115 protein-coding genes, 4 tRNA genes, 2 rRNA genes and 1 pseudogene (2 of these 122 running past the window's edge) are annotated in these 112,580 nt (G+C 57.9%); 41 read left to right on the top strand and 81 right to left on the bottom strand.

The genetic code is table 11. The features are described 5' to 3' along the window. The 3 genes in view from AC1MEE_RS28815 to AC1MEE_RS28805 are tightly spaced (at most 44 nt apart) and all read right to left on the bottom strand, a layout consistent with a single transcriptional unit that may run on beyond the window. Window positions 1–3: the 5' end (the start) of an LON peptidase substrate-binding domain-containing protein gene (locus tag AC1MEE_RS28815; protein WP_480412830.1), read on the bottom strand. The gene continues 588 nt to the left of window position 1, outside the view; only the first 3 of its 591 coding nucleotides appear in the window; the start codon lies at window positions 1–3; the stop codon falls past the left edge of the window. Between the two features lie 44 nt (window positions 4–47). Next, on the bottom strand, window positions 48–764 hold the full coding sequence (locus tag AC1MEE_RS28810) for an LrgB family protein (RefSeq protein WP_480412829.1): 717 nt from the start codon (window positions 762–764) through the stop codon (window positions 48–50). Beyond that, window positions 761–1,123 carry a CidA/LrgA family protein gene (locus AC1MEE_RS28805; protein ID WP_480412828.1) on the bottom strand — a complete coding sequence of 121 codons (363 nt, stop codon included), beginning with the start codon at window positions 1,121–1,123 and terminating at the stop codon, window positions 761–763. The genes AC1MEE_RS28810 and AC1MEE_RS28805 overlap by 4 nt, the downstream gene beginning before the upstream one ends. Window positions 1,124–1,331: 208 nt before the next feature. Here AC1MEE_RS28805 and AC1MEE_RS28800 point away from each other — a divergent pair, with 208 nt between their 5' ends. The 3 genes from AC1MEE_RS28800 (at window position 1,332) to AC1MEE_RS28790 (ending at window position 4,340) form a co-directional block, all read left to right on the top strand. After that, a complete protein-coding gene (locus tag AC1MEE_RS28800; RefSeq protein ID WP_480412827.1) occupies window positions 1,332–1,787 on the top strand; it encodes a MaoC family dehydratase in 456 nt (151 codons plus the stop codon). Window positions 1,788–1,937: 150 nt separating this feature from the next. Continuing rightward, window positions 1,938–3,671, top strand: a complete 1,734-nt coding sequence (locus tag AC1MEE_RS28795; RefSeq protein WP_480412826.1) for a C13 family peptidase — start codon at window positions 1,938–1,940, stop codon at window positions 3,669–3,671. A gap of 27 nt (window positions 3,672–3,698) precedes the next feature. Next, window positions 3,699–4,340 (top strand): NAD(P)H-binding protein, encoded by a 642-nt coding sequence (locus AC1MEE_RS28790; RefSeq protein ID WP_480412825.1) that lies wholly within the window; start codon window positions 3,699–3,701, stop codon window positions 4,338–4,340. Window positions 4,341–5,070: 730 nt separating this feature from the next. On the opposite strand, the gene AC1MEE_RS28785 is transcribed toward AC1MEE_RS28790, so the two are convergent. From AC1MEE_RS28785 to AC1MEE_RS28760, 6 genes are all read right to left on the bottom strand, one after another. Beyond that, window positions 5,071–6,309 carry an ISL3 family transposase gene (locus AC1MEE_RS28785; RefSeq protein WP_480410596.1) on the bottom strand — a complete coding sequence of 413 codons (1,239 nt, stop codon included), beginning with the start codon at window positions 6,307–6,309 and terminating at the stop codon, window positions 5,071–5,073. An 82-nt stretch (window positions 6,310–6,391) separates the two neighbouring features. Continuing rightward, window positions 6,392–6,679 (bottom strand): YceK/YidQ family lipoprotein, encoded by a 288-nt coding sequence (locus tag AC1MEE_RS28780; protein ID WP_480412824.1) that lies wholly within the window; start codon window positions 6,677–6,679, stop codon window positions 6,392–6,394. Further along, on the bottom strand, window positions 6,672–7,301 hold the full coding sequence (gene ubiX, locus AC1MEE_RS28775) for a flavin prenyltransferase UbiX (protein WP_480412823.1): 630 nt from the start codon (window positions 7,299–7,301) through the stop codon (window positions 6,672–6,674). The genes AC1MEE_RS28780 and ubiX overlap by 8 nt, the downstream gene beginning before the upstream one ends. Beyond that, window positions 7,298–8,647, bottom strand: a complete 1,350-nt coding sequence (gene mpl, locus AC1MEE_RS28770) for a UDP-N-acetylmuramate:L-alanyl-gamma-D-glutamyl-meso-diaminopimelate ligase (protein ID WP_480412822.1) — start codon at window positions 8,645–8,647, stop codon at window positions 7,298–7,300. The genes ubiX and mpl overlap by 4 nt, the downstream gene beginning before the upstream one ends. A gap of 110 nt (window positions 8,648–8,757) precedes the next feature. Then, on the bottom strand, window positions 8,758–10,671 hold the full coding sequence (locus AC1MEE_RS28765; protein ID WP_480412821.1) for a patatin-like phospholipase family protein: 1,914 nt from the start codon (window positions 10,669–10,671) through the stop codon (window positions 8,758–8,760). A 257-nt stretch (window positions 10,672–10,928) separates the two neighbouring features. After that, entirely contained in the window at window positions 10,929–12,854 is a 1,926-nt protein-coding gene (locus AC1MEE_RS28760; protein ID WP_480412820.1) for a sigma-54-dependent Fis family transcriptional regulator, read from the bottom strand. Between the two features lie 298 nt (window positions 12,855–13,152). Here AC1MEE_RS28760 and exaC point away from each other — a divergent pair, with 298 nt between their 5' ends. The 16 genes from exaC (at window position 13,153) to dxs (ending at window position 29,699) form a co-directional block, all read left to right on the top strand. Next, window positions 13,153–14,673 (top strand): acetaldehyde dehydrogenase ExaC, encoded by a 1,521-nt coding sequence (gene exaC / locus AC1MEE_RS28755; protein ID WP_480412819.1) that lies wholly within the window; start codon window positions 13,153–13,155, stop codon window positions 14,671–14,673. 147 nt (window positions 14,674–14,820) lie between these two features. After that, complete coding sequence (gene eat / locus AC1MEE_RS28750; RefSeq protein WP_480412818.1) at window positions 14,821–16,191, top strand: ethanolamine permease; 1,371 nt, start codon at window positions 14,821–14,823, stop codon at window positions 16,189–16,191. 136 nt (window positions 16,192–16,327) lie between these two features. Beyond that, on the top strand, window positions 16,328–17,722 hold the full coding sequence (locus AC1MEE_RS28745; protein WP_480412817.1) for an ethanolamine ammonia-lyase subunit EutB: 1,395 nt from the start codon (window positions 16,328–16,330) through the stop codon (window positions 17,720–17,722). A gap of 11 nt (window positions 17,723–17,733) precedes the next feature. Further along, window positions 17,734–18,597, top strand: a complete 864-nt coding sequence (eutC, locus tag AC1MEE_RS28740; protein ID WP_480416366.1) for an ethanolamine ammonia-lyase subunit EutC — start codon at window positions 17,734–17,736, stop codon at window positions 18,595–18,597. Window positions 18,598–18,703: 106 nt separating this feature from the next. Then, window positions 18,704–19,162: a GNAT family N-acetyltransferase gene (locus AC1MEE_RS28735; protein ID WP_480412816.1), complete on the top strand. Its 459-nt coding sequence runs from the start codon at window positions 18,704–18,706 to the stop codon at window positions 19,160–19,162. Window positions 19,163–19,364: 202 nt separating this feature from the next. After that, window positions 19,365–20,012 carry a DedA family protein gene (locus AC1MEE_RS28730; protein ID WP_480412815.1) on the top strand — a complete coding sequence of 216 codons (648 nt, stop codon included), beginning with the start codon at window positions 19,365–19,367 and terminating at the stop codon, window positions 20,010–20,012. Between the two features lie 6 nt (window positions 20,013–20,018). Continuing rightward, window positions 20,019–20,831: a M90 family metallopeptidase gene (locus tag AC1MEE_RS28725; RefSeq protein WP_480412814.1), complete on the top strand. Its 813-nt coding sequence runs from the start codon at window positions 20,019–20,021 to the stop codon at window positions 20,829–20,831. Window positions 20,832–20,946: 115 nt separating this feature from the next. Continuing rightward, window positions 20,947–21,474, top strand: coding sequence for an inorganic diphosphatase (gene ppa, locus AC1MEE_RS28720; protein WP_480412813.1), 528 nt, complete (start codon window positions 20,947–20,949; stop codon window positions 21,472–21,474). 238 nt (window positions 21,475–21,712) lie between these two features. Next, window positions 21,713–22,444 carry a LexA family transcriptional regulator gene (locus AC1MEE_RS28715; RefSeq protein WP_480412812.1) on the top strand — a complete coding sequence of 244 codons (732 nt, stop codon included), beginning with the start codon at window positions 21,713–21,715 and terminating at the stop codon, window positions 22,442–22,444. A gap of 949 nt (window positions 22,445–23,393) precedes the next feature. Further along, window positions 23,394–24,635 carry a SpoIIE family protein phosphatase gene (locus AC1MEE_RS28710; RefSeq protein WP_480412811.1) on the top strand — a complete coding sequence of 414 codons (1,242 nt, stop codon included), beginning with the start codon at window positions 23,394–23,396 and terminating at the stop codon, window positions 24,633–24,635. After that, on the top strand, window positions 24,632–25,201 hold the full coding sequence (locus AC1MEE_RS28705) for a SiaB family protein kinase (RefSeq protein ID WP_480412810.1): 570 nt from the start codon (window positions 24,632–24,634) through the stop codon (window positions 25,199–25,201). Before AC1MEE_RS28710 ends, AC1MEE_RS28705 begins: the two co-directional genes overlap by 4 nt. A 21-nt stretch (window positions 25,202–25,222) precedes the next feature. Further along, on the top strand, window positions 25,223–25,612 hold the full coding sequence (locus tag AC1MEE_RS28700; protein WP_480412809.1) for a DUF1987 domain-containing protein: 390 nt from the start codon (window positions 25,223–25,225) through the stop codon (window positions 25,610–25,612). A 7-nt stretch (window positions 25,613–25,619) separates the two neighbouring features. Next, entirely contained in the window at window positions 25,620–26,396 is a 777-nt protein-coding gene (locus AC1MEE_RS28695; protein ID WP_480412808.1) for a GGDEF domain-containing protein, read from the top strand. 97 nt (window positions 26,397–26,493) lie between these two features. Continuing rightward, window positions 26,494–26,736, top strand: coding sequence for an exodeoxyribonuclease VII small subunit (locus AC1MEE_RS28690; protein ID WP_449641781.1), 243 nt, complete (start codon window positions 26,494–26,496; stop codon window positions 26,734–26,736). Further along, window positions 26,733–27,620 carry a (2E,6E)-farnesyl diphosphate synthase gene (gene ispA / locus AC1MEE_RS28685; RefSeq protein ID WP_480412807.1) on the top strand — a complete coding sequence of 296 codons (888 nt, stop codon included), beginning with the start codon at window positions 26,733–26,735 and terminating at the stop codon, window positions 27,618–27,620. The genes AC1MEE_RS28690 and ispA overlap by 4 nt, the downstream gene beginning before the upstream one ends. 153 nt (window positions 27,621–27,773) lie before the next feature. Continuing rightward, window positions 27,774–29,699, top strand: a complete 1,926-nt coding sequence (dxs, locus tag AC1MEE_RS28680; RefSeq protein WP_480412806.1) for a 1-deoxy-D-xylulose-5-phosphate synthase — start codon at window positions 27,774–27,776, stop codon at window positions 29,697–29,699. Between the two features lie 69 nt (window positions 29,700–29,768). Here the strand turns inward: dxs and AC1MEE_RS28675 are convergent, their stop codons facing one another. The 10 genes from AC1MEE_RS28675 to nrdR all read right to left on the bottom strand — a co-directional run bounded on the left by AC1MEE_RS28675 (window position 29,769) and on the right by nrdR (window position 36,969). After that, window positions 29,769–30,188, bottom strand: a complete 420-nt coding sequence (locus AC1MEE_RS28675; protein ID WP_480412805.1) for an MFS transporter — start codon at window positions 30,186–30,188, stop codon at window positions 29,769–29,771. Further along, on the bottom strand, window positions 30,185–30,802 hold the full coding sequence (gene ribA / locus AC1MEE_RS28670) for a GTP cyclohydrolase II (RefSeq protein ID WP_480412804.1): 618 nt from the start codon (window positions 30,800–30,802) through the stop codon (window positions 30,185–30,187). The genes AC1MEE_RS28675 and ribA overlap by 4 nt, the downstream gene beginning before the upstream one ends. Before the next feature lie 147 nt (window positions 30,803–30,949). Further along, window positions 30,950–31,453 carry a phosphatidylglycerophosphatase A family protein gene (locus AC1MEE_RS28665; protein ID WP_480412803.1) on the bottom strand — a complete coding sequence of 168 codons (504 nt, stop codon included), beginning with the start codon at window positions 31,451–31,453 and terminating at the stop codon, window positions 30,950–30,952. Continuing rightward, window positions 31,450–32,415, bottom strand: a complete 966-nt coding sequence (gene thiL / locus AC1MEE_RS28660; RefSeq protein ID WP_480412802.1) for a thiamine-phosphate kinase — start codon at window positions 32,413–32,415, stop codon at window positions 31,450–31,452. Before thiL ends, AC1MEE_RS28665 begins: the two co-directional genes overlap by 4 nt. Window positions 32,416–32,428: 13 nt before the next feature. Further along, complete coding sequence (nusB, locus tag AC1MEE_RS28655; protein ID WP_480412801.1) at window positions 32,429–32,929, bottom strand: transcription antitermination factor NusB; 501 nt, start codon at window positions 32,927–32,929, stop codon at window positions 32,429–32,431. Further along, window positions 32,926–33,402, bottom strand: coding sequence for a 6,7-dimethyl-8-ribityllumazine synthase (ribH, locus tag AC1MEE_RS28650; protein ID WP_480412800.1), 477 nt, complete (start codon window positions 33,400–33,402; stop codon window positions 32,926–32,928). Before ribH ends, nusB begins: the two co-directional genes overlap by 4 nt. Before the next feature lie 135 nt (window positions 33,403–33,537). Next, window positions 33,538–34,629, bottom strand: coding sequence for a bifunctional 3,4-dihydroxy-2-butanone-4-phosphate synthase/GTP cyclohydrolase II (gene ribBA, locus AC1MEE_RS28645; protein ID WP_480412799.1), 1,092 nt, complete (start codon window positions 34,627–34,629; stop codon window positions 33,538–33,540). 18 nt (window positions 34,630–34,647) lie between these two features. Further along, on the bottom strand, window positions 34,648–35,316 hold the full coding sequence (locus AC1MEE_RS28640) for a riboflavin synthase (RefSeq protein ID WP_480412798.1): 669 nt from the start codon (window positions 35,314–35,316) through the stop codon (window positions 34,648–34,650). 46 nt (window positions 35,317–35,362) lie between these two features. Further along, window positions 35,363–36,463: a bifunctional diaminohydroxyphosphoribosylaminopyrimidine deaminase/5-amino-6-(5-phosphoribosylamino)uracil reductase RibD gene (gene ribD, locus AC1MEE_RS28635; protein WP_480416365.1), complete on the bottom strand. Its 1,101-nt coding sequence runs from the start codon at window positions 36,461–36,463 to the stop codon at window positions 35,363–35,365. A gap of 41 nt (window positions 36,464–36,504) precedes the next feature. Then, window positions 36,505–36,969: a transcriptional regulator NrdR gene (gene nrdR, locus AC1MEE_RS28630; RefSeq protein WP_297832514.1), complete on the bottom strand. Its 465-nt coding sequence runs from the start codon at window positions 36,967–36,969 to the stop codon at window positions 36,505–36,507. Window positions 36,970–37,194: 225 nt separating this feature from the next. Between nrdR and AC1MEE_RS28625 the strand changes: the two genes are divergently transcribed. The 3 genes from AC1MEE_RS28625 (at window position 37,195) to trxA (ending at window position 39,428) form a co-directional block, all read left to right on the top strand. Beyond that, on the top strand, window positions 37,195–37,647 hold the full coding sequence (locus AC1MEE_RS28625; protein ID WP_480412797.1) for a hypothetical protein: 453 nt from the start codon (window positions 37,195–37,197) through the stop codon (window positions 37,645–37,647). After that, entirely contained in the window at window positions 37,644–38,306 is a 663-nt protein-coding gene (locus AC1MEE_RS28620) for a class I SAM-dependent methyltransferase (RefSeq protein ID WP_480412796.1), read from the top strand. The genes AC1MEE_RS28625 and AC1MEE_RS28620 overlap by 4 nt, the downstream gene beginning before the upstream one ends. Window positions 38,307–38,555: 249 nt before the next feature. Continuing rightward, window positions 38,556–39,428: a thioredoxin gene (trxA, locus tag AC1MEE_RS28615; protein ID WP_480412795.1), complete on the top strand. Its 873-nt coding sequence runs from the start codon at window positions 38,556–38,558 to the stop codon at window positions 39,426–39,428. Here the strand turns inward: trxA and AC1MEE_RS28610 are convergent. Beyond that, window positions 39,425–39,766, bottom strand: a complete 342-nt coding sequence (locus AC1MEE_RS28610) for a hypothetical protein (protein WP_480412794.1) — start codon at window positions 39,764–39,766, stop codon at window positions 39,425–39,427. The two genes, trxA and AC1MEE_RS28610, sit on opposite strands and share 4 nt — an antisense overlap. Before the next feature lie 162 nt (window positions 39,767–39,928). On the opposite strand from AC1MEE_RS28610, the gene AC1MEE_RS28605 reads away from it, so the two are divergent. The 5 genes from AC1MEE_RS28605 to AC1MEE_RS28585 all read left to right on the top strand — a co-directional run bounded on the left by AC1MEE_RS28605 (window position 39,929) and on the right by AC1MEE_RS28585 (window position 43,976). After that, window positions 39,929–40,528 carry a DUF2796 domain-containing protein gene (locus AC1MEE_RS28605; protein WP_480412793.1) on the top strand — a complete coding sequence of 200 codons (600 nt, stop codon included), beginning with the start codon at window positions 39,929–39,931 and terminating at the stop codon, window positions 40,526–40,528. Between the two features lie 122 nt (window positions 40,529–40,650). Next, window positions 40,651–41,361 carry an ABC transporter ATP-binding protein gene (locus AC1MEE_RS28600; RefSeq protein WP_480412792.1) on the top strand — a complete coding sequence of 237 codons (711 nt, stop codon included), beginning with the start codon at window positions 40,651–40,653 and terminating at the stop codon, window positions 41,359–41,361. Between the two features lies 1 nt (window position 41,362). Continuing rightward, window positions 41,363–42,628 carry an ABC transporter permease gene (locus tag AC1MEE_RS28595; protein ID WP_480412791.1) on the top strand — a complete coding sequence of 422 codons (1,266 nt, stop codon included), beginning with the start codon at window positions 41,363–41,365 and terminating at the stop codon, window positions 42,626–42,628. 11 nt (window positions 42,629–42,639) lie between these two features. Beyond that, complete coding sequence (locus AC1MEE_RS28590; RefSeq protein WP_480412790.1) at window positions 42,640–43,176, top strand: DUF3299 domain-containing protein; 537 nt, start codon at window positions 42,640–42,642, stop codon at window positions 43,174–43,176. 113 nt (window positions 43,177–43,289) lie between these two features. Next, the gene (locus AC1MEE_RS28585; RefSeq protein WP_480412789.1) at window positions 43,290–43,976 is read left to right on the top strand and encodes an OmpW/AlkL family protein; all 687 of its coding nucleotides are present in this window, start codon (window positions 43,290–43,292) and stop codon (window positions 43,974–43,976) included. 64 nt (window positions 43,977–44,040) lie between these two features. Here the strand turns inward: AC1MEE_RS28585 and AC1MEE_RS28580 are convergent, their stop codons facing one another. Together AC1MEE_RS28580 and AC1MEE_RS28575 are read right to left on the bottom strand one after the other, a co-directional pair. Continuing rightward, window positions 44,041–44,970 carry an NAD-dependent epimerase/dehydratase family protein gene (locus AC1MEE_RS28580; protein WP_480412788.1) on the bottom strand — a complete coding sequence of 310 codons (930 nt, stop codon included), beginning with the start codon at window positions 44,968–44,970 and terminating at the stop codon, window positions 44,041–44,043. Next, window positions 44,963–45,847, bottom strand: a complete 885-nt coding sequence (locus tag AC1MEE_RS28575; protein ID WP_480412787.1) for a sugar nucleotide-binding protein — start codon at window positions 45,845–45,847, stop codon at window positions 44,963–44,965. The genes AC1MEE_RS28580 and AC1MEE_RS28575 overlap by 8 nt, the downstream gene beginning before the upstream one ends. Window positions 45,848–46,149: 302 nt before the next feature. Here AC1MEE_RS28575 and AC1MEE_RS28570 point away from each other — a divergent pair, with 302 nt between their 5' ends. Beyond that, a complete protein-coding gene (locus AC1MEE_RS28570) occupies window positions 46,150–50,502 on the top strand; it encodes a DEAD/DEAH box helicase (RefSeq protein WP_480412786.1) in 4,353 nt (1,450 codons plus the stop codon). A gap of 190 nt (window positions 50,503–50,692) precedes the next feature. Here AC1MEE_RS28570 and AC1MEE_RS28565 read toward each other — a convergent pair whose 3' ends face one another. Next, the gene (locus AC1MEE_RS28565) at window positions 50,693–52,867 is read right to left on the bottom strand and encodes a mechanosensitive ion channel family protein (protein WP_480412785.1); all 2,175 of its coding nucleotides are present in this window, start codon (window positions 52,865–52,867) and stop codon (window positions 50,693–50,695) included. Window positions 52,868–53,123: 256 nt separating this feature from the next. On the opposite strand from AC1MEE_RS28565, the gene AC1MEE_RS28560 reads away from it, so the two are divergent. The 4 genes and pseudogenes from AC1MEE_RS28560 to mobA all read left to right on the top strand — a co-directional run bounded on the left by AC1MEE_RS28560 (window position 53,124) and on the right by mobA (window position 55,919). After that, window positions 53,124–53,687 (top strand): TetR/AcrR family transcriptional regulator, encoded by a 564-nt coding sequence (locus tag AC1MEE_RS28560; protein WP_480412784.1) that lies wholly within the window; start codon window positions 53,124–53,126, stop codon window positions 53,685–53,687. 46 nt (window positions 53,688–53,733) lie between these two features. After that, on the top strand, window positions 53,734–54,210 hold the full coding sequence (locus tag AC1MEE_RS28555; RefSeq protein WP_480412783.1) for a nuclear transport factor 2 family protein: 477 nt from the start codon (window positions 53,734–53,736) through the stop codon (window positions 54,208–54,210). A gap of 212 nt (window positions 54,211–54,422) precedes the next feature. Next, window positions 54,423–55,197: pseudogene (locus AC1MEE_RS28550) on the top strand (bestrophin family protein); the annotation flags it as partial. A gap of 131 nt (window positions 55,198–55,328) precedes the next feature. Continuing rightward, window positions 55,329–55,919, top strand: a complete 591-nt coding sequence (mobA, locus tag AC1MEE_RS28545) for a molybdenum cofactor guanylyltransferase MobA (RefSeq protein ID WP_480412782.1) — start codon at window positions 55,329–55,331, stop codon at window positions 55,917–55,919. Between the two features lie 124 nt (window positions 55,920–56,043). On the opposite strand, the gene AC1MEE_RS28540 is transcribed toward mobA, so the two are convergent. Further along, a complete protein-coding gene (locus tag AC1MEE_RS28540; protein WP_480412781.1) occupies window positions 56,044–57,288 on the bottom strand; it encodes a 2-aminoadipate transaminase in 1,245 nt (414 codons plus the stop codon). Window positions 57,289–57,534: 246 nt separating this feature from the next. Then, entirely contained in the window at window positions 57,535–58,365 is an 831-nt protein-coding gene (locus AC1MEE_RS28535; RefSeq protein WP_480412780.1) for an IclR family transcriptional regulator, read from the bottom strand. Window positions 58,366–58,607: 242 nt separating this feature from the next. Between AC1MEE_RS28535 and AC1MEE_RS28530 the strand changes: the two genes are divergently transcribed. Genes AC1MEE_RS28530 through AC1MEE_RS28500 form a run of 7 tightly spaced genes read left to right on the top strand, consistent with a single transcriptional unit; the run spans window position 58,608 to window position 65,179 of the window. Beyond that, the gene (locus AC1MEE_RS28530; protein ID WP_480412779.1) at window positions 58,608–59,636 is read left to right on the top strand and encodes an ABC transporter ATP-binding protein; all 1,029 of its coding nucleotides are present in this window, start codon (window positions 58,608–58,610) and stop codon (window positions 59,634–59,636) included. After that, window positions 59,633–60,505 (top strand): ABC transporter permease, encoded by an 873-nt coding sequence (locus AC1MEE_RS28525; RefSeq protein ID WP_480412778.1) that lies wholly within the window; start codon window positions 59,633–59,635, stop codon window positions 60,503–60,505. Before AC1MEE_RS28530 ends, AC1MEE_RS28525 begins: the two co-directional genes overlap by 4 nt. A 3-nt stretch (window positions 60,506–60,508) precedes the next feature. Continuing rightward, window positions 60,509–61,303, top strand: a complete 795-nt coding sequence (locus AC1MEE_RS28520; protein ID WP_480412777.1) for an ABC transporter permease — start codon at window positions 60,509–60,511, stop codon at window positions 61,301–61,303. 15 nt (window positions 61,304–61,318) lie between these two features. Continuing rightward, window positions 61,319–61,609: a (2Fe-2S)-binding protein gene (locus AC1MEE_RS28515; RefSeq protein ID WP_480412776.1), complete on the top strand. Its 291-nt coding sequence runs from the start codon at window positions 61,319–61,321 to the stop codon at window positions 61,607–61,609. Continuing rightward, a complete protein-coding gene (locus AC1MEE_RS28510) occupies window positions 61,606–62,958 on the top strand; it encodes an FAD/NAD(P)-dependent oxidoreductase (RefSeq protein WP_480412775.1) in 1,353 nt (450 codons plus the stop codon). Before AC1MEE_RS28515 ends, AC1MEE_RS28510 begins: the two co-directional genes overlap by 4 nt. Then, on the top strand, window positions 62,955–64,139 hold the full coding sequence (locus AC1MEE_RS28505) for an NAD(P)/FAD-dependent oxidoreductase (protein ID WP_480412774.1): 1,185 nt from the start codon (window positions 62,955–62,957) through the stop codon (window positions 64,137–64,139). Before AC1MEE_RS28510 ends, AC1MEE_RS28505 begins: the two co-directional genes overlap by 4 nt. Continuing rightward, window positions 64,136–65,179, top strand: coding sequence for an ABC transporter substrate-binding protein (locus tag AC1MEE_RS28500; RefSeq protein WP_480412773.1), 1,044 nt, complete (start codon window positions 64,136–64,138; stop codon window positions 65,177–65,179). Before AC1MEE_RS28505 ends, AC1MEE_RS28500 begins: the two co-directional genes overlap by 4 nt. A gap of 131 nt (window positions 65,180–65,310) precedes the next feature. On the opposite strand, the gene AC1MEE_RS28495 is transcribed toward AC1MEE_RS28500, so the two are convergent. Then, the gene (locus AC1MEE_RS28495) at window positions 65,311–66,327 is read right to left on the bottom strand and encodes a D-cysteine desulfhydrase family protein (protein ID WP_480412772.1); all 1,017 of its coding nucleotides are present in this window, start codon (window positions 66,325–66,327) and stop codon (window positions 65,311–65,313) included. A 27-nt stretch (window positions 66,328–66,354) separates the two neighbouring features. Next, on the bottom strand, window positions 66,355–69,063 hold the full coding sequence (gene mdeB, locus AC1MEE_RS28490) for an alpha-ketoglutarate dehydrogenase (protein WP_480412771.1): 2,709 nt from the start codon (window positions 69,061–69,063) through the stop codon (window positions 66,355–66,357). A 121-nt stretch (window positions 69,064–69,184) separates the two neighbouring features. On the opposite strand from mdeB, the gene AC1MEE_RS28485 reads away from it, so the two are divergent. Next, entirely contained in the window at window positions 69,185–69,646 is a 462-nt protein-coding gene (locus AC1MEE_RS28485) for an Lrp/AsnC family transcriptional regulator (protein ID WP_480412770.1), read from the top strand. A gap of 200 nt (window positions 69,647–69,846) precedes the next feature. Here AC1MEE_RS28485 and AC1MEE_RS28480 read toward each other — a convergent pair whose 3' ends face one another. Both AC1MEE_RS28480 and AC1MEE_RS28475 read right to left on the bottom strand, forming a co-directional pair. Next, window positions 69,847–70,377: a single-stranded DNA-binding protein gene (locus tag AC1MEE_RS28480; protein ID WP_480412769.1), complete on the bottom strand. Its 531-nt coding sequence runs from the start codon at window positions 70,375–70,377 to the stop codon at window positions 69,847–69,849. 9 nt (window positions 70,378–70,386) lie between these two features. Then, window positions 70,387–71,784 (bottom strand): MFS transporter, encoded by a 1,398-nt coding sequence (locus tag AC1MEE_RS28475; protein ID WP_480412768.1) that lies wholly within the window; start codon window positions 71,782–71,784, stop codon window positions 70,387–70,389. A gap of 129 nt (window positions 71,785–71,913) precedes the next feature. Here AC1MEE_RS28475 and uvrA point away from each other — a divergent pair, with 129 nt between their 5' ends. Beyond that, the gene (gene uvrA, locus AC1MEE_RS28470) at window positions 71,914–74,757 is read left to right on the top strand and encodes an excinuclease ABC subunit UvrA (protein WP_480412767.1); all 2,844 of its coding nucleotides are present in this window, start codon (window positions 71,914–71,916) and stop codon (window positions 74,755–74,757) included. A 71-nt stretch (window positions 74,758–74,828) separates the two neighbouring features. Here uvrA and bfr read toward each other — a convergent pair whose 3' ends face one another. The 52 genes from bfr to AC1MEE_RS28210 all read right to left on the bottom strand — a co-directional run. Then, window positions 74,829–75,293 (bottom strand): bacterioferritin, encoded by a 465-nt coding sequence (gene bfr, locus AC1MEE_RS28465; RefSeq protein ID WP_480412766.1) that lies wholly within the window; start codon window positions 75,291–75,293, stop codon window positions 74,829–74,831. A gap of 155 nt (window positions 75,294–75,448) precedes the next feature. Next, window positions 75,449–76,897: a catalase gene (locus AC1MEE_RS28460; RefSeq protein ID WP_480412765.1), complete on the bottom strand. Its 1,449-nt coding sequence runs from the start codon at window positions 76,895–76,897 to the stop codon at window positions 75,449–75,451. Between the two features lie 172 nt (window positions 76,898–77,069). After that, window positions 77,070–77,456, bottom strand: coding sequence for a 50S ribosomal protein L17 (rplQ, locus tag AC1MEE_RS28455; RefSeq protein ID WP_480412764.1), 387 nt, complete (start codon window positions 77,454–77,456; stop codon window positions 77,070–77,072). Between the two features lie 42 nt (window positions 77,457–77,498). Next, complete coding sequence (locus AC1MEE_RS28450; protein WP_003176403.1) at window positions 77,499–78,500, bottom strand: DNA-directed RNA polymerase subunit alpha; 1,002 nt, start codon at window positions 78,498–78,500, stop codon at window positions 77,499–77,501. Between the two features lie 22 nt (window positions 78,501–78,522). Next, window positions 78,523–79,143 (bottom strand): 30S ribosomal protein S4, encoded by a 621-nt coding sequence (rpsD, locus tag AC1MEE_RS28445; RefSeq protein ID WP_480412763.1) that lies wholly within the window; start codon window positions 79,141–79,143, stop codon window positions 78,523–78,525. 18 nt (window positions 79,144–79,161) lie between these two features. Next, window positions 79,162–79,551 carry a 30S ribosomal protein S11 gene (gene rpsK / locus AC1MEE_RS28440; protein WP_002555466.1) on the bottom strand — a complete coding sequence of 130 codons (390 nt, stop codon included), beginning with the start codon at window positions 79,549–79,551 and terminating at the stop codon, window positions 79,162–79,164. A gap of 30 nt (window positions 79,552–79,581) precedes the next feature. Continuing rightward, on the bottom strand, window positions 79,582–79,938 hold the full coding sequence (gene rpsM / locus AC1MEE_RS28435; protein WP_002555467.1) for a 30S ribosomal protein S13: 357 nt from the start codon (window positions 79,936–79,938) through the stop codon (window positions 79,582–79,584). Between the two features lie 131 nt (window positions 79,939–80,069). Continuing rightward, window positions 80,070–80,186: a 50S ribosomal protein L36 gene (gene rpmJ, locus AC1MEE_RS28430; RefSeq protein WP_002555468.1), complete on the bottom strand. Its 117-nt coding sequence runs from the start codon at window positions 80,184–80,186 to the stop codon at window positions 80,070–80,072. Between the two features lie 28 nt (window positions 80,187–80,214). Continuing rightward, on the bottom strand, window positions 80,215–81,543 hold the full coding sequence (gene secY, locus AC1MEE_RS28425; protein WP_480412762.1) for a preprotein translocase subunit SecY: 1,329 nt from the start codon (window positions 81,541–81,543) through the stop codon (window positions 80,215–80,217). Next, entirely contained in the window at window positions 81,544–81,978 is a 435-nt protein-coding gene (rplO, locus tag AC1MEE_RS28420) for a 50S ribosomal protein L15 (protein ID WP_480412761.1), read from the bottom strand. 3 nt (window positions 81,979–81,981) lie between these two features. Then, entirely contained in the window at window positions 81,982–82,158 is a 177-nt protein-coding gene (gene rpmD, locus AC1MEE_RS28415; protein WP_003444363.1) for a 50S ribosomal protein L30, read from the bottom strand. 2 nt (window positions 82,159–82,160) lie between these two features. Further along, window positions 82,161–82,661, bottom strand: coding sequence for a 30S ribosomal protein S5 (rpsE, locus tag AC1MEE_RS28410; RefSeq protein WP_003186035.1), 501 nt, complete (start codon window positions 82,659–82,661; stop codon window positions 82,161–82,163). A gap of 3 nt (window positions 82,662–82,664) precedes the next feature. Beyond that, window positions 82,665–83,015 (bottom strand): 50S ribosomal protein L18, encoded by a 351-nt coding sequence (gene rplR / locus AC1MEE_RS28405; protein ID WP_219062777.1) that lies wholly within the window; start codon window positions 83,013–83,015, stop codon window positions 82,665–82,667. Window positions 83,016–83,025: 10 nt separating this feature from the next. Next, on the bottom strand, window positions 83,026–83,559 hold the full coding sequence (rplF, locus tag AC1MEE_RS28400) for a 50S ribosomal protein L6 (protein WP_322166326.1): 534 nt from the start codon (window positions 83,557–83,559) through the stop codon (window positions 83,026–83,028). Between the two features lie 12 nt (window positions 83,560–83,571). Next, a complete protein-coding gene (rpsH, locus tag AC1MEE_RS28395) occupies window positions 83,572–83,964 on the bottom strand; it encodes a 30S ribosomal protein S8 (RefSeq protein ID WP_065833640.1) in 393 nt (130 codons plus the stop codon). A 213-nt stretch (window positions 83,965–84,177) separates the two neighbouring features. Further along, window positions 84,178–84,483, bottom strand: a complete 306-nt coding sequence (gene rpsN / locus AC1MEE_RS28390; RefSeq protein WP_449640028.1) for a 30S ribosomal protein S14 — start codon at window positions 84,481–84,483, stop codon at window positions 84,178–84,180. 13 nt (window positions 84,484–84,496) lie between these two features. After that, window positions 84,497–85,036, bottom strand: coding sequence for a 50S ribosomal protein L5 (gene rplE, locus AC1MEE_RS28385; protein WP_219062782.1), 540 nt, complete (start codon window positions 85,034–85,036; stop codon window positions 84,497–84,499). Between the two features lie 20 nt (window positions 85,037–85,056). Further along, a complete protein-coding gene (rplX, locus tag AC1MEE_RS28380) occupies window positions 85,057–85,371 on the bottom strand; it encodes a 50S ribosomal protein L24 (protein ID WP_480412760.1) in 315 nt (104 codons plus the stop codon). 11 nt (window positions 85,372–85,382) lie between these two features. Beyond that, window positions 85,383–85,751 (bottom strand): 50S ribosomal protein L14, encoded by a 369-nt coding sequence (rplN, locus tag AC1MEE_RS28375; protein WP_002555479.1) that lies wholly within the window; start codon window positions 85,749–85,751, stop codon window positions 85,383–85,385. 23 nt (window positions 85,752–85,774) lie between these two features. Beyond that, window positions 85,775–86,041: a 30S ribosomal protein S17 gene (gene rpsQ, locus AC1MEE_RS28370; protein WP_322166331.1), complete on the bottom strand. Its 267-nt coding sequence runs from the start codon at window positions 86,039–86,041 to the stop codon at window positions 85,775–85,777. Between the two features lie 2 nt (window positions 86,042–86,043). After that, window positions 86,044–86,235 (bottom strand): 50S ribosomal protein L29, encoded by a 192-nt coding sequence (gene rpmC / locus AC1MEE_RS28365; protein WP_002555481.1) that lies wholly within the window; start codon window positions 86,233–86,235, stop codon window positions 86,044–86,046. Next, window positions 86,235–86,648: a 50S ribosomal protein L16 gene (gene rplP / locus AC1MEE_RS28360; RefSeq protein ID WP_095080428.1), complete on the bottom strand. Its 414-nt coding sequence runs from the start codon at window positions 86,646–86,648 to the stop codon at window positions 86,235–86,237. The genes rpmC and rplP overlap by 1 nt, the downstream gene beginning before the upstream one ends. 12 nt (window positions 86,649–86,660) lie before the next feature. Then, window positions 86,661–87,347: a 30S ribosomal protein S3 gene (rpsC, locus tag AC1MEE_RS28355; protein WP_003176422.1), complete on the bottom strand. Its 687-nt coding sequence runs from the start codon at window positions 87,345–87,347 to the stop codon at window positions 86,661–86,663. A 13-nt stretch (window positions 87,348–87,360) separates the two neighbouring features. Beyond that, window positions 87,361–87,693 (bottom strand): 50S ribosomal protein L22, encoded by a 333-nt coding sequence (gene rplV, locus AC1MEE_RS28350; protein WP_002555485.1) that lies wholly within the window; start codon window positions 87,691–87,693, stop codon window positions 87,361–87,363. A gap of 13 nt (window positions 87,694–87,706) precedes the next feature. Then, window positions 87,707–87,982: a 30S ribosomal protein S19 gene (rpsS, locus tag AC1MEE_RS28345; protein ID WP_002555486.1), complete on the bottom strand. Its 276-nt coding sequence runs from the start codon at window positions 87,980–87,982 to the stop codon at window positions 87,707–87,709. A 16-nt stretch (window positions 87,983–87,998) separates the two neighbouring features. Further along, on the bottom strand, window positions 87,999–88,823 hold the full coding sequence (rplB, locus tag AC1MEE_RS28340; protein WP_480412759.1) for a 50S ribosomal protein L2: 825 nt from the start codon (window positions 88,821–88,823) through the stop codon (window positions 87,999–88,001). 14 nt (window positions 88,824–88,837) lie between these two features. Continuing rightward, a complete protein-coding gene (rplW, locus tag AC1MEE_RS28335) occupies window positions 88,838–89,137 on the bottom strand; it encodes a 50S ribosomal protein L23 (RefSeq protein WP_002555488.1) in 300 nt (99 codons plus the stop codon). Next, complete coding sequence (rplD, locus tag AC1MEE_RS28330) at window positions 89,134–89,736, bottom strand: 50S ribosomal protein L4 (RefSeq protein WP_449640033.1); 603 nt, start codon at window positions 89,734–89,736, stop codon at window positions 89,134–89,136. Before rplD ends, rplW begins: the two co-directional genes overlap by 4 nt. A gap of 12 nt (window positions 89,737–89,748) precedes the next feature. Further along, window positions 89,749–90,384 (bottom strand): 50S ribosomal protein L3, encoded by a 636-nt coding sequence (rplC, locus tag AC1MEE_RS28325; RefSeq protein WP_480412758.1) that lies wholly within the window; start codon window positions 90,382–90,384, stop codon window positions 89,749–89,751. An 81-nt stretch (window positions 90,385–90,465) separates the two neighbouring features. After that, window positions 90,466–90,777 carry a 30S ribosomal protein S10 gene (gene rpsJ / locus AC1MEE_RS28320; protein WP_003186070.1) on the bottom strand — a complete coding sequence of 104 codons (312 nt, stop codon included), beginning with the start codon at window positions 90,775–90,777 and terminating at the stop codon, window positions 90,466–90,468. A 140-nt stretch (window positions 90,778–90,917) separates the two neighbouring features. Continuing rightward, on the bottom strand, window positions 90,918–92,111 hold the full coding sequence (tuf, locus tag AC1MEE_RS28315; RefSeq protein WP_480412757.1) for an elongation factor Tu: 1,194 nt from the start codon (window positions 92,109–92,111) through the stop codon (window positions 90,918–90,920). Between the two features lie 31 nt (window positions 92,112–92,142). After that, the gene (gene fusA / locus AC1MEE_RS28310) at window positions 92,143–94,245 is read right to left on the bottom strand and encodes an elongation factor G (RefSeq protein ID WP_480412756.1); all 2,103 of its coding nucleotides are present in this window, start codon (window positions 94,243–94,245) and stop codon (window positions 92,143–92,145) included. A 30-nt stretch (window positions 94,246–94,275) separates the two neighbouring features. Next, the gene (gene rpsG, locus AC1MEE_RS28305) at window positions 94,276–94,746 is read right to left on the bottom strand and encodes a 30S ribosomal protein S7 (protein WP_019824369.1); all 471 of its coding nucleotides are present in this window, start codon (window positions 94,744–94,746) and stop codon (window positions 94,276–94,278) included. 122 nt (window positions 94,747–94,868) lie between these two features. Then, complete coding sequence (rpsL, locus tag AC1MEE_RS28300; RefSeq protein WP_213879453.1) at window positions 94,869–95,243, bottom strand: 30S ribosomal protein S12; 375 nt, start codon at window positions 95,241–95,243, stop codon at window positions 94,869–94,871. A 200-nt stretch (window positions 95,244–95,443) separates the two neighbouring features. Beyond that, entirely contained in the window at window positions 95,444–99,643 is a 4,200-nt protein-coding gene (gene rpoC, locus AC1MEE_RS28295; protein ID WP_480412755.1) for a DNA-directed RNA polymerase subunit beta', read from the bottom strand. A 64-nt stretch (window positions 99,644–99,707) separates the two neighbouring features. After that, a complete protein-coding gene (rpoB, locus tag AC1MEE_RS28290) occupies window positions 99,708–103,781 on the bottom strand; it encodes a DNA-directed RNA polymerase subunit beta (protein ID WP_480412754.1) in 4,074 nt (1,357 codons plus the stop codon). Window positions 103,782–104,001: 220 nt separating this feature from the next. Then, a complete protein-coding gene (gene rplL, locus AC1MEE_RS28285) occupies window positions 104,002–104,367 on the bottom strand; it encodes a 50S ribosomal protein L7/L12 (RefSeq protein ID WP_480412753.1) in 366 nt (121 codons plus the stop codon). 79 nt (window positions 104,368–104,446) lie between these two features. After that, on the bottom strand, window positions 104,447–104,947 hold the full coding sequence (gene rplJ, locus AC1MEE_RS28280) for a 50S ribosomal protein L10 (protein ID WP_480412752.1): 501 nt from the start codon (window positions 104,945–104,947) through the stop codon (window positions 104,447–104,449). A gap of 196 nt (window positions 104,948–105,143) precedes the next feature. Then, window positions 105,144–105,839 (bottom strand): 50S ribosomal protein L1, encoded by a 696-nt coding sequence (rplA, locus tag AC1MEE_RS28275; RefSeq protein WP_480412751.1) that lies wholly within the window; start codon window positions 105,837–105,839, stop codon window positions 105,144–105,146. Next, window positions 105,839–106,270, bottom strand: a complete 432-nt coding sequence (rplK, locus tag AC1MEE_RS28270; protein WP_002555500.1) for a 50S ribosomal protein L11 — start codon at window positions 106,268–106,270, stop codon at window positions 105,839–105,841. The genes rplA and rplK overlap by 1 nt, the downstream gene beginning before the upstream one ends. A gap of 118 nt (window positions 106,271–106,388) precedes the next feature. Beyond that, a complete protein-coding gene (gene nusG, locus AC1MEE_RS28265) occupies window positions 106,389–106,922 on the bottom strand; it encodes a transcription termination/antitermination protein NusG (RefSeq protein WP_003317113.1) in 534 nt (177 codons plus the stop codon). A 9-nt stretch (window positions 106,923–106,931) separates the two neighbouring features. Next, a complete protein-coding gene (gene secE / locus AC1MEE_RS28260; protein WP_480412750.1) occupies window positions 106,932–107,300 on the bottom strand; it encodes a preprotein translocase subunit SecE in 369 nt (122 codons plus the stop codon). A gap of 47 nt (window positions 107,301–107,347) precedes the next feature. Further along, window positions 107,348–107,423 (bottom strand) — tRNA-Trp (locus AC1MEE_RS28255). Window positions 107,424–107,477: 54 nt separating this feature from the next. Next, window positions 107,478–108,671 carry an elongation factor Tu gene (gene tuf / locus AC1MEE_RS28250; protein WP_480412749.1) on the bottom strand — a complete coding sequence of 398 codons (1,194 nt, stop codon included), beginning with the start codon at window positions 108,669–108,671 and terminating at the stop codon, window positions 107,478–107,480. Between the two features lie 76 nt (window positions 108,672–108,747). Next, window positions 108,748–108,823, bottom strand: a tRNA-Thr gene (locus AC1MEE_RS28245). Between the two features lie 26 nt (window positions 108,824–108,849). Beyond that, a tRNA-Gly gene (locus AC1MEE_RS28240) sits at window positions 108,850–108,923 on the bottom strand. Between the two features lie 25 nt (window positions 108,924–108,948). Then, window positions 108,949–109,033, bottom strand: a tRNA-Tyr gene (locus AC1MEE_RS28235). 143 nt (window positions 109,034–109,176) lie between these two features. Next, the gene (locus AC1MEE_RS28230; protein ID WP_480412748.1) at window positions 109,177–109,617 is read right to left on the bottom strand and encodes a hypothetical protein; all 441 of its coding nucleotides are present in this window, start codon (window positions 109,615–109,617) and stop codon (window positions 109,177–109,179) included. 7 nt (window positions 109,618–109,624) lie between these two features. Then, window positions 109,625–110,374, bottom strand: a complete 750-nt coding sequence (locus AC1MEE_RS28225) for a pantothenate kinase (protein WP_480412747.1) — start codon at window positions 110,372–110,374, stop codon at window positions 109,625–109,627. Beyond that, entirely contained in the window at window positions 110,364–111,323 is a 960-nt protein-coding gene (gene birA, locus AC1MEE_RS28220; RefSeq protein WP_480416364.1) for a bifunctional biotin--[acetyl-CoA-carboxylase] ligase/biotin operon repressor BirA, read from the bottom strand. The genes AC1MEE_RS28225 and birA overlap by 11 nt, the downstream gene beginning before the upstream one ends. Before the next feature lie 133 nt (window positions 111,324–111,456). Then, window positions 111,457–111,572, bottom strand: a 5S ribosomal RNA gene (rrf, locus tag AC1MEE_RS28215). Window positions 111,573–111,727: 155 nt separating this feature from the next. Further along, window positions 111,728–112,580, bottom strand: a 23S ribosomal RNA gene (locus AC1MEE_RS28210); it runs 2,038 nt beyond the window's last position.

Below are 112,580 nucleotides of genomic sequence, written 5' to 3'. Positions count from 1 at the left end.
CATAAAGTCTTCCTTAAACGATCCGAGCTTTTAAATGACCAGCACTCTTAAACCACCAGCGTAACCGCCAACGGCAGGAATACCGCCGTGGCGACGCCCATCAAACTCATTGCCAGCGCCGCGAACGCGCCACACTCCTCACTTTCCTGCAACGCCACCGAGGTGCCGACGGCGTGAGCGGTCAAGCCGAGAGCCATGCCGCGCGCTGCGTGATTACTCACTCCCAGAATAGACAGCAGACCGGGGCCGAAAATTGCGCCGATCACTCCGGTAATCAAAACGAACACCGCCGCCAGCGGCGCGACACCGCCAATCTGCTCGGCCACCAGCATGGCAATCGGCGACGTCACCGACTTGGGGGCCATGGTCATCAGAATCATATGCCCGGCGCCAAACAGCCAGCCCAGCGTCACCCCCAGTGACGTCGCCAGCACGCCACCCACCACTAGGGTAGTAAAGGTCGGCCAGAATAATTGCCGAATACGCCGCAGGTTCAGATAAAGCGGCACTGCCAACGCCACGGTCGCAGGGCCCAGCAGAATGCTGAGGATTTCCGTGCTTTTGCGGTACTCGACGTAGCTCAGGCCGCAACTGACCAGAATACCGATCACGATCAGCATCGACATCAGCACCGGCTGCAGAAATATCCAGCGGGTTTTTTCGTAGGCCGCCAGCATCAACTGGTACGCGCCTAGAGTAGTGGCGATGCCGAACAGCGGATGATGGATCACCGCGCTCCAGGCGCCATTCCAGTCCAGGCTCATGAAGGCTCCCGGCGCCGCGACTGGCGCAGGATCAACACCTGCATCAGCCAGCCAACGAAGGCCAGGGACAGCAGCAACGACAACACCAACGAGCCGACAATGGCCCAGAAATCAGCGGCAATATCGGCGGCGTAGACCATCACTCCTGTTGCTGGCGGCACCAGCAGCAGCGGCAGATAACGCAACAGGCTGCTGGCTGCCAGGCTCACTGGCTCATCGACTTCCCCACGCACCACGAGAAAAATCAGCAGCAACACCAGCCCGATAATCGGCCCGGGCAGTATCGGCAAGAACAGGTGATTGAGCCAGGTCCCTACCAATTGGAATAGGACCAGCCATGTCAGGCCTCGTAGCAACATAAAAAACTCCTGCAGATTCGCGGCGCCATTATAGGCATGCAGTCGGAATGGCTGATAAATCAGCATTCGCCAAAGGCATACATCCTTGACCATCCCTACGCCACGTGATGATCTTAGGCCTTGGCGCGGTTAAAAAATCCGACGCACTTAGTGGCTGAACACTACAGCTGCATTCACAAAGAATCCGATGACAACAAGGAGAGTATCCATGCCGTTTGTACCCGTTGCAGAGCTCAAGAACTATGCAGGCAAGGAACTGGGATGTTCCGATTGGCTTACCATCGATCAAGAACGCATCAACCTGTTTGCCGAGGCCACCGGCGATTTTCAGTTCATCCACGTCGATCCTGAAAAAGCAGCGAATACGCCGTTTGGCAGCACCATCGCCCATGGCTTTCTGTCGTTATCGCTGATGCCAAAATTGATGGAAGACCTGTTGGTGGTGCCTGAAGGTCTGAAAATGGTTGTCAACTATGGTCTGGACAGCGTGCGTTTTATCCAGCCAGTAAAAGTGAACTCACGGGTTCGCCTGAAAGTTGCCATGACTGAAGTCATTGAAAAGAAACCCGGCCAATGGCTGCTCAAAGCCACGGCCACGCTGGAAATCGAAGGCCAGGAAAAGCCGGCCTACATCGCTGAACCGCTATCGTTGTGCTTCATCTAAAACCGCTAAAACACGAAACAGCTGCAACTGGCTGTTTCGTTGCCTCTATAAAGCAACCACATAGCTGCGGCATACTCCCCGTGGCTGTGTGAAAGCGACTTGTTCAGGGACGCCTTCAACACGCCTGGAATTTTATCTTCGGGATCTACCATGCGCGCGTTCGCCCCATTTGCCCCACTGGCACTCATTCTCTTACTTGCTGCTTGCGGCGACGGCGAACCGCTGTCGCCCCCCGACGCGCGGCTGCCAGACGGCGGTCATTATCGCGGCGATGTGGTCAATGGTCTGCTGCAAGGCCAGGGCCGGGTCGACTACCCCAATGGTAGCTGGTATGCCGGGCAATTTCAGAATGGTCAGTGGCATGGCGACGGTGAATGGCACGCCAGCAACGGCGACGTCTACCGCGGCCAGTTCCAGAACGGCCTGTTCCATGGCTTTGGCACGTTGACCACGAGCACGGGCAGTTATGTCGGCGGCTTCAAACTGGGCCGGCGCGAAGGTGAAGGTACGCTCAAAGAGCCAGGCGTGACTTACCGAGGCGAATTCAAGGCCGACCAATATGACGGTCTTGGTCATCTCGAACTGGATGACGGTAGCCAGTATCAAGGCCTGTTCGCCCACGGCAAACCCAATGGCGAAGGCCAGCGCAGCGACGCCAGCGGCAATCAATTCAGCGGTAAATTCGTCAACGGTCAACTGGAAGGCAACGGCAGCTTCAACAGCGCCGAAGGCGATCAATACGTTGGCGGCTTTCACGAAAATCAGCTGCAGGGCAAAGGCCGCTACGAAAACAGCGACGGTGACGTCTGGGTCGGGCAGTTCAAGGACGGCACGCTCAGCGGCAAAGGCGAATTGATCGGCACCGACGGCAGCCATTACCAGGGTCAGTTCAGCAACTGGCATTTCTCGGGCGAAGGTTACTTGCGCCTGGTCGATGGCAGTTCCTATCAAGGCCAGTTCGCCAATGACACCTATGAAGGCAAGGGCATTCTGACCCTCGCCGATGGCAGCGTACAAAGCGGCATCTGGACCAATGGCCAACGGGTGCGTGACGCACAAGGCAAACTATTGCCGGACTCGCTGGAAGTCGGGTTGCTCGCTCAGGGCCCCTTGCTGGAAAAAGCCTTGGCCGCCGTACCTGCCTCGACGCCCGCCGTCGAGCTGTACAGCCTGGTCGTGGCCGGCGACGGCAAGCAGAGCGTGTTCATGCGCGAAGCGGATTACGTCAATAACCTGCTGGCCACGCGCTTCGGCGCCTACGGGCAGATCAGTCTGGTCAATCATCGCGACCACATGAACGACCGACCACTGGCGACCCGCGAAAGCATCAGCCGCGCGGTGCAGACACTGGCGCAACGCAGTGGGCCGGAAGATTTGGTGTTCATCTACCTGACCAGTCACGGCACCCATGACCATGAACTGGTACTGGACGAACCGCGCCTGGAGTTGAGCGACCTGCCCGCCGATGAACTGGCGGCGGTCCTCGCGCCGCTAAAGAATCGCGACAAGATCATAGTGATTTCCGCCTGTTATTCCGGTGGCTTTATTCCTGCGCTCAAAGACGACAAAACCGTGGTGATCACCGCCTCGCGCGCGGACCGGGTATCTTTTGGCTGCTCGGAAGAGGCCGACTTCACTTACTTTGGCGACGCACTGTTCGCCAAAGCGCTCGTCGAAACAGACGATCTGCAACAGGCGTTCAACCAGGCCAAGGCCTATGTCGCAGCCCGCGAGATCAGCGACAACTTCGAAGCATCGGAGCCACAAATCTGGGCCCCCAAAGGAGTTCTCGCGCACTGGCAACAGCTGCGCAAGCGTCAGGCAGAACGTGCGCTCAACACATCTTTGATCAGCAAGGAAGCAAAGACCCCGGGCAGCCACTAAACTGCACCGTATCAGGGGAGAAACACTATGTATTTGACGCCTCAACACATCCTGCTCGCTGGCGCCACCGGCCTGACCGGTGAGCATCTGCTTGATCGCTTGCTCAACGAACCGACGGTCAGCCGCGTCCTGGCGCCGACCCGACGCCCGCTGTCGGAACACCCACGCCTGGAAAACCCGGTGGGTGAGCTGACTGAAATACTCCCGACCTTGAGCGGGCGCGTGGACATCGCCTTTTGCTGCCTGGGCACCACGATCAAAAAGGCTGGCTCACAGGACGCTTTTCGCGCTATCGATCTGGATATGGTGGTGGCCTTTGGCAAGCGAGCTCGCGAACTCGGGGCGCGGCATCTGGTGGTGATCAGCGCAGTCAATGCTGATCGGCGATCCAGCATTTTCTACAGCAAGATCAAAGGCCAAATGGAATATGCGCTCATAGCTCAGGATTGGCCGCAACTGACCATCGCCCGGCCATCGCTATTGCTTGGCGAACGCGCCGAACAGCGCCTGGCCGAACAACTCGCAGGGCCATTGGCGAAACTGATTCCAGGTAAATACCGTGGCATCGAAGCCTGCTGCCTCGCGCGGGCCCTGTGGCGCCTGGCGCTGGAGGAACAGGACGGGCTACGGATCGTCGAAGCGGAAGAATTGAGCAAGCTGGGCAAGTAAGCCAGAGATTCCACCCCGTCTTCGACGCGGCGCTGTCGCACAGCAAACTGGGGCTCGATTCTGCCCGGAGGGCGTAGGAGCTGACTTGTCTGCGATAAGGGCCGAAGGACCTTCCAGCGATATCGTGTCCAGCCCATTTGCGACTGCTTCGGCCGGACGCGACCCCGGACCGATCGCAGACAAGTCAGCTCTTACAGTCGATCGGTGCCGGGCTTAAGATTTATATCTTATTTATCAATGACTTAAATGGTGCTTGATAGGAGATTCCGCCCCGTCTTCGACGCTGCGCTGTCGCACAGCAAACACGGTCAATTGTAGGAGCGCGCTTGCCCGCGATGGACCGCGAAGCGGGCCCGAAAATGCTGAGCACAGTTCTATTGCCAGAATAGAGTTCGCTGATTTTGCGACTGCTCCGCAGCCGATCGCGGGCAAGCGCGCTCCTACAAAATAATCTTTTTATTTCAGCTGGTTATGCATTGTTTGATAGGAGGGCCCGCCCCGTCTTCGACGCCGCGCTGTCGCACAGCAAACAGGGTACCGATTCTGCCCGAAGGGCGTAGGAGCTGACTTGTCTGCGAAAGCCGTGACTCGGTATGCCTGAAAGACCGCAGCGTATGGTCTTCGCAGACAAGTCAGCTCCTACATTGGATCGGTGCCGGACTTAAGATTTATATTTTATTTATCAATGATTTACAGGTTATTTGAGGGGCTTCACCGGATCAAGTGGGTGTTATGAGTTTTGGAGACGTTCCGGGTATAAGTCCAAACCACCAAAATGAAAGTAAATGGCATTGCGAAAACGCTCCCGATTTCGAAACCCGCAAGAGCGTTGCTTGAGCCGTTGAATGCGTGCGTTCATGCTTTCTGCATGCCCGTTATGCAGGTTCAACACGATGGCGTTGACGATGCCCCACAGTCGTCGCTTGATCGTTTTGGCGACTTTCCACATCGGTGGCAGCCCACTGTTCAAGGCCCATTCCAGCCAGTGGTTCCACTGTTGTTCGACCTCATCCCGATCCTTACCTCGCCACAACTGCATGGCCAGATCTTTGATCGCCCACGCTTTGGCTGTACGCAACGAACCCTCTCGCAACGACTCGAAGGTTGCCTGTTGTCGCTCAGTCATGTTCTCAGCCCGCTTGAGCCAGACGTATTTCGTGTTCTTGAGCACCGTGGAGCCGGCCTTTAACAACTCGCGGTTCTCCATATGACGCACTCTGTCCAGCGCCTCACTCAACAGCTTGGCCACATGGAACTTGTCGAACGCTATTTTGTGCATGGCATCCGGAATATGACGCTGGGTCGCGCTGATAAAGGCGGGCCACATATCCATCGAAACGCCCGTAATAGCTTGCTTCTGGTCGCTATTGAGCTTCGTATAAAACGCTTCCAGGCTCTGGGTGAGGTTGCCGTCTTCCACATGCAAGACCTGACCCGTTGCGGGGTCGGTCACCACGGTGACGTACTCGCGACGCTTTTGAAACGAAGTCTCGTCCACACATATCTGGGTCGGTGATAACGGTTTTCGACGCGCCAATCCGCGTCTGACGGCGCGAGCCATGATCCGGTCAATGCTGCCCCAGCTTGTCTGGAGTTGACGCGAGACTGCCTGAATACTGGCTTCCTGGATCCAGTTGATCACCAATGCTTCAAACATCAAGGTGAAACCTGAACCAGCGTCTGCCCACGGGACCTCGACAGTCACCACGCCATGCTCGGCGCAATGAACTCTGGGCACCTCAGCCTCTAGAATGGTCACGAACTGACACGTATCAAGATGCCGCCAACGACGTTTGCGTTTGTCATAACGCGAAGCGTGCAGGCCACATTGCGGACAGGTGAACGCAGCAGCATCAGATACTCCAACGCCGACAACGACTTGCCCCAACGCACGGTCAAGGTTAACTGCGACCACTTTCCACGGAGCCTGGAGCCCAAGAATTTGGGCATATAAATCAATATCTCTCATGGGGAGGAGAATAGATTACCCACTCAAAACGGTGAAGCCCCTTGTTTGATAGGAGCGAACTTGTTCGCGCGCTATCAGACGCTTACAACCCACCCGTCGCCTGAACCCCCACACCCAACACCGTCAGCAGCGACAGTGGCAGCAGCAGGGTATCGAGCAGGGCGCTGGCTGGCAGATCCACGCGAGGCCAACTGGGTGCCTCGGCGCCGAAATGATCCTTCTCGCAGCAACCGCCCTCTATTGCATACCAATCCAGACGCGCCCCCGAATAGACAATGGGAGCGCCCGGCTTGGCAGCATCAAGCGTACGGGCAGTAGCGCAGCCGGTCAGGTGCAGCACCAGCAGGGTCAGCACTAAATATTTACTCATCGGCGCCCAAATGATGCTCGCCCCAGCGCGGCAGCATGTCTTGAGGAATATTCAGCAGATTCAGAATTCGTGCGACGACGAAATCGATCAGGTCATCAATAGTCTGCGGCTGATGGTAGAAGCCCGGCGAGGCCGGCAGAATCACCGCGCCCAGGTTCGACAGCTTGAGCATGTTCTCCAGATGAATGCTGGAAAACGGTGCCTCACGCGGCACCAGAATCAACTGGCGGCGCTCCTTCAGGGTGACGTCCGCCGCGCGCTCGATCAGGTTGTTGCAGGCCCCGGCAGCAATCGCCGACAAGGTGCCAGTGGAACAGGGCACCACCACCATGGCGCTGGGCGAGCCCGAGCCAGAAGCGACGGGCGACATCCAGTCTTCCTTGCCATACACCCGAATCTGCCCCGCCGCGGCGCCGGTATATTCGGTCAGGAACGCTTGCATCATCACCGGTTTGGGCGGCAGCGAGACATCGGTCTCGGTAGCCATTACCAACTGTGCCGCTTTGGAGATCAGGAAGTGCACTTCCCGATCTTCACGCACCAGACAGTCGAGCAAGCGCAAACCGTACTGAGCGCCAGAGGCACCGGTCATCGCCAGAGTGATGCGTTCCGGGCCACTCATTTCAGCGCCTCGGCCAACTTGACGTGCAGGCCGCCGAAGCCGCCGTTACTCATGATCACGATCTGGGTGCCCGGTCGAGCCTGGCTTTTCACCCGAGCGATGATCGCGTCAAGGGAATCGCACACCACCGACGGCACCGTGCACAAGGCCGCAGTGGCGCCCAGATCCCAGCCCAGATTGGCCGGCGCATACCAGACCACTTGATCGGCCTGGCGCACGCTTTCCGGCAAACCATCACGGTGCGCGCCGAGCTTCATGGAATTGGAGCGCGGCTCGATGATCGCGATCAAAGGCGCATCGCCGATGCGTTTGCGCAAGCCATCGAGGGTGGTGGCAATCGCTGTCGGATGATGAGCGAAATCGTCGTAGATGGTGATGCCGTTGACTTCGGCGACCTTCTCCATGCGGCGCTTGACGCTTTTGAACAGGCTCAGCGCTTCGACACCCTGCTTGGGCAGTACACCGACATGCCGCGCCGCCGCCAGGGTGGCCAAGGCATTGGCGACGTTGTGCTGGCCGGTCATGTCCCACTCGACCACGCCCTGCACGGCGCCTTCGAAGATCACTTCGAAGCGCGAACCGTCTTCGCTGAGCAGGCGCGCTTGCCATTGGCCGCCCTGCCCGGTGGTCTGCACCGGGGTCCAGCAGCCCATTTGAATCACTCGCAACAAGGCCGGCTCGGTGGTCGGATGGATCACCAGCCCTTCGCTGGGAATGGTCCGCACCAAGTGATGGAATTGCCGTTCGATCGCTGGCAGATCCGGGAAGATATCTGCGTGATCGAATTCGAGGTTGTTCAGAATTGCGGTGCGTGGGCGGTAATGGACGAACTTGGAGCGCTTGTCGAAAAAGGCGCTGTCGTACTCATCAGCCTCGACTACGAAGAACGGCGTGTCGCCCAGACGCGCCGACACAGCAAAGTTCTGCGGTACACCGCCGATCAAAAAGCCGGGGCTCATGCCCGCATGCTCTAGCACCCAGGCGAGCATGCTGCTGGTGGTGGTCTTGCCGTGCGTACCGGCGACGGCCAACACCCAGCGGCCTTGCAGCACGTGATCGGCCAGCCATTGCGGGCCGGAAACATAAGGCAGGCCTTTGTTCAGCACGTACTCCACCGCCGGGTTGCCCCGCGACAGCACATTACCGATGACCACCAGATCCGGCGCCGGGTCGAGCTGTGCCGCGTCGTAGCCTTGGGTCAGTTCGATACCCTGCGCCTGCAACTGCGTGCTCATCGGCGGGTAGACATTGGCGTCAGAGCCGGTGACCCGGTGGCCCAACTCTTTGGCGAGTACCGCCAGCGAACCCATGAACGTGCCGCAAATACCAAGAATATGAATATGCATGATCAACCTCGTAAAACATGGGCGCAGGTTAGCTCAGAGGGCGGTAAATCGCACCTCGAGTTTAGAAGCAGCCAGGATCGTGAGCAGGACTGCGCTTTGCCCCGCGAAATTCATAACCCTTCAGGTGGTTGCACAAAACTATCCGGGTCAGTCGGGAACAGCACCTCGGCGTGTACCGTCTGCCCAGGGCTACCCAGTCCGCCCTGGATGAGACCGTCGTCGATGGCTTTTATTGCGGCATCCAATATTTTTCCCTTGATCAGCCACATCCCGGCTTTAGCGGCAGCCAGGTCTACAAAGCTCAACTTCAGGGGCTCCAGCGCTTTGCCCACGACTTTATCAAGGCGGTTTGAAATGGCCTCCCGAAGGCTTTCTGCCTTGAATACGCCGGCCGGCCAGATGCTGGGAAGCTCCTCCACCCCTCCGTTTGCGCGCAGCCCGTCCACCAATGGAATGATGGGAAGGTGTTTTACGCTTGGGTTGAGGTGATCGGAAGAGCCCCATTTCGCCAACAACGCGCCCCCGTTATGGGTCATACACGGCGTAAACAACGAGTTGCTGGTCGGCAAGGTAAACACGTCGGTCAGGAACTTCTGCGCATTCCGACGACCGAGCAAATAGTCATGGTGGCGGTATTCGATACTAAAGAAACCGGAAAACCCACCCAGCGCGCCGCAAGCGATATCGAGCTGTTCCGGCGCAGACTTATGTTCACGCTCAGGACTGATCAAAAACCGGCTGTAGACGTTTTCATCCGCGGCGAGCGCCAGGTCTTCAGGGTTGAACCGGGCTTGGTTCTTCCACGCCCCCATCAGTTGTCCCATGACCGGTAACAACGCCGAGTTCTGCCCTGCCGGCGTATCGTCGGAGTTAGCCACATCGGGGAAAGGATCGATCATCAAGACCGCTCGATGCGCCAGGCTACCGTCCCTGATATTGCTCCCTCTCAACCCGGCCAGTTCGATGCGAGCCAGATCCAGCGGCTCGTTGTCCATCGTGCCACCATCGACATAGAAACTGTTGTACGGCGAGGCGCCCAATTTGTCCGGATTGGGAGTGAGCTTTTTAATCTGTGGGGGTCCGAAACGCTGGCCCTCGGTGCCGGGGATCATTTCGCCCGGCGCGATGACGAATCGATAGTCATAGTCGCACACCCGTCGTGACAAGGGTCTTGCCGCAAGCCCCACCGGAAATGCACCGCTGGCCAGTGCGGTCATGCCCAGCGTTTTCCAGCCATCCGTGCCGCCAGCGTCCCAACTCAGCGCAATGTCATCGGCTTTAACATTATCGGCAAGGGGGTTGCCGCCATAACTAACCGAAAAGCTTCGATAGTCCTTATGCATGGACATTTCCAGGCCGGCCCCGGTGCTGACGCCGATCATGGGAAAGAAAAAGGAGAGTCCCCTGAGGTTGCCAAGGGTAAATATATAACGCACAGGGTCCGCGAAATAATCGCGACTTACAACCGGTTCCGGGGGATTCGAGTGGGCTGGATACTCCAGAGCATGTTTGGTGATTTCCAATAGCGTCGTGCTGTCCAATATTGAATCAAGGGTAGCGTCGGGCGGGTCGAGATCGTTCGTCTCCAGCAGCTTTTCCATGGAAATATCCTGCACCCACGCCTTGTAGAAAGGGTTGGCGGAACCGATTTCCTTGATCGCTTCACTGACATGGGAATAACCCGCAACCCCCGCAATGGCGGCGCTGAAGTGCGGTATCTGGTAGCGCGCCGCCACCGCCAGGATCGCCGCACTCATACTGCCGGCTGACGCCCCCGTAACAATCCGTATCCGCACGTTGTGTTGAGGTATCGAATATTCTTCTTCGGTGCCTTTACAGCGTTGTTTTTCTTTCTGCCACTCATCCAGAGCTTCTATTAAAAAGTCCAGAACACCCGCCGTATACGCCCCCGCCGAGACAGCGCCGGCCATGACCAACCCGATTTCGAACGTGTCGTCGTCCGGTTGCGGCTCTATCTCACGGTAGTTGCCGAAATGATTGTTGCCGACATTGTCGTCTTCCATCTGAATCCCCTTGTCCATGTTTGAACATGCGCAATCCATCCCGGGCAATCCGGGAGGAAGGAGAAATCAGGGTTCTTCAACAACGCAGCCGGTTGTTAATGCGAGTTATCGAGCGCCTACAACCCACTTCAGGACTTACTTCATTTCGATAATGTGAACCCGTAGAGGGGTGGTTCTGCCCCCAATGACTGCACAATCCAGCTTAGCCAAGCAGCACTGCCTCGCAAGAACTTCGCACGAACGACTGCTCCACCGTTTTACCTGGCGTGTTCGAAGTTTTCCTGACGCGCTATCCCATGCTTGCGCAACTTGCGATACAGGGTGTTGCGGCTCACGCCCAACTGTTCGGCGGTGTGGCTCATGTGCCAGCGCTGGCCCTCCAAGGCTGACAGCAGGGCGAGACGTTCGGCGTCGTCCAGTGGATGTTCGCTGACAAGTGCGAGGAAAGGTGCCGGTGCGCTTTGTCGGATAGCGACTGGCAGCTCATCGAAGCTAATACGCTGGTCGTCACACAACGCCACCAGAGTACGTAACACAGTGCGCAATTGCCGCACATTGCCCGGCCAGGCGAAATCCAGCAGTGCGCGACGGGCCGCTGCGTCGAGGACCACCGCCTCGCCGCCAGCCTCCTCTTCCAGGAGAAAATCCAGCAACTGCGATTTATCGCTGCGCTCGCGCAACGGCGGCAAGGCGACTTCCAGACCGTTCAAGCGGTAATACAGGTCTTCGCGGAAACTGCCATCCGCGACCCGCTCCAGCAAATTGCGATGGGTCGCGCTGATAATGCGTACATCCACGGCCTGTGGCTCACCGCCGATGGGCACCACCATGCGATCTTCAAGCACGCGCAACAAGCGAGTTTGCAGCGCCAGCGGCATGTCGCCGATTTCATCGAGAAACAGCGTGCCACCATCGGCCTGCTGCAGCTTGCCGCGCATGCCTTCCTTGCGTGCACCGGTAAAACTGCCGCCGCGATAGCCGAACAACTCACTTTCAATCAGGCTTTCCGGGATCGCCGCACAGTTGAGCGCGACGAAGGATTTATCGCGACGCAAGCTGGCCTGATGCACGGCTTTGGCGAAGGCCTCCTTGCCAGAGCCGGTTTCGCCGTTGATCAGCAATGGCACATCGCGCTCGAACACCCGCAGGGCGCGACGGAAATCATTCTGCAGGGCCGCATCACCCAGGCAAATTCCGCTCACACGCGGTACCGCAACTGGCGGGCCGACTGGCACAGCTTGCGGCACGCTGCGAGGCTGTCCGCGCAGCAGCGCAAACAAGCGTCGACCGTCGCGAGTGCGCAGCGGCCAACTGGCACTGGCTTGAACGCTGGCACGACCAAGCAGCTCATCCAGCGAACAATCGAACAAGACATCCACCGGTTGACCGAGTAAACCGCCACGGCCCAGGCCCAGCAGATTCAAGGCGCTCTGGTTGACGGCACTGATCCGCCCTTCGCCGTCAAACGCCAGCAAGCCCTCGCTGAACAAGCCGACGGATTCGGCCTGCAAGTGAAAACGCAGCAACCATTGGTTGTCGAAATAGCGCAAGAAGTAGCAGCTCTCAATCATCTTCGCCGAGAGATTGACCAGCGCCATGGTGTGGAACTGACTTTGCCGCGACACGTCATGGCGCGCCGACGAAACGTCGAGCACCGCCAGCAAATCGCCGTGAGGGTCGAACACCGGGCTGGCCGAGCAGGTCAGCCCGGTGTGGCGGCCACGGAAATGTTCGTCCTGATGAATGGTCAGCGACTGCCGCTCGACCAGACAGGTGCCGATGCCGTTAGTGCCCTCGCAGGCTTCGCTCCAGTCGGCCCCCAGCCAGAGCCCTGCGCGTTCGAAAATTTTGTGTTCGGCGGGGGCCGTCACGCAGTTGAGGATCACCCCGCGCGCATCGGTCAACAGCACCGCATGGCCAGCACCGGAGAGCTGCTGATGCAGGCTGGTCATTTCGCCACCGGCGATGCTTAGCACTTGCTGCAGGCGCTCGCGGCTTTCCAGTAAGCGGTCATGCTCGAGGACCGTCGGCGCCATGACCAATGCCGGGTCGAGATGGTAGTCCTCAAGACAACGCAGCCAAGAGCGGGCGATGGACGGATCGCTGCCCGGGCCGCGCAAATGCGCTTTGCCTTGGGTAACGGTCAGAACTTGCTGGGCGTGCCGCGTCAGATGATTGTGCACTTTTTATAGTTCTCCTTTTTGTAGTTCTTTTGGGGAGGTGGCGCCCAGCATCCTCCACGGGAACCCGTATTGCAATGTCAGCCAGACCACTCGTCAAGACCTGTATCGATAACGGCACAAAGTGTCACCCGGGCCGTACCGGATGCGCGACAAAGCTGGCGTCTCGCCATCGTAAAAACTGGTGAAAGCCTTATAAACCGGGCCGTTCAGGGCGCTGGCCCGACCTTTGCACTACGCTTAATGCAAGCGCTACAGCGCGTCTTCCCCCTATAACCACAAAAGTCAGGAGACACTCACCATGCGTTACGCCCATCCCGGTACTGAAGGCTCTCTCGTTACCTTCAAAACCCGTTACGGTAACTACATCGGTGGCGAGTTTGTGCCGCCGGTCAAAGGCCAATATTTCGAAAACACGTCGCCCGTCAACGGCAAGCTGATCGCTGAGTTCCCACGCTCCAGCGCCGAAGACATCGAAAAAGCCCTGGATGCCGCCCATGCCGCTGCCGATGCATGGGGCAAAACCTCGGTGCAGGCGCGCTCGCTGGTTCTGCTGAAAATCGCCGACCGCATCGAGCAAAACCTTGAACTACTGGCCATCACTGAAACCTGGGACAACGGCAAGGCCGTTCGTGAAACCCTGAACGCCGATATCCCGCTGGCGGTCGATCACTTCCGTTATTTCGCCGGTTGCCTGCGCGCTCAGGAAGGCAGCGCTGCCGAAATCGACGGCAACACCGTGGCCTATCACATCCATGAGCCACTGGGTGTGGTCGGGCAAATCATCCCGTGGAACTTTCCGCTGTTGATGGCCGCCTGGAAGCTAGCGCCGGCCTTGGCTGCCGGTAACTGCGTCATCCTCAAACCTGCCGAACAAACTCCGTTGGGCATCAGCGTGCTGATGGAATTGATCGGCGACCTACTGCCTCCGGGTGTGTTGAACGTGGTGCAAGGCTATGGCCGCGAAGCTGGCGAAGCATTGGCCAGCAGCAAACGAATCGCCAAGATCGCCTTTACCGGCTCGACGCCAGTGGGCTCGCACATCATGAAACTGGCAGCGGAAAACATCATTCCGTCCACCGTGGAGCTGGGCGGCAAGTCGCCGAACATCTTCTTTGAAGACATCATGCAAGCCGAGCCGGAGTTCATCGACAAGGCCGCCGAAGGCATGGTGCTGGCGTTCTTCAACCAGGGCGAAGTCTGCACCTGCCCGTCGCGGGCGCTGGTGCAAGAGTCGATTTACCCTGAGTTCATCAAGGCAGTGATGAAAAAGGTCGAGCAGATCAAACGCGGCGACCCGCTGGACACTGACTGCATGGTCGGCGCTCAGGCGTCGGAGCAGCAATTCGACAAGATCCTCTCGTACCTGGAAATCGCCAAAGCTGAAGGCGCTGAGCTGCTGACCGGCGGTAATGTAGAAAAACTCAGTGGCGACCTGTCCACCGGTTACTACATCCAGCCGACCCTGCTCAAAGGCAATAACAAGATGCGGGTTTTCCAGGAAGAAATCTTCGGCCCGGTGGTCAGCATCACCACCTTCAAGGACGAAGCCGAAGCCATTGCCATTGCCAACGACACCCAGTTCGGCCTGGGCGCCGGTCTGTGGACCCGCGACATCAACCGCGCCTACCGCGTCGGCCGTGCCCTCAAAGCGGGTCGCGTGTGGACCAACTGCTATCACCTGTACCCGGCGCATGCTGCGTTCGGTGGCTACAAAAAATCCGGCGTCGGCCGCGAAACCCACAAAGTAGCCCTTGAGCACTACCAACAGACGAAAAACCTGTTGGTAAGCTACGACACCAACCCGCTGGGCTTCTTCTAAACCCGTACATCACACGCTAAACCTTCTTCCTGAGTCAGTTGCGGCTTCGTCCGCAACTGGCACGGGGGTTGCGTGCGTTTAGCTATCGAAATCAATACTGGTTATTGAAAGTCCATAAAACAAAAAATAAAACACAAGCGAGGACTTATGACTTCTACCACACAGCTCAAACCGACACTCGGCACGCTGCATTTATGGGGCATCGCCGTTGGCCTGGTGATTTCCGGCGAATACTTCGGCTGGAGTTACGGCTGGGGCGCGGCGGGTACGCTGGGCTTCCTGATCACCACGTTGATCGTGGCGACGATGTACACCTGTTTCATCTTCAGTTTTACCGAGCTGACCACCGCCATTCCTCACGCCGGCGGACCTTTTGCCTATAGCCTAAGGGCTTTTGGCGAAAAAGCCGGCTTGATCGCCGGGATCGCCACGCTGATCGAGTTCGTCTTCGCGCCACCGGCCATTGCCATGGCCATCGGCGCGTACCTCAACGTGCAGTTCCCGGAGCTGGATCCGAGGCATGCGGCGATGGGCGCCTATATTGTGTTCATGGGCCTGAATATCCTCGGTGTCAGCATCGCGGCCACCTTCGAACTGGTGGTGACCGTGCTGGCGGTCATCGAGTTGCTGGTGTTCATGGGTGTGGTCGCGCCCGGCTTCAGCTTCAGTAACTTCGCCCTGAACGGCTGGTCCGGCGCCGACACCTTCAGCATCGCCTCGGTGCCCGGAATCTTCGCCGCCATCCCGTTTGCCATCTGGTTCTTCCTCGCCATCGAAGGCGCAGCCATGGCTGCTGAAGAAGCCAAAGACCCGAAACGCACCATCCCTAAAGCCTACGTCAGCGGCATTCTGACCCTGGTGGTTCTGGCGATCGGTGTGATGGTGATGGCCGGCGGGGTGGGCGACTGGCGGCAACTGTCGAACATCAACGATCCGCTGCCACAGGCGATGAAAGCCGTGGTCGGCACTAACTCCAGCTGGATGCACATGCTGGTGTGGATCGGTCTGTTCGGTCTGGTGGCGAGCTTCCACGGCATCATTCTCGGCTACTCGCGGCAGTTCTTCGCCCTGGCTCGCGCCGGTTACCTGCCAAAAAGCCTGGCCAAGCTTTCGCGTTTCCAGACACCGCACCGGGCCATCCTGGCCGGCGGCGTGATCGGCATCGCGGCGATCTACAGCGACAGCCTGGTCAATCTGCAAGGCATGACCCTGACGGCCGCCATGATCACCATGTCGGTGTTCGGCGCCATCGTGATGTACATCATCAGCATGCTCAGCCTGTTCAAACTGCGCAAAACCGAACCGCTGCTGGAACGCACCTTCCGCGCGCCCGGCTACCCCATCGTGCCCGGTATCGCTCTGTTTCTGGCGGTGGTGTGCCTGGTGGCGATGGCCTGGTTCAACGCGCTGATCGGCTTGATCTTCCTTGGCTTCATGGTTGTAGGCTTCATCTACTTCCAACTGACCGCCAAGCAGCGCTCCGATGCTCCGGCTGACGCGATGCTCACCGGTATATAAGTTGCATAACCTGTGGGAGCAGGCTTGCCTGCGAAGAACGATGACGCGGTCATGCTGATAGGCCGCGTCATGCTATTCGCAGGCAAGCCTGCTCCCACAGGTTCAGTGCGTTCATAGAATCAGGAGGACTCCGTCCATGGCCGTTTTTGCCCATTCAGTCGGCGCCCAGAGCTACCGTTTCGACAGCCTCAAGGACGTCATGGCCAAAGCCAGTCCCGCGCGCTCCGGGGATTTCCTCGCGGGCGTTGCGGCGCTCAATGACGGCGAGCGCGTGGCTGCGCAGATGGCACTGGCCAATATCCCGCTCAAGCACTTTCTTGAAGAAGCGCTGATCCCTTACGAAGACGATGAAGTCACCCGATTGATCATCGACACCCACGACAAACAGGCGTTTGCCGTCGTCAGCCACCTCACGGTCGGAGGCCTGCGTGACTGGCTGCTCAGCGATCACGCCGATGAAGACAGCCTGCGTGCCCTCGCCCCTGGCCTGACCCCGGAAATGGCCGCAGCCGTGTCGAAGATCATGCGCGTGCAGGATCTGGTGCTGGTGGCGCAGAAAATTCGTGTGGTCACCCGTTTTCGCGGCACGATGGGCCTGCGCGGGCGCCTGTCGACACGGCTGCAACCCAACCACCCCACCGACGAGCCGGCCGGGATCGCCGCCAGCATTCTCGACGGGCTGCTGTATGGCAATGGCGACGCCATGATCGGCATCAACCCGGCCACCGACAGCACGTCGTCGATCAGCACGCTGCTGGAGATGCTTGACGCGATCATCCAGCGCTACGAGATCCCGACCCAGGCCTGCGTGCTGACCCACGTCACCACCTCGATTGAAGTGATCAACCGTGGTGTGCCGCTGGACCTGGTGTTTCAATCCATCGCCGGCACCGAAGCGGCCAACGCCAGTTTCGGCATCAACCTGAACGTACTTCAGGAAGGTTACGACGCGGGCCTGAGCCTCCAGCGCGGTACCCTCGGGCAAAACCTGATGTACTTCGAGACCGGCCAAGGCAGCGCATTGTCGGCCAACGCCCACCATGGCATCGATCAGCAAACCTGCGAAACCCGCGCTTATGCTGTAGCCCGGCACTTCAAACCGTTTCTGGTGAACACCGTGGTCGGCTTTATCGGCCCGGAATACCTGTACAACGGCAAACAGATCATCCGCGCCGGTCTTGAGGACCACTTCTGCGGCAAACTGCTCGGCGTGCCGATGGGCTGCGACATTTGCTACACCAACCATGCCGAAGCTGATCAGGACGACATGGATACCCTGCTGACCCTACTGGGCGTGGCCGGGATCAACTTCATCATGGGCATCCCAGGCTCCGACGACATCATGCTCAATTACCAGACCACCTCGTTTCACGATGCGCTGTATGCACGCCAGACCCTCGGCCTGCGGCCTGCCCCGGAATACGAGGCGTGGCTGGCGAAAATGGGCATTTTTACCCAAGCCGATGGCCGCGTGCGCTTCGGTGATAGCCTGCCGCCGGCCTTCCGCCAGGCCATGGCGCATTTAGGATGAGTGACCTGCCCATGGTTAAGCTACCGATAGATGGACCGCCTATAGAAGAGCAGGTCGTTTTACCCACCGACAGCCAGAACCCGTGGCTGGAATTACGCCGCCTCACTCCGGCACGGATCGCCCTCGGCCGCACTGGCACCAGCATGCCGACTGGCGCGCAGCTGGATTTCCAGTTTGCTCACGCACAAGCCCGCGATGCGGTGCATTTACCCTTCGACCACGCCGGGCTCAGCGCGCAAATGGCCGAACGGGGGCGCGACACCCTGCTACTGCACAGCGCGGCGACTGACCGTGACAACTACCTGCAACGCCCTGATCGGGGTCGGCGTCTGAACGACGAGTCCGCTCAGCAACTGCGCGACTACGCCCTGGCCCACCCCGGCGGCGTCGATCTGGCCGTGGTGGTGGCTGATGGCTTATCGTCACTGGCAGTGCATCGACACACGCTGCCGTTTCTGGCGCGGATGGAAGAACAGGCCGCTGCCGAAGGCTGGTCGCTGTCTCCGGTGATTCTGGTGGAGCAAGGCCGCGTCGCGGTGGCCGACGAAATCGGCGAACTGCTCGGCGCGAAGATGGTGGTGATTCTGATCGGCGAACGCCCCGGTCTCAGCTCGCCGGACAGCCTGGGCCTGTATTTCACCTATGGCCCGAAGGTTGGCCTGACCGATGCCTATCGCAATTGCATTTCCAATGTCCGTTTAGAGGGGTTGAGCTACGGGATGGCCGCGCATCGCCTGCTCTACCTGATGCGCGAAGCCTGTCGGCGCCAGCTGTCGGGGGTCCATCTGAAGGATGAGACCCAGCTTCACACGCTGGAATCAGACCCGTCTGCCCCTGTAAACGGAAATTTCCTGCTGGCAAGGCCCGAAGACTGAGCGTGACTAGATTGCGCTTTCTAAAGGCTTTAGGCAGCATCGAGAAACGACTGGCTGAGCGACCCGTTCGCTGTCATTTCCCCTTTGTGAAATTGAGGCCCTAAGTATGCGGATCATTCAAGCCACCCTGGAGCACCTGGACCTGTTGAGCCCGCTGTTCGTCAAATACCGCGAGTTCTACGGAGAGCTGCCTTTCCCTGATTCATCTCGCGCCTTTCTGGAAAAACGCTTGCGTCGCAAAGAGTCGGTTATCTACCTGGCATTGCACGATGACGATGACAGCAAGCTGCTCGGCTTCTGCCAGCTCTATCCGAGCTTTTCGTCGCTGTCGCTCAAGCGCGTGTGGATTCTTAACGACATCTACGTCGCCGAAGATGCCCGCCGCCAGTTGGTTGCCGACCATCTGATCAAGAAAGCAAAACAAATGGCGAAGGAAACCCAGGCTGTGCGCATGCGCGTTTCAACCAGTGCTAACAACGACGTGGCACGGAAAACCTATGAATCCATCGGTTTTCGCGTGGACACGCAGTTCATTAACTATGTGTTGCCTATCAGCGGGGATTGAACCGATCCTGTCGGAGAAGGTTTGCCTGCGAAGAAACCTGCCGGCTATGAGTAACATTTAGTTACTCATAGCCCATCAAAGAAGACACTTTATTGACATGCCAGGCGACAAACTGTCCCGGCAAGGCTGGTTTCTAGCCCTATAATGCAGCCCTTTCTTTAGCGCGCGACCCAAGGCTGGGTCATCTACACAGGTGCCGTACATGGATTTCAACCCGATCGACATTATTTTGCATCTCGATGTGTACCTCGACATGCTCGTGACCAACTACGGCCTCTGGATCTACGCGATTCTGTTTCTCGTGATCTTCTGTGAGACCGGGTTAGTGGTAATGCCATTCCTGCCCGGCGACTCGTTGCTGTTCATCGCTGGCGCGGTCGCAGCTGGCGGCGGCATGGACCCGATCCTGCTCGGTGGCCTGCTGATGCTGGCGGCGATTCTTGGTGACAGCACCAACTACATCATTGGCCGAACGGCGGGCGAAAAACTGTTCAGTAATCCGAACTCGAAAATTTTCCGTCGCGATTACCTGCAACAAACCCACGACTTCTATGATCGCCACGGCGGTAAAACCGTGACGCTCGCGCGCTTCCTGCCGATCATCCGTACCTTCGCGCCCTTCGTTGCGGGCGTGGCAAAGATGCCGTACCTGCGTTTTCTCAGCTTCAGCGTGTTGGGTACCATCGCGTGGGTCGGTGGGCTGGTAACGCTGGGTTACTTCTTCGGCAACGTGCCGTTCATCAAAAAGAACCTGTCGTTGCTAGTGGTAGCCATCATTCTGATATCGCTGATGCCAATGATCATCGGCTTCGTGCGCAGCCGCATGGCCCGTTCAGCCAACGCCCGCTAGCCCTCGATGTGGTCGCTTAGCGACTGGCGCAGACGCCGGTTGCTCGCCCGGCATCCTGTGGATCAAAACGTCTGGAATCGCATTCGGCAACGGCTGGCGATTCTCGACGGGTTGACCGCCGAGCAAGACCAGCACCTGCGCGACAGCTGCGTAGTATTCCTGCAAGACAAGCACCTGAACGCCATGCCGGGTGTCGAACTGGACGACGAGCAGCGCCTGTTTCTCGCCGCCCAGGCGCAATTGCCGCTGCTCAATCTCGGCGAATTGAACTGGTATCAGGGCTTTCATGAGTTGGTGTTGTACCCGGACGACTTCATCAGCCCGCAACGCCATCGCGACGCCAGCGGCGTCGAGCACCAATGGAATGGCCAGCACAGCGGCGAAGCCTGGCTTCAGGGCCCGGTGATCCTGGCGTGGCCGGGGGTGTTGTCCAGCGGCAGCTGGGACGCCTACAACCTGGTCATCCACGAACTGGCGCATAAGCTCGACATGCTCAATGGCTCCGCCAATGGCCAGCCGCCGCTGCACAGCGACATGCGCACCAGCGACTGGGCCAGCGTCATGCAATCCGCTTACGACGACCTCAACCGACACCTGGACCGCCACCCGCATGCCTGGACCGCCATCGACCCGTACGCTGCGGAAAACCCCGCCGAGTTCTTCGCCGTCACCAGCGAATACTTCTTCAGCGCGCCGGACGTGTTGGCCAACGCCTACCCAGCCGTCTACGAACAGTTGAAAGCCTTCTACCGGCAAGACACTTTGGCGCGCCTGCAGCAACTTCAACATGATGATCCTGCGTACAAGACCCACGACTAAGGTCTACAAGCCCATTGCCACGCGTGGCAACGGGCTCTGAATATGCCTATAATCGCCCCCACTTTTTGGTCTCTACGACCAAAGCCTGACTGGTCAACTACGGGGGCAATGCCCAATGAGCTACAGCAAGATTCCGGCTGGTAAAGACCTGCCGAACGACATCTACGTCGCGATCGAAATTCCGGCCAACCACGCGCCGATCAAATACGAAATCGACAAAGAAACCGATTGCCTGTTCGTTGACCGTTTCATGGCCACCCCCATGTTCTATCCGGCCAACTACGGTTTTATCCCCAACACCCTGGCTGACGACGGTGATCCCCTCGACGTGCTGGTCGTGACCCCTTACCCGGTCTCGCCAGGCTCAGTGATCCGCGCCCGTCCGGTCGGCATCCTGCACATGACCGACGACGGCGGCGGCGATGCCAAAGTCATCGCAGTTCCGCACGACAAGCTGTCCCAGCTGTACGTGGACGTCAAAGAGTACACCGACCTGCCACCCCTGCTGCTCGCGCAGATCCAGCACTTCTTCGAGAACTACAAGGATCTCGAAAAAGGCAAATGGGTGAAGATCGAAGGTTGGGGCGATGCTGAAGCTGCCCGCACCGAGATCATGAAGTCGGTAGCAGCTTTCAAAGGCTGATCAACGACAGTTGCTGCGCCAGTAGCGACATAAAAGAGCCCCGGCTTCCTGATTGGAAGCCGGGGCTTTTTTTTTGCCTCGGATTCGACTGTTTGCCCGCCACGAAACACTCTCGGAAACACCCTACAACACAGCCTCAGTCTTGTAGGCCGCGTAATCACATCGCGTTTTGAGGCACCTCTCATTTGAACACCTCGTTTATTTAAACGACCTCTCGACCTCCGTAAACTCGGTGTTTATGAATACATCAGGTGATCGCTTACGCGCCCTCCTTCGGGAGTGCCATCTCTCTGCCACAGACTTCGCCGCCAATCGCAAGGTGACGCCGCAACACGTGAACAACTGGTTCAAGCGCGGCATACCCATGGCCCGACTGGAGGAAGTGGCTAAATTATTAACCGTCAACGCGCGGTGGCTGCGCTCGGGTGATGGGCCGAAACATCCCGGCGACGACATCGATGACGGCAAAGGCAGCAACACCTCAGTCGCGGCCAGGACACACACTGATCCGGCCTTCGAAGACGTGCAAGTGCCGCTCTTCAAGGAGATCGAATCAGCCAACGGACCTGGCCAAACCGTGGTCGCCGAATCCCCCAACCGCAAAATCCGCCTGCCACTGAGCACCCTGCAGGCCATGAACATCGACCCCAATAAAGCGGTCTGCGCAGCGATGATCGGCAACAGCATGGCCGAGAAAATCCAGCACGGCTCGATCATCGGCATCGACCGTGGAATGACCCAAGTAATCGACGGCGAAATCTATGCACTCGAACATGACGGCATGCTTCGCGTGAAATACCTCTATCGCCAGCCAGGCGGCGCCCTGCGCGCGCGTAGCCACAACAGCACCGAATACCCGGACGAAATTTTCACCGCCGAACAAATTCAGCAACAAAATATCCGGGTCATGGGCTGGGTTTTCTGGTGGTCAACATTAAACACCCGGCGACGGACGGCATCGTTTCGATAAAGATGCTAAACGGAGTGTTCAACATTGAGATCCAAAACCTCAGCCATACCCCAATCCCTAGGAGCTGGCTTGCCTGCGAAGACTGCAAGCCGACTGGAACGAGAATGATCAATGCAAAAGCTGGGCATCAGCCGCGAACCCCAGTATGATTCGCGCCACGTTTTAGACGACGCGAGCGACACGCTCACCTCGCCCCCCCTATCCAGTCGCCCCCGCTGCGGGTCGCACATTTTGAAGGCGGTTGCGGTTTACCAAAAATAAACCAAGCCCGTCCCCGAGAAGCCGGCCACAAGCCGGCTTTTTAATGTCTTTTTGAAAGCGCCTTCTAACCACCAACCTCGCCCCTATCTGGTGACCAGCACTTGCTGAATCAGACCAGAGTTCCTCTCCCATCAAACAACCTGTAAGTAGTTGATAAGTAATATTTCTATTTCTGATATTTTCGACTAGGCGCCGATCGACTGTAGGAGCTGACTTGTCTGCGATCGGCTGCGAAGCAGTCGTAAATGGGCTGGACACGATATCGCTGGAAGGTCCTTCGGCCCTTTTCGCAGACAAGTCAGCTCCTACGCCCTCCGGGCAGAATCGCGACCCAGTTTGCTGCGCGACAGCGCGGCGTCGAAGACGGGGCGGAATCTCCCATGGATCTTCGGCCAATACAGATCACTTCCTGTGTCCAGATCGGTCGCCAGTTACGCCTCGATTTCGGCAATGCTGGGTAAGCCATGGCCCAAAGGCTCAAGCAATTGTGCAGCAGGCTGCTGCCCAATTGACCGCCCGAGCAACGCCGGGCAAAAAAACGCCATGTACTTTAGGTCGCGGCCGGAAAAAACCGCGCACTTTGGGAAAGGCCCGTAGAACCGATAACGCAAGTACCGCCCCCCCCGTCACACAACCGACATAATGGCGACTTAATATCACCCCTCCCCCGGCTACTGGATGAGCCTCCATGCACTCTGCGTTCTCGCCTTTCCGTCGCCCCGAAACGCCGGGAGACCATAAGTGTGCCGGCGATTTGTGTCATGACATGCCGGCGATAGACGCGGCGGGCTCCAATTCGCTGGTGATGGAGATGTTTTCGCAGCGTGACATGACAAGCCTGGCGGTTATCGAAGGGGACAGGCCGATCGGGCTGATCAACCGCAATATCTTTCTGTCGCAGATGAGTAAGCCGTTTCATCGCGAACTCTACGACAAGAAAAGCTGCATCGCCTTCATGGACAAAGAGCCGCTGATTGTCGATGCAGGGATGAGCATCGAGGCGTTGACGTTCAAGACCGTGGAATTCGGTGAGAAAGCTTTGGCCGATGGTTTTATCGTCACCCGCGAGGGGCGTTTCGCGGGGCTGGGCAACGGCCTGCAGCTGATGGGCGTGGTGGCTGCCATGCAAGCGGAGAAGAACCGCCAGATCATGCAAAGTATTGAGTATGCCAGTGTCATCCAGCGCGCCATGCTCCGCGCCTCGCGCGAGACGCTGGCCTCGACCCTGCGCGACGCCGCGCTGGTGTGGGAGCCACGCGACGTGGTCGGCGGCGACTTCTATCATTTCGTGACCCATCCAGACGGCTGGTTCGGCGCGGTGGCTGATTGCACCGGGCATGGTGTGCCGGGGGCGTTCATGACGTTGATCGCTTCGTCTTCACTGTCGAAAGCACTCGAGCAACTCGGCCCGCGCAACCCGGCGGCGTTGCTGGGGGCGGTCAATCGTAGCGTCAAGAGCTTGCTTGGCCAGGTTAACGGCGTCGACGACACCCCCGAATCCAACGATGGCCTGGATGCCGCTTTCTTCTGGTTCGACACTCGACGCTCCGAGCTGACATTTGCTGGCGCGCGGATCGCGTTGCATATCCTCAGTCCCGGTGCCGATCATTTCGACACCCTCGCGGGGCAGCGCATGGGCGTCGGCTACGTGGACAGCCATGCCGACTATGAATGGACACAAACCACGGTTTCGCTGCCGCCCGATAGCGTGCTGTTCATTGCGACCGATGGTTTGATCGATCAAATCGGTGGCCCGCGAAAGATAGCGTTCGGCAAACGTCGAGCCTGCGACGTCATCCTTGAACACCGTGACGAGTCCGCCAGTGCAATCGCCGAGCAACTGCGACAGGCGCTTGAAGACTGGCAAGGAGCGCAGAGCCGCCGCGACGACTTGACCCTATTTTGTGCCCGCATTCAGGAAAACCTATGAGTGTTTCGCCTCTTTCCAGCCAGGACTGCGCCTTCTTCGACCTGGCCCAACAACGCAACGTGATTTTCTATCACATGGGTTATTTCTCCCACAGCATCGTGGCGGCAATGGCTGAGGTGGTGAAACTCCAGCTGGAAGTGTCGGGGGTGAGCGGCCCGACCCGCCGCAAGCTGTTCTCCTCCTTCGTCGAGCTGTCGCAGAACATCATCCACTATTCGTCGGACGCGCTGGCCGCTGGCGGGCTCGACAGCGCTGCGATGCGACAGGGCGCGGTGTGTATTACCGCGGACGCCGATCGCCATCTGATGCTGTGCGCCAACCCTATCGCCACCACCGACGTCGAGGCCCTGCGCGATAAGCTGGAGCCCTTGCGCAACATGTCGCTCGAACAGATCAAACAGGCCTACAAAGTGTCGTTGCGCGCCGAAACCCCGGTGGACAGCAAGGGCGCGGGCCTGGGGTTTCTGACCATGGCGCGCGACGCGAGCGCGCCGCTGGAATTCGCCTTTCACCCGCGTGCGGATGACCCCGCAACCACGCTGTTTTGCCTGAAAGCCATCATCTGAACAAGAAGAGCGACACGAGCCATGGATAACCTGCATATCGCTGCAACGGCAACTTCTCCCGAAGTCGATTTCCGTTTCGATCAACACCTGCTGTCGCTGACCGGTGAGTCTTATCCGGAAAACGCCGCGGCGTTCTACACCCCGATCATCCAGCAGTTGCAAGCGTATCTGGCCACCTGTGAAGGGGCAGCGATCACCACGAACGTCGCGCTGGCCTATTTCAATAGTTCGAGCACCAAGATGCTGTTTAGCATCTTCGACGCGCTGGACCGGTCGGTACAGTCGGGCAACCGCGTGCAGATGAATTGGTATCACGACGAAGAGGACGACACGATCTTCGAGTTTGGTGAGGAACTGCGAGCTGACTTCCAGTCGATCGACTTCATCGATCACCCGGTTGCGGCTCAGTGAGGACGCCATGTCCACTTTAGTGTCTTCCCCATTCGCGCCTATGGGTGACGTGCCGGACCTGTTCAAGAGCGAGAATTCCGCACTTGAGAAAGCCCGCGCGTCGCTGGCCACATCTGATGCCGACGCGCAGGTGTATCGCCAATCGCTGGGGGAATTGAGCACGCACTTCGAGCGCCTTATGCGCGAGACCCGTCGCCTGATCGGTCGCAGCGACCGCGCCGAGCGCGAGATGAATGCACTAAACCTACAGTTGCAGACGCTCGCCCAGCAGCTTGAACATCGTGCAACGCATGATGCGCTGACCGGCATCCTGAATCGCGGCGCGGTGATCGAGCTGGCGGGGCGGGCCCTGCGCGATGGCAGCGTAGTGATGATCGTACTGGACATTGATTACTTCAAACGCGTCAATGACGACTTCGGCCACCCCACGGGCGATGCGGTGATCCAGGGCATCGTCACCTGCCTGCGGCGAATCGTGGCTGACGCCGGCACTATCGGGCGAGTCGGCGGCGAAGAGTTCACCGTTTTGCTGCCCACGTACGAGCTGGCCGCCGCCGTGCAGCTTGCCGAAGCCATGCGCGACGCGATCGCCAGCCATGTCTTCGCCGCGCCGGTGGATCGCTGCATCACCGCCAGTTTCGGCGTGAGCATCAGTCCCGGCGGCACCGATTTCGACACCGCGTATGGCCTGGCCGATGCCGCCCTCTACCGCGCGAAACGTGCGGGGCGTAACAGAGTGGAAGTGGTCGGCCAGAAGCCTGGCGGTATCCTGCGCCAGGTTTGAGGTGTTGGCCCACACACCGGATATCGGCCTGTCATTTGCCCCAGAGCCCTCGCTCTGCTAGTGTCGCGCCGGTTTAACGTCTACCGAGATAGCCGCCATGGCCCGCAAGAAAGCTGCACTGGATTTCGAACAGTCCCTCGCTGATCTGCAAACGCTGGTCGAACGCCTGGAGAACGGCGAGCTGTCGTTGGAGGACTCGTTGACCGCCTTCGAACAAGGTATCCGCCTGACCCGCGATTGCCAGAGTGCGCTGGCGCAAGCCGAGCAGAAGGTGCAAGTGCTGCTCGAACGCGACGGTGAACTGGCTGAAGAGCCCTTCGACGCGGACCAGCCGGAATGATTGCCGTCTATCAGGCCCACAGTCAGGCACGCGTCAACGCGGCGCTCGAGGGCCTGTTTCAGGCACCCAGCCCCGAATTGACCCGCCTGTATGCCGCCATGCGCTACAGCGTAATGAACGGCGGCAAGCGCGTGCGTCCGCTGCTCGCGTATGCCGCCTGTGAAGCGTTGGGCGCCGCCCCGGAACTGGCTAATGGCGCGGCTTGCGCGGTGGAACTTATCCACGCCTATTCGCTGGTGCATGACGATCTGCCGGCGATGGACGACGACGATCTGCGTCGCGGCCAACCCACCACCCATAAAGCATTCGATGAAGCCTGCGCGATTCTCGCCGGTGATGGCCTGCAAAGCCTGGCGTTCAGTGTTTTACTCGACCCGGTGCTGACGCCGCAGGATGCCGAAACCCGCTTGAGCATGGTCAGCACGCTGGCCCAGGCCGCAGGTCCGGCCGGCATGGTGGGCGGCCAGGCGATTGATCTGGGTTCAGTAGGTCTCAAGCTTGATCAGACCGCATTGGCCTTCATGCACCGGCATAAAACCGGTGCCTTGATCGAAGCCAGCGTCAAACTCGGCGCACTGGCCAGTGGCCGCGCCGAAAAAGCCGAACTCAAATCCCTGCAGACTTACGCGCAGGCGATTGGCCTGGCCTTCCAGGTGCAGGACGATATCCTCGACGTCGAAAGCGATACCGTCACCCTCGGCAAGCGTCAGGGCGCCGATATTGCCCGCGACAAGCCAACCTACCCGTCCCTGCTGGGCCTGGAAGCTGCCAAGAGCTATGCGCTGGAGCTTCGTGATCAGGCGCTGCACGCACTGCGACCTTTCGACGCATCGGCCGAGCCGTTGCGCGAGCTGGCGCGGTACATCGTTGACCGTCGTAGCTGAAAATACACCTTTGCAACGAACTGACGGGCAAAGGTCGGATCCGGAAACCTACGAGATAAATGCCACTGTCTGACCATCCTGTGCTGTGCTTCGTGGGCAGCTTGCGATGCATCAGGTAAACTGCCGCCTCTTCTACTTATAACGATTCGCCTGATGCCCACGACGTTCAAAGAGATCCCCCGCGAGCGCCCGACCACGCCCCTGCTCGACCGTGCCAATACGCCGGCCGGCCTGCGCCGGTTGGGTGAGGCTGAGCTGGAAACCCTGGCTGATGAACTGCGCCAGGAATTGCTCTACACCGTTGGCCAGACGGGCGGGCATTTCGGTGCCGGCCTGGGTGTCATCGAGCTGACCATTGCGCTGCATTATGTCTTCGATACCCCGGACGACCGTCTGGTCTGGGACGTGGGCCATCAGGCCTATCCGCACAAAATCCTCACCGGTCGTCGACACCAGATGGGCAGCCTGCGCCAGAAGGACGGTGTTGCCGCCTTCCCGCGTCGCAGCGAGAGCGAGTACGACACCTTTGGCGTCGGTCACTCCAGTACCTCGATCAGCGCTGCATTGGGCATGGCCATTGCCGCCCGCTTGCAGAACAGCTCGCGCAAGGCCATCGCCGTTATCGGTGACGGTGCCCTGACGGCCGGTATGGCGTTCGAGGCGCTGAACCATGCGCCGGAAGTCGCCGCCGACATGCTGGTGATCCTCAACGACAATGACATGTCGATCTCGCGCAACGTCGGCGGGCTGTCGAACTATCTGGCGAAAATCCTTTCCAGCCGCACTTACGCAAGCATGCGTGAAGGCAGCAAAAAAGTGCTGTCGCGCCTGCCCGGGGCCTGGGAAATCGCCCGCCGCACCGAAGAATATGCCAAGGGCATGCTGGTCCCCGGCACACTGTTCGAAGAGCTGGGCTGGAACTACATCGGCCCGATCGACGGTCACGACCTGCCGACGCTGATCGCTACCCTGCGCAACATGCGTGACCTCAAGGGCCCGCAGTTCCTGCATGTGGTGACCAAAAAGGGCAAAGGTTTCGCCCCGGCGGAAGCTGACCCGATTGGCTACCACGCGATCACCAAGCTCGAACCGCTGGACGCCCCTGCCGCAGCGCCGAAAAAAGCCGGCGGACCGAAATATTCCGGCGTGTTTGGCCAATGGCTGTGCGATATGGCTGAAGCCGATCCACGCCTGGTCGGCATCACCCCGGCGATGAAAGAAGGCTCGGATCTGGTTGCGTTCAGCGAACGCTACCCGAAACGCTACTTCGACGTCGCCATCGCCGAGCAGCATGCGGTCACTTTCGCTGCGGGGATGGCCTGCGAAGGCGCCAAGCCGGTGGTGGCGATCTACTCCACCTTCCTGCAACGCGGCTACGACCAGTTGATCCATGACGTGGCCGTGCAGAACCTCGACGTACTGTTTGCCATCGACCGTGCAGGTCTGGTCGGCGAAGACGGTCCGACCCATGCTGGCAGCTTCGATCTGTCTTACCTGCGCTGCATCCCCGGCATGCTGGTGATGACGCCCAGCGACGAAAACGAACTGCGCAAAATGCTCAGTACCGGCCATCTGTATGTCGGCCCCGCGGCAGTACGTTACCCACGCGGCACCGGCCCGAATGCGCCGATCGACAGCAGTCTCGATCCGTTGGAAATCGGCAAGGGCGTGGTCCGTCGCAAAGGTCAGAAAGTCGCCATGCTGGTGTTCGGCGTGCAGTTGGCCGCAGCCCTCAAGGTTGCCGAAAAGCTCGATGCGACCGTGGTCGACATGCGCTTCGTCAAACCACTGGATGAAGCGCTGGTTCGGGAGATGGCAGCCAGCCATGGACTGTTGGTGACCATCGAAGAGAACGCGATCATGGGCGGCGCCGGTGCCGCCGTCAGCGAGTTTCTCGCCCGCGAAAACATCCTCAAGTCCGTGCTGCATCTGGGCTTGCCGGACAGCTACGTCGAGCACGCCAAGCCCGCGCAAATGCTGGCCGAATGCGGGCTGGATGCAAACGGTATCGAAGCATCGATCCTGCAGCGCCTGGACTTGATTATCGGGCAGAAGGCCGAACCAGAGCCGCAGCTGTAAAAGCTGGCTTGTCTGCGATGGCAACGACGCGGTGTGTCAGGCACACCGCGCGAGCAACGAGCCGGTTCATCAGCCCAATTGGCGGGGAATGCGATAGAGGTACAGCAGGACCACGCTGGAAAACGCCAGCAGGAACAGCGGCACCGCCTCCAACCCGACGAATACCGCCAAAGCCCCGATCCACGCAGGCAGGCCGGCAGCGAGAAAAGCGATGCGTCGCCGGGCCGCCAGTTCGATCCAGGCGGCAGGTTCTTCAGGGGTGTTCAGCGCTTTTTCAGTGGCAATCAAGGCGCGCTTATAGCCGCCGAAGAATCGCAGACTGACGAACATGGACGCGATGCCGGCAATGAACATCGGCATCGCCAGTACCGGGATAATGGCCTCGCTACTGCCGAAAAATCCGTTGACGACAAACAGTGGTGCCAGCGTCAGAAACAGCTGCCACCACCACGCCAGCGCCAGCCGACGCCGTACATTGCTTCGCGTCACGCGCGATCGGCCTCGCCCAGATGCTCGTTGCCCATCATGTGGCCGAGCTTGCCGGCCTTGGTCGCCAGATACAGTTTGTTGTGCGGGTTATGCCCGGTGTGCAACGGCACACGCTCGGCGACGGCAATCCCCATGTCGGTCAAGGCTTTGACCTTACGCGGGTTGTTGGTCATCAAACGCAGGGATTTGACACCCATGTGCTCCAGCATCGGCAGGCAGATCGCGTAATCACGCTGATCCGCGGCGAAGCCCAGACGCTCGTTGGCTTCGACGGTGTCGGCACCGCCGTCCTGCAATTCATAGGCGCGGATTTTGTTCAGCAAGCCAATGCCACGGCCTTCCTGTCGCAGATACAGCAGCACGCCACGGCCTTCGGAGGCGATGGCGCGTAACGCAGCTTCGAGTTGCGAGCCACAGTCACAGCGCTGGCTGAACAGGGCATCACCGGTCAGGCATTCGGAATGCACTCGACCCAGAACTGGCGCGCCATCAGCCACATCACCGAGGCTGAGAACGATGTGCTCGCGCCCGGTGGCTTCCTCAAGAAAGCCATGCATGGTGAATTGCGCAAAAGGGGTGGGCAGCTTGGAAGCGGCGACGAAGACGACGGGCACCGTTGTGCTCCTGATCATGATGGGGACTGGAGATTCGCAGAGGCGACATTGTAACAGCAGGTTCCGACAGACGCTTAGGCTGAATTATCGCCTATAAAGATCGAGGCATTAGATCAATGGCCCTCGCCGCCCATACGCCTGACACCCTTAAATAAATACCCACACCAGCGCCCGCATCCCCAGCCAGGCAAAAACGCCGGCCAGTACATCATCGAACATGATCCCCACGCCGCCATGTACATGCCGATCGATCCAGCTGATCGGCCACGGCTTGAGAATATCGAAGAAGCGGAACAGCAAAAAACCCGCCAGCAACCAATACCATCCGTGCGGTACCAGCCAAAGTGTTATCCACATGCCGACCATTTCGTCCCAGACAATGCCTTCATGGTCGTGTACACCCAGATCTTTGGCGACCTTGCCACATAGCCAGACGCCGAATAGCAGGGTGATGCCCAGCATCAGCCAATAACCCCAATCGGGCAGCAACTGCCACAGTGGGATAAACGGCAGCGCGACCAAAGAACCCCAGGTGCCAGGTGCTTTGGGTAAGGTACCGGAGCCGAAACCAAAGGCCAGAAAATGCCAGGGGTTGGTCCACACCGAGGGTGGTACTCGACTCCCCGGAACTTGATTAGGATGATCTGTCACTGAGTCTCCTGAAAATGTTGATAGCCCCGAGTCAACGGAGTGACGTCCTGTCCGTCGGCATCGACCACGGCCACACCCTGCCCCGCCACGACCCGACCGACCACATGCACCGACAAACCTGCTGCGAGTAACCCGGCCAGTTGCGGTTCTGGCAGCGTAAAGGCCAGCACATAATCATCGCCACCACTGAGCGCAGCATCGCGCGCAGCGTCCAGCCCGACAAACGCCGTGAGTGGCGCTGACAGCGGCAACGCATCCCGTTCGATTAGCACGCCTACGTTGGACGCCACGGCAATATGCCCGCAATCAGCCAACAGCCCATCGGAGATATCCAACGCCGCCGTGGCTTTGCCGCGCAAGGCCTGACCCAGCGCCAACTGCGGTTGTGGCGTCCAGTAACGGGCCAGCAATGCCTGAGCGATAGACGCCTCGGTACTGCGCTGGTTCAGCACCAGCGGCAAGGCACCGGCCCCATCACCCAACGGGCCACCGACACACAGTAGATCACCCGGTCGGGCACCACTGCGAGTCAGCGCCTGTCCGGCAGGCACACAGCCGAACACGGTCAGGGTCAGGCTCAGCGGTCCACGGGTGGTGTCGCCCCCGATCAAACGTAGCGAGCAACCTTGCGCCATCATGTTCAAACCGCGAGCAAATGCTTGCAACCAGTCGGCGTCGACGTCGGGCAAGGTCAGGGCAAGGGTAAAGGCGAGTGGTGTCGCGCCCATGGCTGCCAGATCGCTGGTAGCCACCGCGAGGGCACGTTGGCCAAGCAGAAAGGGGTCGCAGGCATCGGGGAAGTGCACCCCGGCAACCAGGGTGTCAGTCGAAACCGCCAACTGCTCACCGGGCGGCACAGTCAGCAGGGCGCAGTCGTCGCCAATCCCCAATGCGACCCCTTCGCCCGCCTGCGCACAGGGCGCAGCGGCGAAGTAATTGCGGATCAGCTCGAACTCACCCATAAAGTGCAGGCGCTCAGGAGCGCTTGTGCGCCTTCACTTCGGCTTCGCGCAGACGAGGAGCCAGTTTGTCCAGCACGCCATTGACGAACTTGTGGCCGTCAGTGGAGCCGTAGACTTTCGCCAACTCGATGCCTTCGTTGATCACAACGCGATACGGCACGTCGATGCGCTTGAGCAACTCGTAGGTGGACAGGCGCAAAATCGCCAGCTCAACCGGGTCGAGCTCTTCGATGGTGATGTCCAGGCAAGGCGCGAGAGCAGTATCGATCTCGGTCTTGTTGGTCGGAACACCGTGCAGCAACTCACGGAAATACGTACCGTCGACATTGCTGAAATCGTTGTCGACGCGGAACTGCGCTTCGATTTCATTGAGCGAATGACCTGCCATGTGCCACTGATACAACGCCTGAGTCGCGAGCTGACGCGCTTCGCGACGCTTGGCGCTTTTGCTCTTGGCGACTTCAGGTGATTTTTCGTCACGCGGGTTGAAACGATCGCTTTCGTCGGAAATCACTTGGCCTCCAACTGTGCCAGCAGGCTGACCATCTCGATGGCAGACAATGCGGCTTCAGCACCTTTGTTACCGGCCTTGGTGCCGGAACGTTCGATGGCTTGCTCGATGGAATCGACAGTCAATACGCCGAAAGCGACCGGCACGCCGAACTCCATGGAAACCTGGGCCAGGCCTTTGGTGCATTCGCCAGCGACGTATTCGAAATGCGGAGTACCGCCACGAATAACGGCACCGAGGGCGATGATGGCTGCGTATTCACTGCGTTGGGCAACTTTCTGCACCACCAGCGGAATTTCGAAGGCACCCGGCGCGCGGATAATAGTGATGTTGCTTTCGCTCACGCCATGGCGAACCAGTGCATCAACGGCACCGCTCACCAGGCTTTCGACGACGAAGCTGTTGAAACGGCCAACCACCAGGGCATAGCGGCCTTGGGGGGCGATGAAGGTACCTTCGATGGTCTTCAGGGTCATTCGGGTGAGTCTCGTCTTAAAGAGCAAGCACGCCCGATCGGCGCGCTTTGAGGGATTTTAGGCCACCAATTGCAGACTGTCGGGTAGAAAGTGTGAAAGCCTTCAGGATTCCACACGAACCACCCCAACCGGTCTTTATTCGGAGGGCACGTATTCTACAACTTCCAGATCGAAACCGGATATCGCATTGAACTTCATGGGTGAACTCATCAGGCGCATTTTGCGCACGCCAAGGTCACGCAGAATCTGCGAACCGGCACCGACAATACTGTAGGTAGTCGGTTTTTTCACCGCGGTGTGGTCGGCTGTTTCACGAATATGCGCCAGCAACACGTCGCCATCGAGCGGGTGACCGAGCAACAGCACCACGCCACTGCCGGCCTCGGCAACCGCGCTCATCGCGGCCCGCAGGCTCCAGCGGCCCGGTTGTTTGACCATCAGCAGGTCGCGCAACGGGTCCATGTTGTGCACCCGGACCAGGGTCGGCTCTTCAGCGCAGATATTGCCCAGGGTCAGGGCCATGTGCACGTCGCCTTCAACCGAATCGCGGTAGGTCACCAGATTGAACTGGCCCAATTCGCTGTCCAAAGGCTGCTCGGCAATCCGCTGAACGGTACGTTCGTGGATCATCCGATAGTGAATCAGGTCGGCGATGGTGCCGATCTTGATCCCGTGTTCGGCAGCAAAGGCTTCAAGTTCAGGGCGACGGGACATGGTGCCGTCATCGTTCATCACTTCGCAGATCACGCCGCTCGGTTCGAAACCGGCCATGCGCGCCAGATCGCAGGCCGCTTCGGTGTGGCCAGCGCGTGCGAGAGTACCGCCGGCCTGAGCCATCAGCGGGAAGATATGACCGGGACTGACGATATCGTCGGCCTTGGCGTCCTTGGCGGCAGCGGCCTGCACGGTGCGGGCGCGGTCGGCGGCGGAAATACCGGTGGTGACGCCTTCAGCGGCTTCGATGGAAACCGTGAACTTGGTGCCAAAACCGGAACCATTGCGAGGCGCCATCAGCGGCAGCTTGAGGGTCTCGCAACGCTCGCGGCTCATCGGCATGCAGATCAGGCCACGGGCGTGCTTGGCCATGAAGTTGATGTGTTCGGCCTTGCAGCACTCGGCGGCCATGATCAGGTCGCCTTCGTTCTCGCGGTCTTCGTCATCCATGAGGATGACCATCTTGCCTTGGCGGATGTCTTCAACCAGTTCTTCAATGCTGTTGAGCGCCACAAGGCACCCCCTTACGGTTCAGGATTTGAGGTAGCCGTTGGCGGCCAGAAAACTTTCGGTGATGCCGCCTGATGAGTTGCTCGGCTCTGCGGCCTTGTCTCCCAACAGCAGGCGCTCCAGATAACGTGCCAGCAAGTCCACTTCAAGGTTGACCTTCCGTCCAGGCCGGTACTCGGCCATGATGGTTTCGGCCAGGGTGTGCGGGACAATGGTCAGTTCAAACTCGGCGCCATTGACCGCGTTCACCGTCAGGCTGGTGCCGTCCACGGTGATCGAGCCTTTGTGCGAGATGTACTTGGCCAGCTCACGCGGCGCGCGGATGCGGAACTGGATGGCGCGGGCGTTTTCTTCGCGGGACAGGACTTCGCCGACACCGTCGACATGCCCGCTGACCAGATGGCCGCCGAGACGCGTCGTTGGCGTCAGGGCCTTCTCCAGGTTGACCGGGCTGCCGGTCTTGAGATCGACGAAGGCGGTGCAGTCGAGGGTTTCACGGCTGACGTCGGCCCAGAAACCGTCGCCCGGCAGCTCGACGGCGGTCAGGCAGACGCCGTTCACCGCAATGCTGTCGCCGAGTTTGACGTCGCTGAGGTCGAGTTTGCCGGTTGCCACGTAAACGCGGACATCGCCGCCTTTAGGAGTCAGAGCGCGGATACTGCCGATGGATTCGATAATGCCGGTAAACATGTGGTCCTCCAGGAGAACAAAGCCAGCGCTGAGCGATGACCGAAAATTATACGCCGGGTGCTGAAACAGGTATTGCTATGACTCGCCAGTCATCACCCACCGCGCGCATTTCAACGATTTTCAGCTCCAGCGCTTGGCTCATCTGCGCCAACGGCAGATCGAGCAGCGGCCGCGCCGTGGAACCGAGGAACTTACCTGCGACAAAAATCTGATATTCATCGACCAACCCGAGCCGGGTGAACGCACCGGCCAATCGGGGGCCTGCTTCCACCAACACTTCATTGACGCCACGGGCGGCCAGTTCAAGCATCAGTTTGCGCAAATCAACTTGCCCTTCACTATTGGCCAACGCCAGTATTTCATGGCCTGCGGCGTGATAACGCTCACGCGCCTGTGCCGCCGCGCAGGTCACCACCAACGCATTGCCTGCCTGAAAAAATGGCGCGTCGAGGGGCACGCGCAGGCGCCCATCGATCAGCACGCGTAGCGGTGGCCGGCTGACAGCCAACGCGGTCAGTTCGGCATCCAGGCCCAGTTCATCCGGACGTACAGTCAAACGTGCGCCGTCGGCCAGCACCGTATCGGCACCGGTCAACACCACACTCGATTGCGCGCGCAACCGCTGCACCGCCGAGCGCGCAGCAGGCCCGGTGATCCATTGGCTTTCGCCGCTGGCCATGGCGGTGCGTCCGTCGAGGCTCATCGCCAACTTGACCCGCACATAAGGCAGGCCGTGTTCCATACGCTTCAAGAAGCCTTTGTTCAGCGCCCGGGCTTCACTTTCCAGCACACCGCTCTGCACGGTGATCCCCGCCCCCATCAACCGCAACAGGCCTTTTCCGGCAACATCGGGATTGGGGTCCTGCATGGCGGCAACCACCCGCGCGACACCGGCATTGACCAAGGCATCGGCGCACGGCGGGGTACGGCCATGGTGGCTACAGGGTTCGAGAGTGACGTAAGCAGTGGCGCCGCGAGCCTTGTCGCCGGCCTGACGCAGCGCGTGCACTTCGGCATGCGGCTCGCCCGCGCGAACATGCCAGCCTTCGCCGACAACCTGCCCGTCGCGCACGATCACGCAGCCAACCCGTGGATTCGGGTGCGCGGAATAAATACCCTTGCGCGCCAATTCCAGCGCACGGGCCATGTAATGAAGGTCCAGAGCGCTCTGCTCAGTCAAAGGCAGGCTCACTCTTTCACCGGCTCACGAGCCAGACGGTCGATTTCTTCACGGAACTCGTTAAGGTCCTGGAACCGCCGATAAACCGAGGCGAAGCGGATATACGCCACTTCGTCGAGTTTCTGCAGCTCGCCCATCACCAGTTCACCCACTACCAGCGATTTGACTTCGCGCTCGCCGGTCGCACGCAGCTTGTGCTTGATGTGCGCCAGCGCCGCTTCCAGGCGCTCGACGCTGACCGGACGTTTTTCCAGCGCTCGCTGCATGCCGGCGCGCAGTTTTTCTTCGTCGAAAGGCTGACGACTGCCGTCTTGCTTGATCAGACGCGGCAGCACCAATTCGGCGGTTTCAAAGGTAGTAAAACGTTCACCGCAGGCCAGGCATTCGCGACGGCGACGTACTTGCTCGCCCTCGGCGACGAGGCGCGAGTCGATGACTTTGGTGTCGTTGGCACCGCAGAAGGGACAGTGCATGGTGGCAGGCAACAAAAAAAGGGAGGGCCATGGTAGGGCGAGTCATCAATTATTTCCAGCGCCGAAAATAATTGATGACTTGCCCTGACGTATCCCGCTGGCAAGACAAGACTTGAGGTTTACGGTATATAGACGCGCGGCTGGCCGTGTGAAACTCACATAGCTGGACAATACTGCATTACCTGCCTCGGCCTCCCCCGTTTTTTTGTTCTGTTGGAGCTGTTCATGTCGCTACGACCGATTGCTTTGCTCAGTCTTGTCGCCCTGCTTGTCGCCTGTAGCAGTCACGCGCCCAAACCTGTCGCGGCCAAAGCAGCGCCCCAACAGCCAACAGCCAAGGTGCCTGTCGGTCCTGGCCCGCTGCCGGCTTACCAACGCGAGCTGAGCGGCCAACTGCTGGGCGTGCCCGCAGGTGCTCAAGTCGAGTTGGCACTGCTGGTAATCGATGACCGCAACCGTCCGCAACGGTTGTTGGCCAGCACCACGCTGGTCGGCACCAATCAAGCCCTGCCCTTCCAACTGCGCTTCAACCCGGAATCTTTCCCGGTTGGCGCCCGTGTCGAGTTGCGCGGTCGTGCCAGCCAGTCCGGTCAGTTGATTTTGCATCTGCCGTCGCAACGCATTTTCCAAGGCACCACCCAGGCGCTGGGCGCATTGCAGTTCGTCAACGCGCCATGACCCCACCGCAGCACCTGCAACAGGCCTTGAGCGAACTGCTCGGCGATGCGCAATTGGTCGCCACCGAGCTGCCCGGCACCGACCTGAAGCTGTGGCTGATTGATGCCGACAACATGAACCGTGCCTTTAGCCCGGAAGAAACCCGACGCATCCTTGAAGACCCGCCGTACTGGAGCTTCTGCTGGGCCAGCGGTCTGGCGCTGGCGTGCTTTCTCGCCGAACAACCGCAGTGGGTGGCAGGCAAACGCGTGCTGGACTTCGGCACAGGTTCAGGCGTGGCAGCAATTGCGGCGGTGAAAGCCGGCGCGCTTGAGGTGGTGGCCTGCGACCTCGACCCGCTGGCCATCGCCGCCTGCCGGGCGAATGCTGAACTGAACGATGTGCACCTGAGTTACTCGTCGGACTTTTTCGCCGAAACCGATCGCTTCGACCTGATTCTGGTCGCCGACGTGCTGTACGACCGCGCCAACCTGCCGCTGCTGGACCATTTCCTCAGTCGCGGTCGCCAGGCGCTGGTCGCCGACTCCCGGGTGCGCGACTTCCAGCATCCGGCTTATCAGCGGTTGGAGATACTCGAAGCCCACACCCTGCCCGATCTGGCCGAACCTCTGGAGTTCCGCCACGTCAGCCTTTATCACACGCAGCGCACCCCGGCCTGACTCCTGATTCTGCCCGGAGGGCACCGCAAAATTGTATGTCTGACACAAATCCCCCCGTAGGAGCTGCCGAAGGCTGCGATCGACCGGGGACCGGTCGTAGAGGCTGATGTTCATGAAGGCCGTTCCGGCCTTATCGCAGCCTTCGGCAGCTCCTACATTTGAATTACCCCGGCCTGACGCGCACCGCTTTCGGCAAAGCGCCGCGACCTTTATAGTTAGCGGCATTGAACGATTTTTTCGAGACTAGCGATGAGCCAGGACACCCCGTACATCTTCGACGCAACCACCGCTGACTTCGACCAACTGGTCATTCAGAATTCATTCATCAAGCCGGTGCTGGTGGATTTCTGGGCTGAATGGTGTGCGCCGTGCAAAGTGCTGATGCCACTGCTCAAGAAAATAACCGAGGAGTATCAGGGCGAACTGATGCTGGCCAAGGTCGACTGCGACATCGAACAGGACATCGTTGCCCGATTCGGCATCCGCAGCCTGCCGACCGTGGTGCTGTTCAAGGACGGTCAGCCGGTGGACGGTTTTACCGGCGCGCAACCGGAGTCGGCGATTCGCACGATCCTTGAGCCCCATGTGCAAATGCCGCCGCCAGCCGCTGCCGATCCGCTGGAGCAGGCACAAGCGCTATTTGCAGAAGGCAGCATTGCGGACGCTGAAGCCGTACTCAAGCACTTGCTCGGCGAGGACAACACCAATGCCGCAGCGCTGATTCTGTACGCACGTTGCCTGGCCGAACGTGGCGAACTCACTGAAGCACGCACCGTGCTCGATGCTGTCAAAGGGGATGAACACAAGGCTGCACTAGCGGGCGCCAAGGCACAGCTGACCTTTCTCAGCGAAGCCGCAAACCTTCCCGACGTCGCAGACCTGAAAACCCGTCTGGCGAAAAATCCGCAAGACGACGAAGCGGCTCACCAACTGGCGATCCAGCAACTGTCCCGCCAGCAATACGACGCCGCGCTGGAGGGCCTGCTGAAGCTGTTCATCCGCAACCGCAGCTACGCTGAAGGCCTAGCGCACAAGACCTTGCTGCAAGTGTTCGACCTGCTGGGCAACGATCACCCACTGGTCACGACCTACCGTCGTAAGTTGTTTGCTGCGCTGTACTAGCCAACCCAGCTATAGAGTGGTGCATCGGCACCGCTCACCACTTTGACCTCAGCGCTGTGGCGCAAACGCACCAATAAGCGTTTGCCCGCCGCGGTGCTGCCGGCCAGGCCTTCCAACTGACTGAGCAAGTCCGGCCCACTCATTTGCCCTGCTTTGCGCAATAGGTCTTGAGCGACGTGCCAGATGGCATCGTCCTGATTGACGGACGCGGCGGTTGTCGCGGTGCTTGCTGATTTCGTCGTCTGCAACTGAGCGCCCAATTGGGCCCAGTCGCTCTCGTCCAACTCCAGTGTCAGGTCCACTGGCCATTCGCCGATGGTTCCGCGGATACGCAGCATGGTCTGTTTTCCTTATTCAGTTAACGACCCAGTGTAGGAGCTGGCTTGCCTGCGATAAAGGCCACCGCGGTCTCAAAGGGAAATGCGCGGTGTCAGCCACAAAAGAATTGTTATAAGATCACATAACAAATTTCCCATCCATGCTGTGCCCGGAGAGTTTTTATGCGCCGTCTATTGCTCGCTCTGCCTTTTGCCCTGCTTCCGCTGGCTATTGCTCATGCCGCTGGTGAGACCGAACACCCCAGCCTTGGCGCTCACGAACACGGTGTGGCGCGCCTGGACGTCGCGCTGGATGGCAAGTCGCTGGAGTTGGAGCTGGACAGCCCGTCGATGAACATCGTCGGTTTCGAGCATGCTGCCAGCACCGATGCAGACAAGGCCAAGGTCGCCGAAGCTCGTGAATTGCTGCTGAAGTCCCAGGCGCTGTTCAATCTGCCGCTGGCTGCCAAGTGCGCCGTGACCACGCAGAAGCTGGAAAGCCCGTTGTTCGGCGACAAACCCGATGCTGATGCTGCCGACGACGACCACGACGAAGATGAAGACGCACACGCCAAGGGTGAAGGCGAAGAGCATCATCACCACAGCGAAATTCACGCCCACTACGTATTTGTCTGTGACAACCCATCAGCACTGAAAAACCTCGACCTGACGCAAATCTTCAAGACCTTCCCCGCCACTCATAAAATTCAGGTACAACTGATCGCCCCGAGCGGTCAGCAAGGTGTTGAAGCGACGCCAGACAACGCAACGCTGAAATTCTGATACTGCGCGACCGCTTTGCGGTCGATCGCGGGCAAGAACTAGGCGCCCCCCCCGCTCCTACACATCCTGTAGGGGCGGCTGGCGGCGACATCAATGCCTCATTACGTGTGAACATGCCTTAAATGACCCAAGCACTTATAGAGCTGTCCGACCTTGGCTTTAGCTGGCCGGGTCACGCGCAGTTGCTGGATATCCCGGCGTTCCGTCTGGAACCGGGTGAAACACTGTTCTTGAAAGGCCCCAGTGGCAGCGGCAAAACCACGTTGCTCGGGCTGCTGGGCGGTGTGCAGAAGCCCAACCGGGGCAGCATTCGCCTGCTGGGCCAGGAGCTGACACTGCTGTCCGCCGGCGCCCGAGACCGTTTTCGAGTCGATCACACCGGTTATATTTTTCAGCAATTCAACCTGCTGCCGTTTCTGTCGGTGCGTGAAAACGTCGAGTTGCCCTGCCGCTTCTCTAAACTCCGTACCGCACGGGCGACACAGCGCCATGGCAGTGTCGATCAGGCCGCCGCGACCCTGCTCGCGCACTTGGGTTTGAAAGACCCGGGGCTGCTGAGCCGCCGCGCTGACTCGTTGTCCATCGGCCAGCAACAACGTGTCGCTGCAGCGCGTGCGCTAATCGGCCAACCGGAACTGGTGATCGCCGACGAACCGACCTCCGCACTGGACGCTGATGCGCGCGAGGCGTTTATCCGCCTGCTGTTCGCTGAGTGCAAGGAGGCCGGGGCCAGCCTGCTGTTCGTCAGCCACGACCAAAGCCTGGCACCGCTGTTCGACCGTAACCTGTCGTTGTCCGAACTCAATCGCGCCGCCGTCGCCGCAGAGGTCTGAGATGTATTTGTTTCGCCTAGCCATGGCCAGTCTGGCTAACCGCCGCTTCACGGCCTTTCTCACTGCGTTTGCCATCGCCCTGTCGGTCTGCCTGTTGTTGGCGGTCGAGCGGGTGCGCACCGAAGCCCGTGCCAGTTTTGCCAGCACCATCAGTGGCACCGACCTGATCGTCGGCGCCCGTTCTGGCTCGATCAACCTGCTGCTGTATTCGGTGTTCCGCATCGGCAACGCCACCAACAACATCCGTTGGGACAGCTTCGAACATTTCGCCAATGACCCTCATGTGAAGTGGGCGATCCCGATTTCCCTGGGCGACTCCCATCGCGGCTATCGGGTCATGGGCACTAACGAATCCTATTTCGAGCACTACCAGTTCGGCCGCCAACAGCATCTGGAACTGGCTGACGGCCGGCCGTTCGCCACTGATCCGTTTGAAGTGGTGCTGGGTGCCGAAGTCGCTGATGCCTTGAAGTACAAGCTTGGCGACAAGCTGGTGCTGGCCCACGGCGTCGCCGTCGTCAGTCTGGTCAAGCACGACGACAAGCCGTTCACCGTGGTCGGGATTCTCAAACGCACCGGCACGCCAGTGGACCGCACGCTGCATATCAGTCTCGGTGGCATGGAGGCGATTCATATCGACTGGCACAACGGTGTGCCGGCCCATGGCGAAGGGCGTATCAGTGCCGATCAGGCACGCAATATGGACCTGACGCCAACGGCGATCACCGCATTCATGCTGGGCCTTAACAGCAAGATCGCGACCTTCGCCGTGCAACGCGAGATCAATGAGTTCCGTGGCGAACCGATGCTGGCGATTCTGCCTGGCGTGGCTTTGCAGGAGCTCTGGAGCCTGATGGGCACCGCCGAAAAAGCGCTGTTCGTGATTTCGCTGTTCGTGGTGCTGACCGGCTTGATCGGCATGCTCACCGCGATTCTGACCAGCCTCAACGAGCGGAGGCGCGAGATGGCGATTCTGCGCTCGGTGGGCGCTCGGCCCTGGCATATCGCCAGCCTGCTGGTACTCGAAGCCTTTGCCCTGGCCTTGGCCGGCGTGGTCAGCGGCGTGGTCCTGTTGTATGTCGGAATTGCCGCGGCGCAGGGTTACGTGCAATCTAATTACGGCCTGTTCTTGCCGCTGTCCCTGCCCAGCGAATACGAGTGGAGCTTGCTCGGCGGTATTCTGGCTGCTGCGCTGTTGATCGGTACCGTGCCGGCCTGGCGCGCCTATCGCCAATCGTTGGCCGATGGCCTGTCGATTCGTTTATGAGGACGTCCATCATGTCGCGCCCGTTGCTTGCACTGTTGCTGCTGATCGTTCCACTACTGGTGGCGACACCTCTGTGGGCCGCCGCGCCACGGGACCTGACCTGGGAGCAGATGATTCCGCCTGCCGCGCCAAAGATCGCCCCGCAAATGGCGCCGATTCACAAATTGTCGAACCTTTCCGATACCTTGTCCGTCGAATCGGCGCCTGCGGCTAAACAGCAGTCGCCATCCGCGCCAGTGGTCAAGTCACTGAACGGTCAGCACATCAGATTGCCGGGGTATATCGTGCCGCTGGAAGTCACCGAAGAAGGCCGGGTGACCGAGTTCTTGCTGGTGCCGTACTTCGGCGCCTGCATCCACGTACCGCCACCGCCATCGAACCAGATCGTCTACGTCACCAGTAAGGTTGGAGTGAAACTCGATGAGCTGTATCAGCCTTACTGGATCGAGGGAGCGATGAAGGTCGAAAATTCCACCAGCGAGTTGGCGGATGCGGGGTACAAGATGGAAGCCGATAAAATTTACGTCTACGAGTTGCCTGAATCCTGAGGCCCTTGGCATTTATTGCTTCAAGCCGATTTCATTGAGCTGGGTCAAAAGCCCCGTTCCAGACGCGCCCTACCATTAGACATCGCCACATTTAATCGTCTAATGGAGCCCTTATGCACAAGTCATTGCTCGGCGCGTCTCTTTTTGCGCTGGCGCTCAGCGCCCCTCTCGTCGCCCACGCCCACGAAGCCGGCGACATCATCGTTCGTGCCGGGGCGGCGATGGTCAGCCCCAATGAAGACAGCGGCAACCTGAAGTTTGATGGTGTCAAAGCCTCGGGCACCAAGGCGACCCTGGACGGCGACACACAACTCGGTCTGGCGCTGGCCTACATGCTCACCAACCACTTCGGTATCGAACTGCTGGCGGCCACGCCGTTCAAGCACACGGTTGGGGTTCAGGGCCTGGGCCCAGCTCTCGACGGCAAGCTGGGGGACATCAAACAGCTGCCGCCTACCCTGTCGTTGCAGTATTACCCGATGGATGCCTCGTCGAAATTCCAGCCTTATGCGGGCATCGGTTTGAACTACACGATGTTCTTTGGCGGCGACTTGACCAGCACCCGCAAGAACGAAGGTTTCAGCAATCTCAAGGTGAAGAACTCGGTAGGTCTGGCCGGTCAGTTGGGTATGGATTACATGCTGACTGACCGGGTGATGCTCAACGCATCGGTTTGGTACATCGACATGAGCACCACGGCTACCGTGGACGGCCCGACCGCACTGGGTGTCGGCCAGACCAAGGTCAATGTCAATGTCGACCCGTGGGTGTACATGGTCGGGTTGGGTTACAAGTTCTGACGTTTTCAGTCAAAACTCGCGCACAAAAAAGGCACCTTCGCGGTGCCTTTTTCGTGTTCTCCAATCAACGCCCGAGCAAGCGTGCCAGACCGACGCTCAGTGGCGTTGGCTCAGGGAAGTCGAAGCGTTCGAGCAAGCGCTGATTACTGGCCCGTGAATGACGGATATCGCCGGAACGCGCCGGCAGATAGCTGATCGCAGGCAAATCGCCCAACACCTGCGACAAAGCTCCCAGCAGTTGATTCAAGGTAGTCGCCTGATTGAGGCCAACGTTGATTGCCCCGGTCTCGACTTCAGGTAGCTCCAGCGCTTGCACCAGCACCGCCGCCAGATCGCCGACGTAGACAAAATCCCGGGTCTGCTCCCCATCGCCGAAGATCGCGATCGGCAGCCCTTTTTCAGCACGCTCGCTGAAAATGCTGATTACACCCGAATACGGCGACGACGGGTCCTGACGCGGACCGAAAATATTGAAGAAGCGAAACACCACCGGCTCCAGGCCATGCTGGCGGCGATAGAAGTCCAGGTAGTACTCGCTCGACAGCTTGTCCGAGGCGTAGGGCGTCAAAGGCGCCTTGGGCGTGTCTTCGTCGATCGACTCACCTTCGCCGTTGTTGCCATAGACCGCCGCGCTGGAGGCGAACAGCACACGTTTGATCCCGGCCTGACGCATGGCTTCGCACACATTCAGGGTGCCGACGAAATTGCTTTGATGGGTGCGCACCGGATCTTCTACCGACGCTTGCACCGAGGCGACCGCCGCCAAATGCGCGATGGCCTGGCAACCAATGGCCGCGCGTGCGACCAACGCGGCATCGGCGACATCGCCTTCGATCAATTCGAGACGCGGGTTTTCCAGTGGCAGATTACTGCGTTTGCCGGTGGACAGGTCGTCCAGAACGCGCACCGCATAGCCCTTGTCGAGCAAGGCGTCGACCAGGTGCGAACCAATGAAGCCGGCGCCGCCGGTGACTAAAACAGGTGCATCAACCATGACGATAATAACGATCCAGTAGGCTTGGCAGACCGGCGCGCCAGGCGCGGGGCTTGATGCCAAAGGTATGGAGGATTTTCTTGCAGGCCAGTACCGCGTGTTGCGGCTCTTCGGCAGCATCGGATCGCGCGGCATGGGCCTGCGCGGTCGGCGCTTCAATCGCCAGCGGGTGCATTGTGCGGGCTTCGTCCAGGATCGCCTGACCCAACGCCAGTGGCGTGGTCGCCTCGTGGCCTGCGTAGTGATAGGTGCCCCACAGCGGCGCGGCGCAATCGAGTTGCTTGAGCACCGAGATGATCACCCGCGCCGCATCATCGACCGGCGTCGGGTTGCCGCGCCGATCATCGGCCATCGGCAGTTCTTCGGGCTGTTCGGCACGCGCGAGGAAACGCCCGAGCACGCCATCACTGCTGTCATCGAGCAGCCAGCCGAAGCGCAGCAGCACATGCTGCGGGCAGGTCGCGCGCACGCTTTTTTCGATCCGCCACAGCGCCTGACCACGCAGACCCAGCGGTACCGGTTCGTCTTTTTCGCTGTAGGCAGTCGCCCGCGAACCATCGAACACCCGATAGCTGGAGGGTTGCATCAAAACGATATTATGGTGCTGGCACAATTCGGCGAGGCGCTCGATGGCGCGCTCCTGAGCAGCCAGACGTGCCTCGCTCACTGCCTCCGCCTGAAACCAGTCGAAGTAATAAGCAAGATTGATCACGGCATCGGGGCGGGTGTCGTCGAGCAGTTGCGTCAGGCTCGCCGCATCCCAACCGGCTTCCGGTGGACGCGGCGCGAGGAAGCCAATGTCTTCCTCGGCACCAAGACGAATCAACGCCTGCCCAAGGGCATTCCCGCCGCCCAACAGCATAAGGCGCATTCGCATAGAGTCAGCAGGCCCGGTATCAGAATCGGTTCAAATAAAGTGGGAAAACGTCTGCAAACATAACACGTTGAGGCCTATCCCCCAAGAGGCGCCCGGCCTGTGGGGTTTCCACAAACCCTTGTAGGAGCTGCCGCAGGCTGCGATCGTCCCGGGGTCGCGCCCGACCGAAGCGGTCGTTTCTTAAGATCGCGAAGGTCGTTCCGACCTTATCGCAGCCTTCGGCAGCTCCTACAAAGGGTACCTTCGGCCCAAAAGTCCCGCCTCCTCTTGCATCTTGCCGGCACAGCCCGCATAAATCGCTGATGAATCTTCTCACCACTCCGGACCCGGTTCTGAGCGAGTTCCACCCCGCCGTCAGTGCCTGGTTTCACAGCACCTTCCCGGCGGTGACGCCCGCTCAGGCGCAGGCGTGGCCATTGATCAAGGCGCGGCGCTCGACCTTGGTCGCTGCACCCACCGGATCCGGCAAAACCCTGACGGCCTTCCTCGCGGTCATCGATGACCTGGTCCATCAGGGGCTGGACAATGGTGGCGAGCTGCCGGACCAGACCTTTGTGGTCTACGTGTCGCCGCTCAAAGCGCTGTCCAACGACATCCAGATCAACCTGCAAACGCCGCTGGCCGGCATCACCGAGCAACTGGCTCGCATGGGCCTACCCGAACTGCGCATCAGCACCGCCGTACGCACCGGCGACACTCATCAAAAAGAACGCACGGCGATGCGCAAGACGGCGCCGCATATTCTGGTGACCACCCCCGAATCGCTGTACGTGCTGCTCGGCTCGGATTCAGGCCGACGCATGCTCGCCAGCACCCGCACGGTGATCGTCGATGAAATCCACGCCATTGCTTCGAGCAAACGCGGTAGCCATCTGGCCTTGAGCCTGGAGCGCTTGCAGGCGCTGTGCAGTGAAGAGCAGCGCACTAGGGAGCTACGCAGTGAACCGCTGCTGCGTATTGGCTTATCCGCCACGCAAAAGCCCATCGAGCGTGTTTCGCGCTTTCTGATGGGTAGCGATCCGATTAAACGGCCCTGCGCGATTGTCGATATCGGCCACGCACGCCCACGCGATCTGGGCATTGAAGTGCCCCCCGTGCCACTGAGCGCGGTCATGGCGAACGACGTCTGGGAGTTGGTGTACGACCGCCTCGCGCAACTGGCCCGAGAGCATCGGACCACGCTGATTTTCGTCAACACCCGGCGCATGGCCGAACGCATGGCCCGTCATTTGAGCGAACGCCTCGGCAAGGAAGCCGTCGCCGCGCACCACGGCAGCCTGGCGAAAGAACAGCGACTGGACGCTGAACAACGGCTCAAGCGCGGCGACTTGCAGGTGCTGATCGCCACGGCATCGCTGGAGCTGGGCATCGATATCGGTGACGTCGATCTGGTCTGCCAGATCGCCTCGCCACGTTCCATCGCGGCGTTTCTGCAAAGAGTCGGTCGCTCCGGCCACCAGGTCGGCGGCACGCCAAAAGGCCGCTTGTTCGCCACGTCACGCGACGACCTGATCGAGTGCACCGCGCTGCTCGATTGGGTACGACGTGGCGAGCTGGACACCTTACTGATCCCCGAAGCGCCGCTGGATGTGCTGGCGCAGCAGATCGTCGCCGAAGTCAGCTGCCAGGAATGGCAGGAGCAGGCGCTGCTGGACATGATCCGCCAGGCCTCGCCCTACGCGGCTCTCAATGACGAGCATTACCAAGCGCTGCTGCGCATGCTCGCCGAAGGCTACAGCGGCCGTCAGGGCGTACGCAGCGCCTATCTGCATCGCGATGCATTGACCCGCACCCTGCGCGGGCGTCGCGGCAGCAAACTGACCGCCGTCACCAGCGGCGGCACCATCCCGGACAATGCCGATTACAGTGTGGTGCTTGAGCCCCAGGGTTTAAATATCGGCACGGTAAACGAAGACTTTGCTGTGGAAAGCATCGCCGGCGACATCTTCCAGTTGGGCAATACCTCTTATCGCATTCTGCGCATTGAAACCGGGCGAGTACGGGTCGAGGATGCCCAGGGGCAACCGCCGAACATTCCGTTCTGGCTCGGTGAAGCACCGGGGCGCAGTGCCGAGCTGTCGTTTGCCGTGGCGCGCCTGCAAGCGCAGATCGATGAACTGCTCAGCGCCAGCCCTGGCGATCTACAGCCGTGCATCGATTGGCTGATCGATACCCTCGGGCTGAATCTGGCCAGCGCCGAGCAACTGGTGGATTACCTGGCGCGGGCACGTTCGGTGCTTGGGGCGTTGCCATCGCAGGACACGCTGCTAATGGAGCGCTTCTTCGACGAGTCAGGCGGCACGCAACTGATCATCCATACGCCGTTCGGCAGCCGCATCAACCGCGCCTGGGGCCTGGCGCTGCGCAAGCGGTTTTGCCGCACTTTCAATTTCGAGCTGCAAGCCGCCGCCAGCGAAGACGCCATCGTGCTGTCGTTGTCCACCAGCCACAGCTTCGAGCTGGACGAAGTCTGGCGGTATTTGAACGCCAACAGCGCCGAGCACCTGTTGATTCAAGCGGTGCTTGAGGCGCCACTATTTGGTGTGCGTTGGCGCTGGAACGCCTGCGTGGCGCTGGCCCTGCCGCGCTATGCAGGCGGGCGCAAAGTCGCGCCGCAAATACAACGGATGAAAAGCGAAGACCTGATCGCGAGCGTGTTCCCCGATCAGATTGCCTGCCTGGAAAATCTGCTCGGCGAGCGTGAAATCCCCGATCACCCACTGGTCGAACAAACCCTCGACGATTGCCTGCACGAGGCCATGGACTGCGAGGGCTGGCTGACCTTGCTACGACGCATGGAAAGTGGTCAGGTGCGCTTGATCAGCCGCGATCTGCCGGCGCCCTCGCCCTTGGCGGCAGAAATTCTCAATGCGCGGCCTTACACGTTTCTCGATGACGCGCCGCTGGAAGAGCGCCGCACCCAGGCGGTGCTCAATCGGCGCTGGAGCGATCCGCAATCGACCGATGATTTGGGCGCACTGGACGCCGACGCGATTGCCGCCGTGGGCGAAGAAGCCTGGCCGCAACCGCAAAACGTCGATGAGATGCATGAGGCATTGATGAGCCTGAGCTGCGTCAGCGGCGCCGAAGCGCGTGATCATCCGCACTGGCTGGCGTGGCTGGACGCCTTGGCAATCTCCGGGCGCGCGACGCGCTTGCAGGTCAGCCCGGATCACGTGTTGTGGCTGGCGCTGGAACGTCTGACGTGCCTGCGCGCGGTTTATCCACAGGCCGAAATACACCCACCGTTGCAAGCGTTACCTGGCTTCGACGATCAGTGGGACGAAGACGAGGCCACCCTGGAAATCGTCCGCGCCCGCCTCGGTGGCTTTGGGCCGTTGCCGCTGCACGAGATCGCCGAACCGCTGGCCTTGCCGCCGGCCCGCGTGGCGCAAGCGCTGGCCCGACTGGAAAGCGAAGGCTACGTGTTGCGCGGCCGCTTCAGCCCTGGCGCAATCGAGGATCAGTGGTGCGAACGCCACCTGCTGGCGCGCATCCATCGCTACACAGTCAAACGCCTGCGCCGGGAAATCGAGCCGGTGTCGTTGCAGGATTTCATGCGTTTCCTGTTCGATTGGCAACACCTGTCCAGCGTCACCCGCAGTCAGGGCAAAACGGCGCTGCCTGAGATAGTTGATCAGCTTGAAGGTTATTCGGCCGCCGCCAGCGCCTGGGACAGCGACATCCTTCCAGCCCGGCTCAAGGACTACTCACTGACCTGGCTCGACGAGTTGTGTCGCTCGGGCAAAGTGGTGTGGACGCGTCTGGCGCCGCGCAATAAAACCGGTGCGGCGGCCTTGCGTAGCACCCCTATCGTGCTGCTGCCCCGAAGCCAGGTGAACCTGTGGAGCGAACTGACCGAACAACCGTCGCCTGCAGAGCTGTCCCTGCGTGCGCAAAAAGTACACGCCGCGCTGGTCAGCCATGGCGCGCTGTTTTTCGATGAGCTGCTGCACGAAGCCCATCTGCTGCGCACCGAGCTGGAGAATGCCTTGCAGGAATTGGTCGGTGCCGGGCTGGTAAACGCCGACAGCTTTGCTGGTCTGCGCGCCCTGATCACTCCCGCCAGTAAGCGCTCGGCACATACCAGCCGCCGCAACCGTGGCGCGTTTATCGGTGGAATGGACGATGCCGGGCGCTGGGCCTTGCTGCGCCGTTCGCCAGCACCAGTTCCCAGCGAAAACAGTCGGCAGAAACAGACCGCAGCGCCGACACTGGAACATATCGCCATGACCTTGCTACGCCGCTATGGCGTGGTGTTCTGGCGCTTGCTGGAACGCGAGGCCGACTGGCTGCCGAGCTGGCGCGAACTATTGCGCACCTTCCATCGACTGGAGGCACGTGGCGAGATTCGAGGTGGGCGGTTTGTCAGCGGCCTGGCTGGCGAGCAATTCGCCTTGCCCGAAGCCATCCCGCTGCTGCGGGAAATCCGCAAACGGCCGCTGGATGGCAGTTTGATCAGCCTGTGCGGGGCTGACCCGCTGAACCTGGCGGGCACCCTGCTTCCGGGCAGCAAAGTCCCAGCGTTGGCCGGTAATCGCCTGATCTACCGCGACGGCATTCCGGTAGCGGCGATCATCTCCGGCAAGCCGCAGTTCTGGCTGGAACTGGAGCCGCAGGCGACTGCACAGGTACGGGACAGGTTGCTGCACTGACCTCTTGGCTCCCTGCGCAGACCAACTGTAGGAGCTGACTTGTCTGCGATCGGTCCGGGGTCGCGTCCGACCGCAGCAGTCGCAAACCGGTATACCCGTTCCTCCAGTAAAACTGCATTTTGGCATTCTACGACTGCTTTGCAGCCGATCGCAGACAAGTCAGCTCCTACGGCCTTCGGCCAGACGCAGATCATGAAGCCGGGCTTTCAGAGCCATCACCATTGGTCACGGTCGGTTTGGGCGGCGCAGGCGGCTCATCAGCATTGGCTTCAGCATGCGGGCTCATCACTACCTGTGGATAAGTCTGGGCGAAACGGACGTCCGGGGTTTTATCCACAAGCTTTTTCAGCCGCTCGTTGAACGCGCGACTCACGCCATATTGGCCGCCCGACACAGTGCGGAACTGCGCCGTCAGTACGATGCCGTTGAGGTCCATTCGGTCCACACCGAATACTTCCAGCGGCCCTTGCAGATTGCCCTGGAGCAACAGATCGTCGCTGATGGAACTGCCCGCCTCGCGAATCAATGCAGTGGCCGAGTCAACGTCGGTGTCGTAGGTGAACTGAATGGCAAAGAAGGCGTAGGCGAATTGCCGCGATTGGTTGGTCACTGCCTTGATCTGGCCGAACGGCACCGAATGCACGAAACCTTTGCCGTCGCGCAGGCGCAAGGTGCGGACGGTCAGGCTTTCCACCGTGCCGGAGTGGCCGGAATCGAGCACCACCCAGTCGCCGATGGAAATGGTGTCCTCGATGATGATGAACAACCCGGTGATCACGTCCTGCACCAACTGCTGAGACCCGAAACCGATGGCCAGGCCCACCACACCGGCACCTGCCAACAGTGGCGCGACGTTGATCCCCAGGTTGGCCATGGTCGTGATCGCGCAAATCACCACCAGGATGATTTTTATCGCGTTGCGCAGCAGCGGCAGAATGGTTTTTACCCGGGTGCTGGGCTGCCGCGCGGAACGCTTGTTGAGCGACGGTTTCAGGGCTTCTTGAATCGCCGTATCGAGTACCACCCACAGCAACCAGGTGACCAGAAAAATCATACCCATGCGGCTCAGTGAGTCACTGATAGCCCGGCCGACGGTATTGCGCTGGGCGAACTCGAACAGCGAAAACCCCCAGATCCGCCCGAGCACTTCGAGGAACGTCACCGCCAGCACGATGCGTAGCAAGGCGTGAAGCAGGCTCAGAAAACGCTCTTTGTAGACATGTTCATTGCGCTCGGCGACTTCGGCGGACTTGAACAGGTGTTGGAAAACCGTGCTCAAAAACACCGCGGCAATCAGCAACACGGTGGTCAGCAAGGCACAACGCAAGGCCTTCTGGCTGTCCTCACCGACATCGATCAAATGGATCGCCGAAACCACAATCATCAACAGAATTGGCAGATACCAGAGGCTGGAAAAAACCTTCAGCGACTCTTGCAGCGCCGGTTGGTGTAAGCGGTGGCTCAACGAGCGATCGCGGATCAGATGCGCTACCGGCCGACGCATTTTGATCACCAGCATGCAGAACACCACGGAAGCAAATAGCCCGGTAAACACCGCGATGCTGCTGGTGACGTTGCTGCCCAACTGCCGGGAAATCTGCGGACTGGTCAGCCCATCGCTCAAGGCCGCGAGAAAGCCGATCAGAAACAGTGGCCGCGGGCTGTATTGACGAATGATGCGCACTGCCGCGCGTTTGTGCCCGGCGTTGAACATCACGATCACACACAGCAACACCGAGGTCGAAACAATGCCGCTGCTGGTCGCATAAGAGAAGCACAGCGCCAGCGCGCGCCCCACCGACGTCGGCATGAAGTGGCTGACATACAGGGTCAGCGGCAGGCTGATCACGGCCGGAAGGGTATACGGCACCAGGTAGTTCAACAGCGCCCGCACCCGGTAGCGCGTCAGGAGAACTGGATGCCGATTGAGGCGCAAGGTAATAAACCGCCCCATTACGCTGAAGATCGCGAACGCACCGATCCACACCACGGACAGCATCAGGAAATCCCCGGCGATGCTGACGTTCGAGCGCGAAGAGCTCTGATTGACCAGTTGATCGAGTTCGTCGGCGGCGCGGCCGGCTCGCAGGCGCCATGCATCGAGCAGATAGTTGTCCTGATCGAGATTGTTCTGAACGTCATCAATGCTGGAGCTGAGCGCTCCGAGCAAACCACCCTGTACCAGTATTTGCGGGGCGGCCGGCTTGGCAGTCGCTGGCGCGATGGCGGCGGGAGCCGCTGGAGCAGTGGTCGCGGCCGGTGCCGCCGACGCAGGCGCAACGGCAGGTACATCGGCGGCCTGGAGGTTAAAACTGCCCGCGCAAAACAGGATGCACAGCAGCGTTACGGTCTTGAACTTCAACAAAGCGCGATTCCCTCCTACGGCTGACTCATCTATAAAGACTCGCCGAAAAATGTGAAGCACCTGGAAACTGATCGGGATTTGCCCGGCAAGTTCGCTTTGCTCGCAAGATGAACCCTTCGCACACCACACCTGTAGCCGCTGTGCCAGGGCAAGCCTGAGCCTCTGCATCATCCTGCGCAATACCGCGCCGAAATCGGAGGATTTATTTCCAGCACGTTGCTTGACCGCAGAGAACGATCGTTCTACCCTCTTTCACATGAACAAACACACCACCATAGATGTGCGCGACACCGTCCTGAAAACGGCCGAGCAACTGATTTGCCAACACGGTATTCATGCCACCGGCATGGACCTTCTGGTTCGGACTTCCGGTGTGGCGAGAAAGAGTATTTATCGCCATTTCAGCACTAAGGACGACATCGCTGCGCAAGCATTAAGCGCACGCGATATTCGCTGGATGGCGTGGTTTCGGGCTGAGGTCGATAAAGCGCAAACGCCGGAAGGCCGCATCCTCAACCTGTTTACTGTGCTCAAAAGCTGGTTCACCAGCGACGGCTTTCGTGGCTGCGCATTCATCAATACTGCAGGCGAAGTAGGTGATGCCGCTGACCCGGTGCGATTGATCGCTAAAGAGCACAAACAAAAGTTGCTCGAATATGCACTCGAACTGTGTAAAGAATTTGGTGCACCCGATCCAGATGCGTTGGCAAAACAGCTACTTGTCTTGATCGATGGCGCTATTACCGTTGCCCGTGTAATGGGAGACCCTGATTCAGCAGACAGTGCGCGTGATATTGCGCAACACCTGTTGAATACCTAGTGGGCGATTGATTGTTTGACTCTTGATCCTTCCTGGAGACGTTGCCATGTCTAACGCTGAAACTCGTCCGCCGCTGCCGCCCTTCACCCGCGAATCCGCCATCCTGAAAGTCCGCCTGGCCGAGGATGGCTGGAATAGCCGTGATCCGGAAAAGATCGCGCGGGCCTATACCCTCGACACCAAATGGCGCAATCGGGCCGAGTTCGCCACCAATCGCGAAGAAGCCAAGGCTTTCCTGACGCGCAAATGGGCCAAAGAACTGGATTATCGGCTGATCAAAGAGCTGTGGGCCTTTACCGATAACCGCATCGCCGTGCGCTACGCCTACGAATGGCACGATGACTCCGGTAACTGGTTCCGCTCGTACGGCAACGAAAACTGGGAGTTCGCTGAGAACGGCCTGATGGCCAATCGTTTCGCCTGCATCAACGACATGCCGATCAAAGAAGCCGACCGCAAATTTCATTGGCCGCTGGGTCGTCGCCCTGACGATCACCCAAGCCTTTCCGATCTGGGCCTGTAACGGGCGAACCGATCAACTTTGGGCGAACACGGACGTTTGCCGATAGATCCCGTCGATGATACGGTCATCAATAGCAATTGGATAAAAAGTGTCCCGCCTTTTAGGCTTCGACTGCTTAGACCGTCCAACGCGCGCCTCATCGTCAGCAATAGGAACGAACGAGGACAGCCTGGACCCCGCCGTCGCTTTCGTTGCACACCAGGTCACCGCCCATGATCGTCAGACCCAAGCCGAATCTGATCCATATTCTGACTTCGCTCAAAGGATCAATCGCCAAACACATCGCCTTGCGCAGCTTGCTGGTCACACTGCTGGCCTCGGTCATCGTGCTGATCGAAACCCGGCACCCCGCCTACTTTTCCGGTGTCAGCGCCACCCTTTACCCTGCTCGGGCTATCGCTCTCGATCTTCATGAGTTTTCGCAACAACGCGTGCTACGACCGCTGGTATGAGGGGCGCAAGTTGTGGGGGGAGACGGTGATGGACATGCGCTCGATGATCCGCGAAACCCAAGTCATCAAAGACCCGGCCGAGCACGGGAAAATCCTGCGCAACCTGTGCGGCTTCGCTCATGCAATGAATGCCCGCCTGCGCGGGGAAAACGAGCTGGCCGAAGCCCGCTCCTGGCTTAGCTTTTTACCAACGCCCAGCACCCCGAACATGAGCGAGCGCATCCTGCGTCATGTCGGCAAACAATGCTCTGATCTGGCCGAAGCCGGCGACATCAGTGAATGGCGCTACACCCTGATGGAAACCCGCCTGGCCAACCTGACGCGGACACTGACATTCTGTGACCGCATCAAGACCACACCACTGCCCTTTCCGTACACATTGCTGCTGCACCGAACGATTTACCTTTTTTGCATCCTGCTGCCATTCGCCATGGCCGAGCCCCTGGGCTGGCTGACACCCGCTTTCACCGCAATCGTCAGTTATACCTTCTTCGGGCTCGACGCCATTGGCGATCAACTGGAAGACCCGTTCGGCCGCAACGAACATGACCTGCCGACCGACTCGATCGTGCGTACAATCGAACGCGAAGTACTCGATGCGCTGGGCATCACCGAGCTTCCGCCCGTGCTCGAACCCGTGGACTACGTACTGAGTTGACTGCTTCCATGACCTCCGCATCGACTGATCAACCTGAATCCGTGCCCTGCTCAATTCTGCTGCTGGCGGGCGGCCGCGGCCAGCGCATGGGTGGGCAAGACAAGGGACTTGTTCTCTGGAACGACCGGCCTCTGATCGCCTATGTGCATGACATCGTCAGACCTCTGACCGACGACCTGATCATCTCCTGCAACCGCAATCAGGATCGCTACCAGGCATTTGCCGATCAGTTGGTCGGGGATGAACAGCAAGATTTTCCGGGGCCGCTGGCCGGGGTGTTGGCGGGACTCTCGGTCGCGCGTCATGCCTGGGTGCTGGTTCTCGCATGCGATGCGCCGAGAATTGACCGCTTGCTTATCGAGCAGCTATTGAATGGCGTCGGCCCTGCGTCGTCACCGCTGATGGTGCGGCAGGCGGGGCAATGGCAGCCGATGTTCAGCTTGATCCCCACTGTGTTGCTACCAACGTTGCGCGGCCGCTGGGATGAAGGTGAGCGAAGTTTGATGCGGGTATTGCTGGAACATGATTTACGGGCGCTTGAATGCGCGCCCGACGATCTGCGGCTGACGAATTTCAATACACCGGATTTGTTGGTTTGATGGTGGTATGCCTGACCCACCGCGTCGCTCCCTTCGCGAATGAATTCGCTCCCACAGTAGATCTGTGTCGGGCGCAAAAACTGTGGGAGCAGGCTTGCAACTACGCGTCCCGCTGCGAATTCGCCTACAACTCAGCCAAACAGCTCTCAAAAATATCCAACCCTTCATTAAGCACATGAAGCTCAGTGGTCAGGGGCGGCAGTAGCCGGATGATGTGCCGGGCCTTGCCACTCGGCATCAGCAGCAGTCCTTTGTTTCTGGCCGCCTCGAGCAGTGCTGCCAACTGGGCAGTCGCTGGTTTGCCTTCGGGTGTCATCAGCTCGATCCCGCGCATGGCCCCTACCCCGGTCAGCCGTCCGAGGAACGGTGAAATCTTGTCATCCATCCAGCGCTGATAACGGCTGACGATGGCCTGTTCCTGCACTTCACCCCACGCGGAGAGGTTGGCGTCGGTCATCTGCTCCAGAGAGGCAAGGCCCGCGGCGCAGGCAATCGGGTTACCCGAATACGTGCCGCCCAACCCGCCTTTAGGTAACGTATCCATCAGCGCTTTCTTGCCCACGACGGCACCGAGCGGCATACCTCCCGCGATGCTTTTTCCCAAAAGGAGCAAGTCAGGCTCGATGCCCAGACGGGAGAATGCAAAGCGCTGCCCGGTACGGCCAAATCCGGACTGGATCTCATCGATGATCAGCAGAATGCCTTTTTCATCGCAAAACCTGCGCAAGGTTTGGGCGAACTCAACGTCCAGCGCCAGGAATCCGCCTTCGCCCTGGATGGGTTCGAGAATGAAACAGGCGACCTCTTCAACGTCGATTTCGACGCTGAACAATCGGTCCATGGCTTTCAACGCTTCTGCGGCGGTGACACCGTTGTCCTTGCTCGGATAAGGCAAGTGATACACCGGTCCAGGCAGCACGCCGACCTTTTGTTTATACGGTGCTACCTTGCCGTTGAGATTCAAGGTGGCCAGGGTTCGCCCGTGAAATCCGCCGTCGAAGGCGATAACTGCCGTGCGCCCGGTATAACCACGAACGATCTTCAGTGCGTTTTCCGCAGCTTCGGCGCCACTGTTGGTGAGCATGCCGCTCACTGGGTAGCTGACCGGAATGAAGTCCGCGAGCCGTGCCATGAATTGCTTGTAAGGGCCGTGGGGCACAGCGTTGAAGCAGTAATGAGTCAGCTTGGTCGCCTGTTCACGAATCGCGTTGACGATGCGTTCGTTGCAATGCCCGAGGTTCAGAACGCCAATGCCACCGACAAAGTCGATGTAGCGCTTGCCGTCTTCATCCCACACCTCGGCATTCTTGCCGTGATCCAGGGTGATGGGATGGACCATGGAGATCGAACCGCTGATTGCACTGCTCATACTGGAAAATGTCCCGTAGAAAAACTCTGGGCTCATCTAAGCGAGGAATGCTCATGCGCCACAAGCGAAATAAAATCGCAGGGTTATTCCGGAATTTCGGGATGTTCTTAGGGAAACATGCAAAACCCCTGTAGGAGCTGCCGAAGGCTGCGATCGATCGCGAAGCGGTCGCAACAATATACAACCGCTGAAGGTCGTTCCGACCTTATCGCAGCCTTCGGCAGCTCCTACAGGGGTGCGCGGTGCCTACGAACCAAAGATCTGCGAAGGCCGGCGCAAGGTCGGGTCGAACGGATTGATCTTCGGCCCGATGGCCGCAGCCTCGCGCTTGAGCATTTCCACGACGGTAGGCAGCCGGTCCGGCCCCAATCGGTCACTGATGGTCGCCACGCTGAGCGCGGCCACGGCATGCCCGTCGCGGTTGAGGATGGGAACGGCGAGACCTGCCATGCCTGGCAACGCACCGGTGTTGCGAGCGGCATAACCCAGACGCCGGACATTTTCCACCTCCGAACGCAGGAACACCTCGTCATACAGGTGGAAGTCCTTGAGCCTGGGCAGGTTGTAGCGGATCACTGTTTCGCGCTCTTCTTCGGGCAAGTACGCCAGAATCGCCAGACTGCCTTGCCCCACCCCCAAGGCCACCCGCCCGCCGATGTCGCCGGTAAAGGTGCGGATCGGATAGGGCCCTTCACTGCGGTCCAGACAGATGGCATCGAAGCCGCTGCGTGCCAGGAGAAATAGCGAATCCCCCAGCGAAGCACTGAGCCGCAGCATGCTCGGCCTGACCAGATCCCGCAGGTTGCCAGTGTTGCCGGCGCGGGCGGCCAAGGCAAAGAACTCCAGGCTCAGACGGTAGCGCTTGCTGCGCCCATCCTGCTCGACCATGCCTTCTTCCATGAGGCTGCGCAGCAAGCGGTGGGTAGTCGGTTGCGACAAGCCGACCTGCTGCGCCAGTTGGGTCACCCGCTCACCCCCGTCAGGGGCCGAGCCGAGCGTACGCAGCACGGCGAACAACCTTGAGACGCTGCCAACACCGACTTCTTTCGCTTCTTCATTCCGCTCAGTGGAATTCATTTTGCCAATTTCTCACTATAAATTTGATCACTGAATGAAAGTGAAAAAATACTCCTTTCAGTGAAATTCACACTTTCGCCCATCCTAGTCTTCGCCCTAATCTGAGTCCACAGGGGCGAATCGAACAACATTTGGCAGCCGACTCAGATCGAGCGCCAGCGCACCCGCGGTATCCCTTCGCATCTGCCCATCACAAAAAAGCGTGTTTCGACACGCCCTATAAATACAGGTGGAACGCAGGCATGGCATTTCTCCAACTCGAAGGTCTCAGCAAACGCTACGGTGCAATCGACGCCGTCGTCGCCACACATCTGGCGGTGGAAAAAGGCGAGTTCGTTTCTCTGCTCGGCCCTTCCGGTTGCGGCAAAACCACTACCTTGCAAATGATCGCCGGCTTCGTCGACGCCACGGCCGGGCGCATCGTGCTGGACGGCCGCGACATCACCCACGCCAAACCGAGCAGCCGTGGCCTGGGGGTCGTGTTCCAGAGCTATGCACTCTTTCCGCACATGACGGTGCGCGACAACGTCGCTTTTGGCCTGCGCATGCGCAAGGTACCGGCAGCCGACATTGCCCGGCGGGTGGCCACGGTGCTGGAGCTGGTGCGCCTGGCCCAGCATGCCGAACGTTATCCAAGGGAACTGTCCGGCGGACAGCGCCAGCGTGTGGCCCTGGCCCGAGCCCTGGTGATCGAACCGCCGGTGTTGTTGCTCGATGAACCGCTGTCCAATCTCGACGCCAACCTGCGTGAAGAGATGCAGTTCGAGATCCGTCGCATTCAGTGCGAAGTCGGCATCACTACCTTGATGGTGACCCACGATCAGGCCGAAGCGCTGTCGATCAGTGATCGCGTGGTGGTGATGCAGGCAGGGCGCGTGACCCAGATCGACGAGCCGTACAGGCTCTATGAACACCCGCGCACCCGCTTCATTTCCGGCTTTGTCGGCAAGGCCAATATGTTGGCCGGGGACTTCGACACTGCGGGCTGCCCACAAGTGCGCCATAGCAGCGGCGACGGCGAACTGACCCTCAGCCTGCGCCCGGAAAAGATCGACATGCTCGACGCCGGCAGCGGTCGTCTGCAAGGGCGCATCCTGACCCGTTATTTTCTCGGCAGCCAATGGCTGTATCGCATCGAAACCGCCTTGGGCGAACTGACCGTGGTACGCCGAAACGACGGCAGCACTCCGCTGGCCGAAGGCACCGCCGTGGGGCTCGATTGGCAAGCCGAGCTGTTGCGCGTGCTGGCGGCCGATGAGGTGTTGGCATGAGCACCCTCGCCGCCATGCGCCAGGGCGGTCGCGGTTATCTGCTGTCGATGCCGGCTATGCTGTTGTTCGTCTGCCTGTTGGTCCTGCCGCTGTGCCTGACGCTGGTGCTGTCGTTCAACGTGTTTGACTACCAGCTCGGGGTGAAGAACGGCGCCTACACCCTCTCCCACTACATCGGTCTGTTCAGCGATTCGTACTTCTACGAGATCTTCTTCCGCACGTTCTGGATCAGCGCCGTGGTGACCCTGCTCTGCGTGCTGATCGGCGTGCCCGAGGCCTACATTCTCAGCCGCATGGGGACACCGTGGCGCTCGATCTTTCTGATCCTGATCCTGACCCCGCTGCTGATTTCGGTGGTGGTACGGGCCTTCGGCTGGAGCCTGTTGCTCGGTGCCGATGGCTTGGTCAATCAGGCCATTCAGGCGCTCGGCGGGCGTCCGGTGAAACTGCTCTATACCTCCTTCGCGGTGATCATCGCGCTGGTGCATGTGATGCTGCCGTTCATGATCATCCCGATCTGGACCTCGCTGCAAAAGCTCGACCCGGCCGCCGAGCAAGCGGCGCTGTCCCTCGGTGCCAGTGCGGCCAAGGTCATGCGTTTGGTGGTGTTGCCCCAAGTGATGCCCGGCGTGCTCTCGGGGACCCTGATCGTGTTCGGTCTGTCGGCCAGCTCCTTCGCCATCCCCGGCCTGCTCGGCGGGCGACGGCTGAAGATGGTCGCCACAGTGGTCTACGACCAATACCTCTCGGAGCTGAACTGGCCCATGGGCGCAACCATCGCGGTGGCGCTGCTGCTGGCCAATCTGCTGATCATGCTGACCTGGAACCGCATGGTCGAAGGCCGCTATAAAAAAACGTTGGGGGAGTAAGGCATGTCCAGAAACGGTCCTCTGTCGCTGGGCTTTCATACCCTGGTGGTGCTGTTCATGATGGCGCCACTGGTGGTGGTCTGCCTGGTGGCCTTCACCCCGGAAAACACCCTGAGCCTGCCGACTTCCGGCTTCTCTCTGCGCTGGTTCAAGGCAGTCTTCGAACGTGCTGACTTTATCCACGCGTTCTACAACAGCCTGATTCTGGCCTTGGTCGCCGCGTCCCTGGCGACGCTGATCGCGGTGCCGGCCGCACTGGCGATCACTCGCTATAAATTCCCGGGGCGTGACTTTCTCAACAGCGTGTTCCTGTCGCCGATCATCATTCCGCACCTGGTGTTGGGCGTCGCACTGCTGCGCCTGTTCGCACTGATGGGGGTCAATGGCAGCTTCACCTGGCTGATGCTGGCCCACGTCGTAATCATTACGCCGTACGTGTTGCGTCTGGTCATCGCCGCCGCCATCGGGATCGATCGCAGCGCCGAACAGGCCGCCGAATCCCTGGGCGCCAGCCGTTTCACGCTGTTCCGCCAGATCACCTTGCCAATGATTCTGCCGGGGGTGGCCGGTGGCTGGCTGCTGGCGTTCATCAACAGTTTCGACGAGGTCACCCTGTCGATCTTCGTCAGCTCACCGGCGACCCAGACGCTGCCGGTGCGTATGTACGTCTACGCCACCGAATCCATCGATCCGATGATGGCCGCCGTCTCGGCACTGGTGATCGCACTAACTGCGGCGACCATGATTTTGCTCGACCGGGTCTATGGCCTGGACCGGGTTCTGGTCGGCAAACATTGAAAGGGAAGTATTGAGATGGCGTTGCTCAAACGACTGGCCGAACACGATCGTCCGGGGCTGATTTTCACCCTCGACGGTCAACCAGCCACTGGCTTGCAGGGCGACACGCTGCTCACCGCCGTGCTGACCTGCGCCGAGCACTTGCGCGGCAGCGATTTCAGCGCCGAACCGCGTGCGGGCTTCTGCATGATGGGCGCTTGCCAGGACTGCTGGGTGCGTCTGGGCGATGGCCGCCGAGTGCGCGCCTGCTCGACCTTGCTGGAAGCCGGACAGGTCGTCAGCCGTGAACCGGGGCGCAGGCCATGAGCGTCGTTATTGTGGGCGCTGGCCCCGCTGGAATTCGCGCCGCGCAAACCCTGTTGGCCCATGGTGTGAAGCCTTGTCTGGTGGATGAATCCCCGCGCGGCGGCGGGCAGATCTATCGACGCCAGCCGGCGAATTTTCGTCGCTCGGCGCAGCTGCTATATGGTTTCGAAGCATCGAAAGCCGAGGCAGTCCATCGCACGCTCGATGAGCTGGCGACGCAGATCGATTACCGCCCCGAGACCCTGGTATGGAATGCCGAAAACGGTCGTCTGGATACCCTGAGCAATGGCCGCTCCGGGGTCGTGGACTACTCGCGAATCATCGTCGCCACCGGCGCCACCGACCGCATTCTGCCGGTGCCGGGCTGGACCTTGCCGGGTGTGTATAGCCTCGGTGCGGCGCAAATCGCGTTGAAGTATCAGGGTTGCGCCATCGGTGAGCGCGTGGCGTTTTGTGGCAGTGGGCCCTTGCTGTATCTGGTCGCCTATCAATACGCCAAGGCTGGGGCCAAGGTCGTGGCGGTGCTGGACAGCGCGCCTTTCAGCGCCCAATGCCGAGCCTTGCCTGCCTTGGTGGGTCAGCCCGGCACCTTGGCCAAGGGTCTGTATTACCGCAGTTGGTTGACCGCCCATGGCATCCCGGTGCATCAGGGCGCAACACTCGAACGCATCGACGGCGAGCAGCGCGTCAGTGCCATAGTCTGGCGTCAACGTCAGCGCCAGCAACGGCTGGAATGCGACGCGGTGGCGTTCGCCCACGCCCTGCGCAGTGAGACGCAGCTGGCCGATCTATTGGCCTGTGAATTCCACTGGAGCGAATTGAACCGTGCCTGGTTGCCACTTCGCGATGACGCCGGACGCAGCACTGTCGAAGGCGTGTATCTGGCCGGTGATGGCGCCGGGATAATGGGCGCCGATGCCGCAGAAATGGCCGGAGAGCGTGCCGCCCTGGCGTTGCTCGAAGACAGCGGATACAAAGTCGACAGCGCTCGCGGCAAGCATCTGGAACAAAAACTCGCCGCCATCGAACGCTTTCGGCATGGCCTGGAAACGGCCTTTCCCTTCCCTGCCAACTGGGCTGCGGAGGCACCGGACGAACTGATCATCTGTCGCTGCGAAGAAGTCTCGGCCGGTGAGGTGCGGACAGTGGTCGATGAAGGCCATTGGGAACTCAACCGGGTCAAGGCCCATTGCCGGGTCGGCATGGGTCGGTGTCAGGGTCGGATGTGCGGCGCGGCGGCGGCAGAGATCGTCGCCCAGCGCAGCGGCCGGACGCTGGACAGTATCGGTCGGCTGCGCGGTCAGGCACCGATCAAGCCGCTGCCGTTCGGCGTGGAGGTCGAGTCATGAGTGCGGTGATCGAAACTGATGTGGTGATTCTCGGCGGCGGTATTGTCGGCGCGTCGGCGGCTTTGATGCTGGCGCGCAAGGGCAAGCAGGTGGTGCTGCTGGAGCGCGACTTTTGTGGCTCGCACTCCAGTGGCGTGAACTACGGCGGCGTACGTCGTCAGGGTCGACCACTGAGTCAATTGCCGTTGTCCCAGCGTGCCCACGAGATCTGGGACAACTTGCGTGAGTTGATCGGCATCGACGGCGAGTATGTGCGCTCGGGGCATCTCAAGCTCGCCCGCAGTCATGCGGATATGACCGCGCTGCACGCCTACGCCGAGGCCAGTCGCGGCTTTGGCCTGGGGCTGCAACTGCTCGACCATGCCGAGTTGCGAGCACGCTTCCCCTGGGTCGGTGATGTGGCGGTCGGTGCCTCGTTGTGTCCAGACGACGGCCACGCCAATCCACGCTTGGTCTCTCCGGCCTTTGCCCGCGCCGCGCAACGCCTGGGCGCGCAGGTGTTCGAGCAGGCCAAGGTCATCCAGGTCGAGCACGACGGGCAGGCGTTCCAGGTGCGCAGCGCCAATGGTCTCCAGGTCCGCGCACCGTGGCTGCTCAATTGCGCTGGCGCCTGGGCCGGGACCGTTGCAGCGCAGTTTGGTGAACCGGTACCGATGCATTCCGGGCATCCGGCGATGCTGGTCACCGAACCGTTGCCCGTGGTCATGGACGTGAGTACCGGTGTCGAAGGCGGCGGTATTTATGCGCGTCAGGTCGCACGCGGCAATTGCGTGTTGGGTGGCGGCCAAGGGTTTGCCCTGGGTCCTGCATCTGCTCGTCCAGGACAGGCGGCGGTGCTCGAAATCCTGCGCAATGCCGCCGAGCTGTACCCGTTTTTGGCAGGCGCTCAGGCGATTCGTACCTGGAGCGGCACCGAAGGTTATCTGCCGGACCGTGAGCCGGTGATCGGCGTCAGTACCACTCAAGCCGGCTTGCTGCATGGCTTCGGCTTTGCCGGGGCTGGTTTCCAGATCGGTCCAGCTGTGGGGGAAGCCCTGGCCGAGTTGGTTTGTGCGGGTCATGCAACACAACCCATCGAAGCGTTTTCAATCCGTCGTTTTCAACCCGTTGCTTTCAGTCCAAGCCGACCGCCACAAGCGGGGGCCGTCATTCAATTGCCTAGAGGAAGGTCGCGCCAATGAAGAACGTCAAACGTATCGCCCGGTCTTGTCTACCCTTGGCCAGCCTGCTGCTCACGGCCCCGGCGCATGCCGAACCGACGCTGTATCTGGGCATGAACGGCGGCACCATGGAGCGAGTGTATGCCGATAAGGTGTTGCCGGCTTTCGAGAAGGCCAACCACGTCGAGGTCGTGATCGTACCTGGCACCTCCTCGGACATTCTGGCCAAGGTCCAGGCCAGCAAGGACAACCCGCAGATGCACGTCATGTTCCTCGATGACGGCATCATGTATCGCGCCATTTCCATGGGCCTGTGCGACAAGCTGCAGGACAGCCCGCAACTGGCGGACATTCCCGCCAAAGCCAAGATCAAAGATGAGGCCGTCGCCGTAACACTCGGGGTGACCGGCCTCGCGTACAACACGCGGATGTTCAAGGAAAAGGGCTGGAACCCGCCGACCTCGTGGATGGACTTGGCCGACAGCCGCTTTAAAGACAAAGTGGTGTTCCAGTCCTTGGCTTCATCGACCTTCGGTCTGCACGGCTTCCTGATGTTCAACCGCATCCAGGGCGGCAGCGAAGCCAACGTCGAGCCGGGCTTCAAGGCCTGGCCAAAAACCGTCGGCCCCAACGTGCTGGAATACATTGCCAGCTCGGCGAAGATTTCCGAAATGGTGCAAACCGACGAAGCGGCCATCTTCCCGCTGACACCGACCCAAGTCACCACCCAGCAACTGCTCGGTGTTCCGGTTGAATACGCGCAACCCAAAGAAGGCGCGGTGGTACTCAACGTCGCCGAATGCACCATCGCCCACAACGACCAGCCAGAACTTGCGCAAAAACTCGCCGCGTTCCTGTTGACCCCTGAAGCACAAGCACCGGCGCTGGAAGAAGGCGACCAGATCCCGTCCAACCCGAAAACCCCAACCACCGACAAGACTCGCAGCCGGGTCGAGGCGATGAACAAATACCTTGAGACGGCCATCTCGATCGATTGGGATCAGGTCAATCAGCAGCGGCCGGAATGGAATGCGCGTTGGAGCAAGACGATCGAGCGGTAGGCTTTGTGGGAGCAGGCTTGGCTGCGAAAGCGGCGCATCTGACACACCGCATCATTCGCAGCGGGACGCGTAGTTGCAAGCCTGCTCCCACAGATTTTGTGTCTATCGCAGGCTCCCACGGGTTCGGGGCGTCAGGACTGGAAAGCCTCGCGATAGGCATACAACCCCGGCGTCCCGCCGGTCATGACAAACAGCAGATTGTCACCCGGTTTGAATGCCTTGCTGCGGATGTCATACAGCATGCCGGCAAACGCCTTCCCGGAATAAACCGGATCGAGCAACACACCTTCGGTCCTCGCCATCAGCCTGACGGCTTCGAACATCCCTTCAGTCGGGATACCATAGCCACTGCCTCGATGCGAGCCATCGACATCAATATCCGCCGACTCAAGGTGGCCGCAACCGAGCAAGTCCAACACCCCGTTCGCCAAATTCAACGTTGTATCAGCAGTGGCCCGAGCCTCGCCCAAGACCGCGTAAGAGCGCACGATGCGAGGATCGATCCCCATGCTTGAAAAGCCCGCCGCCAATCCCGCGTGAGTGCCTGAACTGCCGTTGGGCACGATGACCTTGGCAAACACCTGGTCGATCTGCTGAATCTCCTCGGCGCAGATCGCATAACCCAATGCACCAACCGCCGTGGAGCCACCGGTTGGGAACACCGCCACGTTACGGCCCTGTGCACGAAGCTGACCAGCGCGCTGCTCGGCAAACGCCAAGGTGCTCTCTCCCCCACCAAGCACGTGAACACTGGCACCAAACAGCGCATCCAGCAGGACGTTGCCGTTATGTTCGTAATCCCGGTCGTCACGAGGAACTGCCTTGCCAAGAATCAGCTCGCAGGCCAGCCCTTCCCGCGCACAGGCGGCGGCCGTGAGTCGTGCGTGATTCGACTGCAGCCCGCCGACCGTAATGATGGTGTCTGCGCCTTGAGCAAGCGCCTGACCCAGCAAAAACTCCAGCTTGCGCAGCTTGTTGCCACCCCCACCAATCAACATATGGTCGTCGCGCTTTGCGAATAGCCGTACGCCATTCAAGTCGTCACCCAGCGCCGCCTCCAGACGCGAAAGACGCTGTATCGGCGTAGGACCTTCGAGGATCTTGAGTCGGGAAAGCCGGTGTAGCGAGTCAGGAAGATAGTTCTTCATGATGAGATTCCTTGTTGTTGGGTGTGATCAGCATTCCCACGAAGCGCTGCCGTCGACATCGATGCCATAACGCTCGATGGCCTGAGCGCCCACTGCTGGCTTAAGTTTGCCCTCACGAATCAGCGCGGTCAGTGCACCGAGCACGATGTGGTAGCGGTCGACTTCGAAGAAGCTGCGCAAGGCTGCACGCGTATCGCTGCGCCCAAAACCGTCGGTGCCCAGCACGGTGTAGTGGCCTTCAACATAAGAGCCAATCAGTTGCGGCACGGCGCGAACATAATCGGACGCCGCAATCACCGGCGAGCCTGAAGGCAAGCATGCCTGTAGATGGCTTTGCCGAGCGGTTTGCTGAGGGTGCAGACGGTTCCAGCGTTCGACCTCGCGAGCGCCACGCGCAAGTTCGGTGAAGCTGGTGACACTCCAGATTTCGCTTTCAATTTGCCAGTCCTGCGCCAGCAATTCAGCAGCGGCGATCACTTCGCGCAAGATCGTCCCGGAGCCAAGCAACCGGACCTTGCCTTTGCTGTCGCTCGGGCTTTGATCGGCAAAGCGATACATGCCACGAATAATCGCCTGATTAACGCCCTCAGGAAGTGAGGGCTGTGGGTAGTTTTCGTTCATCAGGGTGACGTAGTAAAACTCGTCGACATCGTGCTCCAGCATCTGCCGCATGCCGTGATCGAGAATGATCGCCAGCTCACCCGCGAAGGCTGGATCGTAAGCACGACAGTTCGGCACGGTCGATGCGATCAAGTGGCTGGAGCCGTCCTGATGCTGCAAGCCTTCGCCGCCCAAGGTGGTTCGCCCGGCGGTGGCGCCCAACAAAAAGCCACGCGCGCGTTGATCGGCCGCGGCCCAGATCAGATCGCCGATTCGCTGGAAACCGAACATCGAGTAGTATATGTAGAACGGCAACATGCGCAATCCATGCACCGAATAACTGGTGGCCGCTGCGACCCAGGAACTGATGGCCCCGGCTTCGCTGATGCCTTCCTCGAGGATTTGCCCGTTGGTGGCTTCGCGATAGCTCAAGATCGAGCCGATGTCTTCAGGCTCATACCGCTGGCCGACGCTCGAATAAATACCGATCTGCTTGAACAGATTCGCCATGCCAAAGGTGCGCGCCTCGTCCGCCACAATCGGGACCACCCGAGGACCCAGTTGCTTGTCTTTAAGCAGATTGGTGAGCATCCGCACGAAAGCCATGGTTGTGGACATTTCTTTGCCGGCAGCCTGAGTCGAGAAGCCCGCGTAGTCGGCCAGTGGCGGCACGCCAATCTTCTCGGCCGTGGCAACCCGCGACGGCATCGATCCACCCAACGCCGCTCGACGCGCGTGCAGGTAACGCATTTCTACACTATCGCTGGCCGGTTTAAAGAAGCTCAGGTTTTCCGCCTGCTCATCGGAAAGCGGCAAGTGGAAGCGATTGCGGAACGAGATCAGCGCCTCGCGATCCAGCTTCTTCTGTTGATGAGTGGTCATTTTTCCCTGACCGGCCTCGCCCATGCCGAAGCCCTTTTTGGTCTGCGCGAGGATCACCGTCGGACGATCCTTGTGCAACGAAGCGGCCTGATACGCCGCGAATATTTTCACCAGATCATGGCCACCGCGCTTGAGCCGGTCGATCTGCTCGTCGGTGAGCCCCTGCGCCAACTTGCTCAAGGCTTCGTTTTGTCCGAAAAAATGCTCGCGGTTGTAACGACCGTCCTTGGCCGCAAATGTCTGAAACTGACCATCAACCGTTTGCGAGAGTGCACGAACTAATGCCCCTTCTGTGTCGTTGGCGAACAGCCGGTCCCAATCAGAACCCCAGACCAACTTGATGACGTTCCAGCCCGCGCCGTTGAACAGAGCTTCCAGTTCGTCGATGATCCTACCGTTGCCACGCACCGGACCATCAAGCCGCTGCAGATTGCAGTTGACCACCCACGTCAGGTTATCCAAACCTTCGCGGGCGGCCAGGGTCAGCGCCGACATGCTTTCCGGCTCGTCCATCTCGCCATCGCCAAACACGCCCCAGACATTGCGCCCGACGTTATCCTGCAACCCGCGGTTTTGCAGGTAGCGCATGAAGCGCGCCTGATAAATCGAGCTGATCGGACCAATGCCCATCGAGCCGGTAGGAAATTGCCAGAAATCCGACATCAGCCAAGGGTGTGGATAACTCGACAACCCTTTTGCGCCCGCCTTGGGCCCACCGATCTCTTGCCGATAGTGCTCAAGATGGGCATCGGACAGGCGGCCTTCAAGGTACGCCCGCGCGTAGATGCCCGGCGCCGAGTGCGCCTGATAAAACACCAGGTCACCGCCGAACGAATCGCCCCGGGCGCGGAAAAAATGATTGAAACCGACTTCGAACAAATCCGCTGCGCTGGCGTAGCTGGCGATATGGCCACCTAGTTCGCCATACGCTTGATTAGCCCGGACCACCATCGCCAGGGCATTCCAGCGCATGAGTGAAGCAATCCGCTCTTCAATGGCCAGATCGCCGGGAAATGCCGGTTGTTGATCAACCGGAATTGTATTGACGTAGGGGGTGCCATGAATCGGCTGCCATCCAATCGCAGGATCACGGGCGAGACTGGCAAGCATGTCGAGCATCTCTCGCGCACGCTCCGGGCCTGCGTTATTCACCAGCGACAGGAGCGCGTCTCGCCACTCGTTCATCTCCAAAACGTCGTTCTGACTTTCCGGCGCAGCCGCTGCGACTGAAGCGTGGACGTGGACGTCGTTCATAGACACCTCCAAATATTTAGAAATATTCTATGCGCGAGCCTCCAGTTTTAATGACTGATTGAATGGACAATAGCGCTCAATGGCAGCATAAAAAACCACAAAAACAAACAGTGGAAGCACAATGAACTTTGACAGCACCGACCTGAAAATTCTTCGTGAGCTGCAACGAGACAGCAGCCTCTCCAACGTCGAATTGGCCAAGCGGGTGCACCTTTCCCCCTCGCCGTGCCTGGCTCGGGTCAAGGCGCTCGAAGCATCTGGCTGCATTCGAGAGTACGTCGCCCTGCTCGCCCCGGAACACCTGGGGCTGCGGCTCAACGTCTTCATTTCGATCAGTTTGAAGGAGCAGAGTCGAGAGGCACTGCAGAACTTCGAGAGACGGGTGTGCGAGTGTGAGGAGGTGATGGAGTGTTATTTGATGACCGGCGATGCGGATTATCTGTTGAGAGTGGTGATGGCGGATATGCACGCGCTTGAGCACTTCATCATCGAACGGTTGTCGCCGATGCCCGAGGTCGAGAAGATTCGGTCGAGTTTGTCGTTGAAACAGGTGCGGTATAAGACGGCGTTGCCGTTGGGATGAACGATACACGTCCCTGTAGGAGCTGCCGCAGGCTGCGATCAACCGGGAACCGGTTGCGACGGTTCAACCGCTGAAGGCCGTGCCGGCCTTATCGCAGCCTGCGGCAGCTCCTACAGGGTGTTTTGTGTGGAGACTTAATCAAAAAGGCCCGTAACGTTGAACGCTACGGGCCTTTTGTTTGCCGCTGAGGAAGATATCCCCTAGAACGGAATATCGTCATCAAAGCTGTCGAAATCCGGAGCCGGTTGCGGCGCGGCCTGCTGAGGCGCAGGACGCGATTCGCGCTGTGGCTGGGATTGCGGCTGAGACTGCTGCGGACGCGACTGTTGAGGGCGCGGCGCGGAGTTGGACATGCCACCTTGGCCCTGTGGAGCGCCTTCGCCTTGTGGACGACCGCCCAGCAGTTGCATGGTGCCTTGCATGTCGACGACGATTTCAGTGGTATAGCGCTTGATGCCGTCTTTTTCCCACTCGCGGGTTTGCAGCTTGCCCTCGATGTAGACCTGCGAACCTTTACGCAGGTATTCGCCGGCGATTTCAGCAACTTTGCCGAACATCGAAACACGGTGCCATTCGGTCTTCTCGACCTTCTGACCGGTTTGTTTGTCGGTCCACTGTTCGCTGGTCGCCAGACTCAGGTTGGTCACGGCGTTACCGTTAGGCAAGTAGCGAACTTCGGGATCCTGGCCGCAAGTGCCGACCAATATGACTTTGTTAACCCCACGGGCCATAACGTTCTCCTAGGCTTCGCACGCCGTTGGCACTGGGTCGTTGACCAGGCGCTCAAGGGAGGTGCGATCCAATAATTCAGTATCCAATTTGATATAAATGGCAGCTTCATCAGCCACCACCACTGCATCTGTTACTCCCGGGACGGCCATCAGACGATCGAGCAGGCCCGCTTCGCGTTGCGCCTCTGGCGTCAACGGCACACGTAGGCTCGTCACGTAGGGAGGTTCACGCATAGTAACAGCAAAGGCCAGCCAGATGGCGCACAGCGCGGCGCAACCCAGGAACACAACACTCAATCCACCATGCTGAAACAGCCAGCCACCGAGAATGCCGCCAGCGGCCGAGCCCAGGAACTGGCTGGTGGAGTAAACCCCCATGGCCGTGCCTTTGCCGCCTGCCGGTGACACTTTACTGATCAGCGATGGCAGCGAAGCTTCAAGCAGATTGAACGCGGTGAAGAACACCACCGTCCCGATCACCAAAGCCCGCAGCGTATCGCCGAACGCCCAGAAGAATAGCTCAGTCAGCAGCAGCACGCTGACCGCGCCGAGCAATACCCGCTTCATCTGACGTTTCTTTTCGCCATAAATGATGAACGGAATCATGGCAAAGAACGAAATCAGCAAAGCGGTCAGGTAGACCCACCAGTGCTGTTCCTTGGGCAAACCGGCTTTTTCCACCAGCGCCAACGGCAGCGCGACGAAGCTGGACATGAGCATCGCGTGCAACACGAAGATACCTAAATCCAGCCTCAGCAAGTCGGGATGACGCAAGGTCGGTCCCAGCGCCTGTCGCGCTACGCCCGATTCACGATGCGTCAGCGGCCCGGTCGAACGCGGCACCATGAAGGCCACGATCAGAATCCCCAGCAACGCCATGCCGCCAGTGGCCAGGAACAGCCCCGACAAGCCGAACGCCCGCGTCAGCAATGGCCCGACGACCATGGCGACCGCGAAGGAAAGACCAATGGTCATGCCGATCATGGCCATCGCCTTGGTGCGGTGCTGCTCACGGGTAAGGTCCGAAAGCAACGCCATCACGGCCGCCGAGATAGCACCAGCTCCTTGCAGGATGCGTCCTGCAATCACGCCCCAGATCGAGTCCGCATTGGCCGCCAGCAGGCTACCAAGGGCAAAGATGATCAGGCCCAGATAAATCACCGGCCGCCGACCGATCCGGTCGGAGATCATCCCGAACGGAATCTGCAACACCGCCTGGGTCAGGCCATAGGCACCGATAGCCAGACCGATGAGCGCAGGAGACGCACCCGCCAGGTCCATGCCATAGGTGGCCAGCACCGGTAAAACCATAAACATGCCAAGCATACGGAACGCGAACACCAAGGCCAGACCGCTTGCTGCGCGGGTCTCGCTACCACTCATGCGTTCGCTAAGGGGATCGTGCATGGAAAAACCTCGTGTGAACCGGCGGCGATTCTACCAGTCCCATCGGTGTACAGCACATACGCGACGCTTTGCCGCGTACTGGCATGGAGCCGTATACTCCCGTGTTTATGCCCGCCAAGCGAGGCCGCAGTGGACAAGATCCTGATACGTGGGGCGCGAACCCACAACCTGAAGAACATTGACCTGACCCTGCCACGCGACAAATTGATCGTCATTACCGGTCTTTCCGGCTCTGGTAAGTCGTCGCTGGCCTTCGATACGCTGTATGCCGAAGGGCAGCGGCGCTATGTCGAATCGCTTTCCGCGTACGCTCGGCAATTCCTGTCGATGATGGAAAAGCCAGACGTCGATACGATCGAAGGGCTGTCGCCAGCGATTTCCATCGAACAGAAATCCACGTCGCACAACCCGCGTTCGACGGTGGGCACCATCACCGAAATCTACGACTACCTGCGCCTGCTCTATGCGCGTGTCGGCCAGCCACGCTGCCCGGACCACGACATTCCACTGGAAGCGCAGACTGTCAGCCAGATGGTCGATCTGGTGCTGGCACAGCCTGAAGGTAGCAAGTTGATGCTGCTGGCGCCTGTGGTTCGCGAGCGCAAGGGCGAGCACCTGGCGGTCTTCGAAGAGCTGCGTGCTCAAGGCTTTGTTCGGGCCCGGGTCAACGGCAGGCTGTGCGAGCTCGATGAACTGCCCAAGCTGGATAAGCAGAAGAAGCACTCCATTGATGTGGTGGTTGACCGCTTCAAGGTTCGTGAAGACATGCAACAGCGTCTGGCCGAATCTTTCGAAACCGCACTGAAACTGGCCGACGGCATCGCCTGGGTCGCGCCGATGGATGACGAACCGGGCGAAGAAATGATTTTCTCTGCGCGCTTCGCCTGCCCGATTTGTGGACACGCCATCAGCGAGCTGGAACCCAAGCTGTTCTCCTTCAACAACCCGGCCGGCGCTTGCCCGACTTGCGATGGCCTGGGCGTGAAGCAGTTTTTCGACATCAAGCGACTGGTCAATGGAGAGCTGACGCTGGCCGAGGGCGCGATTCGCGGCTGGGACCGGCGTAACGTCTACTACTTCCAGATGCTCGGCTCTCTGGCGAACCACTATGGGTTCAGCCTCGAGGTGCCGTTCAACGAGTTGCCCGCCGATCAGCAGAAAATTCTGTTGAATGGTAGCGGTACGCAAAACGTCGAATTCCGCTATCTCAATGATCGCGGCGACATCGTCAAACGTGCGCATCCATTCGAAGGCATTGTGCCCAATCTAGAGCGGCGCTATCGCGAGACCGAGTCGGCCACCGTGCGCGAAGAGCTGGCCAAATTCCTCAGCACTCAGCCTTGCCCGGATTGCCGTGGCACGCGTCTGCGGCGCGAAGCACGTCATGTGTGGGTCGGCGAGAAAACCCTGCCGGCGGTGACCAGCCTGCCAATCGGTGACGCTACTGAATATTTCAGCACGCTGAAACTGACGGGGCGGCGCGGTGAAATTGCCGACAAGATTCTCAAGGAAATCCGCGAGCGCTTGCAGTTCCTGGTCAACGTCGGCCTCGATTATCTGTCCCTCGACCGCAGCGCCGACACCTTGTCCGGTGGTGAAGCCCAGCGCATCCGCCTGGCCAGCCAGATCGGCGCGGGCCTGGTCGGGGTCCTGTACATCCTCGACGAACCGTCCATCGGTCTGCACCAGCGGGATAACGACCGCTTGCTGGGTACGCTGAAACATCTGCGCGATATCGGGAACACGGTGATCGTGGTCGAGCATGACGAAGACGCTATTCGTCTGGCGGACTACGTGGTGGACATCGGCCCAGGTGCCGGTATCCATGGCGGGCACATCGTCGCCGAGGGCACACCAGCCGAAGTCATGGCGCACCCGGACTCTCTGACCGGCAAATACCTGTCGGGCCGGGTGAAGATCGAAGTGCCGGCCAAACGCACGCCACGCGACAAGAAGCTGAACCTGACCCTCAAAGGCGCGCGCGGCAACAATCTGCGCAATGTCGATCTGGAAATCCCCATCGGCCTGCTGACCTGCGTGACCGGGGTTTCCGGCTCAGGCAAGTCGACGCTGATCAACAACACGCTGTTCCCGCTCAGCGCCACCGCCCTCAATGGCGCCACGACACTTGAAGCGGCGATTCACGACAGCATCGACGGTCTTCAGCATCTGGATAAGGTTGTGGACATCGACCAGAGCCCCATCGGTCGCACGCCGCGCTCCAACCCGGCGACCTATACCGGGCTGTTCACGCCGATCCGCGAGTTGTTTTCCGGTGTACCAGAGTCACGCTCGCGCGGTTACGGCCCGGGGCGGTTCTCGTTCAACGTCAAGGGCGGGCGCTGCGAGGCATGCCAGGGCGATGGCCTGATCAAGGTCGAGATGCACTTTCTGCCGGACATCTACGTGCCTTGCGACGTGTGCAAGAGCAAGCGCTACAACCGCGAAACGCTGGAAATCAAATACAAGAGCAAGAGCATCCACGAAGTGTTGGAGATGACCATCGAGGAAGCTCGGGTGTTCTTCGACGCCGTACCGGCACTGGCGCGCAAACTGCAAACACTGATGGATGTGGGGCTGTCGTATATCAAGCTCGGCCAGTCAGCGACCACGCTGTCGGGCGGCGAAGCGCAACGGGTCAAGCTGTCACGCGAGCTGTCAAAGCGCGATACCGGCAAGACGCTGTACATCCTCGATGAGCCGACCACAGGCCTGCACTTCGCCGATATCCAGCAATTGCTCGACGTGTTGCATCGCCTGCGCGATCACGGGAATACTGTGGTGGTGATCGAGCACAACCTGGATGTGATCAAGACCGCAGACTGGTTGGTGGACCTAGGCCCTGAAGGCGGCTCCAAAGGCGGTCAGATCATCGCCTGCGGCACGCCAGAGCAAGTCGCCGACATGAAACAGTCCTACACCGGCCACTACCTCAAGCCGCTGTTGCTTCGGGATAAAGCCGCAGCAGTCTAGCCGGTGAACAAATGAAAAAGCCCCTGCCGCAGTTCTGTGGCAGGGGCTTTTTCGTAGGTGCCGGGCGAGGATCAGAACTGCGATTGCAGGTAATTCTCCAGACCGATGGACTTGATCAAACCGAACTGCTGCTCCAGCCAGTACGTGTGATCTTCTTCGGTATCGGCCAACTGAATGCGCAGAATCTCACGAGTTACATAGTCCTTGTGCTGCTCGCAGAGCGCGATGCCCTTGCAGAGTGCGGCACGGACCTTGTATTCAAGGCGCAAATCACTGGCGAGCATCTCAGGGACCGTAGTGCCGATGTCCAGATCATCCGGGCGCATGCGCGGCGTGCCTTCGAGCATCAGTATCCGGCGCATCAACGCGTCGGCGTGCTGCGTCTCTTCTTCCATTTCGTGGTTGATACGCTCGTAGAGCTTGCTGAAGCCCCAGTCCTCATACATCCGCGAATGAATAAAATATTGATCACGGGCTGACAGCTCACCGGTCAGCAACGTGTTGAGGTAATCGATTACGTCCGGGTGACCTTGCATCGCCCTGCATCTCCCTGCTTGAAAGGCCATAGTTTGAACCAACCCGCTGGTGCGGTCACTTCGCAAAACGCAAGAAAGTGTGAAAAAGCAGCGAAAGTCGGACAACCAGGGGGAAAAACCGCCCAAATGAGGGCGGTTATGTTTATCACTTCGAGTTAGCCCAGACGTACACCCAGCGCCTTGGCAATGCCTTCGCCATACGCTGGATCAGCCTTGTAGAAATGCTGCAGCTGACGCTGAACGACATCACTGGTTACGCCGGCCATCGCACCGGCGATGTTGTTGATCAACAGCGTTTTCTGCGCATCGCTCATCAGGTTGAACAAGACGCCTGCGTGGCTGTAGTAATCACTGTCTTCACGGTGATCGTAACGAGTTGCCACACCGCTCAGTGCCAACGCTGGCTCAGCGTAACGCGGCGCTTCTTTCGGCGCGTCAGCGTAACTGTTGGGTTCGTAGTTTGGTGCTGCACCGCCATTACTGCCAAAACTCATGGAACCATCACGCTGGTAGCTGTGGACAGGGTTCTTCGGTGCATTAATAGGTAATTGTTGATGGTTGGTGCCGACGCGATAGCGATGTGCATCTGCGTAGGCAAATACCCGCCCTTGCAGCATGCGATCGGGCGACAAACCAACACCGGGTACCATATTGCTTGGAGCGAACGCCGCTTGTTCGACTTCAGCGAAGTAGTTCTGCGGGTTGCGGTTCAACTCAAGCTCGCCAACTTCGATCAGCGGGTATTCCTTCTGCGACCAGGTTTTGGTCACGTCAAACGGGTTCTCGTGATGAGCTGATGCTTGAGCCTCAGTCATGATCTGGATGCAAACACTCCATTTCGGAAAGTCACCGCGCTCAATCGCTGAGAACAGATCACGCTGAGCATAATCCGGGTCAGTACCGGCCAGGCGCGCTGCGTCAGCGGGTGCCAGATTCTTAATGCCTTGCTTGGTCTTGTAGTGCCATTTGACCCAATGACGCTCACCGCTTGCACTGATCAGGCTGTAGGTATGACTGCCGAAACCGTGCATGAAGCGGTAGCCATCCGGAATCCCGCGATCCGAGAACAGAATGGTGATCTGATGCAGCGCTTCGGGCGAGTGCGACCAAAAGTCCCAAACCATTTGCCCGCTTTTCAGGTTGGTTTGCGGCTGGCGTTTTTGGGTGTGGATGAAATCCGGGAATTTCAGCGGGTCACGAATAAAGAAGACGGGCGTGTTGTTACCCACGATGTCCCAATTGCCTTCTTCGGTATAGAACTTAACCGCAAAACCACGCGGGTCGCGCTCAGTGTCTGCCGAACCGCGCTCACCACCGACAGTGGAGAAGCGAATGAAAATTGGGGTCTGCTTACCGACTGACTCAAATAATTTAGCGCTGGTGTACTGGGTGATATCACGATTAACCGTGAATGTACCGTGAGCACCCGAGCCTTTAGCGTGTACGCGGCGCTCTGGGATGTTCTCGCGGTTGAAATGCGCAAGTTTCTCGATCAGGTGAAAGTCGTCGAGCAACAAAGGACCACGCGGGCCGGCGGAACGGGAATTCTGGTTATCAGCGACAGGAGCGCCGCTAGCGGTTGTAAGCGTCTTATTCTGGCTCATGCGAAATCTTCCTCTGTCGAGCGTGTCCAGCCGGCTAGTCGGCTTGGGAGGAAGTATTGGCCGAAAATGTTACGCCCTCAAATTCATTAAATCTGGGGGATCGATAGATTTTTATAATTTCCAGGCACAAAAAACCGGGCACTAGGCCCGGTTCTTTGATCAGACTGACGTCTTATTCAGCAGTTTCTACAACACCACCGACAGGACGATCAACCAGCTCGACGTACGCCATAGGCGCGTTGTCGCCAGTGCGGAAACCGCACTTGAGGATGCGCAGGTAGCCACCCTCACGGGTTGCATAACGCTTGCCCAGGTCGTTGAACAGCTTACCAACGATGGCTTTCGAACGAGTACGGTCGAAGGCCAGACGGCGGTTAGCCAAGCTGTCTGTCTTAGCCAGGGTGATCAGCGGCTCGGCAACGCGACGCAGTTCCTTGGCTTTAGGCAGTGTAGTTTTGATCAGCTCGTGCTCGAACAGCGACACTGCCATGTTTTGGAACATGGCCTTGCGGTGCGAGCTAGTGCGGCTCAGGTGACGTCCACTTTTACGATGACGCATGGTTCATTCCTTACCAAACACAACGTTCGGTGATTACGACGATCAGGCAGTCGCCTTGTCGTCCTTCTTAAGACTTGCAGGCGGCCAGTTGTCGAGGCGCATGCCGAGGGACAGACCACGGGAGGCCAGAACGTCCTTGATTTCGGTCAAGGATTTCTTGCCCAGGTTCGGAGTCTTCAACAGTTCTACTTCGGTACGCTGAATCAGGTCGCCGATGTAGTAAATGTTCTCCGCCTTAAGGCAGTTGGCCGAACGTACAGTCAGTTCCAGATCGTCAACCGGACGGAGCAGGATCGGATCGATCTCGTCTTCCTGTTCGATAACCACTGGCTCACTGTCACCTTTGAGATCGACGAACGCAGCCAACTGCTGTTGCAGAATGGTTGCAGCGCGGCGAATTGCCTCTTCAGGATCCAGGGTACCGTTGGTCTCCAGATCAATAACCAGCTTGTCCAGGTTAGTACGCTGTTCGACACGGGCGTTTTCCACCACGTATGCGATACGGCGAACCGGGCTGAACGAAGAGTCGAGCTGCAAGCGACCAATGCTGCGGCTTTCGTCTTCATCGCTCTGACGCGAATCGGCCGGTTCATAACCACGACCACGAGCTACGGTGAGCTTCATGTTCAAGGCGCCGTTAGACGCCAGGTTAGCGATTACGTGATCGGGATTAACGATCTCGACATCATGATCCAGCTGAATATCGGCAGCGGTAACCACCCCCGAACCCTTCTTCGACAAGGTCAGCGTAACTTCGTCTCGACCGTGCAGCTTGATAGCCAGACCTTTAAGGTTCAACAGGATTTCAATTACGTCTTCCTGTACACCTTCGATGGCGCTGTACTCATGGAGTACACCGTCAATCTCGGCCTCGACTACTGCACAGCCGGGCATGGAGGACAACAGGATGCGGCGCAGCGCGTTGCCCAGGGTATGGCCGAAACCACGCTCGAGAGGCTCGAGAGTGATTTTGGCGCGGGTTGGACTGACAACCTGCACGTCAATGTGACGGGGTGTCAGGAACTCATTTACCGAAATCTGCATGGATGCACCTATTTTCTAGCCCTTACTTGGAGTAGAGCTCGACAATCAGGCTTTCGTTGATGTCGGCGGACAGATCACTGCGAGCTGGAACGCTTTTGAAGACGCCAGATTTTTTCTCAGTGTCTACTTCTACCCATTCTACGCGGCCACGTTGGGCACACAGATCGAGAGCCTGGACAATGCGCAGTTGGTTCTTTGCCTTCTCGCGGATAGCGACCACGTCACCAGGGCGAACCTGATACGACGGAACGTTAACGGTTTTGCCGTTAATGCTGATCGACTTGTGCGATACCAGCTGACGGGATTCGGCGCGAGTCGAACCAAAGCCCATACGGTATACAACGTTGTCCAAACGGCATTCGAGCAGTTGCAGCAGGTTCTCACCAGTAGCGCCTTTCTTGCCGGCTGCTTCTTTGTAATAACCGCTGAACTGACGTTCGAGAACGCCATAAATACGGCGGACTTTCTGCTTTTCACGCAGTTGGGTGCCGTAATCGGATTGGCGACCGCGGCGTTGGCCGTGGATACCAGGGGCTGCTTCGATGTTGCACTTGGATTCGATAGCGCGGACGCCGCTCTTCAAGAAGAGATCGGTGCCTTCACGACGTGCAAGTTTGCATTTTGGACCAATGTAACGAGCCATTTCTTACAGTCTCCTGGATTACACGCGGCGCTTCTTCGGCGGACGGCACCCGTTGTGCGGGATTGGCGTCACGTCGGTGATGCTGGCGATCTTATAGCCACAGCCGTTCAAAGCACGGACAGCAGACTCACGACCTGGACCTGGACCCTTGACGTTAACGTCGAGGTTCTTCAGGCCATATTCCAGCGCAGCTTGACCAGCACGCTCAGCAGCTACTTGAGCAGCGAACGGGGTGGACTTGCGAGAACCGCGGAAACCCGAGCCGCCGGAGGTAGCCCAAGAAAGCGCGTTACCTTGACGATCGGTGATGGTGACGATTGTGTTGTTAAACGACGCGTGGATGTGGGCGATGCCATCAACCACTGTCTTTTTAACTTTTTTACGAGGACGAGCAGCAGGTTTTGCCATGACTAAATTCCTGTCGATGCGCTGGTGCGATTACTTGCGGATCGGCTTACGCGGACCTTTGCGAGTACGCGCGTTGGTCTTGGTACGCTGACCGCGCACTGGAAGACCACGACGATGGCGCAGACCGCGATAGCAGCCCAAGTCCATCAAGCGCTTGATTTTCATGTTGATTTCGCGACGCAGGTCACCTTCAGTGGTGAACTTTGCCACTTCGCCACGCAGCTGTTCAATCTGCTCGTCGCTCAGATCTTTGATCTTTACCGCTGGGTTAACCCCAGTGGTTGCACAAATTTTCTGTGCAGTGGTGCGACCAACACCATAGATGTAGGTCAACGAGATAACAGTATGCTTGTTATCTGGAATGTTAACGCCTGCAATACGGGCCATTCAGTGGGACTCCAATTGACAGCTACCTACGCCCCGGAAGCCAAGAAATAGGGCGCGAGATAATATCGCTGTAATAACAAATAATCAACCCAGCAGCGCACTAGCTGCTGGGCTTTAAGCACAAATCACACTCAGCCTTGGCGCTGTTTGTGACGTGGTTCCGCGCTGCAAATTACCCGAACAACACCTTCGCGGCGAATAATCTTGCAGTTGCGGCACAGTTTTTTCACCGATGCACGAACTTTCATCACCAACTCCTCGAACCTTAGGGGTGCTTCAGCGCAGCATGCCGCTGCCGTAGCCCTTCAGGTTGGCTTTCTTCATCAGGGATTCGTACTGGTGCGAAACGAGGTGCGATTGTACTTGCGACATGAAGTCCATCACAACCACTACCACGATCAGCAACGAGGTCCCGCCAAGGTAGAACGGTACGTTTGCCGCAACCACCAGGAACTGGGGAAGCAGACACACGGCCGTCATATAAAGAGCACCGAACATGGTCAAGCGGGTCAAAACGCCATCAATATAGCGTGCCGACTGCTCGCCTGGACGGATACCCGGAATAAAGGCACCGGACTTCTTCAGGTTTTCCGCTACGTCTTTCGGATTGAACATCAACGCCGTATAGAAGAAGCAGAAGAAAATAATCCCTGCACTAAACAGCAGAATATTCAACGGCTGACCAGGAGCGATCGACTGCGAGAGGTCCTGCAACCAGCCCAAACCAGCAGACTGACCGAACCAGGCACCCAGCGAAGCCGGGAACAGCAAAATGCTGCTCGCGAAAATGGCCGGAATTACACCAGCCATGTTCACTTTCAGCGGCAAGTGGCTAGTCTGCGCAGCGAAGACCTTACGGCCCTGCTGACGCTTGGCGTAGTGAACAGCAATACGACGCTGACCACGCTCAATGAACACCACAAAACCGATGATCGCTACTGCCAGCAAACCGATGGCGACCAAGGCGAAAATATTGATATCACCCTGACGAGCAGACTCGAAAGACTGCCCAATCGCTCTCGGAAGACCGGCGACGATACCCGAAAAAATCAACATCGAGATACCGTTACCGACACCGCGCTCGGTAATCTGCTCACCCAGCCACATCATGAACATTGCGCCAGCCACAAACGTGGATACCGCAACGAAATGGAAGCCGAAGTCACCAGTGAACGCAACGCCCTGCCCCGCCAGACCAACGGACATACCGATAGCCTGAACAAGAGCGAGGACGACGGTGCCATAGCGGGTGTATTGGCTGATCTTGCGACGACCAGCCTCACCTTCCTTCTTCAACTGCTCCAGCTGCGGGCTGACGGCGGTCATCAACTGCATGATGATCGATGCCGAGATGTACGGCATGATCCCCAGTGCAAAGATGCTCATCCGTTCCAGCGCGCCGCCGGAAAACATGTTGAACAAGCTAAGAATGGTCCCCTCATTCTGTCGAAACAGGTCCGCCAGCCGGTCCGGGTTGATACCAGGAACTGGGATGTGCGCGCCTATCCGGTAGACGATAATCGCCAGGAGTAGAAAACGCAGTCGAGCCCAGAGCTCGGATAACCCGCCTTTGCTGAGCGCTGAGAGAGCACCTTGCTTAGCCATTTATTCCTCGAACTTGCCGCCAGCTGCTTCGATAGCCGCACGCGCACCTTTGGTGGCTGCGATACCTTTGATGGTGACAGCGCGAGTAACCTCACCGGACAACATGATTTTCACACGCTGTACGTTTTGGTTGATCACGTTGGCATCCTTCAGGGTCTGCACAGTGACGATGTCGCCTTCCACTTTAGCCAACTCGGAAAGACGCACTTCTGCGCGATCCATAGCCTTCAGGGAAACGAAACCGAATTTCGGCAGACGACGATGCAACGGCTGTTGGCCGCCTTCAAAGCCCGGAGCGATAGTGCCACCGGAACGGGAGGATTGACCTTTGTGGCCGCGGCCACCAGTCTTACCCAAACCGCTACCGATACCACGGCCCGGACGATGCTTTTCGCGACGGGAACCCGGCGCTGGACTCAGATCATTGAGTTTCATCGATTAACCCTCGACTCGCAGCATGTAGTAAGCCTTGTTGATCATCCCGCGATTCTCGGGAGTATCCAGCACTTCTACAGTGTGACCGATGCGACGCAGACCCAGACCCTTAATGCACAATTTGTGGTTAGGGATGCGTCCAGTCATGCTTTTGATCAGCGTTACTTTAACGGTAGCCATGATCAGAAGATCTCCTTGACACTTTTGCCGCGCTTGGCAGCAATGGATTCAGGAGATTGCATAGCTTTCAAACCTTTGAAAGTGGCGTGAACCACGTTTACCGGGTTAGTCGAGCCGTAGCACTTGGCCAGCACGTTCTGAACACCAGCAACTTCCAGCACTGCGCGCATAGCGCCGCCAGCGATGATACCGGTACCTTCAGAAGCAGGCTGCATGTACACCTTCGAAGCGCCATGAGCGGACTTCATTGCGTACTGCAGAGTAGTGCCGTTCAGGTCTACTTGAATCATGTTGCGGCGAGCAGCTTCCATTGCCTTCTGGATCGCAGCAGGCACTTCACGTGACTTGCCACGGCCGAAGCCAACGCGCCCTTTACCATCACCAACCACGGTCAACGCGGTGAAAGTGAAGATACGGCCGCCTTTTACGGTCTTAGCAACGCGGTTCACTTGAACCAGCTTCTCGATGTAGCCTTCGTCGCGTTTTTGGTCGTTATTTGACATAACTTAGAACTCCAGCCCGCCTTCACGAGCAGCATCAGCCAGCGCCTTGACGCGGCCGTGGTACTTGAAGCCAGAACGGTCAAAAGCCACTTGCGAGACACCGACGGCTTTCGCACGCTCAGCGACCAGCTGGCCAACCTTAGTGGCCGCGTCGATGTTGCCAGTGGCACCATCACGCAGTTCTTTGTCCAAAGTCGAGGCGCTCGCCAAGACTTTGCTGCCGTCGGCCGAAATGACCTGGGCATAAATGTGCTGCGAAGAGCGGAACACGCAGAGACGCACGACTTCTAGCTCGTGCATTTTCAGGCGTGCTTTGCGAGCGCGACGCAGTCGGGTAACTTTTTTGACGGTCATTTGCTATGCCCTACTTCTTCTTGGCTTCTTTACGGCGGACGACTTCGTCTGCGTAACGCACACCTTTGCCTTTGTACGGCTCAGGACGGCGGAAGTCGCGGATCTCAGCGGCCACTTGACCAACCAACTGCTTATCGATACCTCGGATGAAGATATCGGTCTGGTTGGGAGTCTCAGCGGTGATGCCATTCGGCAGGTCGTATTCCACTGGGTGCGAAAAGCCGAGAGCCAGGGACAGCACTTTGTCTTTTGCTTGCGCTTTATAACCAACACCGACCAGCTGGAGCTTACGCTCGAAGCCTTGGCTTACGCCCTGGACCATGTTGTTAACCAGTGCACGAGTGGTGCCGGCCATTGCGCGAGTTTGTTGATCGCCATTGCGAGCAGCGAAACGCAGCTCACCAGCTTCTTCAACAATCTCAACGGACGAATGGATGTTCAGATCTAGAGTGCCCTTGGCACCCTTCACCGAAAGCTGCTGGCCGACGAGTTTAACTTCGACGCCTGCTGGCAACTTAACGGGGTTCTTAGCTACGCGTGACATGCTTATCCCCCCTTAGAACACTGTGCAAAGAACTTCGCCGCCGACACCGGCAGCGCGCGCAGCACGATCCGTCATCACACCTTTGTTGGTGGAGACGATAGACACACCGAGACCGCCACGAACTTTTGGCAGATCATCGACGGACTTGTACTGACGCAGGCCTGGACGGCTAACGCGCTTCACTTCTTCGATGACTGGACGGCCTTCGAAGTATTTCAGCTCGATGGATAGCAACGGTTTGATTTCGCTGCTGATCTGATAACCCGCAATGTAACCTTCGTCCTTGAGGACTTTGGCTACAGCTACCTTCAACGTGGAAGACGGCATGCTTACGACGGGCTTTTCAGCCATCTGGGCATTACGGATACGAGTTAGCATGTCCGCTAACGGGTCCTGCATACTCATGGGCTAGACGCTCCTAATACAAAAAAATAAGCCTTACGGCTACAGCTTGTCGCCGAGAAACTCCGGGCAAATGAACACACGGGCTCAGGCGAGCCGGTCATTCTAGACACACCCCGGAAATGAATCAAGCCCCAATAGGGGCTTGATTCAAAATCACGCTTCACTCTGGCCAATATTTTGCAAGATCGGCCAGCGCGAGACGAGATGGACGCCTTACCAGCTGGCTTTAACCAGACCTGGAACGTCGCCACGCATTGCTGCTTCACGCAGCTTGTTACGGCCGAGGCCGAACTTGCGATAGACGCCGTGTGGACGGCCAGTGATGCGGCAGCGGTTACGCATGCGCGAAGCGCTTGCGTCACGTGGCTGCTTCTGCAGAGCTACTTGAGCTTCCCAACGCGCTTCTGGACTTGCGTTCAGATCAACGATGACAGCTTTCAACTCTGCACGCTTCTTGGCGTACTTTGCAACCGTGAGCTGACGCTTCAGCTCGCGGTTCTTCATGCTCATCTTGGCCATTGTCCTACTCCAATCAGTTGCGGAACGGGAACTTGAAAGCACGCAGCAATGCGCGACCTTCGTCATCCGTACGAGCAGTGGTGGTCAGGGTAATGTCCAGACCGCGCAGAGCATCGATCTTGTCGTAATCGATTTCCGGGAAAATGATCTGCTCTTTCACGCCCATGCTGTAGTTACCACGACCATCGAAGGACTTGGCATTCAGGCCGCGGAAGTCGCGAACCCGAGGCAGGGAGATCGACAGCAGACGATCCAGGAATTCATACATCCGATCGCGACGCAGAGTGACTTTAACGCCGATCGGCCAACCTTCACGGACTTTAAAGCCAGCGATGGATTTCCGAGCGTAAGTCACAACGACTTTTTGACCGGTGATCTTTTCCAGGTCAGCAACTGCGTGCTCGATGACTTTTTTGTCACCGACCGCTTCGCCCAGACCCATGTTCAGTGTGATCTTTGTAACGCGCGGAACTTCCATCACGTTCGAAAGCTTAAGTTCTTCCTTAAGCTTCGGAGCGATTTCCTTCCGGTAAATCTCTTTTAGTCGTGCCATGGTCTTCTACCTAGCAGTGTTCAAGCATCAACCGCTTTTTGGGTCGACTTGAAGACACGAATTTTTTTGCCGTCTTCAACTTTGAAACCAACGCGATCTGCCTTGTTGGTTGCGCCGTTGAAAATGGCGACGTTAGAAGCGTGCAATGGCGCTTCTTTCTCGACGATACCGCCCTGGACGCCCGACGCCGGGTTTGGCTTGGTATGACGCTTAACCAGGTTGATCCCACCAACGACCAAACGGTCGTCAACGAGAACCTTGAGCACCTTACCGCGCTTACCTTTGTCTTTGCCGGCGATCACGATGATCTCGTCGTCACGACGAATCTTTTGCATGTCGGATCTCCTTACAGCACTTCTGGGGCGAGCGAGACGATCTTCATGAACTTCTCAGTACGAAGTTCACGCGTCACTGGCCCAAAGATACGGGTGCCGATCGGCTCTTGCTTGTTGTTCAACAGAACAGCAGCGTTGCCATCAAAGCGGATGATGGAGCCGTCTGCGCGACGAACACCATGGCGAGTGCGGACTACTACTGCAGTCATCACTTGGCCTTTTTTCACCTTGCCGCGCGGAATTGCTTCCTTGACGGTTACTTTGATGATGTCACCGATACCAGCGTAACGACGATGGGAGCCACCCAGCACCTTGATGCACATAACGCGGCGTGCGCCGCTGTTATCGGCCACATCGAGCATGGATTGAGTCTGAATCATATAATTTCTCCGACCCCTAGTCCTTAGACTTCCACAGCGCGTTCGAGAATTTCAACCAGCGCCCAAGACTTGGTCTTGGCTACCGGACGAGTTTCACGAATCGTGACTTTGTCGCCGATGTGGCTCTGATTGGTTTCGTCGTGCGCGTGCAGCTTAGTCGAACGCTTAACGTATTTACCGTAGATCGGGTGCTTTACGCGACGCTCGATCAGAACGGTGATGGTCTTGTCCATCTTGTCGCTGACAACACGGCCAGTCAGCGTACGGACGGTTTTTTCGGCTTCAGCCATGATCACTTACCTGCCTGCTGGTTAAGCACAGTCTTCACGCGAGCGATGTCACGTTTAACTTGCGAGAGCAGGTGAGACTGCCCCAACTGGCCAGTTGCTTTCTGCATACGCAGATTGAACTGGTCGCGCAGCAGGCCGAGCAGTTGCTCGTTCAGCTGCTGTGCTGATTTTTCACGAAGTTCATTCGCTTTCATCACATCACCGTCCGTTTAACAAAGGAGGTGGCGAGTGGCAGCTTTGCAGCAGCCAGGGCGAAAGCCTCACGCGCCAGCTCTTCAGTAACACCCTCGATTTCATACAGGACTTTGCCTGGCTGAATCTGGGCAACCCAGTACTCCACGTTACCCTTACCTTTACCCATCCGAACTTCGAGTGGCTTTTTGGTGACAGGCTTGTCCGGGAATACACGGATCCAGATTTTGCCGCCACGTTTAACGTGACGGGTCAGTGCACGACGCGCTGACTCAATCTGACGAGCGGTGAGACGACCACGAGCAACAGACTTCAGCGCATATTCGCCGAAGCTGACTTTGCTACCGCGCTGAGCCAAGCCACGGTTGTGGCCTGTCATCTGCTTGCGGAACTTCGTACGCTTTGGTTGCAACATTTGGCGTACCCCTTACTTAGCAGCTTTTTTACGAGGCGCTGGTGCTTGTGGTTTCAGCTCTTCTTGGCGACCACCAATTACTTCGCCTTTGAAGATCCAAACCTTTACACCGATCACACCATAAGTGGTGTGAGCTTCGTAGTTGGCATAGTCGATGTCAGCACGCAGGGTGTGCAGTGGCACACGACCCTCGCGATACCATTCAGTACGTGCGATTTCAGCACCGCCGAGACGACCGCTCACTTGGATTTTGATGCCTTTGGCACCAATGCGCATGGCGTTCTGTACAGCGCGCTTCATAGCGCGACGGAACATTACACGACGCTCCAGCTGCTGAGCTACGCTCTGCGCAACCAGCATACCGTCGAGTTCCGGCTTGCGGATCTCTTCGATATTGATGTGCACAGGCACACCCATTTGCTTGGTCAGGTCCTGACGCAGTTTCTCAACATCTTCACCTTTCTTGCCGATCACGATGCCGGGACGAGCGGTGTGGATGGTGATACGTGCAGTCTGAGCCGGACGATGGATATCGATACGGCTTACGGACGCGCTTTTTAGTTTGTCTTGGAGATACTCGCGCACCTTCAGATCAGCGAACAAATAGTCCGCATAAGTCCGACCGTCTGCGTACCAGACGGAGGTGTGCTCCTTGACGATTCCCAGGCGAATGCCAATGGGATGTACTTTCTGACCCATCTCTTCGACTCCGTTACTTGTCAGCAACCTTGACAGTGATATGGCAAGACCGCTTGACGATGCGATCAGCGCGGCCTTTGGCACGCGGCATGATGCGCTTCAGCGAACGCCCTTCGTTGACGAAAACGGTGGAGACCTTAAGGTCATCAACGTCTGCGCCTTCGTTATGCTCGGCGTTGGCTACGGCCGACTCCAGCACTTTTTTCAGGATCTCGGCGGCTTTCTTACTGCTGAAAGCCAACAGGTTGAGCGCTTCGCCCACCTTCTTCCCGCGGATCTGGTCGGCGACCAAGCGGGCTTTCTGGGCGGAGATTCGAGCGCCCGACAACTTAGCGGCTACTTCCATCGTTCCTTACCCCTTAACGCTTGGCTTTCTTGTCTGCCACGTGCCCACGATAAGTGCGGGTACCGGCAAACTCGCCTAGTTTATGGCCGACCATGTCTTCGTTCACGAGAACTGGGACATGTTGACGACCGTTATGCACTGCAATGGTCAAACCGACCATTTGTGGCAGGATCATAGAACGGCGCGACCAGGTCTTAACTGGTTTGCGATCGTTCTTTTCCGCCGCCACTTCGATCTTCTTCAGTAGGTGAAGATCAATAAAAGGACCTTTTTTCAGAGAACGTGGCACTGTCGTATCCCTCTATTTACTTGCGACGACGGACGATCATTTTGTCGGTACGCTTATTACCACGAGTCTTCGCGCCCTTAGTCGGGAAGCCCCACGGCGATACCGGATGACGACCACCAGAGGTACGACCTTCACCACCACCATGTGGGTGGTCAACCGGGTTCATGGCAACACCACGAACGGTTGGGCGAACGCCACGCCAGCGTTTGGCACCAGCTTTACCCAGCGAACGCAGGCTGTGCTCGGAGTTCGAGACTTCGCCAAGCGTTGCACGGCATTCAGCCAATACTTTACGCATTTCACCAGAGCGCAGACGCAGGGTCACATAGACACCATCACGCGCTACCAGCTGAGCAGATGCACCAGCGGAACGAGCGATTTGCGCGCCTTTACCCGGCTTCAATTCGATGCCGTGTACGGTGCTACCAACTGGAATGTTACGCAGTTGAAGAGCGTTGCCCGGCTTGATCGGCGCCAAAGCACCTGCGATCAGCTGGTCGCCAGCACTCACGCCTTTAGGGGCGATGATGTAACGGCGTTCGCCATCTGCGTACAGCAGCAGTGCGATGTGAGCAGTACGGTTTGGATCGTATTCGATACGCTCAACGGTGGCAGCGATGCCATCTTTGTCGTTACGACGGAAATCGACCAGACGATAATGCTGCTTATGACCACCACCGATGTGACGAGTGGTAATACGGCCATTGTTGTTACGACCACCAGTCTTCGATTTCTTCTCGAGCAGCGGTGCGTGAGGAGCGCCTTTATGCAGCTCCTGGTTGACCACCTTGACCACGAAACGGCGGCCAGGGGAAGTCGGTTTGCATTTAACGATTGCCATGATGCACCCCTTCCTTACTCAGCACTGCTGCTGAAATCGAGATCTTGGCCTGGCTGAAGGGAGATAACTGCCTTCTTCCAGTCATTACGCTTGCCCAGACCGCGAGCAGTGCGTTTGCTCTTACCCAGAACATTCAGGGTAGTAACACGCTCCACTTTCACGCTGAACAGGCTTTCGACGGCCTTCTTGATTTCCAGCTTGGTTGCATCAGTAGCAACCTTGAAAACGAACTGGCCTTTCTTGTCAGCCAGAACCGTGGCCTTCTCGGAAACGTGCGGGCCAAGTAGAACTTTAAATACGCGTTCCTGGTTCATCCCAGCAGCTCCTCGAATTTCTTCACGGCCGACACAGTGATCAACACTTTGTCGTATGCGATCAGACTAACTGGATCGGAACCTTGAACATCACGTACATCTACGTGCGGCAGGTTGCGAGCAGCCAGGTACAGATTCTGGTCAACAGCATCAGACACGATCAGAACATCAGTCAGACCCATGCCATTCAACTTGTTCAGCAGATCTTTGGTTTTCGGTGCTTCAACAGCGAAGTCCTGAACCACGACCAGACGATCAGTACGAACCAGCTCGGCAAGGATGGAGCGCAGTGCTGCGCGATACATCTTCTTGTTGAGCTTCTGAGAGTGGTCCTGTGGACGCGCTGCGAAAGTGGTACCACCGCCACGCCAGATTGGGCTACGGATAGTACCGGCACGAGCACGGCCAGTACCCTTCTGACGCCATGGGCGCTTACCGCCACCAGAAACGTCGGAACGGGTCTTTTGCGCCTTGCTACCTTGACGGCCGCCGGCCATGTAGGCCACGACTGCTTGGTGAACCAGCGTCTCGTTGAACTCGCCGCCAAACGTCAGTTCGGAAACTTCGATCGCCTGAGCGTCATTTACATTTAATTGCATGTCAGCTTCCCCTTAACCGCGAGCCTTGGCTGCCGGACGTACAACCAGGTTGCCGCCAGTAGCGCCAGGAACAGCACCCTTGACCAACAACAGATTGCGTTCAGCGTCCACGCGCACCACTTCCAGGGACTGCACGGTCACGCGCTCAGCGCCCATATGACCGGACATTTTTTTGCCCTTGAATACACGACCAGGAGTCTGGCACTGGCCGATAGAGCCTGGGACGCGGTGGGATACGGAGTTACCGTGAGTATTATCTTGTCCACGGAAATTGTGGCGCTTGATAGTACCCTGGAAGCCTTTACCCTTGGACTGACCGGTCACATCGACCAGTTGACCAGCGGCGAAGATTTCCGCATTGATCAGATCGCCAGCCTGGTAGTCGCCTTCTTCAAGACGGAACTCCCAAACACCGCGACCAGCGGCAACGTTCGCTTTTGCGAAGTGACCTGCTTGAGCAGCAGTCACGCGCGAAGCACGACGCACACCGACAGTGACTTGCACTGCACGATAGCCATCGGTTTCTTCGGTTTTGAACTGAGTGACGCGATTCGGCTCGATCTCAATGACCGTAACCGGAATGGAGACACCTTCTTCGGTGAAAATACGGGTCATACCGCATTTACGACCGACTACACCAATAGTCATGTTGTAAACCTCATGAGTGTACGGGGCTTTCACCCGCTATGGCCGCCCATTTCAGAGCGTTACACGACTAAGACCCGAGTCTTAGCCGAGGCTGATCTGTACTTCCACACCGGCCGCAAGATCAAGCTTCATAAGAGCATCAACGGTTTTATCCGTTGGCTGGACGATATCCAGAACACGCTTATGAGTACGGATCTCATACTGGTCGCGCGCGTCTTTGTTGACGTGCGGAGAAACCAGAACAGTGAACCGTTCTTTACGGGTAGGAAGTGGAATCGGACCACGCACCTGTGCACCAGTACGTTTCGCGGTTTCCACGATTTCCTGGGTGGATTGGTCGATCAGTCGATGGTCAAAAGCCTTCAACCTGATACGGATTTGCTGATTTTGCATTGGATTTCAGACTCCCAGCTGCTATTCCCACCGAGCGCAATACGCCCGTTAAAAGGAGGCGCAATTCTATAGACGCTCCCGTAGGGTGTCAACCCAATAAAAAAGCCCCCGCAAGCGGGGGCTTTTTAACAGGTCATCGATTACGCGATGATCTTGGCTACGACGCCAGCGCCGACGGTACGACCGCCTTCACGAATAGCGAAACGCAGACCGTCTTCCATTGCGATGGTCTTGATCAGAGTAACGACCATTTTGATGTTATCGCCTGGCATTACCATTTCAACGCCTTCTGGCAATTCGCAGTTACCGGTCACGTCAGTTGTACGGAAGTAGAACTGTGGACGGTAGCCTTTGAAGAACGGAGTATGACGACCGCCTTCTTCTTTGCTCAGAATGTAGACTTCAGCTTCGAACGTGGTGTGCGGCTTAACCGAACCCGGCTTGACCAGTACCTGGCCACGCTCAACGTCGTCACGCTTGGTGCCGCGCAGCAGCACGCCGCAGTTCTCGCCAGCACGACCTTCGTCGAGCAGCTTGCGGAACATTTCAACACCAGTGCAGGTGGTGACAGTAGTGTCACGCAGACCAACGATTTCCAGTGCATCCTGAACCTTAACGATGCCACGCTCGATACGACCAGTTACCACGGTGCCACGACCGGAGATCGAGAATACGTCTTCGATTGGCATCAGGAATGGCTTGTCGATTACGCGAACCGGATCCGGAATGTAAGTATCCAGAGTTTCAACCAGTTTACGAACGGCAGTGGTGCCCATTTCGTTGTCGTCTTGACCATTCAACGCCATCAGCGCAGAACCGATGATGATCGGAGTGTCATCGCCCGGGAAGTCGTAAGTGCTCAGCAGATCGCGCACTTCCATCTCAACCAGTTCCAGCAACTCAGCGTCGTCAACCATGTCAGCTTTGTTCAGGAAGACAACGATGTACGGAACGCCAACCTGACGGGACAACAGGATGTGCTCGCGAGTCTGTGGCATAGGGCCGTCAGCAGCGGAGCAAACCAGGATAGCGCCGTCCATCTGCGCAGCACCGGTGATCATGTTCTTCACATAGTCAGCGTGACCTGGGCAGTCAACGTGAGCGTAGTGACGAATCGCCGAGTTGTACTCAACGTGCGCAGTGTTGATGGTGATACCACGAGCCTTTTCTTCCGGCGCGCTGTCGATCTTGTCGAAAGCAACCATGGCGCTACCGAATACTTCGGAGCACACGCGAGTCAGAGCTGCGGTCAGCGTGGTTTTACCATGGTCAACGTGACCGATGGTGCCGACGTTTACGTGTGGTTTGCTACGTTCAAATTTTTCTTTAGCCACGACAATTAACTCCTAGCCTAAAGGGGCTGAATCAGCCTTGTTTTTTAGTAACAGCTTCGACGACATGCGACGGAGCGGTATCGTATTTTTTGAATTCCATAGAGTAGCTTGCGCGACCCTGGGACATGGAGCGAACGTCGGTCGCATAACCGAACATCTCACCCAACGGAACCTCGGCGCGAATCACTTTGCCGGAAACCGTGTCTTCCATACCCAAGATCATGCCGCGACGACGGTTCAGGTCACCCATCACGTCACCCATATAGTCCTCAGGCGTAACAACCTCCACAGCCATGACCGGCTCAAGCAGGACACCACCACCTTTGGTAGCAAGCTGCTTGGTCGCCATGGAAGCAGCTACCTTGAACGCCATCTCGTTGGAGTCGACGTCGTGGTAAGAACCATCGAACACAGTAGCCTTCAGGCCGATCAGCGGATAGCCGGCAACAACGCCGTTCTTCATCTGCTCTTCGATACCCTTCTGGATAGCCGGGATGAATTCCTTAGGAACCACACCACCCACTACTTCGTTCACGAATTGCAGACCTTCCTGACCTTCGTCAGCCGGTGCAAAACGAATCCAGCAGTGGCCGAACTGACCACGACCGCCGGACTGGCGAACGAACTTGCCTTCGATCTCACAGGCCTTCGTGATTTTTTCACGATAGGAAACCTGCGGCTTACCGATGTTGGCTTCGACGTTGAACTCACGGCGCATCCGGTCTACCAGGATGTCCAGGTGCAACTCGCCCATGCCAGAGATGATCGTTTGACCAGTCTCTTCATCAGTCTTGACGCGGAAAGATGGATCTTCCTGAGCAAGCTTGCCCAGAGCGATACCCATTTTTTCCTGGTCATCCTTGGTCTTTGGCTCAACAGCAACCGAGATAACCGGCTCCGGGAAGTCCATACGAACAAGGATGATCGGCTTGTCGGCCGAGCAAAGGGTGTCACCCGTGGTGACGTCCTTCATACCGATCAGGGCCGCGATGTCGCCAGCGCGAACCTCCTTGATCTCTTCACGGGTGTTCGCATGCATTTGCACCATACGACCAACACGCTCTTTCTTGCCCTTGACCGAGTTGACCACGCCGTCGCCGGAGCTCAACACGCCCGAGTAAACGCGCACGAAAGTCAAAGTACCCACGAATGGGTCGGTAGCAATTTTGAATGCCAGAGCCGAGAACGGTTCGTCGTCATTTGCATGACGCTCCATTGCGACTTCCTCATCATCCGGGTCGGAACCCTTGATGGCTGGAATGTCGACTGGAGCCGGCAGGTAATCGATAACGGCGTCAAGAACCAGGGGAACGCCCTTGTTCTTGAAGGAAGAACCGCAGACAGCAAGAACGATCTCACCAGCGATAGTACGCTGACGCAGAGCACCCTTGATCTCTTCGATGGTCAATTCCTCACCCTCGAGGTACTTGTTCATCAGCTCTTCGTTGGCTTCGGCAGCAGCCTCAACCATGTTGCTGCGCCACTCTTCAGCCAGCTCAAGCATGTCCGCCGGAATTGCTTCGCGACGAGGAGCCATGCCCTTGTCAGCGTCATCCCAGTAGACGGCTTCCATGTTGATCAGATCGATCTGACCCTGGAAGTTATCTTCTGAACCGATAGCCAACTGGATAGGCACCGGAGTATGGCCCAGGCGCTGCTTGATCTGAGCAACTACACGCAGGAAGTTCGCGCCAGCACGGTCCATCTTGTTTACGTAAACAAGACGTGGAACGCCGTATTTGTTGGCTTGACGCCATACGGTTTCCGATTGCGGCTCGACACCCGAGGTGCCGCAGAACACAACGACAGCACCATCGAGTACACGCAGCGAACGCTCTACTTCAATAGTGAAGTCAACGTGGCCAGGGGTATCGATGATGTTGAAGCGATACTTGTCGAATTGCTTGGCAGAACCCGACCAGAAGGCCGTGGTCGCAGCGGAGGTGATAGTGATACCACGCTCCTGCTCCTGCACCATCCAGTCCATGGTCGCGGCGCCGTCATGCACCTCGCCCATTTTGTGGTTTACGCCAGTGTAAAAAAGGACGCGCTCGGTGGTGGTGGTTTTACCAGCATCCACGTGAGCCACGATACCAATGTTACGGTAGCGGTTAATCGGAGTAGTACGAGCCATAAAGCCCTCGCAAAATTAGTGACGCTAAAATTAGAAGCGGTAGTGCGAGAAAGCCTTGTTGGCTTCAGCCATACGGTGCACGTCTTCACGCTTCTTAACTGCAGCACCTTTACCTTCAGCAGCGTCCAGCAATTCGCCAGCCAAACGCAGAGCCATAGACTTTTCGCCGCGCTTGCGCGCGAAGTCTACCAACCAACGCATTGCCAAAGCATTACGACGGGACGGGCGAACTTCGACCGGAACCTGGTAAGTAGCACCGCCTACACGGCGCGACTTCACTTCGACCAGCGGAGCGATGGCGTCGAGAGCTTTCTCGAAGATTTCCAGGGGGTCGCTGTTCTTGCGTTCTTTAACTTTTTCCAGCGCGCCATAAACGATACGTTCGGCAACGGCTTTCTTGCCGCTTTCCATAACGTGGTTCATGAACTTGGCCAGAATCTGGCTGCCGTATTTTGGATCGTCAAGCACATCGCGCTTGGCTGCTACGCGTCTTCTTGGCATGGATAAGCCCTCAAACGGTCTTCAGGTTAGCTCGGAACCACTGCGCTCTTGCGAGGCACGTCCGACCTTACTCTTATCGACTCAGAAAAATAGAAATCTGCAATTTGTTGCTAAGCGACCAATTACTTCTTCGGACGCTTGGTACCGTATTTCGAGCGACCTTGGTTACGACCTTTAACGCCGGAAGTATCCAGGGAGCCACGAACGGTGTGGTAACGAACACCTGGCAAGTCTTTTACACGACCGCCACGGATCAGTACGACGCTGTGCTCTTGCAGGTTGTGACCTTCACCACCGATGTACGAGGAAACCTCGAAACCGTTGGTCAGGCGCACACGGCATACTTTACGCAGTGCCGAGTTAGGTTTTTTCGGCGTAGTTGTATACACGCGAGTGCACACGCCACGACGTTGCGGGCAGTTCTGCAGCGCAGGTACGTCGGATTTCTCGACGATACGCTTACGCGGCTGACGTACCAGCTGGTTGATAGTTGCCATCTTAAGCTCCACTGTTGTCTTTCGACGCTATTGCTTTACGAAAAAGCAAGATGGCAGGACATCAGTCCCGCCAAATTTAGGGGTACAAGAGTCTAAAGAGGATCCTGTCCCCAGTCAAGGCAAAGCCCCAGCCTCCCCGATCATCAGGACAGCAACATCAAGCTTGCTGTCCTTTGGCCGGGAGGGCCGGGGCTCTACTCTCAATTACCGCTGGAGTTCAACGCTTCGGTCAGTGCAGCTTCCACTTCACTCGCGCTAACACGCAACGGTTTGTCTGCTTCACGACGACGCTTACGCTCGCTGTGATAAGCCAGACCGGTACCGGCCGGGATCAAACGACCCACGACCACGTTCTCTTTCAGGCCGCGCAGGTAATCGCGCTTCCCAGTCACAGCCGCTTCGGTCAGTACGCGAGTGGTCTCCTGGAAGGAGGCCGCCGAGATGAACGACTCGGTGGACAGCGATGCCTTGGTAATACCCAGCAACACACGAGTGAACTTGGAAACGAATTTCTCGTCCGCGCTCAGGCGCTCGTTCTCTACCAGAACGTGCGTCAATTCCATCTGGTCGCCCTTGATGAAGGTCGAATCGCCAGATTCAGCGATCTCAACTTTACGCAGCATCTGACGAAGAATCGTTTCGATGTGCTTATCGTTGATCTTCACGCCTTGTAGACGGTAAACGTCCTGGATCTCGTTGACGATGTACTTGGCCAGCGCACTCACACCCAGCAAACGCAGGATGTCGTGTGGATCGCTTGGACCGTCGGAGATAACTTCGCCGCGGTTCACTTGCTCGCCTTCGAAGACGTTCAGGTGACGCCACTTTGGAATCAGCTCTTCGTACGGATCGCTGCCATCGTTCGGGGTAATGACCAGACGGCGTTTGCCCTTGGTCTCTTTACCGAACGCGATGGTGCCGCTGACTTCAGCCAGAATCGAGGCTTCTTTCGGACGACGCGCTTCGAACAAGTCGGCAACGCGTGGCAGACCACCGGTGATGTCGCGAGTTTTCGAAGTTTCTTGCGGGATACGAGCGATAACATCACCGATCGCAACCTGCACACCATCCGCTACACCGACCAGAGCGTTGGCTGGCAGGAAGTACTGAGCCGGTACGTCGGTACCTGGCAGCAGCAGATCCTTGCCATCCACGCCAACCATCTTAACGGCAGGACGGATATCTTTACCGGCTGCTGGACGGTCTTTGGCATCGAGTACTTCGATGTTGGTCATACCGGTCAATTCGTCTGTCTGACGCTTGATCGTGATGCCTTCTTCCATGCCCACGTAGGTCACGGTACCTTTCATTTCGGTAACGATTGGGTGAGTGTGCGGGTCCCACTTGGCCACGATTGCGCCAGCGTCGACCTTGTCACCTTCTTTAACCGAAATCACAGCACCGTACGGCAGCTTGTAACGCTCGCGCTCACGACCGTAGTCATCAGCGATAGCCAGCTCACCAGAACGGGACACCGCTACCAGGCAACCATCCACTCGCTCAACGTGCTTCAGGTTATGCAGACGGACGGTACCGCCATTCTTCACCTGAACGCTGTCAGCAGCGGAGGTCCGGCTTGCCGCACCACCGATGTGGAACGTACGCATGGTCAGCTGTGTACCCGGCTCACCGATGGACTGAGCGGCGATAACGCCGACCGCTTCACCGATGTTGACCTGATGCCCACGAGCCAAATCACGGCCGTAGCACTTGGCACAAATGCCGTAGCGGGTTTCGCAGCTGATCGGCGAACGCACGATCACTTCGTCGATGCTGTTCAGCTCGATGAATTCGACCCACTTCTCGTCAACCAGAGTGCCAGCAGGAACGATGATGTCATCGGTACCCGGCTTGAACACGTCACGGGCGATAACTCGACCCAATACGCGCTCGCCCAATGGCTCAACAACGTCGCCGCCTTCAATGTGCGGCGTCATCAGCAGACCGTGTTCAGTACCACAGTCGACTTCTGTAACCACCAGATCCTGAGCCACGTCTACCAGACGACGAGTCAGATAACCGGAGTTCGCCGTTTTCAACGCGGTATCCGCCAAACCTTTACGAGCACCGTGAGTAGAGATGAAGTACTGAAGTACGCTCAAACCTTCACGGAAGTTCGCAGTGATCGGCGTTTCGATGATCGAGCCGTCCGGCTTGGCCATCAAACCACGCATACCCGCGAGCTGACGAATCTGTGCAGCAGAACCCCGGGCGCCGGAGTCAGCCATCATGTACATCGAGTTGAAGGATTCCTGGTCAACTTCGACGCCATGACGGTCAATGACTTTCTCTTTCGAGAGGTTCGACATCATCGCCTTGGAGACTTCGTCGTTGGCCTTGGACCAAAGGTCGATCACCTTGTTGTACTTCTCGCCCTGGGTTACCAGGCCTGAGGCGTACTGACTTTCGATCTCTTTAACTTCTTCGGTAGCAGCATCGATGATGCGAGCTTTTTCATCAGGGATAACGAAGTCGTTAACACCGATGGAAACACCCGAAATCGTCGAGTAGGCAAAACCGGTGTACATCAGCTGGTCAGCAAAAATAACGGTCTCTTTCAAACCAACCACGCGGTAGCACTGGTTGATCAGCTTGGAGATCGCCTTTTTCTTCATCGGCTGGTTGACCACGTCATACGACAGGCCGGCCGGAACCACCTGGAACAACAGCGCACGGCCGACAGTGGTGTCCACGATACGAGTGTTCTTGACGCTGCCACCATCACGATCGTTGACCGTTTCGTGGATGCGGACTTTGACTTTGGCATGCAGCGCAGCTTCGCCGGCGCGGAATACACGGTCAACTTCCTGCAGATCCGCGAACACGCGACCTTCGCCTTTGGCGTTGATCGCTTCACGAGTCATGTAGTACAGACCCAATACAACGTCCTGCGACGGAACGATGATTGGCTCACCGTTGGCTGGCGACAGAATGTTGTTGGTCGACATCATCAACGCACGCGCTTCGAGCTGGGCTTCCAGCGTCAACGGTACGTGAACGGCCATTTGGTCGCCGTCGAAGTCGGCGTTGTACGCGGCGCAGACCAGCGGGTGAAGCTGGATGGCTTTACCTTCGATCAGAACCGGTTCAAACGCCTGGATACCCAGACGGTGAAGGGTCGGTGCACGGTTGAGGAGGACCGGGTGTTCGCGAATCACTTCAGCGAGAACGTCCCAAACCTCAGGCAGCTCGCGCTCAACCATTTTCTTCGCGGCTTTGATGGTGGTGGCCAGGCCACGCATTTCCAACTTGCCGAAAATGAACGGTTTGAACAGCTCGAGAGCCATTTTCTTTGGCAGACCGCACTGATGCAGACGCAGGGTCGGGCCTACGGTGATTACCGAACGACCGGAGTAGTCAACACGCTTACCGAGCAAGTTCTGACGGAAACGACCCTGCTTACCCTTGATCATGTCAGCCAGGGATTTCAGAGGACGCTTGTTGGAACCCGTGATAGCACGACCACGACGACCGTTGTCGAGCAAGGCATCGACCGCTTCCTGCAACATACGTTTTTCGTTGCGCACGATGATGTCCGGCGCGGACAGATCGAGCAGGCGCTTCAAACGGTTGTTACGGTTGATCACTCGACGATACAGATCGTTGAGGTCGGATGTCGCGAAACGACCACCATCAAGCGGGACCAGTGGACGCAGATCTGGCGGTAGAACCGGCAGAACGGTCAGCACCATCCACTCAGGAAGGTTGCCGGAACCCTGGAAGGCTTCCATCAACTTCAAGCGCTTGGACAGCTTCTTGATTTTGGTTTCGGAGTTGGTTTGCGGAATTTCTTCACGCAGGCGGCCAATCTCGTGCTCCAGGTCGATAGCGTGCAGCAGTTCACGGACAGCTTCAGCACCCATACGGGCGTCGAAATCATCACCGAACTCTTCGAGCGCTTCGAAGTACTGCTCATCGTTGAGCAACTGCCCTTTCTCAAGGGTGGTCATGCCTGGATCGATAACGACATAGCTCTCGAAGTAGAGAACGCGCTCGATATCACGCAGGGTCATGTCCATCAGCAAGCCGATACGGGACGGCAGGGACTTCAGGAACCATATGTGGGCAACTGGCGAGGCCAGTTCGATGTGAGCCATACGCTCGCGACGAACTTTTGCCAGCGCGACTTCAACGCCGCACTTCTCGCAGATCACACCACGGTGCTTCAGGCGCTTGTACTTACCGCACAAGCACTCGTAATCCTTGACCGGGCCAAAGATCTTGGCGCAGAACAGGCCGTCACGCTCAGGCTTGAACGTACGGTAGTTGATGGTTTCCGGTTTTTTAACTTCACCGAACGACCACGAACGGATCATCTCAGGCGATGCCAATCCAATACGGATGGCGTCGAACTCTTCGACTTGACCCTGGTTTTTCAGCAAATTCAATAGGTCTTTCAAGGCCTTTCCTCCTGGCGGAGCAGGGAGCAGGCAATACCGCCCTGCCCCCGATTCGCGTCACGTGTTATTCGGTTTCCAGATCGATATCGATACCGAGCGAACGAATTTCTTTGATCAACACGTTGAAGGACTCGGGCATGCCCGGCTCCATACGGTGATCGCCGTCCACGATGTTTTTGTACATCTTGGTCCGACCGTTCACATCGTCCGACTTCACTGTGAGCATTTCTTGCAGAGTGTAAGCCGCGCCGTATGCTTCCAGCGCCCACACTTCCATCTCCCCGAAACGCTGACCACCGAACTGAGCCTTACCACCCAGCGGCTGCTGGGTAACCAGGCTGTAAGAACCAGTGGAACGCGCGTGCATCTTGTCGTCCACCAAGTGGTTCAGCTTCAGCATGTACATGTAGCCAACGGTGACCGGGCGCTCAAACTTGTTGCCGGTACGACCATCGAACAGCTGCATCTGGCCGCTTTCTGGCATATCTGCCAGTTTCAGCATGGCCTTGATTTCGCTTTCCTTGGCACCATCGAACACCGGAGTTGCCATCGGAACGCCGCCGCGAAGGTTCTTCGCGAGATCCAGGATTTCCTTGTCGGAGAGATCTTCCAGGCTTTCCTGGCGACCGCCGATTTCGTTGTAGATCTCGTTCAGGAACTTGCGCAAGTCTGCGACTTTACGCTGTTCTTCAAGCATGCGATTGATCTTCTCGCCCAAGCCCTTGGCCGCAAGGCCGAGGTGGGTTTCAAGGATCTGACCGACGTTCATACGCGAAGGTACGCCCAACGGGTTGAGGACGATATCCACAGGTGTGCCATTGGCATCATGCGGCATGTCTTCAACTGGCATGATCACGGAGACCACACCCTTGTTACCGTGACGACCGGCCATCTTGTCGCCCGGTTGGATGCGACGACGGATTGCCAGGTAAACCTTGACGATTTTCAGAACGCCAGGTGCCAGGTCATCGCCCTGTTGCAGCTTGCGCTTCTTGTCTTCGAACTTGTCGTCCAGAAGACGGCGACGATCAACGATGTAAGCCTGAGCTTTCTCGAGTTGCTCGTTCAGAGCATCTTCAACCATGCGCAGTTTGAACCACTGACCATGCTCAAGACCGTCGAGGATTTCGTCGGTGATGTCCTGACCTTTCTTCAGACCTGCGCCGCCTTCAGCCTTGCGGCCAACCAGAGCGGAACGCAGACGTTCGAAAGTAGCGCCTTCAACGATACGAAACTCTTCATTCAAATCCTTACGGATTTCGTCGAGCTGGGTTTTCTCGATGGACAGTGCACGAGCATCACGCTCAACGCCGTCACGAGTGAACACCTGAACGTCGATGACAGTGCCCTTGGTACCAGTTGGTACACGCAGGGAAGTGTCCTTAACGTCGCTCGCTTTCTCACCGAAGATCGCACGCAGCAGTTTTTCTTCCGGAGTCAGCTGGGTCTCGCCTTTCGGAGTGACTTTACCAACCAGGATGTCGCCCGCGCCAACTTCAGCACCTACATAAACGATACCGGCTTCATCAAGCTTGTTCAGTGCAGCTTCACCCACGTTAGGGATGTCTGCAGTGATTTCCTCAGGCCCAAGCTTGGTGTCACGTGCCACACAGGTCAGTTCCTGAATGTGGATCGTGGTGAAACGGTCTTCTTGAACAACACGCTCGGAAAGGAGAATGGAGTCTTCGAAGTTGTAACCGTTCCATGCCATGAACGCGATACGCATGTTCTGACCCAGCGCCAGTTCACCCATATCGGTGGACGGACCGTCAGCCATGATGTCGCTGCGCTCAACCCGATCGCCCTTGCTCACCAGCGGACGCTGGTTGATGCAGGTGTTCTGGTTGGAGCGGGTGTATTTGGTCAGGTTGTAGATGTCGACACCGGCTTCACCGGTTTCAACTTCATCATCAGCAACACGAACCACGATACGGCTGGCATCGACCGAGTCGATCACGCCGCCACGACGAGCCACGACGCAAACGCCGGAGTCACGAGCAACGTTACGCTCCATCCCGGTGCCGACCAGCGGCTTGTCGGAACGCAGGGTCGGTACTGCCTGACGCTGCATGTTCGAACCCATCAACGCACGGTTGGCGTCGTCGTGCTCGAGGAACGGAATCAGCGAGGCTGCAACCGAAACTACCTGCTTCGGCGAAACGTCCATCAAGGTGACGTCTTCAGGCGCCTTGACGGTGAATTCATTGAGGTGACGTACCGCAACCAATTCGTCGATCAGGTGACCGCTTTCATTCATCGTTGCCGATGCCTGAGCGATGACGTGATCCGCCTCTTCGATAGCCGACAGGAACACGATCTCGTCAGTCACCAATGCGTCTTTAACCACACGGTACGGGCTTTCGAGGAAGCCGTACTGGTTGGTACGCGCATAGGCGGCCAGGGAGTTGATCAGGCCGATGTTCGGACCTTCCGGCGTTTCAATCGGGCATACACGACCGTAGTGAGTCGGGTGTACGTCACGAACTTCGAAACCAGCACGCTCACGAGTCAGACCACCAGGGCCGAGTGCGGAGACACGACGCTTGTGGGTGATCTCGGACAGCGGGTTGTTCTGGTCCATGAACTGGGAAAGCTGGCTGGAACCGAAGAACTCTTTGACCGCTGCCGCAACTGGCTTGGCGTTGATCAGGTCCTGAGGCATCAGGCCTTCGCTTTCTGCCATCGACAGACGCTCTTTGACCGCACGCTCTACACGTACCAGGCCAACGCGGAACTGGTTTTCAGCCATCTCGCCAACACAGCGAACACGACGGTTACCCAAGTGGTCGATGTCGTCGACGATGCCTTTGCCGTTACGGATATCGACCAGCGTCTTGAGGACGGCAACGATATCTTCTTTGCACAACACGCCCGAACCTTCGATTTCGGTGCGACCGATACGACGGTTGAACTTCATCCGGCCGACCGCAGACAGGTCATAACGCTCAGGGCTGAAGAACAGGTTGTTGAACAGCGTTTCGGCTGCATCTTTGGTCGGTGGCTCACCAGGACGCATCATGCGATAGATCTCGACCAGCGCTTCCAATTGGTTGCTGGTGGAGTCGATCTTCAGCGTATCCGAGACGAACGGACCACAATCGATATCGTTGGTGTACAACGTTTCGATGCGGACAACCTGAGCCTTGGCGATTTTTGCCAGAATCTCGGTGTTCAGCTCGGTGTTGCATTCGGCAATGATTTCGCCGGTAGCCGGGTGCACGATAACCTTGGCGGTAGTGCGGCCCAGGACATAGTCCAGAGGCACTTCCAGCTCTTTGATCCCGGCTTTTTCCATCTGGTTTACATGGCGAGCGGTAATCCGACGGCCTTGCTCAACGATAACCTTGCCCTTGTCGTCCAGGATGTCCAGAACGGCAATTTCGCCACGCAGGCGCTGCGGCACCAGTTCCAGGTTGAGGTTTTCACCTTGCACATGGAAAACGTTGGTGGTGTAGAACGCATCGAGCACTTGTTCAGTCGTGTAGCCGAGTGCGCGCAACAATACGGACGCAGGCAGCTTGCGACGACGGTCGATACGGACGAACACGCAGTCTTTCGGGTCGAACTCGAAGTCCAGCCACGAGCCGCGATAAGGAATGATACGCGCGGAATAAAGCAGCTTACCGGAGCTGTGCGTCTTGCCGCGGTCGTGGTCGAAGAACACGCCCGGGGAACGGTGCAACTGGGAAACGATAACGCGCTCGGTACCGTTGATTACGAAGGTACCGTTTTCAGTCATCAGGGGGATTTCACCCATGTAGACTTCTTGCTCTTTGATGTCCTTGATCGCTTTGTTCGACGATTCTTTGTCGAAAATGATCAAACGGACCTTGACCCGCAAAGGCACAGCGTAAGTCACGCCGCGCAGCACGCACTCCTTGACATCAAATGCCGGTTCGCCCAAGCGATAACCCACATACTCCAGCGCAGCATTGCCGGAGTAGCTGATGATCGGGAAAACGGATTTGAAGGCTGCATGCAGACCGACGTCGCGGAACTGATCTTTGGTCGCTCCCGCTTGCAAGAATTCGCGATACGAATCCAGCTGGATGGCCAGGAGATACGGCACATCCATCACGTCCGGCAACTTGCTAAAGTCCTTGCGGATACGTTTTTTCTCAGTATATGAGTAAGCCATCAGCGTTCCCCAGCTTGGTCACCTGCTTGTTTGGCTCCTCCCGACGGGAGCAGCCAGAAAATCGTGCAAACCCCTTGGTTTGCACCACCGCATCGGGTGGTTCTTACACGTTACAGAGGCCGACCAGGTCAGCCATCTATAACGGAAAAAGGCCGGTGGCAAGAGCCACCAGCCATCAGCCTTTCGCTTAACGCTCGGGCTGGAGACGCAAAGTCGATGCTTACTTCAGCTCGACTTTAGCGCCTGCTTCTTCCAGCACAGCTTTGGCTTTGTCAGCAGCGTCTTTCGATACTGCTTCCAGAACCATGCCTGGCGCGCCGTCAACTACAGCTTTGGCTTCTTTCAAGCCCAGGCCAGTCAGTTCACGTACAGCCTTGATCACGTTAACTTTTTTCTCGCCAGTTTCGGTCAACATAACGTTGAATTCAGTCTGTTCTTCAACAACGGCTGCAACAGCAGCTGGACCTGCGGAAGCAGCAGCAGCGGTAACGCCGAACTTCTCTTCCATTGCCTTGATCAGTTCAACGATTTCCATAACGGATTTCGCGCCGATTGCTTCAAGGATTTGCTCGTTAGTCAGAGACATGACTCTAATTTCCTGTATTGGGTGGACGGCCTACGCGACCATCGAAATAAACAAAAAACGCGAAAGGAGGTGCCGAGCCTTAGGCTGCTGCAGCTTCTTTTTGGTCGCGAATAGCCGCCAGAGTACGAGCCAATTTGCTGGTTGCGCCTTGGATCACGCTCATCAGCTGAGAAATTGCTTCGTTACGGGTCGGCAGAGTTGCCAGTACGTCGATCTGGTTAGCTGCGAGGAACTTGCCCTCGAACGCAGCTGCCTTGATCTCGAACTTATCCTGACCTTTGGCGAATTCCTTGAACAAACGGGCAGCAGCGCCAGGATGTTCGTTGGAAAATGCAACCAGGGTCGGGCCGGTGAACACGTCGTTGAGCACGTCATATTGAGTGCCGGCAACGGCGCGCTTGAGCAGGGTGTTACGTACAACACGTACGTAAACGCCAGCTTCACGAGCCTCTTTACGGAGTCCGGTCATAGCGCCTACTGTTACGCCACGGGCATCAGCCACGACAGCGGACAGAGCAACTTGGGCAGCCTTGTTGACTTCAGCGACGATGGCCTTCTTGTCTTCAAGTTTAATTGCCACGGGTTTAACTCCTGCTTGTTACCGTTTCATCCAGCCGAGGCCGGATGTCGTTTTGGTGTCTGATTCGGTAAGGAACCGGGAGCACCATCTGCGTAGGCTTGAGGTTTAAGACTTGCGCCGCCTACGGTCTTGGATAGCCCCCGCCAGGCAGGGACCCCAATTTTTCATGGATGCAGTCACCTGCACCCACTTTGTCTTACGCGTCCAGCGAGCCTTGGTCGATGACCAGACCTGGGCCCATAGTGGTGCTCAGGGTAACGCGCTTGACGTAAATACCTTTCGAAGAAGCTGGCTTGATACGCTTCAAATCAGCGATCAGCGCTTCAACGTTTTCCTTCAGCTTGACAGCGTCGAAACCGACTTTGCCAACGGAAGTGTGGATGATGCCGTTTTTGTCGGTGCGATAACGAACCTGACCAGCCTTCGCGTTCTTGACCGCAGTGGCTACGTCTGGAGTAACGGTACCGACTTTAGGGTTAGGCATCAGGCCACGCGGGCCGAGGATCTGACCCAACTGACCAACAACACGCATCGCGTCCGGGGAGGCGATAACCACGTCGAAGTTCAGGTTGCCGGCTTTCATTTCGGCAGCCAGGTCGTCCATACCAACGCGATCAGCGCCGGCAGCCAGAGCGGCTTCAGCAGCTGGACCCTGGGTGAATACTGCAACGCGAACAGTCTTGCCAGTGCCGTGTGGCAGCACAGTAGCGCTACGAACAACCTGGTCAGATTTACGCGGGTCAACGCCGAGATTCACAGCAACGTCCACGGACTCGCTGAATTTAACGGTCGACAGTTCAGTCAGCAGTGCAGCAGCATCAACGAAGTTGTAGGCCTTGCCTGCTTCGATTTTGCCGGCGATTGCCTTTTGGCGCTTAGTCAGCTTAGCCATTACACACCCTCCACGTTAAGGCCCATGCTACGAGCAGAACCGGCGATGGTACGCACGGCTGCTTCCATATCAGCTGCAGTCAGATCCGCATTTTTTGCTTTAGCGATATCTTCCAGCTGAGCACGGGTAACGGTGCCAACCTTAACGGTGTTTGGACGAGCGGAACCGCTAGTCAAACCAGCAGCTTTCTTCAGCAGAACTGAAGCAGGGGTGCTTTTGGTTTCGAAGGTGAAGCTACGGTCGCTGTAGACAGTGATGATCACAGGAGTCGGCAGGCCTGGCTCAATACCCTGAGTACGGGCGTTGAAAGCCTTGCAGAATTCCATGATGTTCACGCCGTGCTGACCCAGTGCAGGACCAACAGGCGGGCTTGGGTTAGCCTGAGCGGCCTTCACTTGCAGCTTGATGTAAGCGGTAATTTTCTTGGCCATGAGGCACTCCAATTACGGGTTCAGACGCCTAAAAAGGCTCCCCGGTTACTTGCGCGTTTATCCCAGTGACGAAAAAACCCCACAGCCTAAGGCTGCGGGGTATGGGATTCTTGTTCAGCTATGCCTTTTCGACCTGGCTGAACTCTAGCTCTACTGGAGTAGAGCGACCGAAAATGAGCACAGCCACTTGGATACGGCTCTTTTCGTAGTTAACTTCTTCAACCGTGCCGTTAAAATCAGCGAACGGACCATCAGTGACACGAACAACTTCACCTGGCTCGAACAACGTTTTTGGCTTCGGCTTATCGCTACCATCAGCGACGCGACGCAGAATTGCTTCTGCCTCTTTATCAGTAATCGGTGCCGGCTTATCGGCAGTACCGCCGATGAAGCCCATCACACGAGGAGTATCCTTGACCAAGTGCCAAGTACCCTCGTTCATGTCCATCTGCACCAACACATAACCTGGGAAGAATTTGCGCTCGCTTTTGCGTTTCTGGCCATTACGCATTTCAACCACTTCTTCAGTGGGAACCAGAATTTCGCCAAAGCCATCTTCCATGCCAGCCAGCTTCACACGCTCTACCAGTGAGCGCATGACATGCTTCTCGTAACCCGAGTAAGCATGCACTACGTACCAACGCTTAGCCACGGGACACCCTTAGCCAACAATCAAAGAAACAAGCCAACCGAGCAGGGAGTCTAAGCCCCACAGCAGCAGCGCCATAACCAACACAACAGCCACGACAATCAATGTGGTCTGCGTAGTTTCTTGGCGGGTAGGCCAAACGACTTTACGAATCTCGGTACGAGCTTCCTTTGCCAACACGAAGAAAGCTTTACCTTTGCCCGTCTGCAAACCAACAAACGCAGCAGCAGCGGCAATAGCAAGCAATACAAGCACGCGGTACAGGATCGGTTCCGCTGAGTAGTACTGATTGCCGACAACACCTACAACCACCAAAACGACTACCAACAGCCACTTAAGCAGGTCAAAGCGAGAGTCTTGGGCTTCAGCCTTGGGATTCATCTACGAGGATCCTGTGAAAAGAAAGCCAGATTAACACCGAGTGAATCTGGCAGGTCAGGAGGGAATCGAACCCCCAACCTACGGTTTTGGAGACCGTCGCTCTGCCAATTGAGCTACTGACCTAAAAGCAAAATTAGGCCGACCATTATGCCGGCCCAACAAGAGTTTTTCAACAACTTACTCGATGATTTTGGCTACGACACCAGCGCCGACGGTACGACCGCCCTCACGGATAGCGAAACGCAAACCATCTTCCATCGCAATCGGTTGAATCAGAGTGACAAGCATTTTCACGTTGTCACCAGGCATTACCATTTCAATGCCTTCTGGCAATTCGCAGTTACCAGTCACGTCAGTCGTACGGAAGTAGAACTGCGGACGGTAGCCTTTGAAGAACGGCGTATGACGACCGCCCTCTTCCTTGCTCAGAATGTAAACCTCGCCTTCGAACTTTGTGTGCGGCTTGACGCTGCCCGGCTTGGCCAGGACCTGACCACGCTGAACATCATCACGCTTAGTGCCGCGCAACAGAACGCCGACGTTCTCACCTGCACGACCTTCGTCGAGCAGCTTGCGGAACATTTCAACACCAGTGCAGGTCGTCTTGGTCGTAGGAACGATACCGATAATCTCGATTTCTTCCTGGATCCTGACAATCCCACGCTCAACGCGACCAGTTACCACAGTGCCACGACCAGAGATCGAGAACACGTCTTCGATCGGCATCAGGAACGGCTTGTCGATTGCGCGCTCCGGCTCTGGAATATAGCTATCCAGGGTATCAACCAACTTACGAACGGCAGAAACGCCCATTTCGTTTTCATCTTTACCGTTCAGCGCCATCAGCGCCGAACCGACAATGATCGGAGTGTCATCGCCCGGAAAATCGTAACTGCTCAACAGATCACGCACTTCCATCTCAACCAGCTCCAGCAACTCGGCATCGTCAACCATGTCAGCCTTGTTCAGGAAGACAACGATGTACGGGACGCCAACCTGGCGGGACAGCAGGATGTGCTCGCGAGTCTGAGGCATCGGACCATCAGCAGCGGAGCAAACCAGGATCGCACCATCCATCTGCGCAGCACCGGTGATCATGTTCTTCACATAGTCAGCGTGGCCTGGGCAGTCAACGTGAGCGTAATGACGGATTGCAGAATCATACTCAACGTGAGACGTGTTGATCGTGATACCACGCGCCTTTTCTTCCGGAGCGTTGTCGATCTGAGAGAAGTCACGAGCGGAACCACCGAATGCTTCAGCGCATACTTTGGTCAGAGCTGCAGTCAACGTAGTCTTGCCATGGTCAACGTGACCGATAGTGCCAACGTTCAAGTGCGGCTTTTTACGTTCGAACTTTTCCTTAGCCATCGACACTGCCTCCCATTGAAGAATTAAGCTTGACCACTTAAAACAAAGGCAGATATTTTCATATCTGCCTTAGTAATGGAGCTCTTGAGCAGATTCGAACTGCTGACCTCACCCTTACCAAGGGTGTGCTCTACCAACTGAGCTACAAGAGCAAAACACTTCGCACGAACAACAAATCTGGAGCGGGTAGCGGGAATCGAACCCGCATCATCAGCTTGGAAGGCTGAGGTTCTACCACTAAACTATACCCGCAGAGCTTGTTGCTCACGCTCAAATTTGGTGGAGGGGGAAGGATTCGAACCTTCGAAGTCGTAGACGTCAGATTTACAGTCTGATCCCTTTGGCCGCTCGGGAACCCCTCCTGAACGAGGCAGCATTTTCAACTTATGCCACCCTTCTGTCAACCTTTTTCTCATTAAAAACCTGAGGTTACATTCGCTGACAACTGCTGAGCAGCTAAACGTTATTAACGTCACACTGCGAAGCGGGCGCCATTCTATGCAAACTAGTCCGTGGTTGCAATGCCCTCACAAGACATTATTTTGTTTTTTAACTGGGAAAAATCCTGAACAAGCCCACGAATCAGACCATCATCGACAAGTCGTCGACTGACAGGCGCAATCTTCACCCAATAACTGGCTGCAGCCCCCCTTTCAAGAGACTGGAACTGTGACTGTATGTCCAGACTGGTCAAGCGTTGCTCAACCAGGCGAGCATCCTCCTGACGAGTGAAGCCGCCCAGATAAAGGCATTTTTCTTCGCCCTCACGCGGAGCCGAAAGGCCTTCGCGCGCAGGATCAGACTCACTCAGCAGTCGAATATCTTGCTGTGTACCTCGGTACAACGATAGAGAGATAACTTCCTTGGCCCGCAGAGGCGTTTCCTGCTGATGCCATATGTAATAAAAGGAATTGAGCATCAATAACAAAAGAAATAGCCAACGCATAGGAACCTCAAGGCAACGGACAGGCCAACGCCAGCCCGACAAAAACCAGGTCAGGCATCATTCGCGCATCAGGCAAGATCTCACTGACTAGCGCCGCATCACCACCCGTTACGAAAATAGAGAAATCATCGTTCCAATATTCCCTGGCCATCTCCAGCTGGGTAAGCACGAAACCTTGCAACATCAATGAACATCCTCGCTCCACCGCCTCCGCCGTTGAGCGCCCAGGGGTGAGACTGATTAGCTCCTCCTCCGCGGCAGTGTCGTTGTAGCGAATACGTCGCGTATGAGTACGCAACTGATTGCGCATCAACGGCATCCCCGGGCAGATAAACCCTCCGAGATGCTGCCCATCAGGTGAAACAAAATCTGACGTGATCGCAGTGCCTAGATCCACCACGAGGCAAGCACCGCGAGCCAGATGATAGGCACCAATAAGCGCTAGCCAACGATCCAGGCCTAAACGCTCGTATTCGTCATAGCCATTCGTGACGCCAGCCATATGTTTTGCCGAGCCAGCGCAAATGACCTCTATGGAAAATGCTTTAGCCAGGGCAGTAACAAGCAGGGCTGTTTCTTCATTGCTACGCACACTTACCAGCCTGCAGCTGACCAGACTCAAATCAGCGATCTGATGAAGAGCAAGCAGCAACGCCCCGTCGGAATCGACAACCCCTCCGGCGACCACTGTAGAGCTGCCCAGATGGACTATGCGCCACTTGATGAAACTGTTTCCACAATCGAGTTCAAGAATCATCACGCAGCCTCAGACTGAGCTCGCCACCACTGAAAACCTTTTCTTCCTCACCTACTTTCAGCCGCAGCGCACCTTGCGTATCAACCCCCAAAACGACACCCTCTACTTTGCTGGCGCCCGCTAGCAGTGTTACCGGACGCCCTTGCCACAAATGGTTTTGCTCCCATTCGGCCTGGAAAGCCGGGAATCCACTTTTCAGATGAACGCTTATATAGTCTTCGAGCGTACGATTCAGGCGCGCGATTAAATCATTACGATCCGTTAGGCGGCCGGTTTCAAGTCGAACCGAAGTCCACAACTGGTCAACCTCAGGCGCAGCCTGCATGTTAACGTTGATGCCAACTCCCACTACAACGTGACAGACGTCAGCAGGATCCCCCACCAACTCCAACAGCACGCCCGCAATCTTGCGCACCCCCACCAAGATGTCATTTGGCCATTTCAAGCCAGCATTCTTGACTCCTACCTCCCGTAGAGTCTGCATTACAGCGAGCCCCACAAGCAGGCTCAAGCCCTCAAGCTGGCGCATGCCGCCGTCAACTCTCAAGACAAGGCTGTAGTAGATGTTCTCGGCGAATGGACTCACCCATTTGCGACCGCGACGCCCTCTGCCGGCGGTTTGCCGCTCAGCCAGTACAAGCACGGGCATCTCATGACCGCGCTCAATCGAACGCATCGCCTCGGCATTGGTTGAATCGACTGAATCAAAAATAAAGGTTGGCCACTTCGGGGAAAAGCCAACCTTCAAGATTTCATCCCTATCCAGTAGAGATATCGGGTTAGCCAGGCGGTACCCTCGCCCTCGGACTTTGTGGATCTCGAGGTTCAACTCGGCCTCCAGCTGCTGGAGCTGCTTCCATACTGCGCTACGACTGACCCCAAGAGCATGGCCCAGGGCTTGCCCCGAATGGAAATTGCCATCCTTAAGAAGCTTTAACAACGTCAGCATGCGGATATCGCCTAACAATGAGGCACGCATAATAGCCATGCGTGCTGCTAATGCATAGAAACGAAAACGTGTTTGAGCAATCGCAAAAACAAAACCCCTGTCTGCGTAGGCAGACAGGGGTTTCGGAATTTAATCTTGACGATGACCTACTCTCACATGGGGAAACCCCACACTACCATCGGCGATGCATCGTTTCACTGCTGAGTTCGGGATGGGATCAGGTGGTTCCAATGCTCTATGGTCGTCAAGAAATTCGGTAGCCAGCGCGTGGGCCCTTGCGGGTTCACGCGCCAGCGAATGGGGATGTGATAGATTTGTGGGTGTTGCCAATTTTCGACGTGTGTCGTCTTCACACACCGCAATCTGACCCTTCTTTCGAAGCAAGCAGATTGCTTGGGTGTTATATGGTCAAGCCTCACGGGCAATTAGTATGGGTTAGCTCAACGCCTCACAGCGCTTACACACCCCACCTATCAACGTCGTAGTCTTCGACGGCCCTTCAGGGGACTCAAGGTCCCAGTGAGATCTCATCTTGAGGCTAGTTTCCCGCTTAGATGCTTTCAGCGGTTATCTATTCCGAACATAGCTACCCGGCAATGCCACTGGCGTGACAACCGGAACACCAGAGGTTCGTCCACTCCGGTCCTCTCGTACTAGGAGCAGCCCCTCTCAAATCTCAAACGTCCACGGCAGATAGGGACCGAACTGTCTCACGACGTTCTAAACCCAGCTCGCGTACCACTTTAAATGGCGAACAGCCATACCCTTGGGACCGGCTTCAGCCCCAGGATGTGATGAGCCGACATCGAGGTGCCAAACACCGCCGTCGATATGAACTCTTGGGCGGTATCAGCCTGTTATCCCCGGAGTACCTTTTATCCGTTGAGCGATGGCCCTTCCATACAGAACCACCGGATCACTAAGACCTACTTTCGTACCTGCTCGACGTGTCTGTCTCGCAGTCAAGCGCGCTTTTGCCTTTATACTCTACGACCGATTTCCGACCGGTCTGAGCGCACCTTCGTACTCCTCCGTTACTCTTTAGGAGGAGACCGCCCCAGTCAAACTACCCACCATACACTGTCCTCGATCCGGATAACGGACCTGAGTTAGAACCTCAAAGTTGCCAGGGTGGTATTTCAAGGTTGGCTCCACGCAGACTGGCGTCCACGCTTCAAAGCCTCCCACCTATCCTACACAAGCAAATTCAAAGTCCAGTGCAAAGCTATAGTAAAGGTTCACGGGGTCTTTCCGTCT

The sequence above is a fragment of the Pseudomonas sp. ASL3 genome (assembly GCF_056680425.1).
Note: the sequence above shows the minus strand (reverse complement) of the source record. Positions and strands in the feature narration are given on the sequence as shown.

Excerpts from the sequence above, each read along its gene's own strand:
- AC1MEE_RS28810 (WP_480412829.1), bottom strand. The coding sequence starts at position 764 with ATGAGCCTGGACTGGAATGGCGCCTGGAGCGCGGTGATCCATCATCCG.
- AC1MEE_RS28805 (WP_480412828.1), bottom strand. The coding sequence starts at position 1,123 with ATGTTGCTACGAGGCCTGACATGGCTGGTCCTATTCCAATTGGTAGGG.
- AC1MEE_RS28800 (WP_480412827.1), top strand. The coding sequence starts at position 1,332 with ATGCCGTTTGTACCCGTTGCAGAGCTCAAGAACTATGCAGGCAAGGAA.
- AC1MEE_RS28795 (WP_480412826.1), top strand. The coding sequence starts at position 1,938 with ATGCGCGCGTTCGCCCCATTTGCCCCACTGGCACTCATTCTCTTACTT.
- AC1MEE_RS28790 (WP_480412825.1), top strand. The coding sequence starts at position 3,699 with ATGTATTTGACGCCTCAACACATCCTGCTCGCTGGCGCCACCGGCCTG.
- AC1MEE_RS28785 (WP_480410596.1), bottom strand. The coding sequence starts at position 6,309 with ATGAGAGATATTGATTTATATGCCCAAATTCTTGGGCTCCAGGCTCCG.
- AC1MEE_RS28780 (WP_480412824.1), bottom strand. The coding sequence starts at position 6,679 with ATGAGTAAATATTTAGTGCTGACCCTGCTGGTGCTGCACCTGACCGGC.
- ubiX (WP_480412823.1), bottom strand. The coding sequence starts at position 7,301 with ATGAGTGGCCCGGAACGCATCACTCTGGCGATGACCGGTGCCTCTGGC.
- mpl (WP_480412822.1), bottom strand. The coding sequence starts at position 8,647 with ATGCATATTCATATTCTTGGTATTTGCGGCACGTTCATGGGTTCGCTG.
- AC1MEE_RS28765 (WP_480412821.1), bottom strand. The coding sequence starts at position 10,671 with ATGGAAGACGACAATGTCGGCAACAATCATTTCGGCAACTACCGTGAG.
- exaC (WP_480412819.1), top strand. The coding sequence starts at position 13,153 with ATGCGTTACGCCCATCCCGGTACTGAAGGCTCTCTCGTTACCTTCAAA.
- eat (WP_480412818.1), top strand. The coding sequence starts at position 14,821 with ATGACTTCTACCACACAGCTCAAACCGACACTCGGCACGCTGCATTTA.
- AC1MEE_RS28745 (WP_480412817.1), top strand. The coding sequence starts at position 16,328 with ATGGCCGTTTTTGCCCATTCAGTCGGCGCCCAGAGCTACCGTTTCGAC.
- eutC (WP_480416366.1), top strand. The coding sequence starts at position 17,734 with ATGGTTAAGCTACCGATAGATGGACCGCCTATAGAAGAGCAGGTCGTT.
- AC1MEE_RS28735 (WP_480412816.1), top strand. The coding sequence starts at position 18,704 with ATGCGGATCATTCAAGCCACCCTGGAGCACCTGGACCTGTTGAGCCCG.
- AC1MEE_RS28730 (WP_480412815.1), top strand. The coding sequence starts at position 19,365 with ATGGATTTCAACCCGATCGACATTATTTTGCATCTCGATGTGTACCTC.
- AC1MEE_RS28725 (WP_480412814.1), top strand. The coding sequence starts at position 20,019 with ATGTGGTCGCTTAGCGACTGGCGCAGACGCCGGTTGCTCGCCCGGCAT.
- ppa (WP_480412813.1), top strand. The coding sequence starts at position 20,947 with ATGAGCTACAGCAAGATTCCGGCTGGTAAAGACCTGCCGAACGACATC.
- AC1MEE_RS28715 (WP_480412812.1), top strand. The coding sequence starts at position 21,713 with ATGAATACATCAGGTGATCGCTTACGCGCCCTCCTTCGGGAGTGCCAT.
- AC1MEE_RS28710 (WP_480412811.1), top strand. The coding sequence starts at position 23,394 with ATGCACTCTGCGTTCTCGCCTTTCCGTCGCCCCGAAACGCCGGGAGAC.
- AC1MEE_RS28705 (WP_480412810.1), top strand. The coding sequence starts at position 24,632 with ATGAGTGTTTCGCCTCTTTCCAGCCAGGACTGCGCCTTCTTCGACCTG.
- AC1MEE_RS28700 (WP_480412809.1), top strand. The coding sequence starts at position 25,223 with ATGGATAACCTGCATATCGCTGCAACGGCAACTTCTCCCGAAGTCGAT.
- AC1MEE_RS28695 (WP_480412808.1), top strand. The coding sequence starts at position 25,620 with ATGTCCACTTTAGTGTCTTCCCCATTCGCGCCTATGGGTGACGTGCCG.
- AC1MEE_RS28690 (WP_449641781.1), top strand. The coding sequence starts at position 26,494 with ATGGCCCGCAAGAAAGCTGCACTGGATTTCGAACAGTCCCTCGCTGAT.
- ispA (WP_480412807.1), top strand. The coding sequence starts at position 26,733 with ATGATTGCCGTCTATCAGGCCCACAGTCAGGCACGCGTCAACGCGGCG.
- dxs (WP_480412806.1), top strand. The coding sequence starts at position 27,774 with ATGCCCACGACGTTCAAAGAGATCCCCCGCGAGCGCCCGACCACGCCC.
- thiL (WP_480412802.1), bottom strand. The coding sequence starts at position 32,415 with ATGGGTGAGTTCGAGCTGATCCGCAATTACTTCGCCGCTGCGCCCTGT.
- ribH (WP_480412800.1), bottom strand. The coding sequence starts at position 33,402 with ATGACCCTGAAGACCATCGAAGGTACCTTCATCGCCCCCCAAGGCCGC.
- AC1MEE_RS28640 (WP_480412798.1), bottom strand. The coding sequence starts at position 35,316 with ATGTTTACCGGCATTATCGAATCCATCGGCAGTATCCGCGCTCTGACT.
- ribD (WP_480416365.1), bottom strand. The coding sequence starts at position 36,463 with ATGGCCCGTGCGCTGGAATTGGCGCGCAAGGGTATTTATTCCGCGCAC.
- nrdR (WP_297832514.1), bottom strand. The coding sequence starts at position 36,969 with ATGCACTGTCCCTTCTGCGGTGCCAACGACACCAAAGTCATCGACTCG.
- AC1MEE_RS28625 (WP_480412797.1), top strand. The coding sequence starts at position 37,195 with ATGTCGCTACGACCGATTGCTTTGCTCAGTCTTGTCGCCCTGCTTGTC.
- AC1MEE_RS28620 (WP_480412796.1), top strand. The coding sequence starts at position 37,644 with ATGACCCCACCGCAGCACCTGCAACAGGCCTTGAGCGAACTGCTCGGC.
- trxA (WP_480412795.1), top strand. The coding sequence starts at position 38,556 with ATGAGCCAGGACACCCCGTACATCTTCGACGCAACCACCGCTGACTTC.
- AC1MEE_RS28610 (WP_480412794.1), bottom strand. The coding sequence starts at position 39,766 with ATGCTGCGTATCCGCGGAACCATCGGCGAATGGCCAGTGGACCTGACA.
- AC1MEE_RS28605 (WP_480412793.1), top strand. The coding sequence starts at position 39,929 with ATGCGCCGTCTATTGCTCGCTCTGCCTTTTGCCCTGCTTCCGCTGGCT.
- AC1MEE_RS28600 (WP_480412792.1), top strand. The coding sequence starts at position 40,651 with ATGACCCAAGCACTTATAGAGCTGTCCGACCTTGGCTTTAGCTGGCCG.
- AC1MEE_RS28595 (WP_480412791.1), top strand. The coding sequence starts at position 41,363 with ATGTATTTGTTTCGCCTAGCCATGGCCAGTCTGGCTAACCGCCGCTTC.
- AC1MEE_RS28590 (WP_480412790.1), top strand. The coding sequence starts at position 42,640 with ATGTCGCGCCCGTTGCTTGCACTGTTGCTGCTGATCGTTCCACTACTG.
- AC1MEE_RS28585 (WP_480412789.1), top strand. The coding sequence starts at position 43,290 with ATGCACAAGTCATTGCTCGGCGCGTCTCTTTTTGCGCTGGCGCTCAGC.
- AC1MEE_RS28580 (WP_480412788.1), bottom strand. The coding sequence starts at position 44,970 with ATGGTTGATGCACCTGTTTTAGTCACCGGCGGCGCCGGCTTCATTGGT.
- AC1MEE_RS28575 (WP_480412787.1), bottom strand. The coding sequence starts at position 45,847 with ATGCGAATGCGCCTTATGCTGTTGGGCGGCGGGAATGCCCTTGGGCAG.
- AC1MEE_RS28570 (WP_480412786.1), top strand. The coding sequence starts at position 46,150 with ATGAATCTTCTCACCACTCCGGACCCGGTTCTGAGCGAGTTCCACCCC.
- AC1MEE_RS28560 (WP_480412784.1), top strand. The coding sequence starts at position 53,124 with ATGAACAAACACACCACCATAGATGTGCGCGACACCGTCCTGAAAACG.
- AC1MEE_RS28555 (WP_480412783.1), top strand. The coding sequence starts at position 53,734 with ATGTCTAACGCTGAAACTCGTCCGCCGCTGCCGCCCTTCACCCGCGAA.
- mobA (WP_480412782.1), top strand. The coding sequence starts at position 55,329 with ATGACCTCCGCATCGACTGATCAACCTGAATCCGTGCCCTGCTCAATT.
- AC1MEE_RS28540 (WP_480412781.1), bottom strand. The coding sequence starts at position 57,288 with ATGAGCAGTGCAATCAGCGGTTCGATCTCCATGGTCCATCCCATCACC.
- AC1MEE_RS28535 (WP_480412780.1), bottom strand. The coding sequence starts at position 58,365 with ATGAATTCCACTGAGCGGAATGAAGAAGCGAAAGAAGTCGGTGTTGGC.
- AC1MEE_RS28530 (WP_480412779.1), top strand. The coding sequence starts at position 58,608 with ATGGCATTTCTCCAACTCGAAGGTCTCAGCAAACGCTACGGTGCAATC.
- AC1MEE_RS28525 (WP_480412778.1), top strand. The coding sequence starts at position 59,633 with ATGAGCACCCTCGCCGCCATGCGCCAGGGCGGTCGCGGTTATCTGCTG.
- AC1MEE_RS28520 (WP_480412777.1), top strand. The coding sequence starts at position 60,509 with ATGTCCAGAAACGGTCCTCTGTCGCTGGGCTTTCATACCCTGGTGGTG.
- AC1MEE_RS28515 (WP_480412776.1), top strand. The coding sequence starts at position 61,319 with ATGGCGTTGCTCAAACGACTGGCCGAACACGATCGTCCGGGGCTGATT.
- AC1MEE_RS28510 (WP_480412775.1), top strand. The coding sequence starts at position 61,606 with ATGAGCGTCGTTATTGTGGGCGCTGGCCCCGCTGGAATTCGCGCCGCG.
- AC1MEE_RS28505 (WP_480412774.1), top strand. The coding sequence starts at position 62,955 with ATGAGTGCGGTGATCGAAACTGATGTGGTGATTCTCGGCGGCGGTATT.
- AC1MEE_RS28500 (WP_480412773.1), top strand. The coding sequence starts at position 64,136 with ATGAAGAACGTCAAACGTATCGCCCGGTCTTGTCTACCCTTGGCCAGC.
- AC1MEE_RS28495 (WP_480412772.1), bottom strand. The coding sequence starts at position 66,327 with ATGAAGAACTATCTTCCTGACTCGCTACACCGGCTTTCCCGACTCAAG.
- mdeB (WP_480412771.1), bottom strand. The coding sequence starts at position 69,063 with ATGAACGACGTCCACGTCCACGCTTCAGTCGCAGCGGCTGCGCCGGAA.
- AC1MEE_RS28485 (WP_480412770.1), top strand. The coding sequence starts at position 69,185 with ATGAACTTTGACAGCACCGACCTGAAAATTCTTCGTGAGCTGCAACGA.
- AC1MEE_RS28480 (WP_480412769.1), bottom strand. The coding sequence starts at position 70,377 with ATGGCCCGTGGGGTTAACAAAGTCATATTGGTCGGCACTTGCGGCCAG.
- AC1MEE_RS28475 (WP_480412768.1), bottom strand. The coding sequence starts at position 71,784 with ATGCACGATCCCCTTAGCGAACGCATGAGTGGTAGCGAGACCCGCGCA.
- bfr (WP_480412766.1), bottom strand. The coding sequence starts at position 75,293 with ATGCAAGGTCACCCGGACGTAATCGATTACCTCAACACGTTGCTGACC.
- AC1MEE_RS28460 (WP_480412765.1), bottom strand. The coding sequence starts at position 76,897 with ATGAGCCAGAATAAGACGCTTACAACCGCTAGCGGCGCTCCTGTCGCT.
- rplQ (WP_480412764.1), bottom strand. The coding sequence starts at position 77,456 with ATGCGTCATCGTAAAAGTGGACGTCACCTGAGCCGCACTAGCTCGCAC.
- AC1MEE_RS28450 (WP_003176403.1), bottom strand. The coding sequence starts at position 78,500 with ATGCAGATTTCGGTAAATGAGTTCCTGACACCCCGTCACATTGACGTG.
- rpsD (WP_480412763.1), bottom strand. The coding sequence starts at position 79,143 with ATGGCTCGTTACATTGGTCCAAAATGCAAACTTGCACGTCGTGAAGGC.
- rpsK (WP_002555466.1), bottom strand. The coding sequence starts at position 79,551 with ATGGCAAAACCTGCTGCTCGTCCTCGTAAAAAAGTTAAAAAGACAGTG.
- rpsM (WP_002555467.1), bottom strand. The coding sequence starts at position 79,938 with ATGGCCCGTATTGCAGGCGTTAACATTCCAGATAACAAGCATACTGTT.
- rpmJ (WP_002555468.1), bottom strand. The coding sequence starts at position 80,186 with ATGAAAGTTCGTGCATCGGTGAAAAAACTGTGCCGCAACTGCAAGATT.
- secY (WP_480412762.1), bottom strand. The coding sequence starts at position 81,543 with ATGGCTAAGCAAGGTGCTCTCTCAGCGCTCAGCAAAGGCGGGTTATCC.
- rplO (WP_480412761.1), bottom strand. The coding sequence starts at position 81,978 with ATGAAACTCAATGATCTGAGTCCAGCGCCGGGTTCCCGTCGCGAAAAG.
- rpmD (WP_003444363.1), bottom strand. The coding sequence starts at position 82,158 with ATGGCTACCGTTAAAGTAACGCTGATCAAAAGCATGACTGGACGCATC.
- rpsE (WP_003186035.1), bottom strand. The coding sequence starts at position 82,661 with ATGTCAAATAACGACCAAAAACGCGACGAAGGCTACATCGAGAAGCTG.
- rplR (WP_219062777.1), bottom strand. The coding sequence starts at position 83,015 with ATGACCGTCAAAAAAGTTACCCGACTGCGTCGCGCTCGCAAAGCACGC.
- rplF (WP_322166326.1), bottom strand. The coding sequence starts at position 83,559 with ATGTCACGCGTAGCTAAGAACCCCGTTAAGTTGCCAGCAGGCGTCGAA.
- rpsH (WP_065833640.1), bottom strand. The coding sequence starts at position 83,964 with ATGAGTATGCAGGACCCGTTAGCGGACATGCTAACTCGTATCCGTAAT.
- rpsN (WP_449640028.1), bottom strand. The coding sequence starts at position 84,483 with ATGGCCAAGATGAGCATGAAGAACCGCGAGCTGAAGCGTCAGCTCACG.
- rplE (WP_219062782.1), bottom strand. The coding sequence starts at position 85,036 with ATGGCACGACTAAAAGAGATTTACCGGAAGGAAATCGCTCCGAAGCTT.
- rplX (WP_480412760.1), bottom strand. The coding sequence starts at position 85,371 with ATGCAAAAGATTCGTCGTGACGACGAGATCATCGTGATCGCCGGCAAA.
- rplN (WP_002555479.1), bottom strand. The coding sequence starts at position 85,751 with ATGATTCAGACTCAATCCATGCTCGATGTGGCCGATAACAGCGGCGCA.
- rpsQ (WP_322166331.1), bottom strand. The coding sequence starts at position 86,041 with ATGGCTGAAGCCGAAAAAACCGTCCGTACGCTGACTGGCCGTGTTGTC.
- rpmC (WP_002555481.1), bottom strand. The coding sequence starts at position 86,235 with ATGAAAGCGAATGAACTTCGTGAAAAATCAGCACAGCAGCTGAACGAG.
- rplP (WP_095080428.1), bottom strand. The coding sequence starts at position 86,648 with ATGTTGCAACCAAAGCGTACGAAGTTCCGCAAGCAGATGACAGGCCAC.
- rpsC (WP_003176422.1), bottom strand. The coding sequence starts at position 87,347 with ATGGGTCAGAAAGTACATCCCATTGGCATTCGCCTGGGAATCGTCAAG.
- rplV (WP_002555485.1), bottom strand. The coding sequence starts at position 87,693 with ATGGAAGTAGCCGCTAAGTTGTCGGGCGCTCGAATCTCCGCCCAGAAA.
- rplB (WP_480412759.1), bottom strand. The coding sequence starts at position 88,823 with ATGGCAATCGTTAAATGCAAACCGACTTCCCCTGGCCGCCGTTTCGTG.
- rplW (WP_002555488.1), bottom strand. The coding sequence starts at position 89,137 with ATGAACCAGGAACGCGTATTTAAAGTTCTACTTGGCCCGCACGTTTCC.
- rplD (WP_449640033.1), bottom strand. The coding sequence starts at position 89,736 with ATGCAATTAAATGTAAATGACGCTCAGGCGATCGAAGTTTCCGAACTG.
- rplC (WP_480412758.1), bottom strand. The coding sequence starts at position 90,384 with ATGACTATTGGTGTAGTCGGTCGTAAATGCGGTATGACCCGTATTTTC.
- rpsJ (WP_003186070.1), bottom strand. The coding sequence starts at position 90,777 with ATGCAAAATCAGCAAATCCGTATCAGGTTGAAGGCTTTTGACCATCGA.
- fusA (WP_480412756.1), bottom strand. The coding sequence starts at position 94,245 with ATGGCTCGTACTACTCCGATTAACCGCTACCGTAACATTGGTATCGTG.
- rpsG (WP_019824369.1), bottom strand. The coding sequence starts at position 94,746 with ATGCCAAGAAGACGCGTAGCAGCCAAGCGCGATGTGCTTGACGATCCA.
- rpsL (WP_213879453.1), bottom strand. The coding sequence starts at position 95,243 with ATGGCAACTATCAACCAGCTGGTACGTCAGCCGCGTAAGCGTATCGTC.
- rpoB (WP_480412754.1), bottom strand. The coding sequence starts at position 103,781 with ATGGCTTACTCATATACTGAGAAAAAACGTATCCGCAAGGACTTTAGC.
- rplL (WP_480412753.1), bottom strand. The coding sequence starts at position 104,367 with ATGTCTCTGACTAACGAGCAAATCCTTGAAGCAATCGGCGCGAAATCC.
- rplA (WP_480412751.1), bottom strand. The coding sequence starts at position 105,839 with ATGGCTAAGCTGACTAAGCGCCAAAAGGCAATCGCCGGCAAAATCGAA.
- rplK (WP_002555500.1), bottom strand. The coding sequence starts at position 106,270 with ATGGCCAAGAAAATTACCGCTTACATCAAGCTGCAAGTGAAGGCCGCT.
- secE (WP_480412750.1), bottom strand. The coding sequence starts at position 107,300 with ATGAATCCCAAGGCTGAAGCCCAAGACTCTCGCTTTGACCTGCTTAAG.
- tuf (WP_480412749.1), bottom strand. The coding sequence starts at position 108,671 with ATGGCTAAGGAAAAGTTCGAACGTAAAAAGCCGCACTTGAACGTTGGC.
- AC1MEE_RS28230 (WP_480412748.1), bottom strand. The coding sequence starts at position 109,617 with ATGCGTTGGCTATTTCTTTTGTTATTGATGCTCAATTCCTTTTATTAC.
- AC1MEE_RS28225 (WP_480412747.1), bottom strand. The coding sequence starts at position 110,374 with ATGATTCTTGAACTCGATTGTGGAAACAGTTTCATCAAGTGGCGCATA.
- birA (WP_480416364.1), bottom strand. The coding sequence starts at position 111,323 with ATGCTGACGTTGTTAAAGCTTCTTAAGGATGGCAATTTCCATTCGGGG.